The sequence below is a fragment of the Bacillus sp. MAG717A genome (genome assembly GCF_036884855.1).
GTDB lineage: Bacteria > Bacillota > Bacilli > Bacillales > Bacillaceae > Bacillus > Bacillus safensis.
Genome location: NZ_CP145733.1, coordinates 57,672 through 172,595, shown reverse-complemented (window position 1 = coordinate 172,595; position 114,924 = coordinate 57,672). Strand labels below are relative to the sequence as shown.

General features: G+C 40.4%; 125 protein-coding genes, 1 pseudogene and 1 riboswitch (2 of these 127 running past the window's edge). Of the genes and pseudogenes, 88 read left to right on the top strand and 38 right to left on the bottom strand.

What is annotated here, in order from left to right:
• Positions 1-1,101: the 5' portion of an ATP-binding protein gene (locus V6Z54_RS00900; RefSeq protein WP_073979414.1), read on the bottom strand. The gene continues 405 nt to the left of window position 1, outside the view; 1,101 of the gene's 1,506 nt are visible here — the first part of the coding sequence; it begins with the start codon at positions 1,099-1,101; its stop codon lies off the left edge, out of view.
• A gap of 204 nt (positions 1,102-1,305) precedes the next feature.
• Here V6Z54_RS00900 and V6Z54_RS00895 point away from each other — a divergent pair, with 204 nt between their 5' ends.
• Complete coding sequence (locus V6Z54_RS00895; RefSeq protein WP_034281539.1) at positions 1,306-1,761, top strand: MarR family transcriptional regulator; 456 nt, start codon at positions 1,306-1,308, stop codon at positions 1,759-1,761.
• A 28-nt stretch (positions 1,762-1,789) separates the two neighbouring features.
• Here the strand turns inward: V6Z54_RS00895 and motB are convergent, their stop codons facing one another.
• The 3 genes from motB to V6Z54_RS00880 all read right to left on the bottom strand — a co-directional run bounded on the left by motB (position 1,790) and on the right by V6Z54_RS00880 (position 5,827).
• On the bottom strand, positions 1,790-2,560 hold the full coding sequence (gene motB / locus V6Z54_RS00890) for a flagellar motor protein MotB (protein ID WP_041085025.1): 771 nt from the start codon (positions 2,558-2,560) through the stop codon (positions 1,790-1,792).
• Complete coding sequence (gene motA / locus V6Z54_RS00885) at positions 2,553-3,347, bottom strand: flagellar motor stator protein MotA (protein WP_041085024.1); 795 nt, start codon at positions 3,345-3,347, stop codon at positions 2,553-2,555. Before motA ends, motB begins: the two co-directional genes overlap by 8 nt.
• A 377-nt stretch (positions 3,348-3,724) precedes the next feature.
• On the bottom strand, positions 3,725-5,827 hold the full coding sequence (locus V6Z54_RS00880; RefSeq protein WP_338527606.1) for an ATP-dependent Clp protease ATP-binding subunit: 2,103 nt from the start codon (positions 5,825-5,827) through the stop codon (positions 3,725-3,727).
• Between the two features lie 244 nt (positions 5,828-6,071).
• Between V6Z54_RS00880 and V6Z54_RS00875 the strand changes: the two genes are divergently transcribed.
• The 6 genes from V6Z54_RS00875 to V6Z54_RS00850 all read left to right on the top strand — a co-directional run bounded on the left by V6Z54_RS00875 (position 6,072) and on the right by V6Z54_RS00850 (position 10,203).
• Positions 6,072-7,115, top strand: a complete 1,044-nt coding sequence (locus tag V6Z54_RS00875) for a hypothetical protein (protein WP_073979416.1) — start codon at positions 6,072-6,074, stop codon at positions 7,113-7,115.
• 71 nt (positions 7,116-7,186) lie between these two features.
• Positions 7,187-7,231: riboswitch (PreQ1 riboswitch) on the top strand.
• Between the two features lie 159 nt (positions 7,232-7,390).
• Positions 7,391-8,047 carry a 7-cyano-7-deazaguanine synthase QueC gene (gene queC, locus V6Z54_RS00870; RefSeq protein ID WP_024424683.1) on the top strand — a complete coding sequence of 219 codons (657 nt, stop codon included), beginning with the start codon at positions 7,391-7,393 and terminating at the stop codon, positions 8,045-8,047.
• A complete protein-coding gene (queD, locus tag V6Z54_RS00865; RefSeq protein ID WP_269103717.1) occupies positions 8,048-8,488 on the top strand; it encodes a 6-carboxytetrahydropterin synthase QueD in 441 nt (146 codons plus the stop codon).
• Entirely contained in the window at positions 8,481-9,212 is a 732-nt protein-coding gene (queE, locus tag V6Z54_RS00860) for a 7-carboxy-7-deazaguanine synthase QueE (RefSeq protein WP_338527605.1), read from the top strand. Before queD ends, queE begins: the two co-directional genes overlap by 8 nt.
• 15 nt (positions 9,213-9,227) lie before the next feature.
• Entirely contained in the window at positions 9,228-9,725 is a 498-nt protein-coding gene (gene queF, locus V6Z54_RS00855) for a preQ(1) synthase (RefSeq protein WP_003211403.1), read from the top strand.
• Positions 9,726-9,984: 259 nt separating this feature from the next.
• Positions 9,985-10,203 carry a hypothetical protein gene (locus V6Z54_RS00850; RefSeq protein ID WP_041085018.1) on the top strand — a complete coding sequence of 73 codons (219 nt, stop codon included), beginning with the start codon at positions 9,985-9,987 and terminating at the stop codon, positions 10,201-10,203.
• Positions 10,204-10,304: 101 nt separating this feature from the next.
• Here V6Z54_RS00850 and V6Z54_RS00845 read toward each other — a convergent pair whose 3' ends face one another.
• Together V6Z54_RS00845 and V6Z54_RS00840 are read right to left on the bottom strand one after the other, a co-directional pair.
• Positions 10,305-10,829: a GNAT family N-acetyltransferase gene (locus tag V6Z54_RS00845; protein ID WP_041085017.1), complete on the bottom strand. Its 525-nt coding sequence runs from the start codon at positions 10,827-10,829 to the stop codon at positions 10,305-10,307.
• A 154-nt stretch (positions 10,830-10,983) separates the two neighbouring features.
• Positions 10,984-11,172 (bottom strand): DUF2187 family protein, encoded by a 189-nt coding sequence (locus V6Z54_RS00840; protein WP_003211747.1) that lies wholly within the window; start codon positions 11,170-11,172, stop codon positions 10,984-10,986.
• A gap of 167 nt (positions 11,173-11,339) precedes the next feature.
• On the opposite strand from V6Z54_RS00840, the gene V6Z54_RS00835 reads away from it, so the two are divergent.
• The 4 genes and pseudogenes from V6Z54_RS00835 to V6Z54_RS00820 all read left to right on the top strand — a co-directional run.
• Positions 11,340-11,534 (top strand): hypothetical protein, encoded by a 195-nt coding sequence (locus V6Z54_RS00835; RefSeq protein ID WP_039178090.1) that lies wholly within the window; start codon positions 11,340-11,342, stop codon positions 11,532-11,534.
• A gap of 306 nt (positions 11,535-11,840) precedes the next feature.
• Complete coding sequence (locus V6Z54_RS00830) at positions 11,841-12,491, top strand: cell wall hydrolase (RefSeq protein ID WP_041085016.1); 651 nt, start codon at positions 11,841-11,843, stop codon at positions 12,489-12,491.
• Positions 12,492-12,591: 100 nt separating this feature from the next.
• Positions 12,592-12,726, top strand: coding sequence for a hypothetical protein (locus tag V6Z54_RS00825; RefSeq protein ID WP_258954563.1), 135 nt, complete (start codon positions 12,592-12,594; stop codon positions 12,724-12,726).
• Between the two features lie 47 nt (positions 12,727-12,773).
• Positions 12,774-13,015: pseudogene (locus V6Z54_RS00820) on the top strand (transposase); the annotation flags it as partial.
• Positions 13,016-13,114: 99 nt separating this feature from the next.
• Here V6Z54_RS00820 and V6Z54_RS00815 read toward each other — a convergent pair.
• The 3 genes from V6Z54_RS00815 to V6Z54_RS00805 form a co-directional block, all read right to left on the bottom strand.
• Positions 13,115-13,399, bottom strand: a complete 285-nt coding sequence (locus tag V6Z54_RS00815) for a hypothetical protein (RefSeq protein WP_268474452.1) — start codon at positions 13,397-13,399, stop codon at positions 13,115-13,117.
• A complete protein-coding gene (locus tag V6Z54_RS00810; protein WP_338527604.1) occupies positions 13,389-14,516 on the bottom strand; it encodes a Rap family tetratricopeptide repeat protein in 1,128 nt (375 codons plus the stop codon). Before V6Z54_RS00810 ends, V6Z54_RS00815 begins: the two co-directional genes overlap by 11 nt.
• Before the next feature lie 326 nt (positions 14,517-14,842).
• Positions 14,843-15,010, bottom strand: coding sequence for a hypothetical protein (locus tag V6Z54_RS00805; RefSeq protein WP_175297137.1), 168 nt, complete (start codon positions 15,008-15,010; stop codon positions 14,843-14,845).
• A 409-nt stretch (positions 15,011-15,419) separates the two neighbouring features.
• On the opposite strand from V6Z54_RS00805, the gene V6Z54_RS00800 reads away from it, so the two are divergent.
• The 5 genes from V6Z54_RS00800 to V6Z54_RS00780 all read left to right on the top strand — a co-directional run bounded on the left by V6Z54_RS00800 (position 15,420) and on the right by V6Z54_RS00780 (position 21,672).
• Positions 15,420-16,091 (top strand): hypothetical protein, encoded by a 672-nt coding sequence (locus V6Z54_RS00800; protein ID WP_073979418.1) that lies wholly within the window; start codon positions 15,420-15,422, stop codon positions 16,089-16,091.
• Between the two features lie 312 nt (positions 16,092-16,403).
• Entirely contained in the window at positions 16,404-17,720 is a 1,317-nt protein-coding gene (locus V6Z54_RS00795) for a polysaccharide biosynthesis protein (protein ID WP_039178095.1), read from the top strand.
• A 54-nt stretch (positions 17,721-17,774) separates the two neighbouring features.
• Positions 17,775-18,263 carry an endospore biogenesis thiol-disulfide oxidoreductase StoA gene (gene stoA / locus V6Z54_RS00790; RefSeq protein WP_041085014.1) on the top strand — a complete coding sequence of 163 codons (489 nt, stop codon included), beginning with the start codon at positions 17,775-17,777 and terminating at the stop codon, positions 18,261-18,263.
• 290 nt (positions 18,264-18,553) lie between these two features.
• The gene (locus tag V6Z54_RS00785; protein ID WP_338527603.1) at positions 18,554-20,473 is read left to right on the top strand and encodes a heavy metal translocating P-type ATPase; all 1,920 of its coding nucleotides are present in this window, start codon (positions 18,554-18,556) and stop codon (positions 20,471-20,473) included.
• 104 nt (positions 20,474-20,577) lie between these two features.
• Positions 20,578-21,672, top strand: a complete 1,095-nt coding sequence (locus V6Z54_RS00780; protein WP_073979420.1) for a Xaa-Pro peptidase family protein — start codon at positions 20,578-20,580, stop codon at positions 21,670-21,672.
• A gap of 53 nt (positions 21,673-21,725) precedes the next feature.
• Here V6Z54_RS00780 and V6Z54_RS00775 read toward each other — a convergent pair whose 3' ends face one another.
• Entirely contained in the window at positions 21,726-21,869 is a 144-nt protein-coding gene (locus V6Z54_RS00775) for a hypothetical protein (RefSeq protein WP_162842493.1), read from the bottom strand.
• Between the two features lie 93 nt (positions 21,870-21,962).
• Here V6Z54_RS00775 and V6Z54_RS00770 point away from each other — a divergent pair, with 93 nt between their 5' ends.
• From V6Z54_RS00770 to V6Z54_RS00725, 10 genes are all read left to right on the top strand, one after another.
• Positions 21,963-22,952 (top strand): LacI family DNA-binding transcriptional regulator, encoded by a 990-nt coding sequence (locus V6Z54_RS00770; RefSeq protein ID WP_073979421.1) that lies wholly within the window; start codon positions 21,963-21,965, stop codon positions 22,950-22,952.
• 55 nt (positions 22,953-23,007) lie between these two features.
• Positions 23,008-23,862 carry a transcription antiterminator gene (locus tag V6Z54_RS00765; protein WP_039178106.1) on the top strand — a complete coding sequence of 285 codons (855 nt, stop codon included), beginning with the start codon at positions 23,008-23,010 and terminating at the stop codon, positions 23,860-23,862.
• Between the two features lie 201 nt (positions 23,863-24,063).
• Positions 24,064-26,163, top strand: a complete 2,100-nt coding sequence (gene ptsG, locus V6Z54_RS00760) for a glucose-specific PTS transporter subunit IIBC (protein WP_041085010.1) — start codon at positions 24,064-24,066, stop codon at positions 26,161-26,163.
• A gap of 93 nt (positions 26,164-26,256) precedes the next feature.
• Positions 26,257-26,523: a phosphocarrier protein HPr gene (locus tag V6Z54_RS00755; protein WP_003211078.1), complete on the top strand. Its 267-nt coding sequence runs from the start codon at positions 26,257-26,259 to the stop codon at positions 26,521-26,523.
• Complete coding sequence (gene ptsP, locus V6Z54_RS00750; RefSeq protein ID WP_041085009.1) at positions 26,523-28,241, top strand: phosphoenolpyruvate--protein phosphotransferase; 1,719 nt, start codon at positions 26,523-26,525, stop codon at positions 28,239-28,241. Before V6Z54_RS00755 ends, ptsP begins: the two co-directional genes overlap by 1 nt.
• Before the next feature lie 100 nt (positions 28,242-28,341).
• Entirely contained in the window at positions 28,342-28,584 is a 243-nt protein-coding gene (locus V6Z54_RS00745; RefSeq protein ID WP_044331928.1) for a transcriptional regulator SplA domain-containing protein, read from the top strand.
• A gap of 82 nt (positions 28,585-28,666) precedes the next feature.
• The gene (splB, locus tag V6Z54_RS00740) at positions 28,667-29,695 is read left to right on the top strand and encodes a spore photoproduct lyase (RefSeq protein WP_041085008.1); all 1,029 of its coding nucleotides are present in this window, start codon (positions 28,667-28,669) and stop codon (positions 29,693-29,695) included.
• A gap of 125 nt (positions 29,696-29,820) precedes the next feature.
• Positions 29,821-31,782 carry a methyl-accepting chemotaxis protein gene (locus V6Z54_RS00735; RefSeq protein ID WP_269103706.1) on the top strand — a complete coding sequence of 654 codons (1,962 nt, stop codon included), beginning with the start codon at positions 29,821-29,823 and terminating at the stop codon, positions 31,780-31,782.
• A 73-nt stretch (positions 31,783-31,855) separates the two neighbouring features.
• Positions 31,856-32,641 (top strand): SDR family oxidoreductase, encoded by a 786-nt coding sequence (locus tag V6Z54_RS00730; protein ID WP_338527602.1) that lies wholly within the window; start codon positions 31,856-31,858, stop codon positions 32,639-32,641.
• A gap of 13 nt (positions 32,642-32,654) precedes the next feature.
• Positions 32,655-33,527 (top strand): NAD(P)-dependent oxidoreductase, encoded by an 873-nt coding sequence (locus V6Z54_RS00725; protein WP_305960404.1) that lies wholly within the window; start codon positions 32,655-32,657, stop codon positions 33,525-33,527.
• Between the two features lie 112 nt (positions 33,528-33,639).
• On the opposite strand, the gene V6Z54_RS00720 is transcribed toward V6Z54_RS00725, so the two are convergent.
• Positions 33,640-34,440: a CAP domain-containing protein gene (locus V6Z54_RS00720; RefSeq protein WP_039178119.1), complete on the bottom strand. Its 801-nt coding sequence runs from the start codon at positions 34,438-34,440 to the stop codon at positions 33,640-33,642.
• A 337-nt stretch (positions 34,441-34,777) separates the two neighbouring features.
• Here V6Z54_RS00720 and V6Z54_RS00715 point away from each other — a divergent pair, with 337 nt between their 5' ends.
• Both V6Z54_RS00715 and V6Z54_RS00710 read left to right on the top strand, forming a co-directional pair.
• Positions 34,778-36,904 carry a penicillin-binding protein 2 gene (locus V6Z54_RS00715; protein ID WP_338527601.1) on the top strand — a complete coding sequence of 709 codons (2,127 nt, stop codon included), beginning with the start codon at positions 34,778-34,780 and terminating at the stop codon, positions 36,902-36,904.
• A 156-nt stretch (positions 36,905-37,060) separates the two neighbouring features.
• Positions 37,061-38,890: a PAS domain-containing sensor histidine kinase gene (locus tag V6Z54_RS00710; RefSeq protein WP_073979425.1), complete on the top strand. Its 1,830-nt coding sequence runs from the start codon at positions 37,061-37,063 to the stop codon at positions 38,888-38,890.
• 25 nt (positions 38,891-38,915) lie between these two features.
• On the opposite strand, the gene V6Z54_RS00705 is transcribed toward V6Z54_RS00710, so the two are convergent.
• Positions 38,916-40,085 carry an aminotransferase A gene (locus V6Z54_RS00705; RefSeq protein WP_041085002.1) on the bottom strand — a complete coding sequence of 390 codons (1,170 nt, stop codon included), beginning with the start codon at positions 40,083-40,085 and terminating at the stop codon, positions 38,916-38,918.
• A gap of 293 nt (positions 40,086-40,378) precedes the next feature.
• Here V6Z54_RS00705 and V6Z54_RS00700 point away from each other — a divergent pair, with 293 nt between their 5' ends.
• Complete coding sequence (locus V6Z54_RS00700; protein WP_338527600.1) at positions 40,379-41,263, top strand: cation diffusion facilitator family transporter; 885 nt, start codon at positions 40,379-40,381, stop codon at positions 41,261-41,263.
• Between the two features lie 65 nt (positions 41,264-41,328).
• Here V6Z54_RS00700 and V6Z54_RS00695 read toward each other — a convergent pair whose 3' ends face one another.
• Positions 41,329-41,481 carry a hypothetical protein gene (locus tag V6Z54_RS00695; RefSeq protein ID WP_269103701.1) on the bottom strand — a complete coding sequence of 51 codons (153 nt, stop codon included), beginning with the start codon at positions 41,479-41,481 and terminating at the stop codon, positions 41,329-41,331.
• A gap of 301 nt (positions 41,482-41,782) precedes the next feature.
• Between V6Z54_RS00695 and V6Z54_RS00690 the strand changes: the two genes are divergently transcribed.
• The 3 genes from V6Z54_RS00690 to V6Z54_RS00680 all read left to right on the top strand — a co-directional run bounded on the left by V6Z54_RS00690 (position 41,783) and on the right by V6Z54_RS00680 (position 44,739).
• On the top strand, positions 41,783-42,322 hold the full coding sequence (locus V6Z54_RS00690; RefSeq protein WP_073979427.1) for an RDD family protein: 540 nt from the start codon (positions 41,783-41,785) through the stop codon (positions 42,320-42,322).
• Between the two features lie 124 nt (positions 42,323-42,446).
• Positions 42,447-43,757, top strand: a complete 1,311-nt coding sequence (locus V6Z54_RS00685; RefSeq protein ID WP_041085000.1) for an MFS transporter — start codon at positions 42,447-42,449, stop codon at positions 43,755-43,757.
• Positions 43,758-43,830: 73 nt separating this feature from the next.
• Positions 43,831-44,739, top strand: a complete 909-nt coding sequence (locus V6Z54_RS00680; protein WP_024424709.1) for a chemotaxis protein — start codon at positions 43,831-43,833, stop codon at positions 44,737-44,739.
• 36 nt (positions 44,740-44,775) lie between these two features.
• Here V6Z54_RS00680 and V6Z54_RS00675 read toward each other — a convergent pair whose 3' ends face one another.
• Both V6Z54_RS00675 and V6Z54_RS00670 read right to left on the bottom strand, forming a co-directional pair.
• Entirely contained in the window at positions 44,776-45,237 is a 462-nt protein-coding gene (locus V6Z54_RS00675) for a YkyB family protein (protein ID WP_041084999.1), read from the bottom strand.
• A 189-nt stretch (positions 45,238-45,426) separates the two neighbouring features.
• The gene (locus tag V6Z54_RS00670; RefSeq protein ID WP_338527599.1) at positions 45,427-46,332 is read right to left on the bottom strand and encodes an AraC family transcriptional regulator; all 906 of its coding nucleotides are present in this window, start codon (positions 46,330-46,332) and stop codon (positions 45,427-45,429) included.
• A gap of 113 nt (positions 46,333-46,445) precedes the next feature.
• Between V6Z54_RS00670 and V6Z54_RS00665 the strand changes: the two genes are divergently transcribed.
• Positions 46,446-47,342 carry an EamA family transporter gene (locus V6Z54_RS00665; RefSeq protein ID WP_338527598.1) on the top strand — a complete coding sequence of 299 codons (897 nt, stop codon included), beginning with the start codon at positions 46,446-46,448 and terminating at the stop codon, positions 47,340-47,342.
• 181 nt (positions 47,343-47,523) lie between these two features.
• Here V6Z54_RS00665 and V6Z54_RS00660 read toward each other — a convergent pair whose 3' ends face one another.
• The 4 genes from V6Z54_RS00660 to V6Z54_RS00645 all read right to left on the bottom strand — a co-directional run bounded on the left by V6Z54_RS00660 (position 47,524) and on the right by V6Z54_RS00645 (position 50,794).
• Positions 47,524-47,739 (bottom strand): hypothetical protein, encoded by a 216-nt coding sequence (locus V6Z54_RS00660; protein ID WP_039178134.1) that lies wholly within the window; start codon positions 47,737-47,739, stop codon positions 47,524-47,526.
• A gap of 195 nt (positions 47,740-47,934) precedes the next feature.
• The gene (locus tag V6Z54_RS00655) at positions 47,935-49,209 is read right to left on the bottom strand and encodes an MFS transporter (RefSeq protein WP_338527597.1); all 1,275 of its coding nucleotides are present in this window, start codon (positions 49,207-49,209) and stop codon (positions 47,935-47,937) included.
• Between the two features lie 73 nt (positions 49,210-49,282).
• A complete protein-coding gene (locus V6Z54_RS00650; RefSeq protein ID WP_338527596.1) occupies positions 49,283-49,780 on the bottom strand; it encodes a L,D-transpeptidase family protein in 498 nt (165 codons plus the stop codon).
• A gap of 156 nt (positions 49,781-49,936) precedes the next feature.
• The gene (locus tag V6Z54_RS00645; protein WP_041084996.1) at positions 49,937-50,794 is read right to left on the bottom strand and encodes a metallophosphoesterase; all 858 of its coding nucleotides are present in this window, start codon (positions 50,792-50,794) and stop codon (positions 49,937-49,939) included.
• A 138-nt stretch (positions 50,795-50,932) separates the two neighbouring features.
• On the opposite strand from V6Z54_RS00645, the gene fadH reads away from it, so the two are divergent.
• From fadH to V6Z54_RS00575, 14 genes are all read left to right on the top strand, one after another.
• Positions 50,933-51,697, top strand: a complete 765-nt coding sequence (fadH, locus tag V6Z54_RS00640; RefSeq protein WP_269103689.1) for a 2,4-dienoyl-CoA reductase — start codon at positions 50,933-50,935, stop codon at positions 51,695-51,697.
• Positions 51,698-51,761: 64 nt separating this feature from the next.
• Positions 51,762-52,982, top strand: a complete 1,221-nt coding sequence (locus V6Z54_RS00635) for an EAL-associated domain-containing protein (RefSeq protein WP_269103687.1) — start codon at positions 51,762-51,764, stop codon at positions 52,980-52,982.
• A 427-nt stretch (positions 52,983-53,409) separates the two neighbouring features.
• Complete coding sequence (locus tag V6Z54_RS00630) at positions 53,410-54,306, top strand: manganese catalase family protein (RefSeq protein ID WP_041084994.1); 897 nt, start codon at positions 53,410-53,412, stop codon at positions 54,304-54,306.
• Positions 54,307-54,490: 184 nt separating this feature from the next.
• Positions 54,491-54,733 carry a DUF1797 family protein gene (locus tag V6Z54_RS00625; RefSeq protein WP_003212254.1) on the top strand — a complete coding sequence of 81 codons (243 nt, stop codon included), beginning with the start codon at positions 54,491-54,493 and terminating at the stop codon, positions 54,731-54,733.
• A 146-nt stretch (positions 54,734-54,879) separates the two neighbouring features.
• Entirely contained in the window at positions 54,880-55,395 is a 516-nt protein-coding gene (locus tag V6Z54_RS00620) for a ribonuclease H-like YkuK family protein (protein WP_041084993.1), read from the top strand.
• 149 nt (positions 55,396-55,544) lie between these two features.
• On the top strand, positions 55,545-55,736 hold the full coding sequence (gene abbA / locus V6Z54_RS00615; protein WP_003210802.1) for an antirepressor AbbA: 192 nt from the start codon (positions 55,545-55,547) through the stop codon (positions 55,734-55,736).
• 146 nt (positions 55,737-55,882) lie between these two features.
• Positions 55,883-56,326 (top strand): cyclic-di-AMP-binding protein CbpB, encoded by a 444-nt coding sequence (cbpB, locus tag V6Z54_RS00610; RefSeq protein WP_034281593.1) that lies wholly within the window; start codon positions 55,883-55,885, stop codon positions 56,324-56,326.
• 96 nt (positions 56,327-56,422) lie between these two features.
• Positions 56,423-57,304, top strand: a complete 882-nt coding sequence (locus tag V6Z54_RS00605) for a LysR family transcriptional regulator (protein ID WP_024424721.1) — start codon at positions 56,423-56,425, stop codon at positions 57,302-57,304.
• A 123-nt stretch (positions 57,305-57,427) separates the two neighbouring features.
• Positions 57,428-57,904: a flavodoxin gene (locus V6Z54_RS00600; RefSeq protein ID WP_075611338.1), complete on the top strand. Its 477-nt coding sequence runs from the start codon at positions 57,428-57,430 to the stop codon at positions 57,902-57,904.
• The gene (locus V6Z54_RS00595) at positions 57,894-58,787 is read left to right on the top strand and encodes a hypothetical protein (RefSeq protein ID WP_041084991.1); all 894 of its coding nucleotides are present in this window, start codon (positions 57,894-57,896) and stop codon (positions 58,785-58,787) included. Before V6Z54_RS00600 ends, V6Z54_RS00595 begins: the two co-directional genes overlap by 11 nt.
• Positions 58,788-58,836: 49 nt before the next feature.
• Entirely contained in the window at positions 58,837-59,262 is a 426-nt protein-coding gene (locus tag V6Z54_RS00590; protein WP_041085219.1) for a flavodoxin, read from the top strand.
• 109 nt (positions 59,263-59,371) lie between these two features.
• Positions 59,372-60,082 carry a 2,3,4,5-tetrahydropyridine-2,6-dicarboxylate N-acetyltransferase gene (dapD, locus tag V6Z54_RS00585; protein ID WP_008347987.1) on the top strand — a complete coding sequence of 237 codons (711 nt, stop codon included), beginning with the start codon at positions 59,372-59,374 and terminating at the stop codon, positions 60,080-60,082.
• Positions 60,083-60,116: 34 nt separating this feature from the next.
• Positions 60,117-61,295: an N-acetyldiaminopimelate deacetylase gene (locus V6Z54_RS00580; RefSeq protein ID WP_269103669.1), complete on the top strand. Its 1,179-nt coding sequence runs from the start codon at positions 60,117-60,119 to the stop codon at positions 61,293-61,295.
• 50 nt (positions 61,296-61,345) lie between these two features.
• Positions 61,346-61,588, top strand: a complete 243-nt coding sequence (locus V6Z54_RS00575) for a YkuS family protein (RefSeq protein ID WP_024424725.1) — start codon at positions 61,346-61,348, stop codon at positions 61,586-61,588.
• A 20-nt stretch (positions 61,589-61,608) separates the two neighbouring features.
• Here the strand turns inward: V6Z54_RS00575 and V6Z54_RS00570 are convergent, their stop codons facing one another.
• Positions 61,609-62,418: a mechanosensitive ion channel family protein gene (locus V6Z54_RS00570; protein ID WP_338527595.1), complete on the bottom strand. Its 810-nt coding sequence runs from the start codon at positions 62,416-62,418 to the stop codon at positions 61,609-61,611.
• 274 nt (positions 62,419-62,692) lie between these two features.
• On the opposite strand from V6Z54_RS00570, the gene ahpA reads away from it, so the two are divergent.
• The 3 genes from ahpA (at position 62,693) to rok (ending at position 64,828) form a co-directional block, all read left to right on the top strand.
• The gene (gene ahpA / locus V6Z54_RS00565) at positions 62,693-63,235 is read left to right on the top strand and encodes a biofilm-specific peroxidase AhpA (RefSeq protein WP_003211758.1); all 543 of its coding nucleotides are present in this window, start codon (positions 62,693-62,695) and stop codon (positions 63,233-63,235) included.
• Between the two features lie 82 nt (positions 63,236-63,317).
• Complete coding sequence (locus tag V6Z54_RS00560; protein ID WP_024424727.1) at positions 63,318-63,776, top strand: TlpA disulfide reductase family protein; 459 nt, start codon at positions 63,318-63,320, stop codon at positions 63,774-63,776.
• 479 nt (positions 63,777-64,255) lie between these two features.
• Positions 64,256-64,828, top strand: a complete 573-nt coding sequence (gene rok / locus V6Z54_RS00555; protein WP_075611339.1) for a transcriptional regulator Rok — start codon at positions 64,256-64,258, stop codon at positions 64,826-64,828.
• 43 nt (positions 64,829-64,871) lie between these two features.
• On the opposite strand, the gene V6Z54_RS00550 is transcribed toward rok, so the two are convergent.
• Positions 64,872-65,789, bottom strand: coding sequence for a sigmaE regulated sporulation protein (locus tag V6Z54_RS00550; RefSeq protein ID WP_338527594.1), 918 nt, complete (start codon positions 65,787-65,789; stop codon positions 64,872-64,874).
• 84 nt (positions 65,790-65,873) lie between these two features.
• Here V6Z54_RS00550 and V6Z54_RS00545 point away from each other — a divergent pair, with 84 nt between their 5' ends.
• The 6 genes from V6Z54_RS00545 to moaD are packed head-to-tail and all read left to right on the top strand — an operon-like array spanning position 65,874 to position 70,009.
• Positions 65,874-66,455, top strand: a complete 582-nt coding sequence (locus V6Z54_RS00545; protein ID WP_041084987.1) for a molybdenum cofactor guanylyltransferase — start codon at positions 65,874-65,876, stop codon at positions 66,453-66,455.
• A gap of 30 nt (positions 66,456-66,485) precedes the next feature.
• Positions 66,486-67,502: a thiazole biosynthesis adenylyltransferase ThiF gene (locus V6Z54_RS00540; RefSeq protein WP_338527593.1), complete on the top strand. Its 1,017-nt coding sequence runs from the start codon at positions 66,486-66,488 to the stop codon at positions 67,500-67,502.
• A 9-nt stretch (positions 67,503-67,511) separates the two neighbouring features.
• A complete protein-coding gene (gene glp, locus V6Z54_RS00535) occupies positions 67,512-68,789 on the top strand; it encodes a gephyrin-like molybdotransferase Glp (RefSeq protein WP_338527592.1) in 1,278 nt (425 codons plus the stop codon).
• On the top strand, positions 68,771-69,295 hold the full coding sequence (gene mobB, locus V6Z54_RS00530; protein ID WP_269103661.1) for a molybdopterin-guanine dinucleotide biosynthesis protein B: 525 nt from the start codon (positions 68,771-68,773) through the stop codon (positions 69,293-69,295). Before glp ends, mobB begins: the two co-directional genes overlap by 19 nt.
• Positions 69,292-69,783, top strand: coding sequence for a molybdenum cofactor biosynthesis protein MoaE (locus V6Z54_RS00525; RefSeq protein WP_269103660.1), 492 nt, complete (start codon positions 69,292-69,294; stop codon positions 69,781-69,783). Before mobB ends, V6Z54_RS00525 begins: the two co-directional genes overlap by 4 nt.
• Positions 69,776-70,009 carry a molybdopterin converting factor subunit 1 gene (moaD, locus tag V6Z54_RS00520; protein WP_039178180.1) on the top strand — a complete coding sequence of 78 codons (234 nt, stop codon included), beginning with the start codon at positions 69,776-69,778 and terminating at the stop codon, positions 70,007-70,009. Before V6Z54_RS00525 ends, moaD begins: the two co-directional genes overlap by 8 nt.
• Before the next feature lie 47 nt (positions 70,010-70,056).
• On the opposite strand, the gene V6Z54_RS00515 is transcribed toward moaD, so the two are convergent.
• Positions 70,057-70,434, bottom strand: a complete 378-nt coding sequence (locus tag V6Z54_RS00515; RefSeq protein ID WP_034281609.1) for a hypothetical protein — start codon at positions 70,432-70,434, stop codon at positions 70,057-70,059.
• Positions 70,435-70,951: 517 nt separating this feature from the next.
• On the opposite strand from V6Z54_RS00515, the gene V6Z54_RS00510 reads away from it, so the two are divergent.
• The 8 genes from V6Z54_RS00510 (at position 70,952) to lepB (ending at position 79,235) form a co-directional block, all read left to right on the top strand.
• Positions 70,952-71,578 carry a YIP1 family protein gene (locus V6Z54_RS00510; RefSeq protein WP_041084981.1) on the top strand — a complete coding sequence of 209 codons (627 nt, stop codon included), beginning with the start codon at positions 70,952-70,954 and terminating at the stop codon, positions 71,576-71,578.
• A 9-nt stretch (positions 71,579-71,587) separates the two neighbouring features.
• Positions 71,588-72,685 (top strand): efflux RND transporter periplasmic adaptor subunit, encoded by a 1,098-nt coding sequence (locus V6Z54_RS00505; RefSeq protein WP_269103656.1) that lies wholly within the window; start codon positions 71,588-71,590, stop codon positions 72,683-72,685.
• Complete coding sequence (locus V6Z54_RS00500) at positions 72,682-73,383, top strand: ABC transporter ATP-binding protein (RefSeq protein WP_041084979.1); 702 nt, start codon at positions 72,682-72,684, stop codon at positions 73,381-73,383. The genes V6Z54_RS00505 and V6Z54_RS00500 overlap by 4 nt, the downstream gene beginning before the upstream one ends.
• Positions 73,370-74,563, top strand: coding sequence for an ABC transporter permease (locus V6Z54_RS00495; RefSeq protein WP_338527591.1), 1,194 nt, complete (start codon positions 73,370-73,372; stop codon positions 74,561-74,563). Before V6Z54_RS00500 ends, V6Z54_RS00495 begins: the two co-directional genes overlap by 14 nt.
• A 318-nt stretch (positions 74,564-74,881) precedes the next feature.
• Positions 74,882-75,637 carry a DeoR/GlpR family DNA-binding transcription regulator gene (locus V6Z54_RS00490; protein ID WP_039178192.1) on the top strand — a complete coding sequence of 252 codons (756 nt, stop codon included), beginning with the start codon at positions 74,882-74,884 and terminating at the stop codon, positions 75,635-75,637.
• Positions 75,634-76,545: a 1-phosphofructokinase gene (pfkB, locus tag V6Z54_RS00485; RefSeq protein WP_338527590.1), complete on the top strand. Its 912-nt coding sequence runs from the start codon at positions 75,634-75,636 to the stop codon at positions 76,543-76,545. The genes V6Z54_RS00490 and pfkB overlap by 4 nt, the downstream gene beginning before the upstream one ends.
• 13 nt (positions 76,546-76,558) lie before the next feature.
• Positions 76,559-78,451 carry a PTS fructose transporter subunit IIABC gene (locus V6Z54_RS00480; RefSeq protein ID WP_041084976.1) on the top strand — a complete coding sequence of 631 codons (1,893 nt, stop codon included), beginning with the start codon at positions 76,559-76,561 and terminating at the stop codon, positions 78,449-78,451.
• 211 nt (positions 78,452-78,662) lie between these two features.
• Complete coding sequence (gene lepB, locus V6Z54_RS00475; RefSeq protein ID WP_029706712.1) at positions 78,663-79,235, top strand: signal peptidase I; 573 nt, start codon at positions 78,663-78,665, stop codon at positions 79,233-79,235.
• A 63-nt stretch (positions 79,236-79,298) separates the two neighbouring features.
• Here lepB and V6Z54_RS00470 read toward each other — a convergent pair whose 3' ends face one another.
• Positions 79,299-79,574, bottom strand: a complete 276-nt coding sequence (locus tag V6Z54_RS00470; protein ID WP_041084975.1) for a hypothetical protein — start codon at positions 79,572-79,574, stop codon at positions 79,299-79,301.
• 143 nt (positions 79,575-79,717) lie between these two features.
• Between V6Z54_RS00470 and V6Z54_RS00465 the strand changes: the two genes are divergently transcribed.
• On the top strand, positions 79,718-81,337 hold the full coding sequence (locus tag V6Z54_RS00465) for an ATP-binding cassette domain-containing protein (protein WP_039178203.1): 1,620 nt from the start codon (positions 79,718-79,720) through the stop codon (positions 81,335-81,337).
• Positions 81,338-81,372: 35 nt separating this feature from the next.
• On the opposite strand, the gene V6Z54_RS00460 is transcribed toward V6Z54_RS00465, so the two are convergent.
• From V6Z54_RS00460 to mreBH, 3 genes are all read right to left on the bottom strand, one after another.
• The gene (locus tag V6Z54_RS00460; protein ID WP_073979443.1) at positions 81,373-82,605 is read right to left on the bottom strand and encodes an aminopeptidase; all 1,233 of its coding nucleotides are present in this window, start codon (positions 82,603-82,605) and stop codon (positions 81,373-81,375) included.
• 106 nt (positions 82,606-82,711) lie between these two features.
• Positions 82,712-82,843, bottom strand: a complete 132-nt coding sequence (locus tag V6Z54_RS00455) for a protein YkpC (RefSeq protein ID WP_003210922.1) — start codon at positions 82,841-82,843, stop codon at positions 82,712-82,714.
• A gap of 74 nt (positions 82,844-82,917) precedes the next feature.
• Positions 82,918-83,925: a rod-share determining protein MreBH gene (mreBH, locus tag V6Z54_RS00450; RefSeq protein WP_041084972.1), complete on the bottom strand. Its 1,008-nt coding sequence runs from the start codon at positions 83,923-83,925 to the stop codon at positions 82,918-82,920.
• Positions 83,926-84,201: 276 nt separating this feature from the next.
• Here mreBH and V6Z54_RS00445 point away from each other — a divergent pair, with 276 nt between their 5' ends.
• The 5 genes from V6Z54_RS00445 (at position 84,202) to ade (ending at position 89,475) form a co-directional block, all read left to right on the top strand.
• Entirely contained in the window at positions 84,202-84,480 is a 279-nt protein-coding gene (locus V6Z54_RS00445) for an AbrB/MazE/SpoVT family DNA-binding domain-containing protein (RefSeq protein WP_024424746.1), read from the top strand.
• Positions 84,481-84,625: 145 nt separating this feature from the next.
• Positions 84,626-85,936, top strand: coding sequence for an ATP-binding protein (locus V6Z54_RS00440; RefSeq protein ID WP_073979444.1), 1,311 nt, complete (start codon positions 84,626-84,628; stop codon positions 85,934-85,936).
• A gap of 4 nt (positions 85,937-85,940) precedes the next feature.
• A complete protein-coding gene (locus V6Z54_RS00435) occupies positions 85,941-86,777 on the top strand; it encodes a gamma-glutamylcyclotransferase family protein (RefSeq protein ID WP_041084970.1) in 837 nt (278 codons plus the stop codon).
• Positions 86,778-86,814: 37 nt separating this feature from the next.
• Positions 86,815-87,483, top strand: coding sequence for a TrkA family potassium uptake protein (locus V6Z54_RS00430; RefSeq protein WP_041084969.1), 669 nt, complete (start codon positions 86,815-86,817; stop codon positions 87,481-87,483).
• A 261-nt stretch (positions 87,484-87,744) separates the two neighbouring features.
• On the top strand, positions 87,745-89,475 hold the full coding sequence (gene ade, locus V6Z54_RS00425; protein ID WP_338527589.1) for an adenine deaminase: 1,731 nt from the start codon (positions 87,745-87,747) through the stop codon (positions 89,473-89,475).
• Positions 89,476-89,557: 82 nt separating this feature from the next.
• On the opposite strand, the gene rnjA is transcribed toward ade, so the two are convergent.
• Together rnjA and V6Z54_RS00415 are read right to left on the bottom strand one after the other, a co-directional pair.
• A complete protein-coding gene (gene rnjA / locus V6Z54_RS00420; RefSeq protein WP_012009818.1) occupies positions 89,558-91,225 on the bottom strand; it encodes a ribonuclease J1 in 1,668 nt (555 codons plus the stop codon).
• Between the two features lie 5 nt (positions 91,226-91,230).
• Positions 91,231-91,440, bottom strand: coding sequence for a DNA-directed RNA polymerase subunit epsilon (locus V6Z54_RS00415; RefSeq protein WP_008345114.1), 210 nt, complete (start codon positions 91,438-91,440; stop codon positions 91,231-91,233).
• A 399-nt stretch (positions 91,441-91,839) separates the two neighbouring features.
• On the opposite strand from V6Z54_RS00415, the gene V6Z54_RS00410 reads away from it, so the two are divergent.
• The gene (locus V6Z54_RS00410) at positions 91,840-92,619 is read left to right on the top strand and encodes a Cof-type HAD-IIB family hydrolase (protein ID WP_305960424.1); all 780 of its coding nucleotides are present in this window, start codon (positions 91,840-91,842) and stop codon (positions 92,617-92,619) included.
• 37 nt (positions 92,620-92,656) lie between these two features.
• On the opposite strand, the gene def is transcribed toward V6Z54_RS00410, so the two are convergent.
• Positions 92,657-93,214 (bottom strand): peptide deformylase, encoded by a 558-nt coding sequence (gene def, locus V6Z54_RS00405; protein WP_172881619.1) that lies wholly within the window; start codon positions 93,212-93,214, stop codon positions 92,657-92,659.
• A gap of 111 nt (positions 93,215-93,325) precedes the next feature.
• Positions 93,326-93,505 carry a YjcZ family sporulation protein gene (locus V6Z54_RS00400; protein ID WP_026050085.1) on the bottom strand — a complete coding sequence of 60 codons (180 nt, stop codon included), beginning with the start codon at positions 93,503-93,505 and terminating at the stop codon, positions 93,326-93,328.
• 233 nt (positions 93,506-93,738) lie between these two features.
• On the opposite strand from V6Z54_RS00400, the gene V6Z54_RS00395 reads away from it, so the two are divergent.
• From V6Z54_RS00395 to lpdA, 5 genes are all read left to right on the top strand, one after another.
• A complete protein-coding gene (locus V6Z54_RS00395; RefSeq protein ID WP_041084965.1) occupies positions 93,739-94,407 on the top strand; it encodes a YkyA family protein in 669 nt (222 codons plus the stop codon).
• Positions 94,408-94,816: 409 nt separating this feature from the next.
• Complete coding sequence (pdhA, locus tag V6Z54_RS00390; RefSeq protein WP_024424754.1) at positions 94,817-95,932, top strand: pyruvate dehydrogenase (acetyl-transferring) E1 component subunit alpha; 1,116 nt, start codon at positions 94,817-94,819, stop codon at positions 95,930-95,932.
• Positions 95,933-95,935: 3 nt separating this feature from the next.
• The gene (gene pdhB / locus V6Z54_RS00385) at positions 95,936-96,913 is read left to right on the top strand and encodes a pyruvate dehydrogenase complex E1 component subunit beta (protein WP_012009824.1); all 978 of its coding nucleotides are present in this window, start codon (positions 95,936-95,938) and stop codon (positions 96,911-96,913) included.
• A 107-nt stretch (positions 96,914-97,020) separates the two neighbouring features.
• Positions 97,021-98,361, top strand: a complete 1,341-nt coding sequence (locus V6Z54_RS00380; RefSeq protein WP_041084964.1) for a dihydrolipoamide acetyltransferase family protein — start codon at positions 97,021-97,023, stop codon at positions 98,359-98,361.
• Positions 98,362-98,365: 4 nt separating this feature from the next.
• Positions 98,366-99,778, top strand: a complete 1,413-nt coding sequence (gene lpdA, locus V6Z54_RS00375; RefSeq protein WP_024426892.1) for a dihydrolipoyl dehydrogenase — start codon at positions 98,366-98,368, stop codon at positions 99,776-99,778.
• A gap of 124 nt (positions 99,779-99,902) precedes the next feature.
• Here lpdA and V6Z54_RS00370 read toward each other — a convergent pair whose 3' ends face one another.
• Positions 99,903-100,301 carry a hypothetical protein gene (locus tag V6Z54_RS00370; RefSeq protein ID WP_258954564.1) on the bottom strand — a complete coding sequence of 133 codons (399 nt, stop codon included), beginning with the start codon at positions 100,299-100,301 and terminating at the stop codon, positions 99,903-99,905.
• 298 nt (positions 100,302-100,599) lie between these two features.
• Here V6Z54_RS00370 and V6Z54_RS00365 point away from each other — a divergent pair, with 298 nt between their 5' ends.
• On the top strand, positions 100,600-100,719 hold the full coding sequence (locus tag V6Z54_RS00365) for a GapA-binding peptide SR1P (protein ID WP_003212464.1): 120 nt from the start codon (positions 100,600-100,602) through the stop codon (positions 100,717-100,719).
• Between the two features lie 44 nt (positions 100,720-100,763).
• On the opposite strand, the gene V6Z54_RS00360 is transcribed toward V6Z54_RS00365, so the two are convergent.
• On the bottom strand, positions 100,764-102,236 hold the full coding sequence (locus V6Z54_RS00360) for an aminotransferase class I/II-fold pyridoxal phosphate-dependent enzyme (protein WP_338527588.1): 1,473 nt from the start codon (positions 102,234-102,236) through the stop codon (positions 100,764-100,766).
• A gap of 190 nt (positions 102,237-102,426) precedes the next feature.
• Between V6Z54_RS00360 and V6Z54_RS00355 the strand changes: the two genes are divergently transcribed.
• A complete protein-coding gene (locus V6Z54_RS00355; protein ID WP_034281639.1) occupies positions 102,427-102,696 on the top strand; it encodes a UPF0223 family protein in 270 nt (89 codons plus the stop codon).
• 27 nt (positions 102,697-102,723) lie between these two features.
• Here V6Z54_RS00355 and V6Z54_RS00350 read toward each other — a convergent pair whose 3' ends face one another.
• Entirely contained in the window at positions 102,724-103,359 is a 636-nt protein-coding gene (locus tag V6Z54_RS00350; RefSeq protein ID WP_024426894.1) for a DUF1054 domain-containing protein, read from the bottom strand.
• A gap of 287 nt (positions 103,360-103,646) precedes the next feature.
• Between V6Z54_RS00350 and V6Z54_RS00345 the strand changes: the two genes are divergently transcribed.
• From V6Z54_RS00345 to V6Z54_RS00320, 6 genes are all read left to right on the top strand, one after another.
• On the top strand, positions 103,647-103,835 hold the full coding sequence (locus V6Z54_RS00345) for a hypothetical protein (RefSeq protein WP_041084960.1): 189 nt from the start codon (positions 103,647-103,649) through the stop codon (positions 103,833-103,835).
• A 133-nt stretch (positions 103,836-103,968) separates the two neighbouring features.
• On the top strand, positions 103,969-104,775 hold the full coding sequence (locus V6Z54_RS00340) for an inositol monophosphatase family protein (RefSeq protein WP_338527587.1): 807 nt from the start codon (positions 103,969-103,971) through the stop codon (positions 104,773-104,775).
• 111 nt (positions 104,776-104,886) lie between these two features.
• Positions 104,887-106,812 (top strand): hypothetical protein, encoded by a 1,926-nt coding sequence (locus V6Z54_RS00335; RefSeq protein ID WP_338527586.1) that lies wholly within the window; start codon positions 104,887-104,889, stop codon positions 106,810-106,812.
• A complete protein-coding gene (locus V6Z54_RS00330; protein ID WP_041084957.1) occupies positions 106,802-107,065 on the top strand; it encodes a hypothetical protein in 264 nt (87 codons plus the stop codon). Before V6Z54_RS00335 ends, V6Z54_RS00330 begins: the two co-directional genes overlap by 11 nt.
• Positions 107,065-107,583: a sigma-70 family RNA polymerase sigma factor gene (locus V6Z54_RS00325; protein ID WP_041085218.1), complete on the top strand. Its 519-nt coding sequence runs from the start codon at positions 107,065-107,067 to the stop codon at positions 107,581-107,583. Before V6Z54_RS00330 ends, V6Z54_RS00325 begins: the two co-directional genes overlap by 1 nt.
• Positions 107,580-107,876, top strand: a complete 297-nt coding sequence (locus tag V6Z54_RS00320) for a zf-HC2 domain-containing protein (protein ID WP_073979452.1) — start codon at positions 107,580-107,582, stop codon at positions 107,874-107,876. Before V6Z54_RS00325 ends, V6Z54_RS00320 begins: the two co-directional genes overlap by 4 nt.
• A 42-nt stretch (positions 107,877-107,918) precedes the next feature.
• On the opposite strand, the gene V6Z54_RS00315 is transcribed toward V6Z54_RS00320, so the two are convergent.
• On the bottom strand, positions 107,919-108,554 hold the full coding sequence (locus V6Z54_RS00315; protein ID WP_024424766.1) for a hypothetical protein: 636 nt from the start codon (positions 108,552-108,554) through the stop codon (positions 107,919-107,921).
• Positions 108,555-108,828: 274 nt separating this feature from the next.
• Positions 108,829-109,008, bottom strand: a complete 180-nt coding sequence (locus tag V6Z54_RS00310; protein ID WP_024426900.1) for a DUF5325 family protein — start codon at positions 109,006-109,008, stop codon at positions 108,829-108,831.
• A 113-nt stretch (positions 109,009-109,121) separates the two neighbouring features.
• On the opposite strand from V6Z54_RS00310, the gene typA reads away from it, so the two are divergent.
• Together typA and V6Z54_RS00300 are read left to right on the top strand one after the other, a co-directional pair.
• Complete coding sequence (gene typA, locus V6Z54_RS00305) at positions 109,122-110,960, top strand: translational GTPase TypA (RefSeq protein ID WP_041084955.1); 1,839 nt, start codon at positions 109,122-109,124, stop codon at positions 110,958-110,960.
• Between the two features lie 54 nt (positions 110,961-111,014).
• On the top strand, positions 111,015-111,338 hold the full coding sequence (locus tag V6Z54_RS00300) for a YlaH-like family protein (RefSeq protein ID WP_003210819.1): 324 nt from the start codon (positions 111,015-111,017) through the stop codon (positions 111,336-111,338).
• A gap of 31 nt (positions 111,339-111,369) precedes the next feature.
• On the opposite strand, the gene V6Z54_RS00295 is transcribed toward V6Z54_RS00300, so the two are convergent.
• A complete protein-coding gene (locus tag V6Z54_RS00295) occupies positions 111,370-111,603 on the bottom strand; it encodes a YlaI family protein (RefSeq protein WP_223250959.1) in 234 nt (77 codons plus the stop codon).
• Positions 111,604-111,702: 99 nt separating this feature from the next.
• Entirely contained in the window at positions 111,703-112,320 is a 618-nt protein-coding gene (locus tag V6Z54_RS00290; RefSeq protein WP_338527585.1) for a YhcN/YlaJ family sporulation lipoprotein, read from the bottom strand.
• Positions 112,321-112,460: 140 nt separating this feature from the next.
• Between V6Z54_RS00290 and V6Z54_RS00285 the strand changes: the two genes are divergently transcribed.
• The gene (locus tag V6Z54_RS00285; protein WP_039178271.1) at positions 112,461-113,783 is read left to right on the top strand and encodes a PhoH family protein; all 1,323 of its coding nucleotides are present in this window, start codon (positions 112,461-112,463) and stop codon (positions 113,781-113,783) included.
• Positions 113,784-113,798: 15 nt separating this feature from the next.
• Here V6Z54_RS00285 and V6Z54_RS00280 read toward each other — a convergent pair whose 3' ends face one another.
• A complete protein-coding gene (locus V6Z54_RS00280) occupies positions 113,799-114,281 on the bottom strand; it encodes a hypothetical protein (protein WP_041085217.1) in 483 nt (160 codons plus the stop codon).
• A gap of 120 nt (positions 114,282-114,401) precedes the next feature.
• Here V6Z54_RS00280 and glsA point away from each other — a divergent pair, with 120 nt between their 5' ends.
• Positions 114,402-114,924 carry the 5' portion of a glutaminase A gene (gene glsA / locus V6Z54_RS00275; protein ID WP_034281651.1) on the top strand. 407 nt of this gene lie beyond the right edge of the window, so the window shows 523 of its 930 coding nt (coding positions 1-523); the start codon lies at positions 114,402-114,404; its stop codon lies off the right edge, out of view.

Sequence of the window (114,924 nt, the reverse complement as noted above, 5' to 3'; positions counted from 1 at the left end):
GATCGGCATGATCTCACTTACAATTTCTTTTACAGAGTTATTCTGCCATTTTTCTGCTGTTGGTTTTCCTAATACAAGAAATTCACTGACGATTTGGTTGATCCGTTTAATTTCTTCCTCAATGACAGAAAAATAGAGCTGATCTTCTTCTGAATGATACTTCTTTTGCAATAGCTGGATAAAGCCGCTAATCCCTGTTAATGGGTTACGAATTTCGTGTGCTGTACTTGCTGCGAGTGTTCCGATCAATTCAAGCTTTTGCGCTTCGTTTTGATGACGCTCCTGCTGAGTTTGCCGCCTTAACACGATATATTGGACTAGTGTGAATAAAATATTTAATAAAATAAACGCACTGGATAAAGGGATGAGCATCACAGACAGCACTTCACTTGTTGAAGCACGCTGCGGAAAGACCTCCAGCTTCCAGCTGTTTTCATCTAAATATGTAGACACCGTGCTGCCGCCCTCGGGTACTGGCTGTGGACCACTTGTAAACACGACATGTCCATTTTGATTCAGCATCTTAAAATGAAGATCAGGGTTCAATACATTCATAATATTTCTTAAATAATCAATTTGAATGGCGGCAATCAGCACATTGGTGACTTCTTCGTTTTCATCGAGAACAGGCACACAAATGGAGAGAATCCGCTGTTTTGTAATTCGGCTCACATAGTTGTCTGTGATCACGGTCTGCTTGGTCACTTGAATGCGTTTAAAGTAATCTCTGAATGATAGGTTGATTTTTTCCTTTAACGGGGTGGTGCTTGCTGTTACATTTCCTTTTTTGTCTAGGAGATACAGACCTGAAAAACGAGGTTCTTGTTTATAGATTTTCTCTAGGATGTTTTGTACTTTTTTCGTATCAAGCGGCTGGTCAAATCCCATAGCAAGGGAAGTTAATCTCGCTTCTGTTTCACTTATTAAATAATTCATTTGGTTTTTGTGAATATTTAACATAAGTGTAGCGGTTTGTTTGTTCTTTAAATCAATTTTTTCAGTTTCTTTTTCGTAGATAAAATAACTAATGATTAGGGTTGGAAGCATGACCAAAATAAGGTAAAGCCTGATCTTCTTCCAAAACCCTTTGAGTATACTCATCATTCATCGCTCCAACGTATTACCTAATAGACTTATTATAGCATTGAACCTATCTTTATTACGATGACTTGTGTGATTTTTAAAAAATTAGGTGATTCGTTCTGGTCTCATTTTCGTGCTAAAGATGGATCAAAATGTTGACATTTTACTTATTGTTTATTAATGTCACATTAGTGGGTTGCATTTCATAAAGGATGATAAAAAATGGAAAATCATAATGTTGAAAAATCATTGAAATTATTTATTGTATTATCACGTGCCTATCGCTCAATTAATCATCACATGAACAAACATATTGTGAAGCACGGGCTGAATCCAACTGAATTTGCTGTGCTAGAATTGCTGTATCATAAAGGTGATCAGCCGCTTCAGCAAATCGGTGATAAGATCTTACTTGCAAGCGGCAGCATCACGTATGTGGTCGATAAATTGGAGAAGAAAGAACTCCTCAGCCGGAAGGCTTGTGCAGAAGACCGCAGGGTGACATTTGCGCATATTACTAAGCAGGGACGAGCTTTGCTTGATGACATCTTCCCAGATCATGCGAAAGAAATTCATGAGATGATCAGTGTCTTGAGCGAAGAAGAGAAAGATGCCTGCATCGATATGCTCAAACATGTGGGGCTGCGTGCAAAGCATTTATATGATCATCAAGAATAAATAAAAAGGAAGCCGCTGGCTTCCTTTTTTATTTCGCTTTTTTCTCAATCGGTAAAATGAGTACTTCTACACGTCGGTTTTTACTTCTGCCTTCTGCTGTATCGTTTGAGGCAATCGGTTTGAATTCGCCATATCCTTTTGTACTAAAGTTCTCTTGGTCTAGATTGCTGTTTTCAAGAAGAATATTTAAAAAGTTCACAGCACGAATGGCGCTTAAATACCAGTTTGATTCAAATTCTGAATTTCTGATCGGTACATTATCTGTATGTCCGCTAATGACAATGTCACGAGCGGGATTAATGACGAGCAGCTTTGAGATTTCTTTTGCTAACGGGACATCCTGAGAGCGAATAACTGCCCGCCCAGAATCAAAGAAGATACTGTCCTCAATCGTAATGAGAAGTCCTTCATCCGTAAGCTTTGTTTCGAGCTTGGAACCAAGTTTTTTATTTGCAATGAATGAATCGACCTGCTGTTTGACCTTTGTGAGAACCGCTTGGTCTCTAGCCTTTGCTTTGGCTTCTTCATCTTTCTCTTCCTCGGCTGCTTTCTTGACTTGGTTGCTGTGTTCAGTTTCTTCCGTGCTTTGCATGCTGGATTGATCCATGACACCAGTACCGCCAGTAAAAACAACATTAAAAGACTTAGCCATCTGTTCATATTTTGCCGCATCAATCGAACTAGATGCAAAAAGCACAATGAAGAGGGCGAGAAGAAGCGTCAGAAGATCGGCATAAGGGATAAGCCAAGATTCATCTACATGGTCTTCATGATCATGTTTTTTACGTTTCCTAGCCATTTTGATTTTCTCCTTCTTCAATGACAAGATTTGCACGTTCTTTTGCTGGTAAGTACATAAGAAGTTTTTGTTCAATGACTTTTGGAGATTGACCTTCAAGAACAGAAAGAATGCCTTCGATCATAATCAGACGAAGTTTTACTTCTTCCTTTGATTTACGCTTCAGCTTGTTGGCAAATGGATGCCATAATACATACCCGGTGAAAATCCCAAGCAGTGTGGCGACGAAGGCAGCACTGATTGCATGTCCAAGTGCTTCAATATCTCCCATGTTGGCAAGTGCGGCAATAAGTCCGACAACGGCGCCAAGTACCCCTAGCGTCGGGGCGTATGTACCTGCTTGTGTAAAGATTAATGCGCCTGACTGATGTCGTTCAGACATGGCGTCGACTTCTTCTGTTAAGACGTCTCGAATAAATTCAGCACTTTGGCCGTCAACTGCCATGCTTAACCCGTTCTTTAGAAAATCATCATCGACTTCCTCAAGACTTGCTTCTAATGCCAAAAGACCTTCACGACGCGCAATTTGTGCCCAGTTTGAAAATAGAGGGATCATTTCTTGAATCGTTGGAAGCTGGCTGTCTTTGAAAATTTTGCCGAACAATTTTGGTGTTTTCTTAATTTCACTAGAAGGGAATGCGATGACAACAGCTGCAACCGTCCCAACAATGATGATTAATATAGCCGCCGGGTTGATAAGAGCGGTTAGACTCACACCTTTCAAAACCATACCGACACCTAGTGCAATAAATGCTAAAATAATACCAATTAACGATGTTTTGTCCATTATCTCACCAAATCCTTTAACTATCTTTTTCTATAGTTAATATCGGTGTGTTCTAGAAGGGTTTTAGTCAGAATATAAAATTAAGACAGTTTCTGTGAAGAATTTTTGACGAAAGCGCTTTCTATATGTAAAAAGAAGAAACTCCCTCTCATATAAAGGGAGTCTCCATTTAATCGTTTTGCGCTGGTTCATCTAAATGAAGCAGCTCTTTTAATTTTTCTTCATACATGATTTTGACAAGATCGTAGCTCCAATTCATCATGTGATCCACCTCTTTTTCTTTTATCCTAAAGGAAAAGAGGCGGGGGAGCGTCAGCGTTCAGATGGAACTTAGACGCCGCAACATGATGGAGAGGCATATCATCCTGAAGATGTAGTTATCCTTTTTTTACAACGATTTCGTCATGTTCAACATCCACAGTAAATCCAGAAAGATGCTCCTCTTCAAGCAGGATCTCCGTCATTTGATCTTCAACATGCTCTTGGATGGTTCTTCGAAGTGGACGAGCACCAAATGCAGGGTGATATCCAAGCTCTGCGATTTTTTCTTTCGCTTCATTTGTGACATGGATTGTTAAATTCTGCTCTTTTAATTGCTCTGACAGCTCATTAAGCAAAAGATCAACAATCTTCACTAAGTCCTCTCTGTCTAGTGAATCAAATTGAATGATGCTGTCAAAACGGTTCAAAAATTCTGGTTTGAAGTAGCTGCTGAGTGAATCAATGAGTGATTGTTCCTCAATTGCTTCCTCCTGATCAGACTGGAAGCCGACCTTGACCGTTTTATCTGCACTGCCTGCGTTACTTGTCATGATGATGACTGTATCTTTAAAGCTGACCGTTCTGCCTTGGCTGTCTGTTAAGCGGCCATCTTCCATGATTTGAAGGAACATGTGTTGTACATCAGGGTGTGCTTTTTCGATTTCATCCAGCAAAATGATGCTGTAAGGTTTTCTGCGCACTTTTTCAGTCAACTGGCCAGCTTCATCATGTCCAACGTAACCAGGAGGAGAACCGATGAGTTTGGACACAGAGTGTTTTTCCATGTACTCACTCATATCTAAACGTATGATCGCATCTCTTGAACCGAATAATTCTTCAGCCAGTGTTTTAGACAATTCAGTTTTCCCGACACCTGTTGGTCCAACGAAAAGGAAGGAGCCTGTCGGTCTATCTTTCGATTTTAATCCAGCTCTGCTTCTTTTCACGGCTTTCGCCACTTTATCAACCGCATGCTCCTGCCCGATTACTCGTGCTTTTAGACGGACATCAATTTCTTTCATTTTGGTTTGTTCGTCTGCTTGCAGTTTGCCGACAGGAATGCCTGTTTTTTGTTCCACAATGGCCTGAATGTCCTCTGCTGTGACGATATGCTCTTTGTCAGTTGTTTTGTTTTGAAGTCTTGCTTCAATAGCTTCTTCTTCATCGCGAAGCTTCGCTGCTTTTTCATATTGCTCTTCTTTTAGCGCAGCCTGTTTTTCTGCGGCAATTTGCGCTAGTCGGTTTGTCAGTTCATCTTCACTTGCTGCATCAATGGAGAGGTTCGCTTTTGAACCAGCTTCATCCATTAGATCAATGGCTTTATCCGGCAAATGACGGTCTTGAATATACCGCGAAGATAATTGAACGCACGCTTTGATGGCTTCATCTGAATAGGTGACACCATGATAGGCCTCGTACTTATCTTGAATACCTTTTAAGATGTCGATCGCTTCATCTGGTGTTGGCTCATCCACGATAACGGGCTGGAAGCGTCGTTCGAGTGCAGCATCTTTTTCAATTTGGCGATATTCTTTTAATGTCGTCGCACCTACTAGCTGCAGTTCGCCTCTTGCAAGGGCTGGTTTTAAAATGTTTCCAGCATCCATTGATCCTTCTGCAGATCCTGCGCCCACAAGAAGGTGGATTTCATCTACAAATAAGATGATATTTTTACGGCTCTGCAGTTCTTTAATTAACTGCTTCATTCTTTCCTCAAATTGACCGCGTACACCTGTGTTTGCGACAAGTGAAGAAACATCTAATAAATAGATTTGTTTGTTCTTTAATTTATTTGGTACATCACCGCTCGCAATTTTCAGTGCGAGTCCTTCTGCGATCGCTGTTTTCCCAACACCTGGTTCACCAATAAGAACAGGGTTATTTTTATTTCTTCTATTTAAAATCTCAATGACTCTTGCGACTTCTTCATCACGGCCAATGACTGGATCAATTAAGCCAGCATTTGCTCCATCTGTTAAGTTACGGCCAAGCTCATCGAGTAAGCCTTTTTGCTTTGATTGCTCCATGTTTGGGGCATGACCTGCCTGCTGAGAGAAGAATGAACTTCCTCCAAAAAGCTGAGGTCCCATTTTCATTTTTGACTGCTCCATCAAAGAGGTATAGCAGTCTTCACATAAAACCATTTGGCTCCGGGACGAATTTACTTGCATATTCAGGCGAATAGTTGCTTCATTTACTTGACAATGTTGACAACGCATTTGCCATGACCTCCTTAAAATAAAGTTTGACTTTATTTGACCAATGAATGTTAAAGAAAATGGTCTGTTGTTTGACCATCTTTGACTATAGTATACTCTGACCTATTTTGACTTTCAACTGTTTTGCTCAAAGACAGATAAAAATCCTTTTTTGCATTTAATCATGGTTTGTCCTTCTTTTCAAGGAACTTGTCTCATAGGATAAAAAAGAGACAATCGAAAGTGATGGGTGCGGAGGGGTCACATGAAACGTTCAAATGAATCCGCTTTTCAGCTTGCCTTTGTATATGTAGGAACAGTGGTTGGAGCTGGGTTTGCGACAGGGAAAGAAATCGTAGAATTTTTTGTTCGTTTTGGCTGGGTTGGACTATTAGGAATCCTGATTAGCGGTGTTATTTTTACTGGCCTTGGTGCAAAAATGATGCTGATTTCGAAACGAATCAAAGCAGAATCTTATCAAGATATGAACCGGTTTTTATTTGGCGCAGCTGCGAGTCGATATATTAATATTGTGATGTTTTTTATTTTACTCGGTGTTACCTCAGTCATGATTTCAGGCGCAGGGGCTATTTTTGAAGAACAGCTTGGCATATCGAAGGAGTATGGGATCTTTTTGACGATCATTCTGAGCGTCATTGTACTCTTTAAAGGTTCAAAAGGGCTATTTGGTGTTAACGTCCTTGTCGTTCCAATGCTGATTTTCTTTTCATTGATTGTGTTTCTTGATTCATTTGTTTTTAGCAGCAGTGAAAGTTATGTTCTTGCGCTGCAAATGGGTGAGGGCGAGTGGATACTATCAGCAGTGTCCTATGGTGCCTTTAATTTAGCACTGTCACAGGCAGTGTTAGTACCCGTTGCAAATGAAATGACCTCTGAAGCAGTCATTAAAAAGGGAGCGGTGCTTGGGGGCGTCATGCTGACACTCATTTTGCTTGCTTGCTTTTTATCTCTTTCTTCATTAGATATGCTGGAGGCCTTTGATATTCCAATGGCTCAGGTGGTGTATCAAGTCGCAAACTCCATTCATCTCATTTATTTATTTGTCATCTTCGGTGAAGTTTTTACATCCGTCATAGGCAATTTATACGGGCTGGAGAGACAAGTAAGGGCATATATCCGAATGAACAGCATCTTTACGATATCCCTTATTCTCATATGCTGCTATGTGATTAGTAAAATTGGTTACGGTACACTGATATCAACGGTTTACCCGGTTTTTGGATATGTCAGCATCTTTTTTATTCTCTTTCTTTGTCTAAAAAAAGTGCCTGAACCGCTAGGTAAGTAAAGAAAGGATAGCCTGCATGAAGAATATGTGGTACACTATCCTCTGTGAAAATTGAACAAAAATCCGTGAAGACGGGAGAGGTTCTAGCAAAACCCTCTATAAAAAACTAAGGACTTGCCGTATCCTTGGATGTGGCATTTTTTATTTTTTATGGCTGGGACACCTCATACACATGTAAAGGTGTCTTTTCTTTTGAGAAGAATAGGGGTTTTCAGGAGCCTTTCAGATGCAGTGTTGTACGGTTGTACGCATCTGCAAAAGGAGGAGAACAGAAAATGAAAAATGAAAAAGCAGTCGTTGTCTTCAGCGGGGGACAGGACAGTACGACATGTTTATTATGGGCACTTCAACAATTTGAAGAGGTAGAAACAGTGACCTTTCATTATAATCAGCGTCATCAAGAAGAAATTGATGTCGCCAAAAGAATTGCTGACAAGTTAGGTGTGAAGAATCATCTATTAGATATGTCACTTTTAAATCAGCTGGCACCTAATGCTTTAACAAGAGATGACATTGACATTGAGGAAAAAGAAGGAGAGCTTCCTTCTACATTTGTGCCAGGAAGAAACTTAGTGTTCTTATCCTTTGCCTCTATTTTGGCGTATCAAATTGGAGCAAGACATATTATCACTGGTGTTTGTGAGACAGACTTTAGCGGCTATCCAGATTGCCGTGACGAGTTTGTGAAATCTTGCAACGTCACAGTGAATTTAGCAATGGAAAAACCATTTGTAATTCATACACCACTGATGTGGCTGAATAAAGCAGAAACATGGAAGCTGGCAGATGAGCTCAATGCACTGGATTTTGTGAAAAATGAAACGCTCACTTGCTATAACGGCATTATTTCTGATGGCTGCGGGGAATGTCCTGCGTGTAAGCTGCGGAAAAACGGCTATGACACTTATATGGAAATGAAGGAGGCAAAATAAATGCTTTCTCAAATCTATCCACAAACCGATCATCCATTTTCATTTGAATTGAATAAAGACATGCATGTTTCGGCTGCCCATTTCATCCCACGAGAAGATGCGGGCGCATGCAGCCGTGTTCATGGTCATACGTATACCATCAATATCACAATTGCGGGCGACGACCTAGATGAATCGGGATTCCTTGTCAATTTCAGTACATTGAAGAAGCTCATTCATGGGCAGTACGATCATACGCTGCTCAATGATCATGAGGAATTCTCATCAAACAATCGATACGCGATGCCAACCACTGAGGTGGTGGCAAAGACCGTACATGACAAAGTCGCAGCGTATTTATCGACTTTAGCGAACAAGCCAACTTGTGTACAAGTCTTTGTCAGAGAGACACCAACAAGCTACTGCATTTACCGTCCGAAACGAGTTGAGATCAATGGCTAAAGCGATTCCTGTATTAGAAATCTTCGGTCCAACCATTCAAGGAGAAGGAATGGTGATTGGACAAAAAACGATGTTTGTCAGAACGGCTGGCTGTGACTATTCTTGCAGCTGGTGTGATTCCTCCTTTACATGGGACGGCTCAGCGAAGCATGATATTCAGTGGCTTGAGGCAGAAGACATTGTCAAAGAATTAAAAAGAATAGGCGGACAGGCTTTTTCTCATGTCACCATTTCAGGAGGAAACCCGGCGCTTTTAAAACAAATGGAATCCCTCATTGATTTACTGCATGAAGAAGGGATTGATACAGCGCTTGAAACACAAGGGACGATGTATCAGGAATGGTTTTTGAAAATTGATGATTTAACCATTTCCCCTAAGCCGCCAAGCTCGAATATGAAAACAGACTTTACGAAACTAACACGTATCATAGATGAGCTGAAAAACGGAAATAGATTGAAGCATGCAAGCCTGAAGGTCGTGATCTTTGATGATCGTGATCTAGCCTATGCGAAGGATGTTCATGCGAAATACCCTGAGCTTCCTTTTTATTTGCAGGTAGGAAATGATGACACGACGACAGGTGATGATGCGTACTTATTGACGCATTTATTAAAGAAATATGAAGCGCTTGTAGATCAAGTCGCACAAGATTCAGACTTAAATCGCGTAAGAGTGCTGCCACAGCTGCACACGTTATTGTGGGGAAATAAACGAGGCGTATAGAAAGGAAGAGATGTCATGACGACAAGAAAACCAGAAGAATTAGAAGGTGTCACGTTACTAGGAAACCAAGGAACCAATTATTTGTTTGATTACGCACCACAAGTGCTTGAAACGTTCCCAAATAAACATACAAATAGAGATTACTTTGTGAAATTCAACTGCCCAGAATTTACATCACTATGTCCGCAAACAGGACAACCGGATTTTGCAACAGTTTATATCAGCTATATCCCAAATGAAATCATGGTCGAAAGTAAATCACTAAAATTATATTTGTTCAGCTTCCGTAACCATGGTGACTTCCATGAGGATTGTATGAACATTATTATGAACGACTTAATCGAATTGATGGATCCAAGATATATTGAAGTTTGGGGCAAATTTACGCCAAGAGGCGGTATTTCAATTGATCCGTATACGAACTACGGGAAACCTGGGACAAAATATGAAGAAATGGCATCGTATCGTATGATGAACCATGATATGTATCCAGAAACGATTGATAATCGCTAATAAATAGGAAAAGACATGCCAGATGCATGTCTTTTTTTATGGGATTGTAGCGATTCAATCATAAAAAAAGAGAAGAGTCATGTCACTCTTCTCATACGAATGGGAATAGAACTTGCTAGGACGGCTGGGGGCTACCAGCTCGTAAATATATTATACATGACAGAACGTATGTTTGTAAAGGTGAATCATGCTTTTTTTGCTTATCTCATTTCATTTAAGATAAAATAGGGGTATTGAATGGTAAATGGAGGCGTTGGATTTGGCAAACAAAGAAGAGCGGGCAGAGCAGCTGCTAATGGAGCTTAGAGAAGAGCTTCAAATGCTTGAACATCAAAACAAAGAACGGTATAAATGGAGTGCCTCCACATTGCTTGGAGTGATTGCCCTCTTGATTGATAAAGGAGTGATCACCCCTGAGGAAGTCGAGATGTACAAGATGAAGGCGGAAATGCAAACCTTTCATACGCAAAAAGACTGATGCTTACTGACATGGTGTATGGTGAGAAAAAGAAAAGGACATAACAAATTGATGACTCAATTGATATTATGTCCTTACTTCTGCAATTCGTTTTCACAGCATTAAACCAGCTTATACATTAAAACATCATCCCAGTATTCATGATCATTTATTTTAAATTCTTTTATTTTACGTCCTTCTTCTATAAACCCCATCTTTTTGTACAAAGAAATGGCCTTTTGATTTGTAGAGAAAACGGCTAAACTAACCTTTTCAATTGAAGGATTCTTTTCTGCCCAATGTAATAAAGCTGTTAGTAACTTTTCCCCTACGCCTAAACCTCTATAACTCTTATGCACCATCAGCCCGAATGATCCCGTATGAGAAGTTCTTTTTCTATTTGATGAATGTTCAAAGGCTATCCACCCAATGACTTTCTCATCAGTTTGAGCAACTATGTACGTCTCGTTTTCATTTTCAATTCTTTTCTGTATCCATTTCCTGTGTTCTATGAGGGTTTTTTTGTTTTCCTCAGGTGATGTAAGTAGATAATCTGATTCAGCAATAACTGATTTCTGTATTTCTAAAGTCATTTCAGTATCTTCCATTTTTCCAAAACGTACAATGATATCATTGGAATTTTGCATATTAGTTTCTCCTGTCTAGAGCTAATACGGCATCTTATCATTTTTTTAAAATGAAAAAGAAGGGTATTGAAATAGAAATCACCATATGGTCAAATCGTGATTAACTTTGCTTTATATATACGTATGTACCGATCGTCTGTATTGAGGATTGCAATTAATGTACGGAGTCTTTGATGATTTTATAGTTTTTATGATTAACGACTGTTAGTGAATCCAGTTCTAAATCTCTATAGTTGTCCATAATGGTGACATCCACAATGACAGAGTTTTCATTCACTTTTTCAACTACACCTGTTAAACCATTTCTAAATTCGATCACATTTCCAATTTTTGCAATCTTCAACCGATCCCTCTCCTTTAAAAACAGATTTCATTCCCTATTAAAAAGTATTTTGCAATATTTTCATACCAATGTAAAGGATAAAGACGTTTTTGTTTTGTTTTCGTTGTATGCTCTTCTAACGAATGGTATATTTAATATTTGATCATGGCTGAAAAGGAGCGGTTTTTTTGACTGAAGAACAAATCCTCACAATCATCGAATCTTTACGGAATGGGACGGAAAAACAGGTGACCATCCAAAAAGATGACTTTTTAACGTTTCGTTCTGTTTTGGTGAATCAAGATGATTTTAAACATTTTCGCGGAATCGCCAAACATGGTGGAGATGTTATTTTTGAATATCTTACAGAAGCAAGAAGCTAAAGCTTTTTCTCATTGATGAGAGAAAGCTTTTTTATTTTCGTTCTTTTGTCACACTTCAAACCACTTTGATACATATGAAAAGAAAATGTAATAACCCATAAACAGGAGCATAAGGATGATGATAGGTGAAAAAGGGACCTTTTTAAGCGCTAACAATTCCATTTTATGTGCGCAAAACTAGGACATGCCATTTAATGACGGAATTTGGACAGGCATGTAAATCTTTGTGCGTGAAAATAGAATGAGGTCTTGTTAGAGTGGACAAGTATCTTACAGCCTACTTTGATTAAAGGAGGAAAAAGGCGAATGATTAAAATTCATACAGCTCTTTTTGTCATCCTTATGCTGGTTGCAGCAATGAAGATGGACAATATACAAGAGCAGCAAGGCACATTAAGTCACGAACTTTCACAAGCACCTGTTAAACATCAGCTTTCATATATAGAGCAAGATCACGATCAAGTCATTCCAGCATTTTCTGAAGAGAAGCGTCAGCCAAAAGTGAAAATGCTAAGTACGTCAACAGAAGAAAAGTCTTCAAAACCGAAGCAAAAGAAAAAAGTAAAATCTGAAACGACGAATAAGGCAAGCGGCAAACAGTATTCTAATGTAGAAATGGACTTGCTTTCTCGATTGGTACACGCTGAAGCGAAAGGTGAATCTTACGAAGGGAAAAAAGCGGTGGCAAGCGTTGTTTTAAACAGAGTAGAGCATCGTTCTTTTCCTGACAGCGTGAAAGGTGTGATTTATCAGCGAAATGCTTTCCAGCCAGTATCGAATGGAAGTATTCATGATAAAGCAGATCAAGATTCCATTAAAGCTGTGAAGCAGGTAGTAAAAGAGCATGACAGAACAACAAAGGCTATCTATTTTTATAATCCAAAAACGGCAACAGATCATTGGATTCGTTCCCGCAAAATTGTAGAACGCATCGGACGTCACGTATTTGCCGTATAAAGAAAAAGAGCGATCAATGAGATTGCTCTCGGCGTGTAGACAAAATTTACACGCTTTTTTGTATAATATGGGCAATAACATATTTCTGTGGAGGATGAACATGCTATCGAAACGTGAAGAAGAAAGAAGAAATCAATTAGAAATAGTGGCCCTAGATGAATTAGTGCCTGAAGATCATTTGATTTCGTTTATGATCTTGTCAAAGGATTATTATAGTTCAGACAATGGCAGATAAAGTGTGGGTATTGTTGTCCTTATGAAAATGGTTTTGATCTAATATCTATTTGGCAGGACTATCTAGATGAAGCAGACCATCTGAGACTCACACAAATGAATAAGGACATCTATGCAAAAGGAAAGAGACAATAGAACGTGTTTTTGCAGATGCAAAAGAAAAACATGGTATGCAATGGGCGAAACTTCAAGACTGAAAAAAGTTTCAATGCAGGCGATGCTTACTTTCGCGGCCATGAATGTTAAGAAATTAGTCAAACTGGACATGGAAAGGACCATGTACAACGTAAGGTAACTTATCAATTTTATCAAAATGAAACCCCCACTTTTACTCGAAGTAAAGGTGGGGCTTGACTACGGTCTTAGACCCTAAAGGTCTGTTTAATTCATCAAGTAGATAACCTAGAATCACGTGTTCCAAAACGAATATCCGGATTTACACTAGAACGTGTTCCATTTCCTACAGCAAAATCGTTATCATGTTGAGATAAAGTTATAAGAGGAAAATCTTGAGTAGTAACGCTACTGCCTGTAGCATTTCTTACAGTCAGATCAGTTGATTCAGGAGAAGTAGCATTTCTTGAATTCACATCAAAATTGACAGATGATAAAGAGATCACACCTAGCAATGCTGAAGCACTCAAAAAACCAGTAAGAACCGTTTTAAAATTCATATGAACAGTCGCCCCTTTGGATTTGTTTTCGGGCGTACATCACTATTTCATACATTTTTACAGATTCATCCATACGCCCATTCTCATTATAGTACCGAGCCGCTTCGAGCGCTAGGTCTTCCATGTATGGATAACCCCTCTCATTCTCTAATTTTTCCAACGTGCTCAAGACCTCACTTAGGTTTGCTGTTTTTAAAAATAAAATTTCCAATACCATTAGTAACGATAAAAACAGATCATTTTTTCTATTCTTCGCTTCTTCCAAGCCTCTTTTGAAAAATCTTTCTCCCTCAATAAATTCCTTTTGACTCAAATGAAATAACGATAATTCATAATAAACCAAAAGCAACTCTGTAGCATGAATAGGCTCTCCTTCAAGAATAACCTGATTAAAATAAGCTAGTGCCCTATTAAAATCACCTAATCCTTTATAACAACTACCAATATTAAATAATGACTTCACAATCATTGGCTTATTAGAAATTGCCTTAGATTTTTCTAAAGCTGACAATAAATGAGGAAGCGCCTTTTCTCTGCATTCAAAATCAATGAAATTACCTGCCATAACAGTTAGACAATTAATTTCTCGAATCATATAAAGTGAATTGCTCTTATGTGCCTTATAAGTATCATAAGAAAGACCAACGTAATACATAGACACGTGGGTCTGTTTCATGTGATAAAACACTTCTGATAATTTGTAATAAAATTCCGCTCTTTCTAACTCATCTCCTACTTGCTCCAAGCGCTTTTCCGCGCGCTTATAGAACACAATAGCTCTAATAAACTCACCATTTTTGAATTCATACATTCCTTGAAAAAAATTAAAATAGTATTCAAGAATGGCTGACATTTTCTTTCCTTGTCCTTCTACAGCTTTCAAGTAATCCGACTTTTCAAGTGGTTCTTTAGAAGGCTGCACATAGTCTGTCATCAATTGATGACGGAATTCCATCAACTGAAAATAAAGAACCGCCTGTTCATCTTCTTCCATGACATCGATATCTTTTCTAACCTCTTCTCTTAGCATATGTGCCTCTTTCACATTGAATCTTTTTATATGCTTATACCAATCATTGATCTTGATCGCTACAACTGGAGACGGTATAGACGCCATCTACAATCCCCCCTAGAAAACCAATTTTTAATAAATGTTAGCACAATAATTCCTAATAAAACCCTTTTTAACCATTTATGTGTAAATTTTCGGCATGTCGCAATCACTTTTTAAGCAAGTAGGACACAAGGCATATCTGTTTTTAGATGCTATCGTAGCAGTTAAAATGGCAAACGTTTTTAAATCCCATATAAGCGCACTTAAAGCGTCACACTATTAAAAAATAAACGTGCTTAGAATCGAATATAAACGCTATTGGTGGTGTTTTTGAAATAGGCGCCAAGTATTTAAGAAACAAAAAAACAGGCTGAAGAGCCTGTTCTTTATTATCCAGTGATGACCATATTGATGAAAGGGACACTCAGTAAAAAGAAAACAACGGCAAAAAGAACTTTATACCCCATCTCTTTTTCTTTATTATTTTTACGTTTTTTCATATAAACAGCAAAATAAGAAGCACCGATTAACATCATCAATACTGGTACTACAGTCATCATAAATTCTCCCCCAAAATAAAAGAACCTATATTGCGGTCACCGCAACTCAAAAAGAAATTTTCCAATTAATTCCCAAATGTGAATCAATCAATGATAGGATGAAAACATGTCAAAAAAGGAGGGAGAACTATGACTTATGCTGTTTTATTTTTTTACGCCGCCACTTAATAAAAGTCACTGAGAACACAATAAGTAAAATCGCAATAAGCTTGAAAATAAAGCGAGTGAAGAAAGTAGCATCTTCGAACTCCGTTGCAAAAATACAAGCTCCTATGATTATCCCGATCATGCCTACTACCCAATTCCAAAACACATCAACCACTCCCTGATTACCTTTTTTTAAAAGAAAATCATTTTTTATCCATATATATATTATCGCACAAAAAACAAGGGGGAAATATCCAAATTGAAAAAGTTCATAATCGTGCTTTTAGGCCTGACACTATTTTTAATATTTCCATTACAAACCGTAGCCGCAGTAACCCATCAACCTCAAGAAATTAAAGAATCTTATCAAACCGAAATTGAAGGTAAGGTACATACTTTCAATTCTGTGACCAAAGGTAGCACTCAAACAATAACGATTGATAATGGCGAACGAGTAGATACCGTCTCTTTTGACCGAGCAAAAAAAGAACTTCGTATCAACAATGAATTAGTTGAGTTAGAGGAATTTGAAGAAGCTGGAAAAGAATTAATCAATGAAGACGGCGAGATTAGCACAAAGTCAAACAAAGATTACCAATGGAGACTTGTAAAAAACTATAAAAACAAATTCAACATCACTGTTGCTATTGTCGCTCTTGTGACAGGTGCTATTTTAGCATTACCAACGGGGACCGGTGCTATAGCTGGCGCAGTCTTGACACTGAAAGCAGTAGCCATAATTGCTACAGCAGTAACATCCGCTTCAGGATCAACAGGTCAAAAAGTCTTTCATTACACATTCAAAACGTACTACAGTCCGAAAAACGGCTACTGGAACAACAAATTTGTCTTATCTGTCTACAAAGATTCAAAGCGCAAAAAACTTCTAAAAAAGGTTAGCCATCAAACACGACTCGGAAAAAAATATTAAAAAAGGAGCAGGCTCCAGTAAGAGTCTGCTTCAGATTGTTGACAAAGGATTAAAATGTTGTTTATTTTAGTCCTTTGTCTTCTTAATTTGTGATATAAATTCCTTAAATTCTAGGAAGGACGAGTATTGGCGCGGAGCAAGTTTGACATTCGTGAGCACCAGCACGTGGGACTGACACCGATAGCGAGGGTTTGTTTACATGCTTAGAGCGATCAATGAGATTGCTCTTTTTTTGTCTTCAATTATTAAAATATTTTTTGGACTTGTCTCATAGAATGTGAAAAGAATTTGCTTTAGACAAGGGGAGGCTACATGAATCGATTTGTAAAAGGGGTCATTCTGCTATCTGTCGCAGCTTTTATTGCGGAGTGTATCGAGTTTTTAGTCAATATGATTTTAGCGAGAGAGCTTGGAGAACATGGAATGGGTTTATATATGAGTATCCTTCCAATCATCATGCTTGTCCTTGTGATCGCCAGCTTAGAGCTGCCAGTCTCCATTTCTAAATTCATTGCAGAATCACATGAGCGTCTCCACAAAAGTATGCTCCGTCATGCCTTTAAAATGACGCTTGTGGTGACAAGTACAACAACAGGTATAGCCGCCATTGTACTGCCTTTCATTCCAGTGTTTCAGTCGTATCATCCGCTTATGAAGGGCCTAGTGCTGTCACTTATCCCGATTATTGCGTTTACCTCCATTGCCCGCGGCTACTTTATGGGAAAGCAGCAAATGGGCAGAATCGCTCTAGCCAATATGATGAAGAAAACGATCCAGCTGATCTGCTTATTTTTGTTTTTTCATTGGTATTCGTTTGATATTGAAACAGCAGTTCTTATCGCCATCGGTGTCATTGTTGCGAGTGATCTTGTCGTCTTTATTTATTTATACTCCCAATACGTCATGGCGAAAAATGCTGTGAATGTCAGGTCTGTTGAATTAAGAGGGATTGATGTGCGAAAGCGCCTATTAGCCGTTTCCATACCGACAACGGGCATGCGCATCTTTCATGCGATCGCTAATGCGGTTGAACCATTTTTAATCAAAGGAGCGCTCGTTGCAGCAGGCATCTCTGGAACACTTGCTGTTGATCATTACGGCATGCTGGCTGGTGTCGCGATGTCGATCGGTTTTTTCCCAGCGTTTATCGCTCATTCCATCATGATTGTGATGATTCCGAGTGTCTCTGAAGCCTATGCTTTAGGTCAGTATGATCTTGTGAAAAAACGTGTCAGACAGGCGATTCTCATAACGTTTGGATACGGGGTGCCGGCAGTGATGGTTATGTATTATTTTGCTTACCCACTCACACAGCTCTTTTTTGATTCACCGCAAGCTGCTGTCTATTTACAGCTGCTTTGGCCATACTTTTTATGCCACCTGTTTGTGATGCCGTTTCAAGCGTGTTTAATCGGTATGGGGCTCATCAAAGATGTGTTCCTACATAATATATGGGTGCATGTCGTCTCTTTTTCTATGGTGTATTTCCTCGGTTCAATGGAAAGCTTGAATATGATGGGGGTCATTTTAGGGATGAACACAGGCATGCTGCTTTTGACTGCGCTGCATTATGCGACGATTTGTAAGGAGCTCGGCGTTTCAATGTTTCTTACATTGAAAAAAGCTTGAATGTCATCGCCATCGAGAGGGCAAGCTATAAGAAAACTGGGAAGGAAGATCCTGATGAATCGTAAACGTCTACCCGCCAGTCTTCTGATGATGACCATGCTGCTATTTGTAATGAGCGCAGCAGCGGAAGCAAAAGAGCCTGTGATGGCGCCAAGAATAGAGGCACCGACATTAACTGGTGAAATGCAGATGGTTCCCGCAAAAGGGAAAAAGACCATTTTGCATTTTTGGACAACATGGTGTCCGTCCTGCAAAATGGAGCTACCCGAATTTGAACAGATTGTGAAAGAAAATCAGAGTGATGTTGACATCTTGACCGTGAATTTACTAGGTGCTGAACAAAGTAAACATGCTGTTGCCCAATTTGTGAAAGACAGAAGGTTTACATTTCCGATCATACTAGATGAACACGGAGAAATGATGAAGAAATATCAAATTATCACCATTCCAACGACCTTTTTGATTAATGAAAAAGGAGAAGTGGTGAAAAATCATGTAGGTCCACTGACGAAAAAACAAATCAAAGAGTGGACGAATTCGTAGAACAAATCCTTTCTGTTAAAGAACCAATTCTGTTGGTTCTTTTTTTGTGTTCATTTGCTTTTCATCTGAATACACTGTGCTCAGAAGAAGAAGGAACGGTCTATATCAATAATGATAATTATTATCAAAAAGAAATTATAATAATTATTAATTGAAAATTGTTCAGAACCTGTTATAATGAGTTACAGACCAATAAAAAGCTTGAAATAGCAGAAAATATAGATGGAATAAGAAACGGGCAACGATTGATAATATGAAAACGATTATCAATTAGAGAGGAGAAAACAATCATGAATGAGAATACAGCACTTTACCAAACGGCAAATCAAAAGGAATCGAAATGGTCCTTACATAAATGGGCACAGCACGGAGAATTAATTGCAGTAGGGATATCAGGGATTCTCATTTTAATTGGATGGATTCTAAAGGATGAGAGCATGTGGAGCATTTCTCTTTTCATCCTAGCATTTGTCATTGGTGGTTTTGCAAAGGCGAAAGAAGGAATTGAAGAAACGATTTCGTCTAAGACCTTGAATGTGGAACTTTTAATGATTTTCGCAGCAATAGGCTCAGCTCTGATCGGCTATTGGGCAGAAGGCGCTATTTTAATTTTTATTTTCTCACTGAGTGGTGCGCTAGAAACGTATACGTCAAATAAAAGCAAGAAAGATTTAACAGCATTAATGAGCATTGCACCAGATGAAGCAACTTTAATTGAAGAAGATGGTACGACCATTCAAATCGCCGCTTCATCATTAACGCCTGGTGACCGTATTATGATCAAAGCAGGGGAACGCATTGCAGCAGATGGTGTGATTTTAAGCGGGAGAACAAGTGTGGACGAATCTGCACTTACAGGCGAATCTGTTCCACAGGAAAAAGGGCAGGGGGAAGACGTATTTGCAGGAACAGTGAACTTAAATGGTTCCTTAACAGTGGAAGTCACTAAACATAATGAAGAAACGCTTTTCCATAAAATTATTAAACTTGTCGAATCCGCTCAAGAAAGTGTTTCGCCAAGCCAGGCATTTATTGAAAAATTCGAGGGTGCCTATGTAAAAGGTGTGCTGATCACCGTTGCGATTTTAATGGTTCTGCCTCATTTTGTACTCGGCTGGAGCATGAGTGAAACCTTCTACCGGGCAATGGTGTTTATGGTCGTTGCTTCACCTTGTGCTCTAGTCGCATCCATAATGCCAGCAGCACTGTCATTGATCTCAAATGGCGCGAGAAATGGAATGCTTGTCAAAGGAAGTGTCTTTTTAGAAAAATTAGGCACAAGCAGCATGATTGCTTTTGATAAAACGGGGACAATTACAAGCGGGACGCCAGCCGTAGAACAAGTCGTCATCGCTAAAGGGCAGGATGAATCTGCTTTTTATCAGGCACTCTATCAAATTGAGAGCCAATCAAACCATCCATTAGCGAAAGCAATTTCTGATATGGCAAAAGAGCACCAAACAGAAAGATCAGTCCATGTCACCATAGAAGAAACCTCTGGATTTGGTGTGAAAGCACAATTAAATGGGGAAACGTGGCGGATTGGGAAGAAAGACTTCGCTGGTAAGGCGTCAATCGACCGCAAGATGGAAGAGACAGGTGATGACCTTTCAGCGCAAGGATACACAGTGGTCTACGTTCAAAAGGGTGAAGAGGTTGTTGGCTGTCTTGGCCTTAAGGATCAAATCAGATCTGAAGCTAAAAAAATGATTCAAGAACTAAATGATTTAGGCATCCAAACCGTCATGCTGACAGGAGATCAGCAAAAAACGGCTGAAGCTATTGCGCAGGAAGCCGGTATCCAAACTGTTGTGGCTGAATGTCTTCCAGATGAAAAGGTACATGAGGTCAATCAATTAAAAAAACAAGGTAATTCAATCATCATGGTAGGAGACGGAATCAATGATGCGCCAGCACTCGCCTCAGCAGATGTTGGGGTTGCGATGGGCGGAGGCACAGACGTTGCCTTAGAAACAGCGGATCTCATCTTAATGAAGAACAATTTAAATAACCTAACAAAGATGATCCGTCTTTCAAGAAAAATGAATCGAATCATTAAGCAAAACATTGTTTTCTCATTAACGGTGATCTGTCTGTTAATTTGTGCGAATTTCTTACAAGTGCTTGATTTGCCTTTTGGCGTCATCGGGCATGAAGGAAGTACGATTTTGGTCATTTTAAATGGTCTGCGTCTGCTTCGTGCATCTTAATTCAATCATCAGGGCGCACTGGATCCATGCCAGTGCGCTTTTGTGCGAAATACAGCAAAAACTGATACAATAGACCAGTAGTAAAACGTGTGAGGAGGATCATGATGAACCGAATGAAGAGCTTGTCTTCCTGGCTTAAGAAAGAAGACATTCAAGGTGCATTTATACATACAAAGGAAAATGTGTTTTATCTATCTGGATACTTCACAGAGCCGCATGAAAGAGTGATGGGGCTGTTTGTGTTTCAAGAGACAGAACCATTTTTTATTTTGCCTAAAATGGAAGTTGAGCAGGCAAAAAATGCAGGATGGTCCGGCGATATCATTGGATATGAAGATCATGAGAATCCATTTGATTTCATTCAATCAGCGATAGAAAAACGAGGTGTTCATGCCGCGCGTCTTGCGATTGAAAAAGAATCGATACCGCTTCAAAGAGCAGAGCAGCTCCAAGCTGTTACCGGGGCAGAAATGTTCGTCCGGGCTGAAGATGAGCTCAATCAGCTCAGACTGATTAAAGATGAATCTGAAATTGCTACACTCAAAAAAGCGGCACAATTAGCAGATGAAGGTGTAAAAATTGGGGTTAACGCCTTAAAAGAAGGAATCACGGAGACAGAAGTTCTCGCTGTCATTGAATATGAATTAAAGAAAAAAGGCATTCAAGGTATGTCCTTTTCCACCATGGTTCTCTTTGGTGAAAAATCAGGCGAGCCTCATGGAAATCCGGGGCAGGCAGCCTTAAAGAAAGGCGATTTTGTGTTATTTGACCTTGGCGTCATTGTCGATGGATATTGCTCAGACATCACAAGAACATTTATCTATCAGGAAGCTTCTGAAAAACAAAAGGATATTTATCAAACGGTCTTAAATGCAGAAATGGCAGCACTTGAAATGAGTAAGCCCGGCGTGAGAATCGGTGATCTTGACTTAAAAGCTCGCGGGCTGATCACAGAAGCGGGATATGGTGAATATTTCCCGCATCGCCTCGGACATGGGTTAGGGGTTTCTGTTCATGAGTTTCCTTCTATGAGTCAGGCAAATGACGACCTTCTGCAAGAAGGTATGGTGTATACGATTGAACCAGGAATTTATGTTCCGGGAGTCGGCGGCGTAAGAATTGAAGATGATGTTCTTATTACGGCAGATGGTCCAGTCACCTTAACCAATTATCCGAAAGAGCTAACGATCATCAAGTAATGAAAAAATCACGATGAACGTCCAGGTCTTGGAAGCGTCATCGTGATTTTTTATCACTCTTCTCGATCCTTATCAACAAAAAAATCATCAATTGATTGAAACGGTTTGATTTTATGTTCTTTTCCTAAAGGATGTAATGCAAAACGAGCAGAAAACAAAACAGTCATACATAATATAATCCATATGATGAAACCCATCTTGAATTCCCCTTTCCATCCAGTGATTTGTTCAGCTCACATACATCTTAAAGTATGAAACGCTTACCATATCAAGAGAAAGTAGGAGAAAAAATGGCAAACATAAGGGAGATTGCGAAAAGAGCGGGCGTATCTGTGACAACCGTATCACGTGTGTTGAATGAGCATCCTTATGTTAAAGAAGAAAAAAGGGAACGTGTTCTACAAGCGATGGAGGAGCTCAAGTATACGAGAAACATTCAGGCGGTCCATTTAGCGAAGGGCTATTCGAATATGCTTGGCATCGTCCTTCCAAACATTGAACACTCTTATTTCAGCGCACTCGTCACAGGTATTGCAGAAAAAGCACAGGCGCGCGGCATGCATTTTGCTTTATTTCAAACAGGATATGATCCATTAAAAGAAAAAGAAGCGTTAATGAGTTTAAAAGAGCGCCGTGTGGATGGTTTAATATTTTGTTCAAATGCGTTAAGTGATAGGCACATTTTAAAGTGGCAGGAATCAGGACCGATTATATTTTGTCATCCTGCGCCGCACGATCATTGCTCAACCGTGTCGATTGCGCATGATCATGCATTTAAGGAGGGCCTGCATCATTTGGCGGCATGTGGACATCAACGAATTGCGATCGTTCTCGCCAGAACAGAAGGAGCAAATAGTGAGTCGCGCCTTCAGGCTTATCAAGACATGATGCAATCGCTCGGGCAGTCTATTGATAAGGAATGGATCATCGAAGGGAAGTTATCCCTGCTTGATGGGAAGCAATTATTTGCAGAATGGCAGGAAATGAAAAATCGTCCTACAGCTTTATTCATTACAAATGACGAAGTCTCTGCAGGCTTTTTATTAGAGGCACAGCGCCACGACATAAAAGTAGGAGAATCACCAGCCATACTCAGCTTTCAAAATAACCAATTGAGTGAGGCGCTAGGGATTTCCAGTATTCATATTCCCCTCAAACAAATGGGGCAGGAAGCGTTTGACTTGTTTGACCGAGCATTAAAGGGAGAGAAATCAGAAAAAAGAATGCTGCCATATCGCCTGATTGAGCGAACAACTACCGTTTTGAAAAACAATCGTTGACGCACGTTTCATCTGTTTTGTACGATAAGAGGGATTGAAAAAGAAGGAGGTGGGGATGTTCATGGAATCCTTCACCGTTGATAAAGCGTTAAATAATAATGTCATCATCGCAAGGCACCCTTCTTTGGGCGAAGTGGTTCTGATTGGGAAAGGGATTGGCTTCGGTAAAAAATCGGGGGATGTTCTCGATCAAGACGTGTTTGAAAAAATGTTTGTGTTAAAAAATACGAAGGAACAAACAGAATATAAACAACTGCTTCATCATATTGATGAGAACATGATCGAGCTTGCCAATGACGTCATTTATCATATACGAGAAAAAATGGGACAACGCTTGAATGAGCATATTCATGTTGCACTGACCGACCATATTGCGTTTAGTTTTAAGCGGGTGCAGCAAGGCTATGATATCACGAACCCTTTTATGCTTGAGACGCAATCGCTATACCCGAAAGAATACGAGGTTGCAAAGGAAGTCGTTGAACTGATTAACGAGCGGCCAGATGTCAAAACGAAGCTGCCAGAAGGGGAAATTGGCTTTATAGCGCTCCATATCCATTCAGCTTTGACGAATCGGCCTTTATCTGAGGTGAACCGTCATTCGCAGCTGATTACACAAATGGTCCAAGTCATTGAAGATTCATTTCATATGAAAGTAGACAGAGAAAGTATTCATTATTTACGCTTATTACGCCATATTACGTTTTCAATTGAGCGTATTAAACGGGGAGAATCATTAGAGGAGCCAGAAAAATTGCTTCATCTATTGAAAAATGAATATCCTTTATGCTACAATACTGCTTGGAAAATGATCAAAATTTTGCAGCATGCATTGAAAAAGCCTGTACAGGATGCTGAGGCCGTCTACCTGACACTTCATCTGTACAGATTGACAAATAAAATTTCATAGTTTCCTTGAAACGTGTAACTGATTCGATCAGGCATGAGTGACTTAAGGTAAATACAGGATAAGATCCTGTTATTTGCGCAACCTTATATCACCATGTCTTTTTTGCGTTTGAAAGTGAAATGTAAACGGTTAATTATGAAATGTACGTCAGGGAGCAGCCCAAATGTATGTTGTAAGCGAAAACAAAAGGAGGTTCAACCAGTGTTTAAATCACTTTTTGGTGTGTTGCAAAAAATTGGACGAGCTCTTATGCTTCCAGTTGCGATCCTTCCTGCTGCCGGTATTTTACTAGCGCTTGGGAATGCGATGCAAAATCCGCAACTGATTGATGTAGCTCAATTTTTAAGCAATGATACAATTCAGCTTGTTGCAAGTGTCATGGAGAATGCGGGGAACATCGTCTTCTCGAATCTTCCGCTATTATTTGCTGTAGGGGTTGCCATCGGTCTTGCTAATGGAGACGGAGTGGCAGGGATTGCCGCTATCATCGGTTACCTTGTCATGAACGTAACGATGAGTGCCGTATTAATGGCTAACGGATCTATTCCATCCGATTCAATCAAATTGGCGAAGTTCTTTAAGGAAAGCCATCCAGCATATGTGAATATGCTCGGTATACCGACCTTGTCTACCGGCGTTTTTGGCGGGATTATTGTCGGGGTATTAGCTGCTTATATGTTTAATAAATTTTACAAGATTGAGCTTCCGCAATATCTTGGTTTCTTTGCAGGTAAGCGTTTTGTTCCAATCGTCACTTCTATTTCAGCACTTATTTTAGGGCTTTTGATGCTAGTCATTTGGCCGCCAATCCAAGGTGCATTGAACTCATTTTCAACAGGACTGCTTGCAGCGAATGAGCCGCTGGCTGCCTTTGTATTCGGAGTCATTGAACGCTCATTAATTCCGTTTGGTCTGCACCACATATTCTACGCACCATTCTGGTATGAATTTTTTAGCTATAAGAGCTTATCAGGAGATATTATCCGTGGTGACCAGCGTATTTTCATGGCGCAAATCAAAGATGGTGTTCAGCTGACAGCTGGTACATTCATGACAGGGAAATATCCATTCATGATGTTTGGTCTTCCAGCAGCAGCTCTTGCGATTTACCATGAAGCAAAACCAAAGAATAAAAAGCTTGTAGCAGGAATTATGGGATCAGCGGCCCTTACTTCTTTCCTAACAGGGATCACTGAACCGCTTGAATTCTCATTCTTGTTTGTAGCACCGATATTATTTGCGATTCACTGTGTATTTGCTGGATTATCCTTTATGATAATGGATATTCTAAACGTGAAAATCGGGATGACCTTCTCAGGAGGGTTAATCGACTTCTTCCTATTTGGTATCCTGCCGAATAGAACCGCTTGGTGGCTTGTCATTCCAGTAGGTCTCGTACTTGCTGTCATTTACTACTTCGGATTTAGATTCGCCATTCGCAAATTTAATCTGAAAACGCCAGGCCGCGAGGATGAAGCAGCAGACGGAGCAAGTGAGGCGAAGTCTGAAAAAGGGAATGACTTGCCTTATGAAATCCTTGAAGCAATGGGTGATCAAGAAAACATTAAGCACCTTGATGCTTGTATCACGCGTTTACGTGTTACTGTCAATGATCAGAAGAAAGTGGACAAAGACCGATTGAAAAAGCTTGGCGCTTCTGGTGTTCTCGAAGTAGGGAACAACATCCAGGCAATTTTCGGCCCGCGTTCTGATAATTTAAAAACACAAATGCAGGATATCATTGCAGGCCGCACGCCTCGTCCAGCGAAAGACCCTTCTGCAAAAGAAGAAGTCAGCCAGCAGGTCGAAGAAGTCATTGCAAAGCCGCTTCAAAATGAGCAAGGGGAAGAAATTTTTGCTTCACCAATTACAGGGGAGCTTCATCCAATTACAGATGTACCAGATCAAGTATTCTCAGGGAAAATGATGGGTGACGGTTTCGCTATCTTACCAACAGAAGGAACGGTTGTTTCACCGGTAAGAGGGAAGATCTTAAATGTGTTCCCGACGAAACACGCCATTGGCCTGCAATCTGACGGTGGACTTGAAATTTTAATCCACTTCGGAATTGATACGGTCGGCCTCAAAGGAGAAGGATTTGAAGCATTTGTACAAGAGGGAGATCAAGTAGAAATCGGTCAAAAACTTTTAGAGGTTGATATTGATAAAATTAAGTCTGAAGTACCATCTTTGATGACACCAATTGTATTTACCAACTTAAGTGAAGGACAATTTATTGACCTTCAAGAATCCGGTGAAATCAAAGCTGGACAAGAAAACATCATGAAAATTTCAAAATAATTTTCATAACTGCCGTTCTTGTTAGATGACAAGCTCGGCAGTATGATATAATATTGTGGATGTATTAATTGTATAAAAAGGAGATTGATAAAAATGGCTCAACAAACATTCAAAGTAACTGCAGATTCTGGAATTCACGCACGTCCTGCAACAGTTCTTGTACAAACTGCTAGTAAATATGATGCTGATATCAACTTAGAATATAATGGTAAAACAGTGAACCTGAAATCTATTATGGGTGTAATGTCTCTAGGAATTGCGAAAGGTGCTACAATCACAATCTCTGCTTCTGGTTCTGATGAAAATGATGCACTTGCTGCGCTTAAAGACACAATGAAAAGTGAAGGCCTAGGCGAGTAATGCAACAACTGAAAGGAATCGGTGCTTCAGCAGGCGTTGCAATTGCAAAAGCGTATCGTCTGGAAGAACCAGATTTAACAGTTCACCAAAAAGACATCAACGATCCAGAGACAGAAGTGAAGCGTTTTGAAGAAGCAATTCATGTTTCTAAACAAGAACTTGAAGCAATTAAAGAACATGCGCTAAAAGAGCTTGGCCAAGACAAAGCAGATATCTTTTCTGCCCACCTTCTTGTGTTAAGTGATCCTGAACTGCTTAACCCAGTAAAGGATAAAATTAGTGCTGACAAAGTAAATGCTGAATTTGCTTTAAAAGAAACAGCGACGATGTTTGTTACAATGTTCGAAGCAATGGACAATGAATACATGAAGGAACGTGCAGCGGATATTCGCGACGTCACAAAACGTGTTATTGGACATTTGCTAGGCGTTGACATTCCAAATCCAAGCATGATTTCTGAAGAAGTCATCATCATAGCTGAAGATTTAACACCTTCTGATACTGCTCAGCTGAACAGACAATTTGTTAAAGGCTTTGCGACAGATATCGGCGGTCGTACTTCTCACTCAGCGATCATGGCGAGATCTATGGAGATTCCAGCAGTTGTTGGGACAAAAGAAGCAACAAAAACGGTGAAAAACGATGATCTGATCATTGTGGATGGTATTACTGGAGACGTCATCATTCAGCCTTCTGAAGATGAAGTGAAAGCGTATCAAAAAAAGCATGAAGACTACTTAGCTCAAAAAGCGGAATGGGCGAAACTTGTTGACCAGCCAACGGTTACAAAAGACGGCGTTCACGTAGAGCTAGCTGCAAATATCGGAACACCTGAAGATGTAAAAGGTGTACTTGATAATGGCGGCGAAGCAGTCGGATTGTACCGTACTGAATTTTTATACATGGGCAGAGACCAGCTTCCTACAGAAGAAGAGCAGTTCGATGCGTATAAAACCGTTTTAGAGAAGATGGAAGGGAAAGCAGTGGTTGTCCGCACACTAGATATTGGTGGCGATAAAGAACTTCCATACTTGCAGCTTCCAAAAGAAATGAACCCGTTCCTTGGCTATAGAGCTATTCGCCTTTGCCTGGAAGAGCAGGAGATTTTCAGAACTCAACTACGCGCCTTACTTCGTGCAAGTACATATGGAAACTTGAAAATCATGTTCCCTATGATTGCGACATTATCAGAATTTAGAGAAGCAAAAGCCATTTTACTTGAAGAAAAAGAAGCATTGGTTGCCGCCGGTACAGACGTTTCTGATTCCATTGAAATCGGAATGATGGTAGAAATTCCATCAACGGCTGTCATCGCAGACCAATTTGCAAAAGAAGTAGATTTCTTCAGTATTGGAACGAATGATTTGATTCAATACACAATGGCTGCTGATCGAATGAACGAACGAGTGTCTTATCTTTACCAGCCTTACAACCCAGCGATTTTACGTCTCATTACGCTTGTGATTGAAGCAGCGCATAAAGAGGGTAAATGGGTCGGCATGTGCGGTGAGATGGCAGGAGATGAAATCGCAATCCCGCTTCTACTTGGATTAGGATTAGATGAATTCTCAATGAGTGCAACATCCATTCTTCCAGCTAGAACACAGCTAAGCAAGCTATCTAAGGAAGAAGCTGCATCATTTAAAGAGCATATTTTATCACTTAGCACAACAGAAGAAGTGGTTGATTTCGTCAAGAAAACATTTCAACAGAACTAAGTGAATGAAAACCAGACAGGTGAAACTGTCTGGTTTTTTTGTCGAATTTTATCATATTGAGTCATATTGGGCAGTGAGAAGGGCACCCTATAATTAAAAAATGGAGGTGACCAGATTGCCTTTCTCAGACTATAAACCGGGTGATCAAGTATATGTCATTTATCGAAATCCACATGCTGCAAACGTAGCACAAATTAAAGAAGCAGAAATTGTTTCACATCCATACAACGAAGAAGAGCTTGCCCTATTTTTACTTGAAACGTATCATCCACTAGCTCCCGATGATGCTGTTTTTCCAACATATGAAGAAGCAGAAGCTCTTTATCAAGACTTGTTTGAATAAGGGAGATTTTAGAAAGGATAAAAGCCATCCTGTGCGGTTAAAGTAACGGTATGAAAACCTTAAAGGTAAGGATGTGCTTAATATGATCAAACCTTTCGTTCCTCAGCTTGTTTACATTGAACCACGGGCGTTAGAGTACCCGTTAGGACGAGAGCTGAAGGAAAAGTTCGAGGGTATGGGAATCGAAATAAGAGAAACGACCTCACACAACCAGGTAAGAAATATTCCGGGAAAAAATGACTTGCAAAAGTATCGTAATGCGAAGTCAACGCTTGTCATTGGTGTGAGAAAGACATTGAAGTTTGACTCGTCTAAACCATCTGCAGAGTATGCGATCCCATTTGCAACAGGATGTATGGGACATTGTCATTATTGCTATTTGCAAACAACAATGGGAAGTAAGCCGTACATTCGAACGTACGTCAATGTAGAAGAAATATTAGATCAGGCTGAGCAGTACATGAACGAGCGAGCACCTGATATCACAAGATTTGAAGCATCTTGTACTTCAGACATCGTAGGAATTGACCATTTGACACATACCCTCAAACGAGCGATTGAATACTTCGGGCAGACTGACTTAGGAAAGCTTCGCTTTGTCACGAAATTCCATCATGTTGATCATCTGTTAGATGCAAAGCATAATGGCCGGACAAGATTCCGTTTTAGTATCAATGCCGACTACGTTATTAAATATTTTGAGCCTGGAACATCACCGCTTGATCAGCGGATTGAAGCGGCTGTAAAGGTCGCTAAGGCAGGCTATCCTCTTGGGTTTATTATTGCTCCCATCTACATCCATGAAGGCTGGCAGGAAGGATATAAAGTTCTATTTGAAAAGCTCGATGCAGCCCTTCCTGAAGATGTGAGAAACGATATCACCTTTGAGATGATTCAGCACCGCTTTACAAAGCCCGCAAAGCGTGTGATTCAAAAAAACTACCCGAAATCAAAATTAGAATTAGATGAAGAAAAAAGAAGATACAAGTGGGGTAGATATGGGATTGGAAAATATATCTACCAAAAAGATGAGGAACAAGAACTAAGAGAGACGTTAGAATCATATATTGATCAGTACTTTCCATCTGCAAAAATTGAATATTTTACTTGAAACAACTTGAAACAAGCCTTAACGGCTTGTTTTTTCTATTTAAATTTTCTTACAACTATTGAATGCGCTACCGATTTTGCCGATATATAAAATAAGGAATGAAAGTAGGATGTAGGGGTGAGGAGATGTTTAAGAAACTTCAAGTGAGAATAGCTGTTTTCATCTCAGTTATTTTAATTTTAACCGTTGTGGCTGTTCAAGTGGGATCCAATTTAGTATTAACACCACTAATTGAACGAGATGCAAAAACCACCGCAGCAGCAACTGCAGAAAGCATGAAAGACATCATTACAGAAAAGCTTGATAATTATGGCAATACTATTAATAAACTCGCAACAAGTAAAATGACTGAAGAATTTGCGCAAAAACAAACAAAACAAACATTGGCTTTTGAAAACGATGAACTAAAAAACCTGCAGGAACAGGATAAACTCATATCGTTTGCCTATATTGGAACAAGTGACGGCAAAATTTTTGGCTTCCCAGAGTTCGATCTTGGCGAAGGGTATGATCCATCTAAACAAGGTTGGTTTAAACAAGCAGCCGAAAAGCCTGATCAGGTCGTTTGGACAGATCCATATATTGATGAAGCAACGAAAAAAATGATTGTCTCAGCCACGAAGGCGATTGTGAAAAATGGAAAGGTTATTGGGGTCGCTGGACTTGATTTGAAGCTAACCTCGATTCAATCCTATATAAATGAGCAAGAGATTCCTTATAAGGGAACCGCTTTTTTAGTTGATGGCAAAGGGACCATTTTGGCGCATCCAACAGAGCAAGGAAAAAATATATCCAAGGTCGCTTCTGTGAAAAAAGCGATCGACAACTCAGGTATTGATGACAGTAAAGAACTGACGGTCACATCTAAAATCAAAGAAGCCAATTGGACGGTTGGTGTCAGCTTTGAGAAAAAGAAACTGCTTTGGGTCACAGAACAAATGAATCAGACAAGTATCATTATATCCGTCATTGCCATTATTCTTGCGATGATTCTCAGTTTCTTACTGGCAAGAAGCATTACAACACCAATCAAGCGTTTAATAGAACATGCTCGTAAGGTGTCAGAAGGAGATTTAACAAGCACGCTTGAAGCGAAGTCCCAAGATGAAATTGGTTTCCTCACGAAAAGCTTTAATCAAATGACCGAGGACATCAGGGAGTTAATTGAAAAAGTGAAAGGGGCTTCAGATCAAGTTGTGGAATCAGCGGATGAAGTGACCCAAATTTCAAATGAGACCTTGCTTTCTAGCGAACAGATTGCAACGGCCATTCAAGAGGTGGCCACAGGGGCGTCTAAGCAGGCATCAGATGCAGAAACGATTAATGAGAAATCAGAGCAATTGTATGAGAAAGTGCGCCATATGGGTGAGCTCGCCACACAAATGCAAACCAACTCAAAATCATCGGAAGATGCAAGCTATAAAGGACTTGATGCACTTGGTGTGCTCGTCCAAAAATCAACACAAGCGAGCGATGAATCGAAAAAGGTTGAGCAAATGCTGCTGGATCTTGAGCATAAAACGAAAAATATTGAAAACGTCGTAACTGCCATCTCTGAAATCTCTGATCAAACGAATTTACTTGCACTGAATGCAAGTATTGAAGCGGCGAGAGCAGGAGAAAGCGGACGAGGATTTGCTGTAGTTGCAGAAGAAGTCAGAAAGCTTGCTGAACAATCTGCGCAGTCAACAAAACACATTAGTGAAACCGTCAAACTCATTCAAGATGAATCGAAGAAAGCGGCGGAAGCAATGACAGCAGCAAGTAGAATGAATGAGGAACAAGGTGATGCCATTAATGCAACAGGTGAGGCACTCAGCAGCATCACAATGGAAATGCAGGCACTTGTCGGTTCAATCGACAGCATTCATACACAGATCAATGAAATGACAGAAGAACAGCAGAAGATGAGTGAATCCATTCAAAGTATTGCTGCTATTTCAGAAGAATCTGCTGCCTCAGCTGAGGAAGTGCATGCGTCTACAGATGAACAAGTTCAAGCGTTAGAAAGAACGAAAACCTCAACTGAAATGCTAAACGAATCAAGCCAGGCACTGCGTCAGGCGGTTGACCGATTTAAGGTGTGATTCGCGGAAAGGGACCTTGCGACGTGAGCAAGGTTCTTTTTGTATGATAAAATGAACGAGAGGAGGTGCTTACATGGATGTCAAACTAACTGGAAAAAAAGCATTGGTCGCTGCAAGCAGTCAAGGTATCGGAAAAGCGATTGCCTTTGCTCTAGCAAAAGAGGGAGCGGATGTAATGCTCTCGGGACGACATGAACAAACGCTGAAAGAAACAGTCAATGAGCTGTCTCCATTTGCCAAAGGACAGCTGACTTATCAAGTATGTGACGTATCTGACGCCAGGCAAATTAAGGCGCTTGTTCAAGCGGCGGCTGGCGATGAGCAGCGTCTAGACATTCTTGTGAACAATACAGGCGGACCTAAAACAGGAACGCTTGACACCTTAACAGATGAAGATTGGATCGAATCATTTCAACTTCATTTACTCAGCTATATTCGATTATTAAAAGAGGCATTACCTTATTTGAAAAAACGTGGTGCACGTGTGTTAAACATTGCGTCAATGTCAGTGAAAGAACCGATCCCAGGCTTGATGCTGTCGAATACATTTAGACCAGCTATAGCCGGCTGGACAAAAACAGCCGCTCAGGAGATGGCAAAGGATGGTATTTTGATCAATACGTTAGCACCCGGAAAAATTGAAACAGACCGCGTCAAACAGCTGGAAAAGCACCGCGCACAAAGAGAGAATCGAACGGTTGAAGAAATCAAAGCACAGGCTGAACAAGCGATCCCGCTTGGCCGCTATGGACAGCCAGAGGAATTTGCAGCATATGCAGCTTTTCTTTTATCTGAAGCCAATACATATATGACAGGTCAAACACTGATCATTGATGGTGGCTTGACAAAGTCTCTTTAAGGAGGAACAAGTGATGGCACAAATCAAAACAGTTGGTTTTATAGGAATCGGTGTAATGGGGCGCAGTATGGCAGGACATTTAATGGATGCAGGCTATGAAGTGATCGTTTATACAAGAACGAAAGCAAAAGCAGATGCATTGATTCAAAAAGGAGCATCATGGAAGCCGGCAGTAAAGGACATTGCAGAAAGTGCAGATGCCGTCATCACAATGGTGGGATATCCATCGGATGTAGAAGAGATCTATTTAGGTGAAGATGGGCTTGTGGCACATGCGGCGCCTGGAACATATCTCATTGATATGACGACCTCGAAGCCTCAGCTTGCAAAAGAAATTGAGTTGAAAGCGAAGGAAAGAGGTGTATTTGCATTAGATGCACCTGTATCAGGCGGAGACATAGGCGCTCAAAATGGCACGCTGGCCATTATGATCGGCGGAGAAAGGTCTGCCTATGAAGCCTGCCTGCCGGTATTTGAGCAAATGGGTGAAAACATTCAATATCAAGGACCGGCAGGAAGCGGTCAGCATACAAAAATGTGTAACCAAATTGCCATCGCAGCAGGGATGGTCGGTGTCGCAGAGGCAATGGCCTATGCCGAAAAATCAGGGCTTGATCCAGAGCAGGTGCTCAAAAGCATCACAACAGGTGCAGCCGGCAGCTGGTCTTTGTCAAATCTTGCACCAAGAATGCTAAAAGGCGATTTCGAACCAGGGTTTTATGTGAAGCATTTTATCAAGGATATGGGCATTGCACTTGAAGAAGCAGAGCTGATGGGGGAAGAAATGCCAGGGCTCTCACTTGCGAAGTCACTTTATGAAAAGCTGAGCGAACAGGGCGAAGAAAACAGCGGGACACAGAGCATCTATAAATTATGGGTCAAATAAAAAACTGCCCCGCCTATATGGAACAGTTTGCAGCGTGTAAACAAGCCCTCGCATTGCTGAAAAAGTAGACAAATTAAAAACCTGTCCCAAATAAGGACAGGTTTTTTTGATATTATTTTCCGATGAATTGCTGCGTCCAGTAGTTGCCAGATTTCACATAACCAACACCGATATGTGTATAGCTTTTGTTTAAAATGTTCGCTCTGTGGCCTTCACTGTTCATCCATGCTGTCACAACTTCTTGAGGAGATCTTTGACCTTGGGCAATGTTCTCACCTGCTGATTTGTAAGTGATACCGAATTGCTTCATTTGATCAAATGGAGATCCATAAGTTGGGCTTGTATGAGAGAAATAGTTTTTATCTTTCATATCTTGAGATTTTGCGCGAGCAGATTTGCTTAATTTAGAATCAACAGAAAGTGCCTTTAAACCTTGCTTTGCACGCTCTTTATTTGTAAGCTCGACCACTTCTTTTTCAAATGCATTTAAGCTGCTGTCTGCTTTTGATGCATTTGTGTCTTTTTGGTCAGCTTTTGTGTTGCTATTGCTGTTTGTGTTTTCTTTTGCTGGAGTGCTTGGTTTAGAAGCAGTTGGTTTTTTCACTGATTCTTGTTTTTGTTCTTGTTTTGCTTTGTTTACTTCTTTTACTACTTTTGTTCCAGTAACAGGTTGACCGCTTTTGATCAGCTTGTTTAATAGAGCTTCGATCTCTTTTTGATTTGACTTGCTTAGCTTGTTTACATCTGAAGAGATATGTAATTTTGCTGCTAATGTATGAAGATCAATGGCTTGATGCTGTACGTTTATCACTTGTTTCAGGTTAAGCTCCTTCGCATCAGCTGAATGTCCTCCAGTGAATGTGATGAGTGCAGCAGCTGTCAGCGCTGAAAAAAAGAATGATTTCTTCTTCATATTGTAACTCCTCCTAAAATCTTTGTTTTGTTTTCTCACAAAAAATCATACCATGGACTTTTTGTTATAAACGTACCAGCATCCTCCATTGACAATGCCAGTTTGTCATTTTTGTTAAAGTCATAGTAAGAGCCTCTTCATATCAAAGGATGGGGTATCCTTCCATTTAAAGAAAACGACATAAACATACCAATATTTTAAAGTGTTAGTATATTTTTTTGCAGATTAGGGATTGACAGCTTTTTTTCACTCGTTTCGCTGTAACAACTATTACAAAAGTGTTACAATAATGAGTGGTAATTGTAAAAGATTGAAAAGGATGAGAGGAGCTACATAAGTGGGAGAGAAACAGCATCAAGGTGCTGCCGAGCAAAAAAGATTGAAGCGCCGGAACGCCTGGAGGATTAATCTCTTTTTCTTCGCTGTATTTAGTTTATTTGCTGGACTTGTGATCAAGCTTGGTGTGCTGCAAATCGTCAATGGTGAAGATTATAAAAAGCAAGCCAACCGAACAGAGGTCAAAACGGCATCATACCCATCTCCAAGAGGAAAAATGTATGACGCGAGAGGAAGAGTCGTCGTTGATAACGAAAGTGTACCTGCTATCGTTTATACATCAGAAAGCGGTGTGAAAGCGGAGGATAAGATTAAGGTAGCAAGAAAACTTGCGACTTATATAAAAATGGATACTGATTTTTTGAGAGAGCGTGACATTCGAGATTTTTGGCTGGCGAGCCATCCGAAAGAAGCGGATAAACTCATTTCAAAAGCGGAGAAAAAAGATATCGATGCAAAGGATGTCTATCCGCTTCAAGTAGAGCGTGTCCCAAAGAAAGAAGTCAAGGCGATTGAAAAGGATGCAGAGGAAAAAGCTGTTGCAGCGATCTACCGTAGATTTACAGGCGGATATGCCTTTGAACCTCAAATCGTGAAGGCAATGGACCCAAACGAAGAGAAAAAAGGGAACGAAAAAGTTGCTTTACTCGATGAAACGAAAGAATCAAAACAGACTTCATCCGTGAGTTTGACCTATGAAGAGATTTCACTTGTCTCAGAGCATCTTGATGAACTGCCAGGTGTGAACGTCATCAATGACTGGACAAGAAAATATCCGTATGAAAAGACCCTTTATAATGTACTTGGCGGTGTGACCACACCAGAGCAGGGGATTATAAAAGAGCGTGAAGATTACTATATGGCAAGAGGCTACTCGCGAAATGACCGTGTAGGGAAGAGCTATTTAGAATATCAATATGAGGATTTTCTGAACCCAGAGAAAGCAACCGTTCAATATACACAGGTTGGCGGGAAGCTGCTTGATGAAATCAAGCGGACAGAAGGACGAAGAGGACTTGATCTTGCGCTGACATTTGATATGGAGCTGCAAAAGGAAGTCGACAAAATCGTCGAATCAGAGCTTAGATCGGCCAGTGCGAGAAACTATATGATGGATCGTGCCTTTGTCGTCATGATGGATCCTCACACAGGGGATGTTCTCGCCATGTCGGGCAAGAAAATGGACGGCAGAGACGTCACAGATTATGCGATCGGAACATTTACGACTCAGTATGAAATGGGCTCTGTTGTCAAAGGAGCCACAGTACTTGGCGGTTATCAGGACGGGATGTCACACAACCAAGCCTATATGGATACACCGCTCTTTTTTGCAGGAAGTAATGGAAAGCCGAAACAGTCTTACAAAGTTCTTGGATGGGTTAACGACATTCAGGCACTCCAAAAAAGTTCCAACGTGTACATGTTCCAAGTAGCGATGAGAATGGCCGGCATTACCTATCAAAAGGATGGTCCGTTACCTGCAAGGCCAGAGCACTTACAAAAAATGAGAAACTACTATGCACAATTCGGTCTTGGCGTGAAAACAGGGATCGACCTGCCGCAGGAATCAAGCGGGATGCAGACGCATCCTAAGACGGTCGGCGGACTCTTACTTGATGAAGCAATTGGTCAGTATGACACGTATACACCACTTCAAGTGGCACAATACATGTCGACAATTGCCAATGGAGGCAGCCGTATTCAGCCAAGAGTAGTGAAAAGTGTTCATCTTCCAACGAAGAAGGATGAAGTAGGCCCAGTCGTAAAAAAATATGAGCCGAAGGTGCTGAACACGATTAACAACTCGAAAGCAGATATTGACCGCGTAAAAACGGGTCTGAAAATGGTCACATCAACAGGCGGAACAGCCGCTGGCCGGTTTGGTCAGCATGATGTCGCAGGAAAAACAGGTACGGCGCAAACGTTCTACTATGGTGCCAACCGCAGCTGGTGGGGAAATTCAACGTACAACTTAACCTTTGGAGGATATTATCCTTCTTCTAATCCAGAGGTGGCGTTTAGTGTCGTGACACCTTATGTCTCAGATAAAGATCCTGTTATTAAAAACATCCCAAGTAAAATTGTGGATAAGTACGTTGAATTACAAAAGAAATATGAAAAACAATAAACCGCAGGGAGCACAGCAGCAGAAAGTGCTCCCTTTTTGCTGAAAATATGGACGTTTCCCTCGATGACAGAAGGAAAATACGGGTTTTCTAGCGAATCTTTTTTATACATCAATCTAAGGACAACCCTAAAAAATGAAAAGGAGGGTCGGACGACGATGGAACAACAAATGAAAGATTCGAATCAATTGTATTCGAACATCGATTTACATGCCGTTCTTTCTTCTAATGGCCGCTTTCTCTACATTTCTTCCAACTGTAAGCAGCTTTTGCTCTATGAACAAAAGGATTTACTAGGGTGTTTTTTGAAAGACTTTGTTCATACCGAAGATCAATTTCTCGTCGAAAGTTATTTTTACAATCAGCACATGCTAGAGGTTTGCCACTTTAGACTGCTAAGAAGTGATCTGACAGCTGTATGGATCGAAGCAAGCATTGACTTTGTTGCTTGCGATGGGTTAGACGACGAAGTAAGTAGAGAAATGATCCTGAAAATGAGGGTGCTGGATACTGAGCCCCAAAAAGCAGCATTTCAAGAAGCATCAAAAGTAGTAGAACAGTCGCTAGGCAGTCTGCCGGCTTTCCAAAATGTCGGTGAAGCTGAACAATTGATTGCCATGCTGCCAAATCCGTTATGTATTACGACTTTAGGGAAAATTGTGTATGCGAATGATGCGATGCTGCAATTAATGGGGGTAAGTGCAAGAGATGACATGATCGGCAAGTCCGCGTTTGATTTTATTGCTGAAGAGTACCATGATATTGTTAGAAGCCGCATAACAAGGCTGCAGCAAGGCCTTCCAGTCGGAATGATTGAACAGATATGGAAGCGTCAAGATGGGAGCAGTATTCATATTGAGGTAAAGTCATCACCGACGATTTATCAAAATCAGCGGGCAGAGCTTTTGCTGCTCGTGGACATCTCATCCCGTAAAAAATTTCAAACCGTTCTTCAAAAAAGCCGGGAGCGGTATCAGCTGCTCATTCAAAACTCTATTGATACGATTGCAGTCATCCATGATCACAAATGGGTGTTTATGAATGAATCAGGCATTAAATTATTTGAAGCCGAGCATTACGATAAATTAATAGGAAAGGATATCTTTCATCAGATCCATTCCTGCGATCAACAGAAGGTCAAAAAGAGCTTATCACGTATTATTGAAAGAACATCAGATTCCGAGATTGTCACGATGAGCTGCCATACGTTTAAACATAAGCTGATTTATACAGAAATGGTATGTATCCCAACTACATTCTTTGGAGAAACAGCGGTTCAAATTATTTTAAGAGATATATCCGAACGTAAGCAGACAGAAGAGCTCATGCTCCGCTCAGAAAAATTATCGATCGCAGGTCAATTGGCGGCTGGCATTGCACATGAAATCAGAAACCCCTTGACCGCCATCAAAGGCTTTTTACAGCTCATTAAACCGAAAACAAAAGATCGAGATCAATACTTTGACATTGTTTTCTCTGAGCTAAGCCGAATAGAAATTATCTTGAGTGAGCTGCTAATGCTGGCGAAACCGCAGCAAACGTCCTCAATGCAGACGCTTGATTTGAAAAAAATCATCAGCGAAGTCACGGCCTTGTTAGAAACACAAGCGAACTTAAATGGCATTTTAATGAACACAAGTGAGATAGAGGATGGTCTTCTGATGAACGGGGATCAAAATCAGCTCAAGCAAGTGTTTATCAATTTAATCAAAAATGCCGTAGAATCCATGCCGGACGGAGGAAAGGTAGACATCACGGCCAAAGCAGAAAGTGATGGAATACTTGTCACCATTCGTGATGAAGGGGTCGGCATTCCTGAAACAGTTATGAAGCGGATTGGAGAGCCCTTTTTAACCACAAAGGAAAAAGGAACCGGACTTGGTCTCATGGTCACATTTAATATTTTAGAAAATCATAACGGGACGATCCGTGTAGATAGTCAGCCTGAAAAGGGCACCGTATTTCACATCATGTTTCCTGCAAAATAAAAACAACGGCAAGAGAGCCGTTGTTTCAATCTAGCGAATGAATGGAACGTTTTTCAAGTACAAATTGTTCTAGCCGGTCAAGTCCTTCTTTCAGCGTTTCAAGTGAATAAGCATAAGACAGGCGCACATACCCTTCGCCGAGTGGAGAGAAAGCAGAGCCTGGGACGACCGCAAGTCTTGTACTTTCTAACAGCTCCATGCAAAAATCAAAGGAACTCATCCCAAACGATTCAATGGATGGAAAAATATAAAAAGCGCCAGAAGGTTTAATCACCGGAAGCCCCATAGAAATGAGCCGATCATATACATAATCGAGTCTTTTCTTATATTGCTCTCTCATGATCAGTGCATCATCCACACCATTTGTCACAGCTTCAAGTGCTGCCTTTTGTGAGACAGCCGAGGCACAAGACACGTTATATTGATGTACTTTTAATACATGTTTAGCAATTGGAGCTGAAGCAAATAAAAAGCCAATTCTCCATCCAGTCATGCTATGAGATTTAGACAGTCCATTGATGACAATGGTCTGTTCTTTTAAGAAAGAGGCAATTGATTGATGCGGCCGGTCAAATGTCAGCTCGCTGTAGATTTCATCGGATAAAATAAAGATGTCTTTTCCTTCAAGGAGCTGGGCAATTTCTTTCAATTCGTCTTCTGAAAGCGTGACACCAGTCGGGTTTGAAGGGTAAGGAAGAACCACACACTTTGTCTTTTCCGTTAATGCATCCTCAATCAGCTTGGCATTCAATTTAAAGCCGGCATTCGTTGTGTCAATATGTACGGGCATGGCACCACACATTCGAATGATCGGTTCATATCCGGGGTATACAGGTCCAGGTAAAATGACCTCGTCTCCTTCTGTTAAAATGGTTCGAAACGCAGCATCAATTGCTTGACTTGCACCGGTCGTCACAATGATTTCTGACTCTGCATCATAATCAAGATTCACTTTCTTCTTGATATAATGCTGAATCGCTTGTCTTAGCTCTAGGAAACCAGCATTGTGAGTGTATGAGGTGAAATTCTCGTCAATGGCTGCTTTGGCAGCTGTTTTGACATGATGCGGCGTATAAAAATCGGGCTGACCTATCGTCAATGAAACGACATCCTCATATGACGATACGAGATTTGAAAATGTTCGAATGCCAGAAATTTCAATATCCTTTACTCTTGGATTCAGCAAATGCTCCATTTCTCATCACCTTAAAAATTTATGTTTTTATCCTATTTTACCATTCACTGCATAAATGTCACCTGCGAAAGGCACTGGATATCGTTATATGTAGTCTATTCTCCTATCCATCACCGCATGAGTGATATATTGAAGAAAGAGCAACATTTATTATAGCGTAACCTCAAGAGAAAATACAGGCTGTGATGAAGATGATTAGAAAACGTCAAAACTGAGTAAACTGAAAGAACGTGAGAATCAGGGTCATGGGAATTGCTTTCATAGACATACGATCTCCTAAAGGAGGACGATAGATGGAACAATCAGCGAAGACATCGAAAATCGCGTTTCTATCCGTGCTGAGCAACACATTTGTTGTCATTTTAAAAATCATTGTGGGTCTCTTAACCGGATCTGTTGCGGTTTTATCAGAAGCCATTCATTCGTTTCTCGATTTAATGGCGTCGTTTATTGCATTTATTTCTGTTCGTATTTCAAGAAAGCCAGCAGATTATAAACATCCTTATGGACATGGAAAAGTCGAAAATATTTCTGGAACGATTGAGACCCTGCTGATTTTCGTTGCTGGCATTTGGATTATATACGAATGTGTTCACAAATTAATGCATCCAGAGCCAGTTAAGCTGCCCGTGCTTGGCATTGTGGTCATGCTGCTAGGCGCGCTCATCAATTTTGTTGTATCGAGGATTGTGAACAAAGAGGCTGAGCGAGTACATTCAGTCGCCATGAAATCAAATGCATTGCACCTTTTAACGGATGTGTATACGTCACTAGGGGTGGCATTCAGTTTATTGCTTGTAGCATTAACCGACTGGTATTTCCTAGACCCGATCATTGGAATGATTCTGGCCCTCTTTATTATGCGTGAAGCGTTTAAACTCATGAAGGAAGCCTTCCCGCCGCTTGTTGATGCTCGTTTAACACCAGAGGAAGAACAATCAATTGAAGCGATCATTCAAGGATTCAGTCAAGAATTCATTGAATATCATGACTTTCGAACAAGGCGGTCTGGTGCAGAGGAATATATTGATTTCCATTTGATTGTAGATGGAAAGACAACCATTGAAGATGTTCACCAATTATGTGATCGAATTGAAGAGAAGATTCAGCTCGAATTTCCGCATGCGCAAATCTTTATTCATGTGGAACCTGAAAGTGAAAGAAGCTCACAAACGTAAAAAAGGCGATCAACCTATTCTCGAGGTTGTATCGCCTTTTTTTACGCTTCATCTATGAAATGAAATCAATATCCATAAGCAGTATCGTAGTCTTCGTACCAAGAGATATAAACTGTGTCTTCGTTTGACAAACCATGCTTCATATCTAAATAATCAGCTTCGCAAATATCTTCAATTACAGTCATTTCGTTGTTCTTTAATAATACGACAGTTCCCATCATGAACACCTTTCTTTAAAAAATCCTTGACTATTGTACCATTTGAAGAATCATTGTCAACAGAAGAATGGAAACAAGACGAAAATATCACAAAATGTTAAAAAATCAGGAGGTAAAAGAACTAGAAGTGCCATGATTTTCACAAATTTTCAGTATTTATTCACATAAATCATTTAGATCAAACTGATCTAAAATGTATGTAAAAATGTAAAGCTGCATTGATCTTGCTATATTCATAGGATATAATAACGAATGATTATAAGAAATTTATAGAAAACATACATAATAAAGGAGAAATAGGATGGAAACCAACATAACAGAACCACACATTCTAGAAAAGAAGCATCCTGAGCTAGCAGGCGTAGGCTATCGTTTTCTTGCACATCTTTTGGACGGTATCATTATTAGTGTACCATTTTCATTCATTGTATTTATTCTGGCAACACTCTTTTTTGTCTCAAGCCCTGAGGCGGCATTTTTAATGTATGATGATAGCTATTACTATTCTTCAACGGTGATTACGGATGAAGAATGGGCAGTCATTATGGGCCTTATCTTTTTCTATGGCGTAACGATCTTAGTCGGTATCGCGGTGACTTGGCTGTATTATGCGATCATGGAATCATCAAAGCTGCAAGGAACTCTTGGCAAGATGGCTCTTGGAATCAAAGTGACAAAAGTCACGGGTGAAAAGGTCACGTTCGGGCGCGCGACAGGCCGCTTTTTTGCAAAAGGCTTTTTGTCTCCAATCTTATGTATTGGCTACATCATTGCGTTTTTCACAGAAAAAAAACAAGCACTTCACGATTTGATTGCAAGTACCATTGTCGTAAAGAAATAATGAAAAGAAGCACCTCTGCTATATAGTAAGGGGTGCTTTTTGTATAGATTGCTTGTATGGAAGAGGGAAACGTCACATAAAGTAGAATGATAGTGAAAATAAAGCAGAGAAGGGAGTCAATCTATTGAAAAGAGGGAAAATGACTGTTCAGAAAAAAGGGGCAGGCTTCGGGCTGTTTTTGACAGCACCTGTGTTAGCCTGGGCGTTTTATGATTTTGCAAATACGATCTTTTCATCAAATATGATCACCATTTTCTTCCCGTTTTACTTGCAGGAAACGATCGGGGACAGTGCGAGAATGGACCAGATCGCAAGTACCTTTATTTCTTATGCAAACGCATTAGCCAGCTTTTTTCTCGTCATTTTTACACCTTTATACGGAGTGCTGATTGATCGAACAGGAAAAAAGAAACGCTACATTACGGTGTTTACGTTCATATGTATTACTTGTACGGTGTTGATGGGGATTTTTGCTGGGATTGATTTCTCAAGTGAGTGGTTTGGGCTGCCTGTTTCTTTATTGGTCGTGGTCACCTTGTTTGTGATCGCAAAGTTTTTTTATCATTCTAGTCTGGTTTTCTATGACACCATTTTGCCCGATCTTGGGACAAAGGAAGAAATCCCGCTTATTTCAGGATTTGGTATCGCCATTGGCTATTTAGGAACACTTGTCGGTCTCTCTGTTTATTTACTTGTTGGCAATGACCAGTTTCATGAAGCATTTATTCCGACAGCTCTTTTATTCCTTCTCTTTTTTCTACCCTTTCTCTTTTTTGTAAAAGATCCTCATCCGCTGCCTCAGCGAGAGAAAAAGGCGTCTTTTTTCAGCGGGTATAAAGAGATTATTCACACGTTTAAAGAGATGAAAAAGTACAAGCCAGCTTTTATTTTTATGATCGCCTTCTTTTTTATGAATGATGCCTTACAAACAGCCATAGCGATGATGGCTGTTTATGCCAAAATCATCATTGGCTTTACCGCTGGGCAATTTATTTTGCTCTATCTTGTGTCGACCATTTCAAGTATCATTGGCTCCTTTCTGTTTGGTTATATCACAAAAGCGATAGGGGCAAAGCGATCGATTACAGTCGTGTATGTCATATTAATTGCTGCGCTTATCTTGGCTGTAACAGCGACAACCGAATGGATATTCTGGATAGCGGGCAGTTTATTTGGGATTTCACTTGGCGCAAGCTGGGGGGCATCACGAATCTTGATTATTGAACTGACACCGAAGGAAAAGAGGGGACAGTTTTTTGGCCTCTTTGCATTCTCAGGGAAGGTGTCTTCCATTATCGGGCCCATTATTTATGGCTCAGTTACCCTGCTGTTTGCAGAGCACGGAAATCTCGCAAGCCGCCTTGCATTAGGGTCTTTGCTCATCCTTGCAGCGATAGGACTTGTGATTCATCAATTCGTTCGAGAGAAAGCGTAAAGAAACGTCAACTTTTTACCTATGCTGCCGATATAAAAAGTACAATCTTATATTGAAGAATAGAGGGATTTCCGTGGCTTTAAACAAACAAGAAATTTTACTTGACTCTGGTACCAATGAATTGGAAATTGTGAAGTTTGAAATTGGTGCAAATCAATTCGGCATTAACGTCATGAAAGTAAGAGAAATCATTCAGCCGGTTGAGGTGACGGTTGTACCTCACTCTCACCAAGATGTAGAAGGGATGATTAGTTTACGAGGCGAGATTTTACCAGTCATCAATCTATTTTCCTTTTTTAATGTCGAGTCAGATCAGTCAGAACAAGAGAAATATATTGTGACTGAATTCAACCAACGGAAATTTGTGTTCCATACAGGAACGGTATCACAAATTCACCGCGTCAGCTGGGAAGAGATTGAGAAGCCGACTGCACTCAATCAAGGGATGGACCGTCATTTAACGGGCATCATTAAGCTTGATGAAAAAATGATTTTCCTTCCAGATTACGAAAAAATCATTTATGATATTGAATCCGCTTCTGGTGTTGATACGTATCATATGTTTGACGGTGAGAAAGACGAGAGAAGAACAGGGAAGAAGCTGTATGTCGTTGAAGATTCTCCGCTTCTCATGCGTTTATTAACAAATGAACTAACCGAAGCAGGCTATAAAAACATTGTGACCTTTGAAGATGGCAAACAGGCATATGATCATGTCATGGATCTTGTCAGTAAAGGAATCAGTGTGACAGAAGAAATTGATATGATTATTACGGATATTGAAATGCCTAAAATGGATGGCCACCGGCTAACAAAACTGCTGAAGGACAATCCTTTAACAAATTCCATTCCGATTCTTATTTTCTCTTCGTTAATCACTGAAGATTTGCGTCATAAAGGGGAAACGATCGGTGCAGATGATCAAATCAGTAAACCAGAAATTCATCAGCTGATTGAAAAGGTCGATCATTTTATTATTTAAACAAAAAACCACTCGGCATGAGTGGTTTTTTTCTGTTTAAAAATAACTTTCCCCGAGTCGTTTGAAGACGGGTTTTGTGTAATGTGATTTTTGTTTTGTGGCGGCAGGTTTTTCTTTTAAACCGACATACGCTTGAAGTATTTGCTTTGCTCGGTTTAATGACATATTCGCTTTCGGATTGCGATATGATTGATTTAAATTTCCTAAGTGTGGCAAAAATTCGAAGTCTTCTTTCGTTGGTGGCAGGTGAAAATAATAATCTCCAATTTCAATCAGCACGTCGGACTGTTGTTGACTATACTTGGGATTGTTAGAGAAATGTAGGCCCACTTTTCTTCCTTTACCTTCTTGCAATAGTTTTTGCAGCGCGCGTTTTTTCAAAAGATAAAGAAACTTGGGGTTTGGTGCGGTTTTAGCATGGCGGTTAACAGTATAAATGGCTTTTGCGATGTTTTCTGCTGTAGGTTCTATGTCTTTAGTATGAGCATAATCGTCCATTTTTTCTCTCCTTTGTCTTTCGTCTTCCTGTGCTTAGTATAAATTATACGTTTTAATTAGTAAATTGCAAATAGAGTTATTGTAAAAAGCGATAGCATTCTCATCGCTTGTATTTACAATTGTTATTCATGATGGGTCTAAAACACCTTCTGTATTTTAGAAAACATGCTATCTTGCATTATTTTTCTTCTATCCGTTTTTTTGGAGAGAATCCAGCTGTTTTAATTTTCTATATGCTAAAGGTGTCGTATTTTTTATTCTTTTAAACATATTGATAAAATAGCTTGTGCTGTTGAAGCCTACTTGGTAGGCGATTTCTGTAATATTGAAATCCGTTTCTTGGAGCAGGACGAGGCTTTGCTGAATTCTATATTCATTTACATAATGCATGGGTGATTTCTTTAAAATGTCTTTGAAGGATCTGCAGCATTCTGAGCGGCTTAACTGTCCTGCACGAGCAATATCTTCGAGAAGGATCTTTTCATGATAATGCTGGTGAATCCAATTCAGCATTTGTTTCATCCGTTCATTTTTATCGTGTTTACGCGCATCATGTTTCATTTGGAAGCCATTTTGTAATAAGCTTTTCCAAATGGTGATAAGCTGAATATTGAGTTCAAGTTCATAATATACCGGAGTTTCATCAATTAATTGTTGAATGATTTGAATGCATTGATAGATCTGCTTTGGCCAGTGATCTTTTCGGTTGAATAAAATATAAGGTGTTTGGCTCGCATGCATATAAGGGTGGACAAATGTGGTGAATAATTCATTCGCTGTGATGAAATAGGGAGAAACATTTAAACAAACATAAGTACATGCCGTCCCATTCGCATCTTTTGCCATGTGCAGGCAGCCACTATTGATAAAAATGCCATCTCCTTGCTTTAAACATAATGTTTCTTCATTGATATGAAATTCAGCTTCACCCTCTAAAATAAAGACAAATTGAAACTCGTCATGCCAGTGAAGAGGGATGTAGCCGCTTCTAAGATGACGAATTTTCGTATGATAAATAGCAATAGGCCATGTTGTCGTAGAATGCTCCGTTAATTCTTTCAGGTTGTAGTCAATCAGAAAATGATGGTTGTGCATAATTCTCCTCAATATTCTTTTATTTTTATGTTCAATTGATATATCAATATGTAACAAAGTGAACTACTATCAACTATATTATCATGATTTGTTGAGAATTGAGGAGAATGAAAATGAATAGGAGAAAGGGAATTTTACTTGTACTCATAGGCGCTATCTGCTGGGGAGTAGGAGGAACAATTTCACAAAAATTGTTTCAGCAATATGGGATTGATGTCAATTGGCTTGTGACGGTTCGGCTGCTCATTTCAGGGGGATTGCTTTTATTTGTTCATGTGATGACAAAAGAAAAAACACATCTGTTCGGTGTGTGGCAAAAGAAGAGGACAGCGATGCAAGTCCTTCTATTTGGGCTAATGGGTATGCTGGCTGTTCAATATACTTATATGGCATCCATTCAACATGGAAATGCTGCTGTGGCAACGCTGCTGCAGTATACAGCCCCTGTCATGATTATCGTGTATTTGGTCATTCGCAGGCAATCAACCTTCACTAGAAGAGATTTGGTTACAGTGGTATTGGCTTTAGCGGGCATGTTTTTCTTATTGACGAATGGTTCTATTTCAACATTAACCGTTCCATTTGTGGCAGTGATTTGGGGAATACTATCGGCTGTGGCGCTCTCGTTTTATACGTTATATCCGATCAGCCTGTTAAAACAATTCGACTCTCTAGTGGTTGTCGGCTGGGCGATGCTTATAGGAGGAGGCGCCCTTAGCTTGATCCATCCTCCATGGAAGGTCAATCTCACTCATTTACCTTTTGAAGCGTATGTCTATTTATTGTTTGTGGTCATATTTGGAACGATGATCGCTTTTTGGTTTTACATAGAAAGTTTGCAATACTTATCACCAAAAGAGTCGAGCTTAATTGGAAGTGTTGAGCCCCTTGCAGCAGTCGTCACGACTGTTTTCTGGTTAAAAGAGCCATTCGGACTTTTCCAATGGATAGGGACAGCTTGTATTGTCTATATGATTTTATTCTTGGCATTGTATCAGCCGAAAAAATGAGCGGGATGGGTGATGAACAATAGAAGGAATGATAAGAATAATTGACTTGATGAAATATAAACAAAGTGAACTATTAGTTCGTGATAACTACCTATTTATCAAAATGGGTAGTTTCTCAAATAATATTTTTTTATATATGCAGTCCACCATATGCGGGTATATGTGATGCATACAGGATAAATTATTTTGTATGAATAGAATAAGCGCAATAAAAACAACCATTAAAGTCAGTTTCATTCGTCATTTGTTTGGCTTCATCCATGGCGCTTTCACCATTCATGTGCAGGCCAATCAACGTACGGCTTGCAGCATCGCCTAAAAATGCACAATCTTCTGTATGTACAACAAACTGTCCCTGTTCATTTTTAGTATGAATAAAATAGTAACTTTTTAGCATTTCTTTCACCTCCAACCTGACTATCCTACTATAAAACATTTAAAGATGTAAAGGAATTTTATTGTGAAAAACAAGAAAAAATGGATCAATAAAGCAAGCCTTCAAGCAGATTCTCTCAACAGAGGAAATGCATGAAGGACGTTTCAGCAATGAAAAAAGGACTTTCCTGAAAAGAAAGTCCTTTTTGCTATTTACTTATTGAACTCCCCCTTTTAGTTCACGCTGCACGTCTAAGTCGGCAGCTTCTCTGCTGAACTTTGGCAGTGTAATGAAGTAAAAAAGGAAGACAAGTAAAATAATAAAGCCCATTCCGTAATAAATATAAGAAACATTTGTGATGAGTTTTGGAAATAATACCGCAATCAGACCTAATGTCATCGATTGAGCAAACATAGTGAGCGGATCAACCCATCCTGACACACGGCCCATCAATCGAGGATGGACGATTCTAGGCAGCCAGCCGCCAATGACAATGTTGACTGGACCAATGCATGTACCAATGACAAATGATGTGACATAAAACAGCCATAATGTATGGGTAGAACCAAGGACAAAAATCAAAATACCTGCGACCAGAATAGGAATCGACATGAGATATTGCATCTTTACCTTTTTAGCGAGGACAGAGCCCATTAAGCTTCCAACGAGCAATCCTGCACCAATCGCAATGGTAAAGAAGGATGTATGCAGTTCAAAATGGTCTGGTGAAAGTCCATATTTCATTGTAAACATCGGAAGAACGGCAAATGCACCATTGACTAGACCGAAAACAAAAAAGCCAAAAATTAAAGAAGCCAATAATTTATTTTTTAAAATATACAGTATGCCTTCTTTAAAATCTTTCAGAGACGTTTTGATGGTCATCCCTCTCCAGCCAGCTTGTCCATTTGGCTGACGCGCTTCAATTGGAATGTTACATGAACGAATCAGGATGCCTGAAATAATAAAGCTGACCAAATCAATTGTAATGGCACCGTGAAGTCCAATCGTCTTATACATAATGGCACCGAGTCCAACGCCAAATACCATAAATAAACTAAACAGCATTTGATTTAAGCCAGCGGCTTTTGCATATTGATCTTTATTTAAAATGGCCTGAACGAGAGAAGCTTCAGCTGGATAGAAGAACTTCGTAATGGCACTTCGAATGAACAAGATCAAGAAAATAAGTGGCAGTGAATTAAAATAAATAACGATAAATAATACAATCGTCAGCCCAGCTCGTATCCAATCACAGTTCTCTGCGACTTTTTTACGATCAAAACGGTCTGCGACCACACCGACCATAAAAAAGACAAAGACGGTAGGAAGAGAATACATAAGTTCAGCCAATGTGGCGTATGCGGGCTGATGACTAAAATGGTCGAGCAAATAAAAGGCAAACGCCATATTGCCGACTGTTGTCCCCATTTGCGAAGCAAGTGCCGCAAAAAAGAGACGAACAAAATTTCTGTTTTTAAAAATATCCATAAATACGCTCCTTAACCTGAAGATCCCACTTTATATCATATAAAATTTTAACCATTCGTACAATTGATTTCATCTACTGGCTAATGGTCACAGGTGTTCCGTTTGGAACGAGTGAAGCAAGCTCGATGACATTCTGATTATACATGCGAATGCATCCTCTAGAAACAGCTTTACCAATTGAAGACGGGTTATTCGTACCGTGAATGCCGTAATGAATTTTTGAGAGGCTCAGCCAATAAACGCCAAAGGGACCTCCTGGATTTGGCTGTCTGTTGACAATATAATAAGAACCTGTTGGTGTCATATTTAAAATTTTCCCTGTTGCAATCGGATACGAACGAATAAGCTGTGATCCAGAAAACAAAACGAGACGTTTCGTTGAAATCGAAACAAAGATGCGGTATGGGATCGTATTAGGATCTGGCAAACCAGGTATGATGATGACTTCATTTTGTTCAGGCTCGCGAGCTTGAAGTGACGGATTTGCAGCCTTTAAGGCATCTGTTGTTGTTCGAAAATCAAGCGCTATAGAAGCAAGAGTTTCTCCTCTTTTCACCGTGTATCGCAGCACCAAAGTACACTCCTTTTACTCAAATAAAAGAAGCCATGATGCCGTCACTTGACATACTATATGGACGGAATCAGGCCCAGTAAGGTTTCTCCTAACATTTGTCATGAGAAAGAACTTTGATTATACATATGCAGGAGAGGGCGGTTTGGCTTCTATTTATACGCGAGATGTAAAGGTAAAAAAGGTTAACTCGGGTTTGGCTAAAAACCGAAGCGGCAGCCGCGTTGTCCCAAGTCCACGGTTGACATAGATGCGTTGCTGATCGCTTTCGTATAAACCTTCTACATATGTACGGCCGTAAGGTGCTGTGAGAATCGGTCCATAGAAAGGCAGCTGCACTTGACCACCATGCGTATGCCCGGAAAGCTGCAAGTTAATAGGTGTTGTTTTCAGCTCTAATGCTGCATCAGGCTCATGGACGAGCAGCAACGTAAATAAATCTGATGATACTTCCCGTTTGATCAAATCGTAATCAGGCACGCTCATCATAAGATCATCCAGTGCAGCAATCTGAATATGTGCATGATCTTTTTCTAATAGAAACACATCATTTTTACATAATGTAAATCCACAAGCCTCCATTGTTTTCTCATAAAGCTCCACGCCAAATGGTCCGTAGTCATGATTTCCGTAGATGGCGAGTTTACCGAACGGAGCATGAAGCTTATTCAAATAAGCCTTCGCTTTTTCATGCTCTTGGGTGGATGCTTGAAAATCAACGAGATCACCTGTGAACACAATCAGATCTGGAGATGCAGCATTGATTTTCTGAACGATGGCTTCTAGGTCCTTCGCAGGAAATGTATCACTCAAATGAACGTCACTAAATTGAGCTATTTTAAACTGGTCAAATGAAGCTGGAAGCTGAGCATCTTGAATGGTCAGTGACACGGTATCGATCATGCGCGGCTCAATATACCTGGCATATCCATATCCACAACTTGTAGCCAAAAACCCTAGAATACTCGCACCAGCTGCTCCTTTTAAAAATTGTCTGCGGGAAAGCTGCTTCATATAAGACTCCTTTATAAATAAAATTAAGTATAGCATCATATTTGGATAATCTCCCATATGGTGCATCGAGGGTCAATCATGATATGATAGACAATAATGAATGAATAGTCATTCAAATGATACAGAGGGGGAGAACAAATGACGAAGCAAACAGTGATTGTCACAGGGGGATCAAGCGGTATGGGGAAGGCAATGGCTGCCCATTTGGCAGGTGAAGGCTGGAATGTCGTGATTACTGGTAGAACAGAAGAGACGCTGGAAAAGACGGCAAAAGAAATAAAGCAGAAGGGTGGATCAGTCGCTTACTTCCAAATGGATGTGAGAAACCCAGAGGATGCTGACCAAATGGTCAAGTTTGCGGTGGATACATTTGGTGATGTCGATGCCCTCATTAACAACGCAGCAGGAAATTTTTTAGTGCCAGCGGAAAAATTGTCTCCTAACGGTTGGAAGGCTGTCATTGATATTGTTTTAAATGGTACATTTTTTTGCAGCCATGCAGTGGGCAATTACTGGATTCGGCAAAAGAAAAGGGGAAGTATACTTAACATGGTGGCCACCTATGCATGGGGTGCTGGTGTAGGAGTGGCGCATTCGGCGGCAGCAAAGGCCGGCGTGTTGTCTCTCACTCGAACGCTTGCTGTTGAATGGGGAAAGCAATATCGAATTCGAGTCAATGCCATCGCACCAGGCCCAATTGAGAGAACAGGCGGTGCAGATAAACTATGGGAATCAGAAGAAGCAGCGCAAAGAACATTAGATAGCGTTCCTCTTGGCAGACTGGGCACACCTGAGGAAATTGCAGCGCTTGCGAGCTTTTTATTATCGGAGCATGCGTCTTATATAAATGGAGATTGTATTACGATGGATGGGGGACAATGGCTCAACCAATCACCATTTTGATTGACGATGTAAGACCTGCTTTTGATGTGGTATAATCACACAAAGAGAGAAGCAGGTGATGAAAATGGTCGATCCATTGGATATTTTAACGAATATTGAAGATGTTTTCCCGCACTATCAAGCAATATTCAGTGCGGAAGAGCAAAAAGTGATAGGCTATGAGATTCTAGGAAGAATGAAGCTTGAGTCAGAAACGGTCAGCCTAGGCTCGTTCTTTACGGATTCATCTATTCCTGACGAATATAAATTGGAAGTAGATCACAAAGTACTGACTCAAGCACTTGATCTCTTCACAACAGCAGATGACGATTTGCTCATTTTTATTAATCATGATGCCAATATCCTCATGCTAGATCACGGGGAAAGCTTTTTAGAACTCTTAAAGGAATATGAAGCAAGGGGCATTCAGCTTAACCGATTTGTTATTGAGTTTGCAGAGCATACGTTTAGCGGCGACATTGAACAGCTATACCATACGTTAACGTATTATCGTACATATGGGATTAAAATCGCCGTCTCAAATATAGGAAAGGAAAGCAGTAATCTGGACCGGATTGCCTTGCTTTCACCTGATTTATTAAAAATAGATTTACAGGCATTAAAGGCATCGGCTCCATCTCCTTCCTATGAATATGTCTTGTACAGCATTTCATTGCTTGCAAGAAAAATAGGAGCTGCTCTAATTTATGAGGACATTGAAGCAAATTTCCAGCTTCAGTATGCTTGGAGAAATGGCGGGAGATATTTTCAAGGGTTCTATCTTCATGAGCCTGCAGGAGAATTAATCGATCGAAGCCACCGAAAAGATCAGCTTAGAGAAGAATTCCAGCAATTTATTGCCCATGAGAAAAAGAAGCTGCAAGCTGTCTACGAACATTCTGAAACATTTTATAAACGAATTCATCAAGCTGTTACGAATTTAAAGAAATCGTGCAGCACAAATGATGAGCTCATTCAAAAACTGGCACTTGAACTAACAGATTGCAGTTTTCGGATTTATATGTGTAATGAAGAAGGCTTTCAAATCACTGGAAATGTGTTCAAAAAAGAAGAAGAATGGTTGTTTCAGCCGGAGTATATAGAAAAAAACTGGAGTTGGCGTCCTTATTTCCTAGCAAATATTCTTCAAATGAGAATTAGCGGAAAAGGATTTTTCAGCGATATTTATAGTGATTTAGAAACAGGTGAGAGGATACGTACGTTTTCTTATCCTTTAGAGGGAGATATGTATTTGTTTATAGACCTTCCGTATGCCTATTTATATGAGCAAGATGGATTGATTTGAAGACGCGGCGTGAAGACAAACCCTCGCATTCGTTGTCAGTCCTGCGTGCCAGTGCTCAGAATGTACAATTCGCTCCGCTACGGTACTTGACCTTCCTAGACTTCAAAGTTTTTCTATCACGCTGAAATATAAGCAAAAGAAATTTTAGCCTTTTGTCATCAATCTGAGCAGCCTTGTAGGCTGCTTTTTTTTGATAGAAAAAAGAAATAAAAAATGGTTGACAATGAAACTGATAATCATTATCATTTAGTTATAGAGAGAAGCTACTCTCTGTTCCCCAACCCCTCTATCAGATCAAGATCCAAAAAACTTGGCGCTACCCCCGCCAAGTTTTTTTTGTGCTTCAATCTCTCCCTTCATGCATAGGACAGCCCAAACTTTCCATACATCTTAAGTGATGATAGTTAGACGGTAGGAGGGAAACATCATGATCAAACGTGACACGCGGCTGCTCATTGATTTGCCAAGACCAGATCACCCAGATGCAAATGGTGCCGCTGCTGTGCAAGAATTACTCGGCGGAAAATTCGGTGAAATGTCCACATTAAATAATTATATGTTTCAATCCTTTAACTTTAGAGGAAAACGAAAACTCAAACCGTTTTATGACCTCGTATCCAGTATTACAGCTGAAGAATTCGGTCATGTTGAGCTTGTGACCACAGCCATCAATCTCATGATTACAGGAACCACCCATGGCGGGGACCCAGATACGACGCCGATGAAGGCAGCTGTCGATAAACGAAATACACAGCATTTTATTCAAACAGCCCAAACAGGTTATCCGTTTGATTCAATGGCAAAACCTTGGACCGGAGAGAATGTGTTCTCAAGCGGTAACCTCATTCTTGACCTCCTCCATAATTTCTTTCTTGAATGCGGAGCACGTACGCACAAAATGCGCGTATATGAAATGACGGACCATCCTACAGCAAGAGAGATGATTGGTTATTTACTTGTCAGGGGCGGCGTGCATGTTGTGGCATATGCGAAGGCACTTGAAGTCGCTACAGGAGTCGATGTAGGGAAGATGCTGCCAATCCCAAATCTCGATAACAAATACTTTGATTCAGCGAGGAAATTTGAAGATCAGAATGTTCATACAAAGCTGTATACATTTAGTGATACGGACTACAAGGATATCAATAAAATTTGGAAAGGGAGCCACCCGATTGATGGAAAGCCGCTGACAGTCATTGAGGGCACCCCGCAAGGTGCACCAGTGCCAGATTATAGAGAATTACCGGAAGAGTTTGCTCCAGGCATTTCCAAGGAGGATTTTGATGAAATTGCGAAACGGCTGATGAGATCTGCTGGTTTATAAAAATCATGGTGCATGAGATTAAAAAAAAGACTCAAACTAAAAAAACAGATTCTTTTTCTTTTTTTGAATTCAAGAGGAAAAATATCATCTGAGAACACTTTATGGTATGATGCTTTGTAGGACTTGTGTATAATCAATACGGGTTCATCTTGAGTTGTTTTTTTGAAAGGAGTCTTTTTTTAGAATGTCACAATTAATGGGTATCATTACAAGGCTGCAAAGTCTTCAAGAGACAGCAGAAGCTGCAAACGAGCCGGCACAGCGTTATTTCGAAGTGAACGGTGAGAAAATCTGTAGTGTTAAGTATTTCGAAAAGAATCAAACGTTTGAATTGACTGTTTTTCAACAAGGGGATAAGCCAAACACGTTCCCATTTGACAACATTGATATGATTTCGATTGAGATTTTTGAGCTTCTACAATCCTAAGCTGAATCGTATGAAATGTTTTTTCTGAGGATTCCTTCGTTTATTGCGGCAGCATACATGGATCATCATAGATGATATGTACAAATGGAAGATGATCAATCAGCGCATTTTTCGGATAAGAGACCATTAAAAAGGAGTTCCTTTCTGTGAGTGATTCTTTTTTCTACAATCTTTCTGAAGATCATTTAGCGTTTTCTGATGTCGTCATGAGAATGAAAGACTTTATTTTAAAAGACCCTAGATCCACCTATGTGTTATCAATTGGTACGGACTCTCAGGTCAATCAAAATGTCACAACATTTATGACTGCAATTCATCTCCACCGGATTGGCAAAGGAGCTTGGGGCTGTCTCACACAACAAGTGATCGAGAGGCCCGTGCAAAGTCTTAGAGAAAAAATTTCATTAGAGACAGCGTTTAGCCAAAAGGTATGTGCAGACATCCTTGAGGGGCCTTTAACAGAACTGATGGATTTGCTTCTTCCGTTTGCTGAGGAAGGGGCAGACCTTCGTTTTGAAGCCCATTTGGATATTGGCAAAAAAGGAAGTACGAAAGAGCTGATTCAGGAAATGACCGGAATGATCACAGCTATGGGAATTGAAGCAAAAATAAAACCCGACTCATATGCCGCATTTTGCTATGCCAATCGATACACAAAATAAATTCCGTCATTTTTCTCCAAACCTTGTCGAAACGTGCGGTTGACGATTCGATTCTAGTTCCTTATTCTAGCTGTATAGAGAGGAAGCAGACATTCAAAAGCCTGCTAATCAATATAAAAGCATATATGAAACAGGGGGCCTGATGTTGAATGAGCGTCATCGAAAATCGTTTTAATGAAGAAGAGAAAAAGCTATTATTAAACGTATTGCTGAATCAGGAATATGCTGTCGAATTACTAAGCAGTGAGATCAATGATATAGAATGTGGAACAAAAAATGTCGACGACAATACGTATAAGCAATTGATCACATTGTATGACAGAGTAAGGTTTGAGAATTAATATTGGTTTAACATTCTATTAGATACTCGGGGGCTGAGTATCTTTTTTATGCAGAAAAAATCTTTCGACAAAATTCGTTTTAGTTTATGCTTAATCGTAAAGGGGAATGTATGATTGATGATTGAGAGAAAAGGGGTCGAAGAAACATGATAGAGATAGAACCGACTCAATTGCTTGAGTCCACAGTAGCCGAGCATATGATTGATGCAGATAAAGTCGCACATGTTCAAATTGGAAATAACCTTGAGCATGCCCTATTGGTTCTAACCAAAACAGGATATACAGCCATTCCGGTATTAGACGCTTCCTATCATTTACACGGGTTAATTGGAACGAATATGATTATGGATAAAATCTTCGGTTTAGAACGTATCGAATTCGAGAAGCTCGACCAGTTGAAGGTTGAGGAGGTCATGCTGACGGATATTCCGAGACTCAAAACGACAGATCCTGTTCTAAAAGGCGTTCACGCCGTGACGAATAATGGATTTGTTTGTGTAGAAAATGAGGAGCAAGTCTTTGAAGGCATTTTTACTCGACGAGTTGTATTAAAGCGCTTAAATGAGGTCATTCATTCCGCAAAAAAATGAGCTGCAGCCCAGCTTATTTTTTTTGCCTTCATAAGTTAAAATTTATATAATGAGCATATAAAATAAGAAAAACTTATAGAGAGAAAGGGGACGCCCATGCAGCTTCAGGAGTTACATATGCTTGTTGTGCTAAGTGAAGAATTGAATATGAGGAAGGCTTCGGAACGGCTCTTTGTCTCTCAGCCTGCTTTATCTCAAAGATTGCAGACGATCGAAAAGGAATGGGGAACGAAAATCTTTTTTCGTTCACAAAAGGGGCTGACCGTGACTTCAGCAGGTGAACAGATTATCCAATTTGCAAAAGAGGTGACGGTTGAACAGGATCGAGTGAGAGAACGAATTGATGAACTTGAGGGTGACATTCACGGTACACTCAAGCTTGCGGTGGCGTCGATTATTGGACAGCACTGGCTGCCAAAGGTGTTAAAACGGTATGTCGAAAAATATCCAAATGCCAAGGTGTCACTCGTTACCGGCTGGAGCAGTGAAATGCTCAAAAGCTTGTATGAAGATCACGTGCACATAGGAATCATACGCGGAAACCCTGATTGGAAGGGGACAAAGGAATACTTGATGACAGATCATTTATATTTAGTCGATTCCGTGATCAAGGACGTAGATGAATTAATCAAGACAGAGCGGCCATTTATCCAATTTAAAAGCGACAGCACGTATTATCAGGAAATTCAGCACTGGTGGCACCAAAAGTTTAAAGTGTCTCCAAAGCAGACAATTTTAGTAGACCAAATTGAAACATGTAAACAAATGGCCTACCACGGCATCGGCTACGCCATTTTGCCTTCTGTTACCTTATATGACCACGAAAAAAGTGTTTATAAAACACCGCTTGTTGATGTGAACGGAGAGCAAATCGGCCGTGACACATGGCTGCTAGGCTATGAAGCGTCTTTTCAGTTAAAACAGGTACAAGCATTTGTTGGTGTGGTTAAAGAAATGCTTGAAAATGATGCCGTGTAAGTACCTTCTTGGAATAGAGAGGTACTTTTTTTTATGAAATCATTTGACAATGAAAATCATTATCATTTAAAGTGTACATATAATAATTGAAAATGATTATCATTTAGATGAGGTGACCGATAGATGAAAGCAATAATTGCATTTGCGAGTATGTCTGGAAATACGGAAGATATGGCAGCGATCTTAAAGCAAACACTTGAAGGAAATGGGATAGATACAAAGTTGATGGAATTTGATGATACGAACGCAGAGGATCTTTCCACATACGATTACGTATTCATTGGTTCTTATACATGGGGTGATGGAGATTTACCTTATGAAGCGGAGGATTTTTATGAAGAGGTCTCTACTCTTGAACTTAGTCACATAAAAGCAGCTGTCTTTGGATCGGGTGATTACAGCTATCCGAAGTTTTGCGAGGCTGTCCATACATTCCATGACATGCTGAAATCAACGGGTGCATCTGTTTTTCCTGAAACATTAAAAATGGAACTTGCACCGGATACAGATGAAGATGTGGCGTGCTGTCAGGAATTTGCATCGAGCTTTTTAACGTGGGCCTCTTTGTCTGAGAAACGAGTTGAAAATCATGTTTCATAAAGGAGCAACGGCCGTTGCAGCATCTAAAAGTGGTGGATACTTTGTCGCTGTAAAACGTGAAGGTATTTTTCACTATAGTGTGGAGAGTGGATGGCAGCAGCTGTTTAAGCTCAAGCATAAAATTCATGCGATCAGCTATATTGGCCCTTATTTATTCGGTGTTGGTGAAAATGGCACAGTGATTAGATCAGGAGATGAAGGCAATACATGGGCGTTATCTTCATTTCCAACAAATGCAGTCGTCTGGTCTATTACAGGACGCAAAGATGGGTTTGTATGTGCGCATGGAAAACATAGTATCTATGTGTCAAATGATTTCGGAATTTCCTGGGAAATTATGAAGCCATTTGCTCATGTGAATCATCCGCCGGTCATTCGTTCTTTATGTGCTGCAGGTGACCATCTTTATATTGGAACACAGATTCATGAGGTTCACGGGGGAATATGGGTATATGACTTGCAGAGTGAACAGATTTTTCTTCTAAACAGAGAGGAGCAGCGAATGACAGCTTCTATGCTGCTCTGTCATGAACATCTTCTTGTTTGTGCATTAGGTTCAAAAAAAGGTAAAAAAGGATCTGTTCAAATTTTAGATTTACATACAAATATTCTTCATGATATTCAATCACAGGCTTTTGCTAGAGAAGAATCATTTTTGGATGTATCGGAGGATAATGGCATTGTGTATGTGACTACCTCACAAGACGAACACGGATTTTCTAAAGTGTATCAGCTTGATATTGAGCAAAAAGAGCTCAAATGGTTTGATACGATCAAAGGACACGGTTTTCGTGTAGCCAATCAAAACGAAAACTTTTTCTGTGCGGGTTTATATGAAAGTAAGTTTGTCAGGCCATATGAGGAGCCTGCATTGATTCATTGATAAGGAGGAAGAAAAAGTGACAGAGAAGGTTTTATTAGTGTATGCCACGATGTCTGGAAATACAGAAGCGATGGCAGATTTAATTGAAAAAGGTATAACGGAAGCAGGAGCAAGCGTAGACAGGCATGAAGCGATGGATATTGATGCCGAGCTGCTCAATGATTACTCGCACATTATGTTAGGAGCTTATACATGGGGAGATGGCGATCTTCCGGATGATTTTATTGATTTATATGAAGAAATGGAAGAACTTGATTTAACGGGAAAAGTATTTGCAGTATTCGGTTCAGGCGATACATCTTACGAACATTTTTGCGGAGCTGTTGACCTAATCGAAGAAAAAGTGAAGGAGCTTGGCGGTGACATTGTCCTGCCATCAGTTAAGATTGAGCTGAATCCAGAAGGAGAGGAAGAAGACGAATTAATTTCTTTTGGCAGACAATTTGTTCAGCTTCACCAGCAAGAAGCGGGATAATCGGTCCCGCTTGTTTTATTTTCCATTGCGGAGATGACTCTTTCACTTGTCATTAAAACACTCCTTTGGTACAGTAATGAAGTATAAATTAAGAGGAGGACATACATACATGAAACAAATGGACGCTAATGAAATTATTTCATTTATTCAAAATAGTACAAAATCAACACCTGTCAAAGTCTATATTAAAGGTGACTTAGAAGGTATTGAGTTTGGTGAACATGCAAAAACATTCATCACAGGAAACACTGGAGTTGTTTTCGGTGAGTGGAGTGAAATTCAAGAAGCGCTAGCATCAAACAAAGACAAAATTGAAGATGTTGTTGTGGAAAATGACCGCCGCAACTCTGCAATTCCGATGTTAGATTTGAAAAACATTAAAGCCCGTATTGAGCCAGGGGCAATCATCCGTGACCAAGTTGAAATCGGTGATAATGCAGTCATTATGATGGGAGCTTCTATTAATATCGGTTCTGTGATCGGCGAAGGTACGATGATTGACATGAACGTGGTGCTTGGCGGCCGTGCGACAGTAGGTAAGAACTGTCATATCGGTGCTGGATCTGTTCTTGCAGGTGTCATTGAGCCGCCGTCTGCTAAACCAGTTGTTGTAGAAGATGACGTTGTCATCGGTGCGAACGCTGTTGTTCTAGAAGGCGTGACAATTGGTAAAGGAGCAGTAGTAGCTGCTGGTGCGATCGTTGTGAACGATGTAGAGCCTTACACAGTTGTAGCAGGTACACCTGCTAAGAAAATCAAAGACATCGATGAAAAAACAAAAGGTAAGACTGAAATCAAACAAGAACTGCGTCAGCTTTAATTCATATAATTCGCAGCTGAAGACAAAGACGTGGATGAGATATCCACGTCTTATTCGTATAGAAGAAAGGAAGCGAGTTCACTTGTTAAATCGTGAGCAATTAATATCCATTCGAAGAGATTTACACCAAATCCCTGAGCTTGGTTTCCAAGAATTTAAAACACAAGCGTATCTCATTCAGCATTTGGACACCTATTCAAAAGATCGAGTTGAGATTGAAACGTGGCGTACAGGCCTTTTTGTAAAAGTGAAAGGGACAAATCCAACGCGCGTATTTGCTTATCGTGCAGATATGGACGGACTGTCTATACCCGAGGAAACAGGATATCCATTTGAATCTGTGCATGAAGGGAAGATGCATGCTTGTGGACATGACCTTCATATGACCATTGCACTTGGTATCATCGATCATTTCGTTCATGAACCGATCAAAGAAGACATATTATTTATCTTCCAGCCGGCAGAAGAAGGTCCAGGCGGTGCCGAACCAATGCTTACAAGTGATGTTCTCAAAAAATGGACGCCAGACTTTATTACAGCGCTGCATATCGCACCTGAATATCCTGTTGGAACAATTGCTACAAAGCCGGGTTTGTTATTTGCCAATACGAGTGAGCTTGTGATTGAGCTTGAAGGAAAAGGCGGACACGCTGCATATCCTCATTTAGCAAATGATATGGTTGTTGCTGCAAGTGCTCTTGTAGGTCAGCTGCAATCGGTTATTTCGCGTAATGTTGATCCCCTTGATAGTGCGGTCATTACAGTGGGCACGATTACCGGCGGAACGGCTCAAAATATTATTGCGCAGCATGCAAAGCTTGACGGTACCATTCGCACACTTTCGCCAGAGTCTATGGACAAGGTGAGAAAGCGAATTGAAGCATTGGCAAAAGGAATAGAAATTGGCTACGAATGCAAGGCAACCGTTCAATACCCTTCGTCTTATTACGAAGTGGACAATTCAAAGGATTTGACAGAGGAATTTATGTCATATGTAGCTGAAGAAGGACTTGCGAATGTAATTGAATGCAGAGAAGCCATGACAGGAGAAGATTTTGGCTACATGCTGAAAAAATATCCCGGCTTTATGTTTTGGCTAGGGGTCGATTCAGAATACGGCCTGCACCATGCAAAGCTCCAGCCTGATGAAAACGCGATTGAAACAGCTGTGAATGTCATGACGGCTTATTTTAAAAAGCAAGCTGGTGAATGAATAATCGAGCTGCCTCCTGTACACCTTATGAACAGGAGGTGTTCTTGATTATGACAAGAATTGGTGTAGAACAATCTTTATCCGATGTAGAAGAACTATTGAAGCAAAAAGGGTATGATGTCGTACGGATTCAAAATGAACAGCAAATGGACCAGTGTGACTGTTATGTAGTCACAGGACTAGATTCAAATGTTCTTGGCATTTCAGACACAACAACAAAGGCATCTGTTATTACAGCATCAGGTATGACGGCTGATGAAATTTGCCAAGAAGTCGAACAGCGTGTTCAATAACAAGAAAAAGAACCGGTAGATTATGCTCCCGGTTCTTTTTGATCTTTTTCCAAATCGAGTACTTCTTTCATTTTTTTGCGCAAGATTCGTTCTACCCGCCATTGCTCCATTGTTTCGGTTTTCGCTATGATGCGCAGCACAAGGGAAGAAGAACCGAACGCCTCCACGCCGACAACCTGAGGACCTTCGATAATTTGAGGAGTTTCCTCCCGCACCTCATCACAGGCAGCTTGAAGGGCTGCGATCATCTGATCCACATTTTTATCTGGAGACAGCTCAATATCAACGAGTGCCTGCATCGTCCCTCTTGAATGATTGCTCACATTCAGTATGCTGCGATTTGGAATGAAATGAAGAGTGCCATCAAAGCTTCGAAGCTGCGTGGTTCTTAGTCCAATTTGTTCGACAATCCCATCAAAGCCAGCGACTGTTATATATTCTCCTACATCAAATTGTTTTTCCAGTAATATAAAGAATCCAGTCACAATATCACTCACTAACCCTTGAGCGCCAAAACCGATCGCAAGTCCTACAACGCCTGCACCTGCCAGCAAAGCAGTTGGGTTATAATGAAATAAGTCGAGGATCATCACAACTAGAATAAAAATCAATAAGTAGGCGAAAATATTTAACGTTAGACTTTGCAGTGTCTGAGCTCTTGATAAAGAGACTTCATGCTTTTCAGCGAATGTGGAATAGGCTCGCTTAATCATTTTGCTTCCAATGGCTCTGATGATAAAGTAAATGGCAAAAATGGCGAGTAGTTTTAGCAGAATCATACTGCTATTGAGGATAATGGAAACCCAATCTACTTGTTGAAATGCTCTCATAATCTTCAAAACCTTTCTATATGTATGCTCTAAAAGAGAAGCTAATCATTTGTTCCCTTATGCAAGTCATGTTAAACTTTTGATAGGTGAAGCAGGAAATTGTGACAAATCGTTAATTAAATTTATTATTAATTAATATTGACTAAAAATCGCATAAGTATTATAATTGTAATTGTGAAGTTATTAACTAAATGAGAATTTTAAGATTTGATTCTCATTTTATATACAGCTAAGAAGCCTGTATAAAGATATTATTTTTTGGAGGGATTTACATATGGCAGAGCGTTTTGTAGGAAAACAAGCTCCACGTTTTGAAATGGAAGCAGTACTTGCTAACAAGGAATTTGGTAAAGTGAGTTTAGAGGAAAACATGAAGAATGACAAATGGACAGTTCTTTTCTTCTATCCAATGGATTTCACATTTGTTTGCCCAACTGAAATTACAGCAATGAGCGATCGTTATGACGAATTCGAAGATTTAGATGCAGAAATCATTGGTGTATCTACTGATACAATCCACACACATCTTGCTTGGATCAATACAGACCGTAAAGACAATGGTCTAGGTGAATTAAAATACCCGTTAGCTGCTGATACTAACCACACAGTATCTAGAGAATACGGCGTTTTAATTGAAGAAGAAGGAATTGCTCTTCGCGGTTTATTCATCATTAACCCAGAAGGCGAACTTCAATACCAAACAGTATTCCACAACAATATCGGTCGTGATGTAGATGAGACATTACGTGTTCTTCAAGCATTACAAACTGGTGGACTTTGCCCAGCGAACTGGAAACCTGGTCAAAAAACACTTTAATTGATAACTGAAGAAACAGGAGGGTCTAACTGATGTTAGACCTTTTTGTTTCGACACATACAATGGATGGAGGCGCTTCATAATGAAATTACGTCAACCAATGCCAGAACTAACTGGTGCAAAAGAATGGTTAAATGGAGAAGTAACAAAAGAAGATTTGATTGGTGACAAACCAACATTAATTCATTTCTGGTCAGTCAGCTGTCATCTTTGTAAAGAGGCAATGCCTCAAGTCAATCAATTCCGTGATGAATACAAGGATCAACTAAACGTTGTGGCAGTTCATATGCCTCGTTCAGAGGATGACCTAGATCTAGAAAAAATCAAAGAAGTTGCGAAAGAGCATGAAATCACGCAGCCAATCTTTGTGGACAGTGATCATCACTTAACAGAAGCCTTTGAAAATGAATATGTACCGGCATATTATGTATTTGATAAAACAGGTGCTTTGCGTCACTTTCAAGCTGGCGGAAGCGGAATGAAAATGCTTGAAAAACGTGTGAATCGAGTGCTTTCTGAGTCTGAAAAGGCTGCAGAATAGGCTTTCCCCCATAAATGGGGGTTTTTTCATGGGCAAAAACAGGCGGCATATTGCACTGGACGAGCTTGTATATAGGTGTTATTCCTAAGAAAAGAGAAAATGAGGGAGTTTATTAAAAAATATCCCTGAAACAAAAAGGTATAACGACCTATTTACATTTTTGTTTTGAAATGAAAATGTAAAGATTTTAACTTTTTACTATTCAGAACGTTTTTGCACAAAAGAAATTTCAGTTAGGTAAATAACTATATAAATCAAGTAGTATAAGCGTTTATTCAATTTTTTTACAATATTTTAAGGTTTGTCAAAAGCCTATAGTGGCAATGAAATGGGTGCCGATTTTTCTTCTTTGGCAAAATTTTAGTTGAAAATACCTATCTGTTAGCAAACTGTAAAATGATAAAAAAATAGTTGATAAAATTAGTTTTCTAATCTAATATTTACTATAGAATATTTTTATATGATGAGGGGGAAATCCATTGTTTAATGAGAGGGAAGCGTTACGTTTACGATTGGAACAATTAAACGAGGCAGAAGTAAAGGTCATCCGTGAATATCAAATTGAGCGCGATGCGATTTATGCAAAATTAAGAGAATTAGACCGTCAAGGAACAGGTCTAGTGTCAGATACAAAAAAAGAAGTACGTACAGAAAGAAAGACAGATTCACTGCCTGTATTAGCTGAGCTTGCTGCGCAAGAAATGAGAAGCTATCAGCAGCCGGCACAACCACAATCATCATCTTTAGCAACAGGACAGCTAAACGGTGCACCTGTAGGTATTCCTGAAGGATCGACAAGACGCAGAAGAGGCACAGCTCGTCCTGGCTCAAAGGCAGCGAAGCTACGTGAAGCTGCGATTAAAACGTTAAAACGTCATAATGCAGCGATTAAAAGCTCAGAGCTTCAAAAAGAGATCGAAAAAGAGAGCGGTCTTGAAATCCCAAATATGACAACGTTTATGCAAAGCTTAATTAAAATGTATCCTGAAGTGAAGAAGCCTTATCGCGGACAGTATATTTTAGAAGGCGACATTCAAACAGAAGACGAATAAATAAAAAAACTGCTGGGCGTCAAGCCAGCAGTTTTTTATTTCATTACTTCTTTTGATCAACTGTATAGACAATTTTGCGTTCCTTAGGCAGGTGATCACGTTGTTTTTTAAAGCCGTCGATTTTGACTGTCATGACTTCTCCATTACGCTGCACAGCATCGACTTGTTCCTGAAGTGTTTGAACTTGTTCGTTGAGTTTCTTCAAAATCGGTTCGATTTCTTCTGTCGTTTGCAGGATGCGGTCTCGTGAGAATGGCTGTGAATTTGTTTGTGCTGACTGGTCAATATCAGCAAAATGAGATGCGATCCATTCCTCGCTTTCTGCTAACTGCTTTTGATAGCTCGTGAGCGTTTCATAAAAAATCGCTTCTTTTGCTTTTTCAATTTGCAGTAATTTCTCCTGCGTTTCATAAAAACGCTCTTGAAGGTGTCTGACGCCTTCCTGTAATACATGGAGCTCTGCGTTTTTATCGCCCAAAGTTTGCTGCAGCTTTTCAATCACAGCGGATAAAGTATTTCCTTTTCTCTCCTCTTTTGCAAGTCGTTTATCTTGATCTTCTATCCGTTCATTTAATTGTTGCGAGATTTCCTTATATTTGACAACTTTCAAATGCAGCTTGTGTTTTTCTTCGGTTTCTTTTCTTCTATGATAGGTTTCCTTTTGCAGCATCTCATGGAGAAGGACCATTTTATGTAACAATTCTGATTTGCTGTAGGAGAGATCCTGTATTTTTGAGGCAGCATCATGTTGATCATTGGTCATTTCATCCAATTGTTGTTTTAATTGCGTGAAATCCTTTTTCATCTCATGATATTCTTGAGTTAACTTCTTATTTTTAGAATACGTATATGAGGACTGTAAATCAGAGATCATTTGTTGATATTTCGCAGTTTCAGCTTTTAAGTATAAATTCTCTTGAGATAAATCATGGAATAGGGGAGAAGCATGGCGCCTGTTCATCGATAGACCCTCCTTATTCATGTTACCAATAAAGTATGCGAAAGGAGTGCGATTAGAACAACCATATCAAAGGAGGATGAGAGGATGCACGTAGTGAATGTGATTTTAGCTGGAGGAGCTTCCAGACGTTTTGGAGAGCCAAAGGCAAGCCATATGTTTCAAGGGAAACCATTATATGAGCATGTGAAAGAGCAGCTTTTAGACAGGCAGACTGTCATCATCAGTCATCCATCGCTTCTTCCTTTTTTCAAAGCAAGAGGTGAACAAAGTGTTTGGTTAGATGATGAAGAGGTGCGCGGATGCGGACCGCTTGCCGGCATATATACAGCGATGCAAAAGCAAGAAGCAGATTGGTATTTAGTGACGGCATGTGACATGCCTTTCATACGGAAGGAAACGGCGAAAGTATTATCATCCTATTGCAGTGAGCGCGCAGATGCCATTATCCCGCTTGTTCAGGGCAGATTACAGCCTTTATTTGCACTTTATCACCGCCGCTCTCTGCCGTTTATTCGCGCGTGTTTAAAAGAGAATCAATTAGCCATTAAAGATTTGCTTCAAAAGCTTCAGGTGCGTATCGTTTCAGAGGAAGAGCTGAACGTGACATCAAATGAATTTCGTAATATCAATAAAAGAAGCGATTTACCTGAAAACGGTATGATATGATACATAAAAAACGGTGAGGAGAGAACAGCATTGAATGATCGATATTCAAGACAAATTTTGTTCCCTCCGGTTGGGGAAAAAGGACAGCATGCGCTGGCTGAAAGTCATGTTCTGATCGTTGGAGCCGGCGCACTTGGTACCGCTTCTGCGGAAGGGCTTGTCCGGTCTGGCATCGGTACGTTGACGATTGTCGATCGTGATTATGTGGAATTTTCAAATTTACAGCGGCAGCAGCTGTACACGGAACAAGATGCAAAGGCACATGTACCAAAAGCAGTTGCCGCAAAAAAACGTCTCGAGCAGATTAATCATGAAGTGACCATACACGCCCTGATTGAAGATGCAGGGGCGGAGCTGTTAAGACCGTTATTCCAGAGAGCAGATATCGTCATTGATGCAACAGATAATTTTGAGACAAGAATGGTGATGAATGATTTATCACTAGAAACGAAGACGCCGTGGATATATGGCGCTTGTGTGAGCAGTCAGGGGATGTATATGACCATATTGCCGGATAAAACGCCATGTTTATCATGTGTGTTCACGGCAATGCCTGTTGGCGGCTTGACGTGCGATACAGCGGGGATTATTTCACCTGCCGTTCAAATGGTTTCTGCTTATCAGCAAACAGAGGCACTCAAATATTTAACTGGTCATGAAGAGCAAATCGAGCGGAGGTTTGTCACGTTTGATCTTTGGCAGTCTACATCCTTTAAAATGGATTTATCTCGCACTAAAGAGAAGACCTGTCCAACTTGCGGCACGGCAAGAACCTATCCTTATTTACATGATCAGCGTAAAAAATCGACGGTCCTTTGCGGACGTGACACTGTTCAAATTGTTTCAAAGGATTTAGCAAAACTCTCATTTCAGCATATAAAAGAGCGTCTCTCATCTATATGTGAGGTGGAAGTAAACGACTTCTTAATCCATGTACGCTACGAAAATTACCGAATGGTCTGTTTCAAAGGGGGACGTGCATTAATCCATGGAACAAATGATGAAAAAGAAGCCAATTCATTACTAGCAAGACTGCTAGGGATATAGGAGTGAAGTGTGATGGAAAGACGGCAGCCAATATCAGTAGAAGAGGCCATAAAGAAAGTTCACCAATACGAAAAACATGGAGAAATAGAATGGGTCCCTTTAAAGGATAGCCTTGGAAGGTTTATTGCAGAAGATATTTTGGCAGACCATGATGTTCCGGCATTTGATCGTTCTCCGTATGATGGCTTTGCACTTCGGGCAGAAGACACAAAAGAAGCGTCAAGTGCGCACCCAGTTGAATTCGAGGTCATTGATCATATTGGTGCAGGAATGGTCTCAGCAAAAACCATCGGTCCCTTTCAGGCCATCCGTATTATGACAGGAGCAAAAATTCCAAATGGCGCAAATGTCGTCATCATGATTGAGCTGACGAAGACTTTCGAAAAAGAAGGCAAATCATTCATGTCACTGAAAAGACCGCTGAAAAAGGGAGACAATATTTCTCGTCAAGGAGAAGAGGTACTCAAAGGAAACGTGATGGTCAAAAAAGGAACAGGTGTCACTCCTGGCGTCACGGCTCTATTGGCGACATTCGGATATGCGGTAGTGTCAGTTGTCAAAAAAACGGTGATTGGAATTATCTCAACGGGCACAGAGCTTCTTCAAGTAAGTGATGCCGTGGTGGACGGCAAGATTAGAAATAGTAATCTTAGTATGGTCTATGCGCAAGTACTTGAGGCCGGAGCTGAACCGCTAGATTTAGGCGGAGTCTCCGATGATTTTGACAAAAGTTATCATGCAGTAAAAGCAGCCATAAGCAAGGTAGACATTCTGATCACAACAGGCGGTGTGTCAGTGGGTGATTTTGACTTTCTGCCTGCCATTTATGAAAAGCTGGGAGCCAAGGTACTGTTTAATAAAGTAGCCATGAGACCTGGAAGTGTGACGACTGTGGCGGCAATGCCGAATGGTCAATTGCTGTTTGGGCTGTCCGGAAACCCTGCTGCCTGTTTTGTAGGCTTTGAATTATTTGTCAAACCGATCATTTATAAATGGTATATGAAAGAAAATCCGTTTCCCGTTTTTGCTGAGGCGAAACTTACACATGATTTTCCAAAAGCCAATCCGTTTACTCGTTTTGTCAGGGGGGCCCTTCAATTCACTGGCAGTCAGATGAGTGTGACTCCGACAGGTCTTGATAAATCAAGTGCAGTGACCTCAATTGCAGAAGCTAACTGTTTCATCATGCTGCCTGGGGGAACAAGAGGTTTTCAAGCAGGTGATCAAGTTGATGTTCTGCTGTTTCAGCACAAAGGCGGTGGGTCTCCATGCTGGATGACAAATTAAGCATATTACAGGTAGTTGGTTATCAAAATAGCGGCAAGACTACGTTGATCGAAAAGCTCTGTCAGCTGGCTGAACGTGAAGGGCTGAAGCTAGGCTGCTTTAAACACCATGGACATGGCGGGACACCAGATCGTCTTTTCAAAGAAAAAGATACTGATCGATATATTCAGGCAGGTGCCTATGCCGCAGGTGTGGAAGGAGAAGGTGAGTTTCACTTTTCGATGCAGGACTTCACGTTAGAGCAGCTGCTCAACATGTGTCAGCATCTTCCGTTAGACGCTGTGCTCATAGAGGGGTACAAACAGGCGCCTTATCGCAAAATCGTTTGTGTAAAGAATGAAGAGGAGCTTATTGACCTTTCCACTCTTTCCAATATACAAGCAGCTATTTATTTTTCTCAAGAGGATCAATTAACCGAAAATTACCCGTTTCCTGTGTTTTCAGCTTTTGATAAGCGCGGGATGACATTTGCTTTTCACTTATTGAAGGGAGGCGGCACGTTTTGAGCGAACTTTTTAAAATAACAAAAACGCCGATTGAGGTAAACGAATTGATTCAGCATGTGACAAGACGAAAGGCAGGGGCGATTACGACGTTTATCGGGACGGTCAGAGAATGGACAAACGGCAAGAAAACATTGCGTTTAACCTACGAAGCATACATACCAATGGCGGAAAGCATGCTAAGGCAGATTGGACAAGAAATCAAGAATCGATGGTCTGACACTGAAGCAGCAATTGTGCACCGGATTGGAACACTTGAGATAACGGATATTGCTGTTGCGATCGCCGTTTCGTCTCCTCATAGGAAGGCTGCCTACGAAGCCAATGAATATGCCATTGAACGAATCAAGGAGATCGTTCCCATTTGGAAAAAAGAATATTGGGAAGACGGAGAGGCCTGGATAGGTGATCAGCTTGAAACGGTTTCATATCCAGAAGGTAAACCTAGCAAACTTCAACTTGCAGAGAAAGAAGGTGATCAGCATGATTAATGTATTATTGTTCGCCGGCCTTGCTGAGAAGGCCGGTAAACAACAAATCATCATTCAAAAAGATCAAACAACGGTTGATGAGATTAAAATAGAATTACAGGAGGTATATGGTGTTGATGCTGCACAAAACGTAATGGTTGCAGTCAACGAAATATATACGAGGGAAAATGCTGAAGTGCGTAGCGGGGACACTGTTGCACTCATTCCTCCTGTAAGTGGTGGATAATAGATATTAGAGGATTTGGTTATGGCCACCCGGCTGTAACCAATTTTTTATGTGTGAAAAGTTTGTAGAGGTACTTGGGTGTGATCTTCGTAAATAAAACATCCCCTTCTTGCTTTAGAAATGTGAGGATCGAGCTGCTGAATGAGATCATACAATTCGCTGATTCGTCTCACATTGAAATCTGTTTGGGCTTGAAGCTGTTCCTTTAATTCTTTTGTGCTCACAATGCTTCCCTTTTTCTCTTTGATAATATCTACACATCTTGCAGCGTAGTATATTTTGTCATTAGAAGGTCTGCTTTCTTTCATATCAAGTAATTTGAGCTCATGATAAATCGATTCTCTTTCCTTTCGAAAGTATTGCCATGCTTCTTGTTCCTTTTCATACAGTAAAATCAATTGCATTTTCAATTTTTCTCTTAACATTCACTTGACTCCATTTCCACTATCATTTAACCTACCTCTATTTTACATTATATGAAAAAATAACTTTTGATCAAGTAAAATCCCTTTCTTTTTAATTTTTTAATATGAAAGTATTGATACTAAAGACTTATTTGTTCTATAAAAGAAACCAATCATAGTCCTATAAAGCCGAGATTTGTCGAAATTACTAGGATTATTTTAACAAAAAATTGTTGTGTCTATCTAAGTCCATGCGAATCCAAAAGAAAAGGATATTTATTCCGAAAGACATATTGTTTACTTAATAAAATGTTTTTAAGTCAGTAAAAGCACGATTCTTGATATGAATATGGTCGGATCATAGGGGCATTTGAAGTGTTTCATTCGTGAAAATAGAATAATAGATAAAAATTTTTCTCATTGAAAATAAGAAAATTAAATGATTGATCACTTTTTGGCAATCTTTTGATAAAATAGAAAGAAAAAGAGCGTCATTGTGCGTTTGCATACTTGCTTGACATAGAGAGGATGACATTTGATGAATGAAAACATGCAAAAACCCACGATCATTGGAGTGAGTACAAGACCATCAGAGCACCTGAAAAGAGTGTGGGAAAATCCAGTTGTTTGGTGGCCTTTATCTTGTGTGCTTATTTTAACAGTCGTTGTGACTTATTTGTCTGAGCTCGTAAATAAGGGAATGTGGGCAGATTTAAGTTTGCCGGTACCTGTTGTTTATGTGGTGACGCTCATTGGTCTGGTATTTGGAATTGTCATCAATGCGGCTATATATAAATTCATTGTATTTTTAGCGAAAGGTGATGCATCATTTCGGCAGCTGTTTTCAGCGGTTCTGTTCATTACACCCGTTACGATCATTGGGACGATTATTTCTCATTTGGCAGTCATCCTTTTTCATGTTCCAAAAGACATCACGATTACCTCGTTAAATGCGCTCATTCGAATTTCTGGTCCATGGCAGGCGGTGTTAGCCAATATCGATCTATTTGTGATCTGGAATCTTGTTTTAACAGGCTTTTTATTCATCCAAGTTGGACGTATATCTCCGAGAATTTCTTGGGTGATTATAGGCGTTTTTTATATCTTATCGTTAATTTTCCAATATGTAGGAACGGCAATTAACATATCAGTAAGCTGGGGGTAGAAGGTTTTTATGAGAAAGAAAATCATCATCGGATCAATTTTAATTATTGTGATTGGACTATTTATTGGATTTAATATTGCGAAAAACCAAGCAAAGCCTGCTTCTACAGCAGCGATTGAAACAGTCAAACTCACACCAAAAGAAATCACATCTACCGTGATGACACCCGGGACACTTTCATTCTCTGAAGAGCAGTTCATCTATGAAGAAGAGGAAAAGGGGAAATTGAAGGGAATTGCTGTGAAAGAAGGGGAAAAGGTAAAGGCTGGAACGCCGCTTCTTACATATGAAAATAAGGAACTGGAGCTTGAGGAGCAGCAGCAAGCACTAGCCGCTGAATCAAGTACATTAAAACTGGAACAATTGCAAAATAGGCTGATTGAATTAGATGAGAAAAAAGCAGGAGCTAATGACAATAGCGAGCGAGATCAGCTTCAATTAGAACTGAAAGCGGCTGAATTAGAACAAAAGCAAGCAGAGATCAGCCATGAAAAAGTAAAGGCTCAAATAGAAGATTTAACCGTACATAGTAAAATTGATGGAACAGTGATTTCCATTGAGCAAGAGGCCGGGGCAGGCAAGCCGGAAGAAAGGCAGCCAATCATCCATATTGGTCATGAGAAAAAAATGATCGTGCGGGGTTTGATCTCAGAGTATGATGCCATAAAAATCAAAAAGAAACAAAAAGTGAAGGTAACGTCTGATGTCATTCGCGGGAAGAGCTGGCAAGGAGTCGTGAAAAAAGTAGGCGCTGTTCCTGTCCAGACAGCAGCCGAAACAACTTCGAGCGACCAAACGGTTCAATATCCTGTTGTAGTAGAAATAAAGGGAAAGAAACCTGAGGCGAAGCCTGGTTTTAAAATGATCATGGAAATTGAAACAGATAAGCGCCAAGCGCAAACGATTCCTGAAACAGCGGTAAAAAAAGAGACTGATGGACAATACGTTTATGTTGTTGAAAAAAATGAACTGAAAAAAGTAAAAGTGGTCATAGGGGAAACGTCAGGTCATGATCTTGAAGTGACAAAAGGTGTCAAGGCAGAGGATCAAATCATTGCTCATCCAACAGATGACATGTATGACGGAATGGAAGTGAATGCTGAATGATTCAGCTTTCCAACGTGACAAAAAGCTATGAGGTCGCACACGAAACATTTGATGTATTAAGTGACATGAATCTTGTCATTGAAAAAGGCGAGTATATGTCCATTATGGGCCCGTCCGGCTCTGGAAAGTCAACGTTAATGAATATTATTGGCTGTTTAGACCGCCCAACGACAGGACAATATCATTTTCAAGGTACAGAGCTGTCAGCAGCAAAGGATCAAGAGCTTGCAGTCATTCGAAATCAATCTATTGGGTTTGTTTTTCAGCAATTTCACCTGCTGCCAAGGTTAAATGCGAGGCGTAATGTGGAGCTGCCGATGATTTACGCTGGGATCAGTCAAAAGGAAAGAAAAGAACGTGCGGAATTGGCACTTGAAAAGGTTGGTTTGGCAGATCGAATGAAACATATGCCAAGTGAGTTGTCAGGAGGACAAAAGCAAAGGGTGGCAATTGCACGAGCGATTGTCAATAAGCCTCAGCTGATTTTAGCAGATGAACCGACTGGTGCTCTCGACTCAAAAACAAGCATCTCAATTATGGAACAGTTTACACAGCTGAATGAGGAAGGGACAACGATTGTGCTTGTCACCCATGAAGAAGAAATAGCTGCGTATACAAATCGGACTGTCGTTTTGAGAGATGGACGGCTTGTTGAAGATAGATGGATACAAGGGGACGCTATGAATGAAACTCTTTGAAAATATCAAAATAGCGCTGAATTCGGTTTTAGCTCATAAATTACGTTCTATTTTAACGATGCTTGGGATTATTATTGGTGTTGGATCAGTCATTGCAGTCGTGGCGATCGGTCAAGGCGGTGAGCAAATGTTAAAAGGATCGATTTCAGGTCCAAACAATACCATTGATATGACATATACGCCTTCTGACGAAGAATTAAATGCAAATCCAAATGCCTTATTCGAAGCCGCATTTACTGAGGAAGACATAAAAAGCATTAGAACAATCGATGGGGTGAAGCAGGTCGCCTCCTCGACTGCACAAGGAATGCAGCTGAGATTTCAAGATACGACAGTTGATGCGACAGTTAACGGTATAAATGAAGGGTATACGAATGTACATTCATTACAAATCGCAGAAGGACAGAATTTAAGAGATATTGACTTTAGAAGCGGCAGAAGAGCTGCTCTCATCTCAGATGGCTTACAAAAAGAACTATTCAACGGACAAAAGGCATTAGGCGAACTGATTTGGATGAACGGACAGCCAGTTGAAGTCATTGGTGTGTTAGCAAAACAGAAAGGGATGTTTTCATTTGATATGAACGAAATATATGTCCCTTTTGCAATGCTCACCTCCACATTTGGTATGAATGAATATGATAAGTTGTCTATTCAAGTAGCACATGCTGATCAAATGAAGGAAGTAGGAAAGAGCGCGGCTGCCCTATTAAATGAAAATCATCATACAGAAGATGCTTACGAAATGATCAATATGGAAGAAATCGCAGAAGGTATCGGGCAAATAACGTCCGTCATGACAACGATCATTGGCTCAATAGCTGGTATCTCTTTACTTGTCGGCGGCATCGGTGTGATGAATATTATGCTCGTTTCTGTGACAGAGAGGACGAGAGAAATCGGTATTCGAAAGGCGATGGGAGCAACAAGGGCTCAAATTCTCGTTCAGTTTTTAATTGAGTCTGTTGTTTTAACACTCATAGGCGGGTTGATGGGGATTGCACTTGGCTTAGGCGGTGCTTCGTTAGTATCAATATTTGCCGGCTGGCCGTCTCTTGTATCTTGGCAAGTAGTATGTGGAGGCGTACTGTTTAGTATGCTCATTGGTATTGTTTTTGGGTTAATTCCAGCGAATAAAGCAGCGAGACTAGACCCTATTGAATCGCTCAGGTATGAATAATTCAGAGAAGTAAAAAGCATACAAACGGTTTACATTCGCCTTCATTACCCATCAAAAGCTTTTATGCAAATCGCATAAAAGCTTTTTTTAGTTCCATTGAATGAAATAAAAAATGATAGAAATGCTAATATCATGACTTTCATCTTATTGTCACATATTTTTCAGTTTACAAATGGTACATATAAAGGTAAGATGACCATGGTGAAAGATTTTGATAGTTATTGAATGTATTTGATTGTTTTGTATTGATAATGTTGAAAAAAGCGATTACAATAAAGGTGCGCGCAAAATGAATACGTTTTCAAAAGGGGTGTTCTCATGTTAACACCGGAAAGACATCAACTCATTATCGACAGCTTAGAAGAAAATGATGTCATTAAAATACAGGACTTAACGATGATGACGGATGCGTCTGAATCTACAATTAGAAGAGATTTATCAGCCCTTGAAGAAAAAGGATTTCTTAAAAGGGTTCATGGAGGAGCAGCCAAGATTTCGAGTATTCGCCTTGAACCAGATGTATTTGAGAAATCTGCCAAAAACCTTCAAGAAAAGTCATTGGTAGCAGAGGCAGCGGCATCTCTTTTAAAACAGGGCGACTGTATTTATTTAGATGCTGGTACAACCACACAGCAAATGATTGAATATATCGATCCAGATCAAGATATTGTCGTGGTGACAAACGGTGTGATGCACATTGAAGCACTCATGAGAAAAGGCATTACCTTTTACTTGATAGGCGGCTCAGTGAAACATCGAACAGGAGCCATGGTGGGAGCCGCAGCTTTGACAGCGATGGAAAATTATCGTTTTGACAAAAGCTTTGTTGGGACAAACGGCATTCATCCCGAGGCGGGTTTTACAACACCTGATCCAGAGGAAGCACTCATGAAAAAAAGAGCCATGAAACAGGCGAAAAAAACCTATATCTTATCAGATGCCTCAAAGTTTGGCGAAATATCGTTTTCAACCTTTGCTAGTTTACAGGAAGCCACCATTATCACAAACGACGCAAAAGAAGATTCATTCGATAATTACCATGAAAAAACGGTTATAAAGGTAGTGAAAACATGATTTATACAGTTACTTTAAACCCATCAGTTGATTACATCGTACACGTGGAGGATTTTGCAGTCGGCGGTTTAAATCGTTCAACCTATGATCAAAAATATCCAGGTGGTAAAGGAATCAATGTCTCAAGGCTATTAAAACGTCACGGTGTTGAATCGAAAGCACTTGGATTCATTGGTGGATTTACAGGCAAATATATTCAAGATTTTTTACAGAACGAACAATTACAAACAGCCTTTCATGAGGTGTCAGAAGATACAAGAATCAATGTGAAACTAAAAACAGGTGAAGAGACAGAAATCAACGGACTCGGCCCATCTATTACTGAAGCGCAATTTGAGTCGTTTCTATCTCAATTTTCTTCATTGATTGAAGGAGATGTCGTTGTTTTAGCTGGCAGCATTCCTTCATCATTACCTCATAACACATATGAGCGTATTGCTGAAGTTTGCCGAGAGCAAGGTGTAAGAGTTGTTCTTGATATTTCTGGCGAAGCGTTAAAAAAAGCAGCAGACATGAAACCGTTCTTAATGAAGCCAAATCATCATGAACTGGGTGAAATGTTTGAGACGAGTATTTCATCAGCAGCAGAAGCCATTCCTTATGGGAAAAAGCTGTTAGAACAAGGTGCTGAACATGTCGTCGTCTCCATGGCTGGTGATGGCGCCCTCTTATTCAGTAAAGAAGGAATCTATCAGTCCAATGTTCCAAAAGGAACGCTCGTTAATTCAGTTGGAGCAGGGGATTCAGTCGTTGCAGGTTTTTTAGCCGGCGTTTCAAAAGGCCTTTCAATTGAAGAGTCATTTAAGCTTGGTGTCACTTCAGGAAGCGCTACAGCATTTTCTGAGGAGCTTGGCACAAAAGAGCTTGTCGACACACTATTACAACAAGTAAAAGTCACACGCATTTAAAGGAGGAGTCATCATGAAAATTACAGAACTACTCACGAAGCATACCATTAAGCTTCAATTAGACAGCCAGCAGAAAGAAGCAGTCATTGAAGAGCTAGTCACTGTTTTAGATACAGCAGGCAAGTTAAATGATAAAGAGGGCTATAAAGAAGCTGTGATCAATCGCGAAAAACAGAGCTCTACTGGTATTGGTGAAGGAATTGCCATCCCGCACGCTAAAACAGCAAGTGTAAAAGAGCCTGCCATTGCATTTGGCCGCTCAACTGCTGGTGTAGATTATGAATCACTGGACGCGCAGCCGAGTCATCTTGTCTTTATGATTGCCGCAACTGAAGGCGCAAACAACACGCACTTAGAGGCACTTTCTCGTTTATCCACACTTCTTATGCGTGAAGAAATTCGAAAGCAGCTCCTTGAAGCGGCGACTGAAGATGAAATCATTGAGATCATAAATACACATGATCAAGATGATGAAGAAGAAGAGGAAGTTCAAGAAGAGCCGGCTGCAGAAGGAAAACCTGCTAAAATTTTAGCGGTAACAGCTTGCCCGACCGGCATTGCACATACATTTATGGCAGCAGATGCTTTGAAAGAAAAAGCAAAAGAAATGGGCGTTGACATTAAAGTTGAAACAAACGGCTCTGGCGGTATTAAACATGCCCTTACAGCAAAAGAAATTGAAGAAGCACCAGCCATCATTGTGGCAGCGGACAAGCAAGTTGAAATGGAACGCTTTAAAGGCAAACATGTCATTGAAGTCCCTGTAACAGCTGGTATTCGCCGTCCGCAGGAATTAATTGAAAAAGCCATCAATCAAGATGCGCCGATTTATAAAGGTTCAGGCGGCAGTTCTTCTAAAGACGAAAATGAATCATCTGGCAAAGGAAGAAGCGGATTTTACAAGCACTTAATGAGTGGTGTAAGTAACATGCTTCCATTTGTTGTCGGAGGCGGTATCTTAGTTGCGATTTCATTCTTCTGGGGGATTAACTCAGCAGATCCTAAGGATCCTTCATTTAATTCATTTGCAGCTGTCTTAAAAGGAATTGGCGGCGATAATGCACTTGCCTTAATCGTTGCGGTATTAGCTGGATTTATTGCCATGAGTATTGCAGATCGTCCAGGTTTTGCGCCAGGTATGGTCGGTGGATTTATGGCGTCAGCAGCAGGTGCAGGGTTCTTAGGCGGACTGATTGCTGGTTTCCTAGCAGGTTACATTGTTGTGCTGCTCAAAAAAGTATTCACATTCGTACCGCAGACACTCGACGGGATTAAACCGGTTCTGCTGTATCCATTGTTCGGTATTTTCTTCACAGGCATTATCATGCATTATATTGTCAACACACCAGTGAAAATGGTAATGGACGGATTAACACATTGGCTTGAATCATTAGGTACTGGAAACCTTGTTTTAATGGGTATTATTTTAGCTGGTATGATGGCAATTGATATGGGTGGCCCAATTAACAAAGCGGCTTACACATTTGGTCTTGCAATGATTGCTGCTGGCAACTATGCACCGCATGCTGCGATTATGGCAGGCGGAATGGTTCCACCACTAGGTATTGCACTTGCAACAACGATTTTTAGAAATAAGTTCTCAAAACGTGACCGTGAAGCAGGGATTACGTGCTACTTCATGGGAGCAGCCTTCATCACTGAAGGGGCGATCCCATTTGCGGCGGCAGATCCTCTTCGTGTGATTCCTTCAGCTGTTATTGGTGCAGCAGTTGCTGGTGGATTAACGGAATTCTTTAGAGTGACGCTTCCTGCACCGCATGGCGGACTATTTGTTTTCTGGGTAACAAATCATCCAGTTCTTTATATCATCAGCATCTTAATCGGTGCCGTTGTGACAGCGATTTTACTGGGTATTTTGAAAAAACCAGTCAGGCAAGAAGCGTAATGCAGAAGAGAAGCATCGTGAAAAACGGTGCTTCTTTTTGTTTAATCATCAGTGAATTAGGAAAAAATATCTAATTAAATGGTTGTCTTGTGAATTTTTAAATGACATATGATAAAGTAAAGTTATTCAATTCACGTTTCAAGTCTTTTAGCAGAAAGTCTTAGGAGGAAGCAGTATTTTGAACGAAGAAAACAAACAAAACGAAAATGAAATTCAATCTGATGCGAAGCAAGCCAAAACAGAGAAGAAAAGTTCACTGTTTGAATGGATCAAAGCCATTTTAATTGCACTTGCGCTCGTCTTGCTCATCCGTACATTTATATTTGAACCGTATGTGGTGGAAGGAGAGTCAATGGAACCGACACTTCATGACGGGGAAAAGCTGTTTGTCAACAAAACCATTAACTATCTCGGTGGTGTGAAACGCGGTGACATCGTGATTATTAATGGAAAAGATGGTCAGAAAATTCATTATGTCAAACGATTGATCGGCCTTCCAGGTGATACGATTGAAATGAAGGATGATACGCTTTACATTAATGGTAAAAAAGTAGATGAGCCTTATTTAAAAGAGAACAAGGCGCATGCGAAAGAGTATGAAGTGCATTTAACTGGAGATTTTGGTCCAGTGAAAGTACCGAAAAACGATTACTTTGTGATGGGGGACAACAGACTCAATTCCATGGACAGCAGAAATGGACTTGGCCTCATTGAAAAGGATCGGGTTGTCGGGACATCAGAATTTGTTTTCTTCCCGTTTGGCGATATTCGACAGACAAAATAAAAGCACCTTCTCAGAGGCAAGAGAAAGGTGCTTGAACGAGCGACCCTTACAGAAGGGTCGTTTTTAATTTGGCGTGAGCACTGTAACAATGATCACAATGGCTAGTACCGAAGCGAACACAGATCCGGTAATGGCTAAAACGGATCGAAACAATCCGATTTTTTGGTTTTCTTTTCCCCGCTTTTGTAAAAAGCGTTTGGAAAAGATGTGGACCAGTGTGTAAATGAGGACAAGCCCAATATAAAGGCCAAAGTCCTTCGCATTAAAGCCTGTTGCAGATAAATAAATGCCCATAAAGAAAATCAATAAACAGTATTCCATCAGTGTGAGTAATCTCAAATCGCCCGAACTCCTTCAATTAATCATTCCCGTTTATTATACCATAATGGACAAAAAGCCTTCGTTCTTAGCGAGAGACGTTTCTATCAAACGTTATTCATGTTATACTTCTTAATGATGAATGAGTGATGGAGGATTAATAAATGATTGCAGTAAATAATGTTAGTTTGCGCTTTGCTGATCGTAAACTATTTGAAGAAGTAAATATTAAATTCACTCCTGGCAACTGCTACGGATTAATTGGTGCCAATGGAGCTGGTAAATCAACGTTTCTAAAGATTCTTTCTGGAGAAATTGAGGCTCAAACGGGTGATGTTCATATGAGCCCTGGTGAGCGTTTAGCAATTTTAAAACAGAACCACTTTGAATATGAAGAGTTTGAAGTATTAAAAGTCGTTATCATGGGTCACAAACGTCTATATGACGTGATGCAGGAGAAAGATGCGATCTATATGAAACCTGATTTCTCAGATGAAGACGGGATTCGTGCAGCGGAGCTTGAAGGTGAGTTTGCTGAATTAAACGGCTGGGAAGCTGAAAGTGAAGCAGCGATCCTATTAAAGGGTCTTGGCATTCCAGAAAGCCTTCAATCGAAGAAAATGTCTGAGCTTGGCGGTTCTGAAAAGGTAAAAGTCCTTTTAGCTCAAGCTTTATTTGGCAAGCCTGACGTTCTTCTTCTCGATGAGCCGACGAACCACTTGGACTTACAAGCAATCCAGTGGCTCGAAGAGTTCCTCATTAACTTTGAAAATACAGTCATCGTCGTTTCGCATGATCGTCATTTCTTAAACAAAGTATGTACACATATTGCTGACCTTGATTTCGGGAAAATCCAAGTATACGTCGGTAACTATGATTTTTGGTATGAGTCCAGCCAGTTAGCGCTGAAACTAAGCCAAGAAGCAAATAAGAAAAAAGAAGAACAAATTAAGCAGCTTCAAGAATTCGTTGCCCGGTTTAGTGCGAACGCTTCTAAATCGAAGCAAGCGACATCAAGAAAGAAATTGCTTGATAAAATCTCTTTAGATGACATTAAGCCGTCTTCACGTAAATATCCGTATGTTCATTTTGCGCCAGAGCGCGAAATCGGAAATGATGTCCTTCAAGTAGAAGGTCTATCAAAAACAATTGACGGTGTGAAAGTACTTGATAATGTCAGCTTTATAATGAACCGCGAAGATAAAATTGCGTTCTTAAGCCGTAATGAGCTTGCTGTGTCAACGTTATTTAAAATCCTTGCTGGTGAAATGGAGCCAGACAGCGGATCATTTAAATGGGGTGTCACAACGTCACAAGCCTTTTTCCCGAAAGACAATAGTGAATATTTTGAAGGAAACGATGTTGATCTCGTTGATTGGCTTCGTCAGTATTCTCCGAATGATCAAAGTGAAAGCTTCCTGCGTGGTTTCTTAGGACGTATGCTTTTCTCTGGGGAAGAAGTGAAGAAAAAAGCAAGTGTCTTATCAGGAGGAGAAAAGGTTCGTTGTATGTTATCAAAAATGATGCTGTCTGGAGCGAATATTTTGCTGCTGGATGAGCCAACGAACCACTTAGACCTAGAATCCATTACAGCGCTGAATAACGGCCTCATGAGCTTTAAAGGAGCAATGCTCTTCTCATCTCATGACCATCAGTTTGTTGAAACAGTCGCAAACCGAATTATCGAAGTGACGCCAAATGGCATCGTCGATAAACAAACAACATATGATGAGTTCTTATCAGATCAAGACATCCAAAAAAGACTTCAAGAGCTTTACGCATAACCAAGAAAAGACATCCTATGGATGTCTTTTTTTGATTAAATCGCCCAGTTTCCATTTCGGAAGATCGGTTCGCGTTTCCCGTCTTTTGTGATTCCGTCAATATTCATTTCCTTTGAACCGATCATAAAATCAACGTGTGTAATACTGCTGTTCACACCCGCAGCATCCAATTCTTCTCGTTTCATTTCTTTTCCGCCTTCGATATTAAACGCATATCCGCTGCCGATGGCAAGGTGGTTTGATGCATTTTCATCGTAAAGTGTATTGTAATAAAGAATATTTGAGTTAGAAATTGGTGAATCATCTGGTACGAGGGCAACCTCACCTAGATAATGAGAGCCTTCATCTGTTTCAACGAGAGATTTTAAAATATCTTCGCCTTCTTTTGCTTTCACATCCACAATCCGGCCATTTTCAAAGGTTAGTGAAAATTCATCAATGATGTTTCCGGCATAGCTGAGCGGCTTTGTGCTTGAGACTGTCCCATTTACACCGTCTTTTTTCGGTACGGTAAAGACTTCTTCTGTCGGCATGTTGGCCATGAACGAGACGCCGCGTTCACTTACGCTGCCAGCACCTACCCAAATATGCTGCTCTGGAAGCTCAATCGTGAGGTCTGTGCCTGGTGCTTCATAATGAAGCTTGTGGTAGTGGCGTTCATTGAGTATTTTAACCTTTTCATTTAATAACGCATCGTGCTTTTTCCAAGCCTCAACAGGATCTGCTTGATCAGCGCGTGCGACTTTAAAGATTTGATCCCACAATAAAATGACAGCTTCTTCATCTGGATGATCAGGGAAAATCTTTTTCGCCCATTCTTTTGACGCAGCACCTACGACCGTCCAAGCGACTTTGTCAGATTGAACGTATTGACGATATGTATGTAGTGCTGAACCAGCAGCTTTTTGCTGTGTAGCGATTTTTTTCGAGTCAATGCCTCGCAGAAGGTCAGGGCTTTCTGACAGGATGGTAATAAAAGCGCCACCGCGTTTTGCGATGGTTTCCATCATCTGTGCTTCCCATTCTGGGAATTGCTCAAAGACATCCTGTGGCGCATGTTCATATTTTAAACGGGTGAGAACACCATCACTCCAGCGGATATGTACGTTTTTCGCCCCGCGCTCATACGCGTGTTTTGCTACAAGACGAACAAGGTGTGCAGATTCAGTAGATGCGGATACAACCACTTCCTGCCCCTTTTGTACATTCACACCGACTTCAACGATGGTCTTGGCATATTGATCTAGTTGTTTTTCAAATGAACTCATAAAAAACCCTCCTTTAGTCATGTTCATCATATCAGATTTATGACCGAAAAGGAAAATGGGAGCATGTTTAAAGCCAAAATAAAAAAGCCGCTTTCGTGCGGCTTTTTTAGCGGTTCAGTTGTTTCACAGGCTGTGCATTAGAAGGCGGCATATGTGAAAACGACAGGCTCATTCCTCCTAAAATAATACCCGTTAAAATGACTGTGACAACGACCCGTTTACCTAAATCAAGCAACATGTTCTTCCTCCTTCACGTTTATCCATTTCTCACGATATGATCGAAATGACGAAAAAAGAAGTAGAACAAGAAGATTATTTTAAAGTTTTTTGCAATTTGTCGATCACTTCTAATGAACGACCTGTTCCAATTGCAACAGATTCAAGGGGATTGGCTGCGATATGGACTGGAACAACAATCTCTTGAGAAAGCCATTCTTGAATTCCATTTAAAAGAGCGCCTCCGCCTGTTAAAATGACGCCGCGATCTACAATATCTCCGCTTAGCTCTGGAGGGCTGTCCTCTAATGTGGCACGGATCGCTTCTAAAATATGAAGAAGTGATTCTCGCATGGCGCCTTGAATTTCATGAGAGACAAGTGTGATCGTTTTTGGCAGACCTGTCACAAGATCGCGACCGCGCACTTCTAATGATTCAGGCTCATGTTCAATAAGACCATACCCAATTTCCATTTTCACCTGCTCGGCAGTCCGTTCGCCGATTAATAGGTTATATTTCTTTCTGACAAACGTAATGATATCTTCATCCAGCTGATCGCCGCCAATTCGAATCGAATGACAAGAGACAACGCCGCCAAATGAAATGATCGCCACTTCTGTTGTTCCGCCGCCAATATCGACTATGACGTTCGCAACAGGCTCGTCTACCGGAAGATCAGCACCGATTGCAGCTGCAACAGGTTCTTCAATTAAATGCACATGTTTTGCTCCGCAGTTTTTTACAGCATCGCTGATGGCGCGGCGCTCAACAGCCGTTGAACCAGAAGGTGTACATACAACGACAGTTGGCTTTCTGAAGGTAAACCCGATATTTTTTCCTGCTTTTTTCATGATTTGTTTAAGTAAATCTGTTGTCATATCATAATCAGCGATGACACCGTCTTTCATCGGACGGATCGCAACAATTTTCCCAGGTGTTTTCCCGATCATTTCTTTTGCTTCTGATCCGACGGCAAGTACAGTCTTTGTTTCTGTATCGACTGCTACGACGGACGGTTCATTTAAAATAATTCCCTTATTTTTACTATAAACCAATATGTTAGCTGTTCCTAAATCAATTCCAATTTCGGCATTTTGAAACATGTTTTCACCCAATCTCTATTTTTGCTGTTTTAAACAATTTTACATTTAAAAGTTCAGAGGGGTGATGTCATTTGTGGGGGTTTGTGATCACCTTGAAATGAATCTGTAAAATTCAAGTATCATTTTGACAATCACAATAAATTTTCCCTTTATTTTTTCTATTATGAAAAAAATTTTTATAGAGGAGAAACCTTTTAAGAATCTCTTACGTCTACGATATATCAATTGGTGAAAAACAGATTGATCTTGAGCTAATGAAAGAAAGAGGGAACGTAATTGAAATCTATCGGAGTCGTAAGAAAAGTAGACGAACTAGGGCGTATTGTGATGCCAATCGAATTGAGAAGAGCACTTGATATCGCTATTAAAGACAGTATGGAATTTTTTATAGATGGAGATAAAATCGTCTTGAAAAAATATCAGCCAGAGGGCGTTTGTCTCATGACTGGTGAGATTACATCAGAGAACCATGAATATGGAAATGGTCAAATTACATTAAGCGCTGAAGGCGCAGAACTGCTGTTAAAAGAGCTGCAAGAAGCTCTTCAGAAGTAATTAAAATAGCCTGCTCTCTTCCTTTGTGCTGAGAACAGGCTATTTTTTCTTTAAAAAAGTTCCTTAAAAATGCCCTATCTCCCTCAAAAAATAAGTGGAAAATGGTACAATTGACAAAGAATCTCAGGGCGGCAGGTGGAATCATTTGAACAAAACATATCAAGTGCGGATCGTGTTATCTGTTCTTGCATTTATCTTAATCATAAGCTGGGATTTCTTTTATTATCTAGGCGGCTATCAAATTAATTGGCCGCTCGATCTAGCCTTTACAGTCGTTGTGTTAGCAGGGATCTGGGTTGTCTCAGGATATGTAGACCGCTTGAATTTACTTGTGTCAGATCTAAATAAGAGAGAAAAAGAGGCACACAAGCTGACAGAGCGGCTGAACCGAATTACAGATAACTTGCAAGAAATTGTCTTTGAAACAGATGAAAAAGGGCACATCATCTTCTTAAATCAAGCATGGAAACAAATGACCGGCTATGAAATAGATGAATGTCTAGGTACGATGTACAATCAGTATTTTGATCAAGAAGAAAGAGTTATTCAGCATTTGTCATCTGTTATCAAAGAGCATAAAGATTCAGGGCGGATCGAGCTGCAGCTTCTTCATAAAGAGGGGAAGAAAGTATGGGGAGACGTTCATTATAAGCTCTACTTTGATGAAGAGCACCAGTTTACTGGAGGTATTGGAACAGTTGCAGATATTACAAAACAAAAGTTGGCAAAGCTTGAGCTTGAAAAATCAAATCAACAATTGCAAATGCAGGCGCAAAAGCTGGCCGTTGCAGGACAAATAGCCGCTGGAATCGCCCATGAAGTCAGAAATCCGCTGACCTCAGTAAACGGCTTTTTGCAGCTGATGAAAACGCAATATCCTGAAAGAACCGATTATTTTGACATTATCTTTTCCGAAATTAAACGGATTGATTTTGTTTTAAGTGAGCTGCTAGTACTGGCAAAGCCGCAGTCGGTCCAGTTTCAAGAAGTTCAGCTTCATGCACTGTTAGAGCAGGTCATTACATTGCTAAAAACCAATGCAGTCCTTTCGAATATTGATCTCAAACAGCCATTTAAAAAGCAGGATGCCGGCGCTATATTAGCAGACGCTAACCAAATGAAGCAGCTGTTCATTAATTTAATCAAAAATGCCATTGAGGCAATGCCTGAAGGCGGCAGTATATACATATCAACAGAAAAAGTGATGAATGAATGGAAAATTACCATTCAAGATGAAGGAAAAGGGATGTCTGAAGAGGATATTCAGAAAATATATGATCCTTTCTTCTCCACGAAAACAGAAGGGACGGGACTTGGCCTCACCATCTGTGCAGCGATTTTAAAAGATCATCACGGTAGGATGGATGTGGTCAGTGAGCTGGGAGAAGGTACAGCTTTTCATATCTATTTACCTGTGTGGCAAAAAAGCAGACAGCAGCAAGGCGAGAGGACGTGATTTCATGAAGGCGAAAGCTTTATTTGTATATGGGACGCTTCTGCAGCATGAAGAGCACCACAAGACGTATATGAAAGAAAGCAGGTCATTAGCTAAGTCAGCTTGGATCAGCGGCAGAATCTATGATACAGGTCAAGGATACCCTGCGTGCATTCTAGCAGAGAAAAGCACAGTATATGGAGAATTGTACGAGGTAACCGCAAGCACGCTGAATAAGATAGATTTACTTGAGGAAGGGTATGACAAGCAGGTCGTCGATGTCATGACAGACCGGGGGCTGGTCGCGGCTATTACATACACTTTACCAAAGCAGAAGGTATCAGCGCTGAAGGAAATCGAGAGCGGCTGCTGGAAGGAATATAGAATGTGGCAGCAGAAGCCAGCATCCTTCTATTATTTTGCCTATGGCTCCTGTATGGATGATGCAAGATTTAAGCTGGCGGAAGTCGATCATTATTTTAAACAAATCATTGGCGGCGGTGCACTGAACGGCTTTACAACTAGATTTACATTGGTAAGGGCTGATGGGTCAAGAGCCGATATGGTAGAAGACGGCGGAGAAACAGAGGGCGTTTTATATGAGGTTCCTTTTGATGCCATTCGATATTTGTACAAACGAGAAGGCGTTTATGAGGGCACATATCGTCCAGCTTTTGTCGATGTCAAAATAGGTGATCAAATATATGCGGACTGTTTAACCTTTCTAGTTCTTCAAAAGAGCGAAGAAATTGCTCCTCCAGGTCATTACCGCAGTGAAATTGAAAAAGGAGCAGATCTTTACTTAAGTGAAGCGTTCCGTAAAAAAATTCGCTCGCATATGGATTCATTAATCAAACCGTAGTAAAATGCATGGTAAGTGAGATAAAAGGAGTCTGAACATGAAAAAGGAATATGCAGTCATTGGTCTTGGACGCTTTGGCGGAAGTATTTGCAAGGCGCTCAGCGAAGAAGGACTTGAAGTCATGGCCATGGATATGAATGAAGATCGAGTGAACGAATACGCGAAAATTGCTTCACATGCGGTCATTGGCGATTCGACGGACGAATCTGTTTTAAAAAATCTCGGCATTCGCAATTTTGATCATGTCATCGTTGCGATTGGTGAAAACATTCAGGCCAGTATTTTAACGACGATTATGCTGAAAGAGCTTGGCGTCAAAATGGTCACAGTAAAGGCGCAAAACGACTATCACGAAAAGGTACTAAATAAAATTGGGGCTGATCGCATCGTTCATCCAGAGCGAGACATGGGCAGACGAATTGCACATAAAATCATCTCCAACAACGTATTAGATTATCTGGAGCTGTCAGATGAGTACAGCCTCATTGAAATCGTTGCCAACAGCAGGCTTGCAGGGCATTCTCTTTTAGATCTCGATATTAGAGCGAGATACGGCATTAATATTGTGGCGATTAAGCGTGGTAAAGAAGTGATTGTTTCACCGCTCGCAGATGAAATGATTCAAAAAGAAGATATCCTGATTGTCATCGGGTCAGTAGCCGATATCGGACGCTTTGAAAAACGAGAAATGCAGAACGATTATTAAACACTCCTGGGCGGGGTGTTTTTTTATGTGATTGTGTACACTTGAGGTGGACAGTGAAGAGGAAAGAAGACATTTAAAAGGGCTGTTTTGTTCTGCATAAACACTAAAGTCAATCATCATATTTTTCATGCAATTATCACTATTCAGAAATAAAAATCAGTCTTTTTATCTGGATGATTTTCTCTAAATGTCATTGACTGGGCAAACAGATTCGTTTACGATAAGAAACATTATATTGTTTACTTGGAGGAGGCAGTGTCGTTGGATAAGGAGCTTTTCAGACATCAAATTGAGGTAGCTGCAAAGAGAAAAAAAGCAGCCCTCGTGATTAAACATGCGAAGATTATGGACGTGTTTAACCAGGAATGGATAGACGCTGATGTCGCTGTTGAAAATGGACAAATAGTAGGGATTGGAGAGTACGAGGGAGAACAGGAGCTGGATGCAGCAGGTCAAATGCTTGTACCCGGTTTTATTGATGGCCATGTTCATATCGAGTCCTCTATGGTTACCCCTGCTGAATTCTCCAAAGCTGTCGTCCCGCGCGGTGTGACAACTGTCGTAACAGACCCACATGAAATTGCCAATGTGTCAGGGATCACAGGCATCCGTTTTATGCTGGAAGAAGCGAGAAAAGCTGCCTTAAATATTTATTTCATGCTGCCATCCTGCGTACCGGCAGTTAGTTTTGAGCGATCAGGTGCTGTTTTAAAAGCGAAAGATTTAAAGCCTTTGTATCAAGAGAAAGAGGTTCTTGGTCTTGCCGAGGTGATGGATTACGTCGGTGTGGAGCAGGCAGAAGAAGATATGCTTCAAAAGCTGCTTGATGCTCAAAATGAGAATAAATTGATTGATGGTCATCTAGCAGGCTTAACAGACCGATTAATAAACGTTTACCGCACAGCGAGTGTTCAAACAGATCATGAGGTAACAACAGCCGAAGAAGCCCTTGAACGTGTAAAACGAGGCATGTATGTCATGCTGAGAGAAGGCTCTGTTGCCAAAAACGTGAAAAACGTTTTACCAGCTGTGAATGAAAAGAATGTGAGACGCTTTTTCTTTTGTACCGATGACAAACATTTAGATGATTTAATGGCGGAGGGAAGTATTGACGAACAAGTACGAATGTCTATAAAAGAAGGGTTAGACCCATTTTTAGCATATCAAATGGCAAGTTTAAACGCAGGTGAGTGCTTTGGCCTCAAAACAAAGGGAGCCATTGCGCCAGGTTTTGATGCTGATTTTATGCTCGTCTCTGATCTTCATCAAGTCGACATCACCAGCGTATTTATTGCAGGAGAATTGGTGGCGCAGCATGGAGAGTACAAGCCAGGTGTCGAAAAAATTGCACCGAGTCCAGTCTTATTACAATCTGTTCATACTATAGATGTTCAAGAGCAAGATCTGGCTCTGCCTATCAAAGCTCATCAAAAAATGAATGTGATCCGTATTATTCCGAATCAGCTAGAAACAAAATTAGAACAAGCCTCTCCTTCAGAAACGAACGGACAATTCACTAGTGATACAGAAAGAGATGTATTAAAAATGGTGCTTGTCGAACGTCATCAAGGCTTATCTGAAATGGGGATAGGGATTGTCAGCGGCTTTGGATTAGAAAAGGGCGCAATTGCAACAACGGTTGCGCATGATTCTCACAATTTAATTGCGGTTGGCACAAATGATGCTGATATCGTGAAAGCCATTGACGCGTTAAAAGAAGCAGGAGGCGGTTTAACTGTTGTCAAAGATGGCCAGTCTCTTCATACGCTGCCATTACCGATCTCTGGTTTATTGTCAGATCAGCCGGCACATCTTGTAAATGAAAGCCTTCATGCGCTCCATGAAGCGTTAAAAGAAACAGGCTTTACTTTAGATTTTAATCCGTTTTTGACGCTGTCCTTCTTGGCACTCCCAGTCATTCCTGATGTGAAAATGACGACAAAGGGTTTGTTTGATGTCAGAAGCTTTCAGCATCTCCCAATTCAATCATAAAAAAACCGCATAGGTATATATGCGGTTTTATGAATGGTGAAAAAAAGAGACACAGCCAAGCGGCATGTGTCTCTTTTTGTGATTACACTTCCATAATAATCGGTAAGATCATTGGACGGCGTCTTGTTTTTTCATAAAGGAAAGGTGCAAGGGTGTCTGTAATTTCGTTCTTAATTTCAGACCACTGAGTTGTCTTACGTTCCATTACTTTTTCAAGATGCTTTGAAATTAAATCCTGTGCATCGTTGATAAGGTCTCCAGATTCTCTCATGTAGACAAAACCTCTTGAGATCAAATCAGGACCAGCAGAGATTTTGAATTCTTTCATGTCCATGCTGACAACCACAATAACGAGGCCCTCTTCAGAAAGAATGCGGCGGTCTCTTAAAACGATGTTTCCGATATCGCCAATACCGCTTCCGTCGATATACACGTTGCCTGATGGAATTTTGCCAGCGACACTTGCTTCGTCACCTTTCAGTGCAAGAACTTCACCGTTATCCATGATAAAGCAGTTTTCCTCAGGGATGCCGCAGTCATTCGCGAGCTTGATATGCGTTTTTTGCATGCGGTATTCACCGTGAATCGGCATAAAGAATTTTGGTTTAATTAAACGGAGCATCAGTTTTTGTTCTTCTTGTCCGCCGTGACCAGATGTATGAATATTATTAAGCGAGCCATGAATGACCTCAGCGCCTGCACGATAAAGCTGGTTAATGGTGCGGCTTACGCTAATATTGTTACCTGGGATCGGTGAAGATGAGAAGACAACAGTGTCTCCAGGGTTAATGGAAATCTGGCGGTGAGTACCGTTCGCAATACGAGAAAGAGCTGCCATCGGTTCACCCTGGCTACCAGTACAAAGAATGGTTACTTTGTTTGCTGGAAGGCGGTTGATTTCATTATGTTCAATAAACGTGTTTTTTGGACATTTAATATAGCCAAGATCTTGTCCAATATCAATAGCAGACTCCATACTGCGTCCAAATACAGCGACTTTTCTGCCGTTGGCAACAGCAGACTCAATCACTTGCTGAAGTCTGTGAATGTTTGAAGCAAACGTGGCAAAAATGATACGTCCATCGACTTTTCTAAAGATGTCATCAATGCTTTCACCTACGCGTCTTTCAGACATCGTAAATTCTGGGATTTCACTGTTTGTACTATCAGATAAAAGACAAAGAACGCCTTCTTTTCCGATCTCAGCCATTTTGGTTAAATTGGCAGGCTCGCCAACAGGAGTAAAGTCAAACTTGAAATCACCTGTATGTACGATGTTACCAGGAGGTGTCTTGACGACAATTCCATAAGAATCTGGAATACTGTGTGTCGTTCTAAAGAAAGACACAGCTGTTTTTCTAAATTTAATGGTATCTTCTTCTTCAAAAATGTGAAGTTTTGTTTGTCTCAAGAGACCATGCTCTTCCAATTTATTACGAAGTAGGCCGATTGCGAGTTTGCCGCCGTAAACTGGAATATTCACTTGCTTGAGAAGGTAAGGGATACCGCCGATGTGGTCTTCATGTCCGTGAGTAATGAAAAGACCTTTGATTTTATCTTCGTTTTTAACTAAGTACGTATAGTCAGGGATGACGTAGTCAATTCCAAGAAGCTCATCTTCAGGAAACTTAATACCAGCATCAATTAAAATGATTTCATCTTGAAATTGAACGCCATACGTGTTTTTACCGATCTCGCCTAAACCGCCGAGCGCAAAAACTGCCGCCTGATCATTTTTAACAAATTTCATTCCTCTCATAGCTCCAATACTTTAAAATTTTCACTTTCTCGTTCATAGTCTAAAAAAGCACCGTCTACAGGCTGAATGAATTCAATGTTGTAGTTATGTTTTTTCAACTTATCGCGTACGTCTCTTTCAGAAACCGCTTCAACGTATAGTGAATCTGTGTGTTCTCTTACAGGTACCTCAGTAGTACTTGCCTGAAAAAATACCTTATATATCATCCAAATCTCTCCTTAAATACCGTATGTTACACTCGCTTATTCTATTATATTAAAAAAACGCGCATAAGAAAAGTCTCTGAGAAAAAAGGACCTTCGGCGGATGTGCGGAAGATCCCTTTAAGCAATCGATTTTTTACGAAGCATGTCCTTCCATTGTCTTCGAATTTTCTTGCGCAGACGACGAAGCATCACATGCCGCCTCCTTTCGGTTTGAAGTAAGCTTAAACAGCGTATTCCGGTCTCTCTATATACTTGTATTATATGATGTTTCCAATGAATGTTACATGGATATATGTGGGAAATAGGCGTTTTCAAAAGGAATTGGTTTCGAAAGCGGAAATCTTTCTGTATGATGAAAGGGAGTGTGTATACATATAACAAAGGGCAGGAGGGCGAGATATGAATAAAAAAGTCATCTTTTTTGATATCGATGGTACTTTATATGATCATGATAAAAAAATACCTGAGTCAACGAAGCGAGCGGTTCATTTATTAAAAGAAAAAGGCCATCATCTCTTTATAGCATCTGGGCGTTCTCCTTTTCTGATTGAGCCCATTTTAGAAGAATTAGGGCTTGACTCATTCATTGCTTATAACGGTCAGTATGTCATGTATGAGGGAGACGTTATTTACGGCAATCCGCTGAAGCAGGAGCTGATGGAGCGGATTTATGAGACAGCGGATCGTCATGATCATCCGCTTGTTTTTATGGGAGAAGAAACGATGAAGGCGTCTGTGCCGAACCATCCGTTTATCCATGAAGGAATCGGTACTTTAAAAACAGAGCATCCTGAGCACGATTTGTCTTTCTTTAAAGAAAACGACATTTTTCAAATGCTCCTATTTTGTAAGGCAGAAGAGGAAGAGCAGTATAAGGCATTCCACGATGAAATTGACCTTGTCAGATGGCATGAGCTGTCAACAGATGTTCTGCCAAAAGGCGGATCAAAAGCTGAAGGGATCAAACGAGTCATCGAAAGACTTCCTTACGATCAAAAGGATACCATTGCCTTTGGAGACGGACTGAACGATAGAGAAATGATTTCGTTTGCTGGAACAGGCGTTGCGATGGGAAATGCTGTGAGTGAACTGAAGGCATTGGCTGATTTTGTGACAAAGCCAGTAGATGAGGACGGCATATTCCATGCAGTGACCCATCTTGGCCTTATGGAAGAATAAAAAAGAAGACCCTTAGATGCTGGGTCTTCTTTTTATGTTATGATCTGCCGATCGCAACAGAGTTTTCTGGCTCAGCGAATGGCTGATCCTTTTGAATATGATCATAAAACATAATGCCATTTAAATGGTCAATTTCATGCTGAAAGACAATAGCGGGGAAACCTTTTAGACGGATATCAATGTCCTCTCCTTCAAGCGTTGTGGCCTTGACCCTGATTTTTTGATATCGAGGAACAAATCCAGGGATGGCTTCATCAACTGATAAGCAGCCTTCACCAGAAGCTAAATAAGCTCTTTTGACTGAATGACTGACAATACGCGGGTTGAATAGAGCATAGCTATATTCTTCTCCGTCTTCATCCTCACAGTGAACTGCGATCATCCGTTTACTAATATTGATCTGCGGAGCAGCTAATCCAACGCCGGGTCTTAGGCCGTATTTTTCAGCAATGTCAGCATCTTGACTGTTTTTGACGAATTCAATCATATCAGCTAATTGCTGTTTTTCCTCTTCTGTTGGCGGGAGCTCGACCGCTTCAGCTGTTTGTCTTAAGACGGGATGTCCGTCCCTTACGATATCATCCATGGTAATCACAAAACTTCACTCCTATTTCCTTTGTATGTAAAGTATATAAAATGATACACAACATATGCAATGAAATAAAGAAGACCGGTCTATGAGACCGGTCAAAGGCTTATAACAGCCTTAGCAGCAGCCACCGCCGCCTAAGAATGCTGCGCCAACGATGATTAATAGGATGAAAAGCACAACGATTAAAGCGAATGTACGTCCGCCGCCGTATCCGCATCCGTATCCACCGCCATAACTTGGGTAACAACAGCCGCCGCCGTATCCATACCCGTAACCGCCGTATCCACCATACATACTTCCATGACTATAATTAGACATACTTTTGACCTCCTTTGGAAATACACTCAGCCTCTCATAAGTGAAGGCGAAGCGTGTAATATAAACTATGTATGAATGCACTATTTGTATAGTCATGAGCCTATTGCTTGAAAAAAATCTTCTCCGCCTCATCTGATTGACCTCTTTCCTTGTCACAAACGCCTTTAAAAATTATAGTGGTATGTGGAGATGTAAAGGGGGACCTTGTGATGAGACAGATGAAAAGAAGCATGAAAGCAGGTGCTGCTTTAGCGGGGATATGTACCCTTTTGCTGGCAGGATGCGGAGGTCAAAGTCCATTCAATGACATGCAAGATGCGATGACGAAAATGAGTGAAAAAGAAGCAACCTTTGAAAAAGAGCAAGGTACACTTCAAAGCTATGAGAAAAAAGAGCAGAAGCTGTATACAAAAATGATTCAAACAACAAAGGACCATCCAAAAACAGTATCAAACCTTTCTGATCAGGCGTTAGCATCGGCAGCGAAACGAGAAGAACATTTAAAAACAGAAAAAGACAGCATGGATGAATCAAAAAAAGAATTGAAAACGGTAAAAGAATCTGCCGCACGATTGCAAGATGCGGAGTTAAAAGAGAAAGCAGACCAAACGGTTAAATCGATCGAGAAACGATATGCGTCATATGATCAGCTTTATAAAGAGTATCAAAAGGCGCTAAAACAAGATCAGCATTTGTATCAATCTTTAAAGAAAAAGGATCTAGGATATGAAGAGCTGAAGTCTAAGTTGAAGACAGTGAATCGTTCATATAGCAAAGTAAGAAAAGAAAGTAAGAAGTTCAATCAATATACAGATCAATTGAATGATCATAAAAAGGCTTTGTATAAAGCAGCAGATCAAGAGTCAAAAAAGAGCTGAAAAACAGCTCTTTTTTTATTTTTCGACAAAAACAAACATTTTCTATTGTAGTACAGTAGTACACTCTATACTAGTACAGATTGGGTTGTTTGTTAAACAGATTGATACAGTTCACCATAAAAAGTAAAGCGAATACATTTATTTAAATAAAGCCGTTAAATCAATTGACGGACTATTTTTCTTGTTGTAAACTATTCCTTGTTAACAGAAGTTGTATTAGTTTTTTGTGAACTATCGTTAATACAGTTAGAAGGACTCAAAAACGAGTGGTCAACCAATGTTTCGACAACGATCTTAGTGGCTATTATATACAGGAGTCATATGAGTATTTTGGGTTATCCTATATCTGTATGTATAAATGGATTCACGACAAATGGACTGTTAAAAGAAAGGAAGAGGTGACTTTAGAATGGCTGCAAAAACAAAAAAAGCAATTGTTGATAGCAAAAAGCAATTTGATGCCATCAAAAAGCAGTTTGAAACGTTTCAAATTTTAAACGAAAAAGGCGAAGTCGTAAACGAAGCGGCAATGCCGGATCTTTCAGATGACCAATTAAAAGAATTAATGCGCCGTATGGTGTTTACACGTGTATTAGATCAACGTTCAATTTCATTGAACCGTCAAGGACGTCTTGGCTTCTATGCGCCAACAGCTGGACAAGAGGCTTCTCAGCTTGCAACTCACTTTGCACTTGAGAAAGAAGATTTCATTCTTCCAGGATATCGTGATGTACCACAATTAATCTGGCATGGTCTTCCGCTAACAAAAGCGTTCTTGTTCTCTCGCGGACACTTTGTTGGTAACCAAATGCCTGAAGATGTGAATGCACTTTCACCGCAAATCATTATCGGTGCACAAATCATTCAAGCTGCTGGTGTAGCTCTTGGTTTGAAAAAGCGCGGTAAAAAAGCTGTTGCAATCACTTACACTGGTGACGGTGGAGCTTCACAAGGTGATTTCTACGAAGGTATTAACTTTGCAGGGGCTTACAAAGCGCCAGCGATTTTTGTTGTCCAAAACAACAGATATGCGATCTCTACACCTGTTGAAAAACAGTCTGCTGCACAAACAATTGCACAAAAAGCAGCTGCAGCTGGTATCGTAGGCGTACAAGTTGACGGTATGGATGCATTAGCTGTTTATGCAGCAACTGCTGAAGCTCGTGAGCGCGCTGTAAATGGTGAAGGTCCAACATTAATCGAAACTCTTACATTCCGTTACGGCCCACATACAATGGCTGGTGACGATCCAACAAGATATCGTACAAAAGAAGACGAAAACGAGTGGGAGCAAAAAGATCCATTGGTACGCTACCGCAAATTCTTGGAAAACAAAGGCCTATGGTCTGAAGAAGAAGAGAATAAAGTGATCGAAGATGCAAAAGAACAAATCAAACAAGCGATCAAAGAAGCTGACGAACAGCCTAAGCAAAAAGTCACTGACTTGATTGAAAACATGTACGATGTGAAACCATTCAACTTAGTTGAACAGCTTGAAATTTACAAACAGAAGGAGTCGAAGTAAGCCATGGCGCAAATGACAATGATTCAAGCGATCACTGATGCGTTACGCACAGAACTGAAAAATGACGAAAACGTTCTCGTTTTCGGAGAAGACGTTGGTAAAAACGGCGGCGTATTCCGTGCGACTGAAGGATTGCAAAAAGAGTTTGGTGAGGATCGTGTATTCGATACTCCACTTGCTGAATCTGGTATTGGCGGTCTTGCAATTGGCCTTGGACTACAAGAATTCCGCCCAGTAATGGAAATTCAATTCTTCGGATTCGTTTACGAAGTATTAGATTCTGTTTCTGGACAAATGGCTCGTATGCGTTACCGTTCTGGCGGACGCTGGCATTCTCCAGTGACAATCCGTTCTCCATTCGGAGGGGGAGTTCACACACCTGAGCTTCACGCTGACAGCTTAGAAGGTCTTATCGCACAACAGCCTGGTATCAAGGTTGTCATTCCTTCAACACCTTATGATGCAAAAGGACTTTTAATTTCTGCAATTCGTGACAACGATCCTGTAGTGTTCCTTGAGCATATGAAACTTTATCGTTCTTTCCGTCAGGAAGTTCCTGAAGAAGAGTACACAATTGAAATCGGAAAAGCTGACGTGAAACGTGAAGGTTCTGACCTTTCAATCATCACTTACGGTGCAATGGTTCACGAATCACTAAAAGCTGCTGAAGAGCTAGAAAAAGAAGGCGTTTCTGCTGAAGTTATCGACCTTCGCACAGTAAGCCCGCTTGATATTGAAACAATCATCGCTTCTGTTGAAAAAACAGGCCGTGCGATCGTTGTTCAAGAAGCACAAAAACAAGCTGGTATTGCTGCAAACGTAGTAGCTGAAATCAATGACAGAGCGATCCTTAGCCTGGAAGCACCAGTACTTCGTGTAGCTGCACCTGATACTGTATTTGCTTTCTCTCAAGCTGAGAGCGTATGGCTTCCAAACCATAAAGATGTACTTGAAACAGCGAAGAAAGTTCTTGAATTTTAATTAAATGACAGAGGGGAAAAGAATTTATTTCTCTTCCCCTTTATCAATTACATGACCGTGTAAATATACACAACAAGGGTTCAACAAAATCTAGGAGGCGAAAAACAGTGGCATTTGAATTTAAACTTCCGGACATCGGAGAAGGTATCCACGAAGGTGAGATCGTTAAGTGGTTTGTTAAACCAAACGACGAAATCAATGAAGATGACGTTTTAGCAGAGGTACAAAATGATAAAGCAGTTGTAGAAATTCCTTCACCTGTTAAAGGAAAAGTATTAGAATTAAAAGTTGAAGAGGGAACAGTTGCAACTGTAGGACAAACAATCATTACGTTTGATGCACCTGGTTACGAGAATCTTCAATTTAAAGGCAGCGAAGAAGAAGGCGAAGCAAAAACTGAAGCTCAAGTACAAGGTACTGCTGAAGCTGGTAACGAGCCAGAGAAGAAAGAAGTAGCACAAGAAGAAGCGGCAGCAGCAACTGGTGCAGGCGCACAAGAGCAAGTAGATGCTGATCCAAACAAACGCGTTATCGCTATGCCATCTGTACGTAAATATGCTCGCGAAAAAGGCGTTGAAATTTACAAAGTTGCGGGTTCTGGTAAAAACGGACGTGTGTTAAAAGAAGATATCGACAGCTTCGTTAATGGTGGTTCTGCAGCTCAAGAAGCAGCACCTCAAGCAGCTGAAAGTGTGAAAGAAGAAGCAGCTCCTAAAGCGGCAGCAGCTCCAGTTCTTGAAGGAGAATTCCCAGAAACTCGCGAGAAAATGAGCGGAATCCGCAAAGCAATCGCGAAAGCAATGGTGAACTCTAAGCATACAGCTCCTCACGTAACATTAATGGATGAAGTTGATGTAACAAACCTTGTTGCACATCGTAAACAATTCAAACAAGTTGCAGCTGATCAAGGAATCAAGTTAACTTACTTGCCTTACGTTGTAAAAGCTCTAACTTCTGCTTTGAAAAAGTACCCAGTACTTAACACTTCTATCGATGATAAAACAGATGAAGTTGTTCAAAAGCATTACTACAACATCGGAATTGCAGCTGACACTGAAAAAGGCTTGCTCGTTCCAGTTGTGAAAAATGCAGATCGCAAAGCGATTTTCGAAGTTTCTAACGAAATCAATGAGCTTGCAACAAAAGCACGTGATGGTAAATTGGCTCCAGCTGAAATGAAAGGTGCATCTTGCACAATCACAAACATCGGTTCTGCTGGTGGACAATGGTTTACTCCAGTCATCAACCACCCAGAAGTAGCGATTCTTGGTATTGGCCGTATCGCTGAAAAAGCGGTTGTTCGTGATGGCGAAATCGTTGCAGCTCCAGTCTTAGCTCTTTCCCTAAGCTTTGACCACCGTATGATTGACGGAGCTACTGCGCAAAATGCCCTTAACCACATCAAGCGTTTATTGAATGATCCACAATTAATTTTAATGGAGGCGTAATGTCATGGTAGTAGGAGATTTCCCAATCGAAACAGATACTCTTGTCATCGGTGCAGGTCCTGGTGGATATGTAGCTGCTATTCGTGCTGCACAGCTTGGACAAAAAGTAACAATCGTTGAAAAAGGAACACTTGGCGGTGTATGTCTAAACGTTGGCTGTATCCCTTCAAAAGCATTAATCAATGCTGGCCATCGTTTTGAAAATGCTAAGCATTCTGAAGACATGGGTATCAAAGCTGAAAACGTAACAGTTGATTTCACAAAAGTTCAAGAGTGGAAAGCTTCTGTTGTTAATAAGTTAACAGGTGGAGTTCAAGGTCTTCTTAAAGGAAATAAAGTAGACATCGTCAAAGGTGAAGCTTATTTCGTAGACAGCAACTCTGTACGTGTGATGGATGATAATTCAGCACAGACTTACACTTTCAAAAATGCAATTCTTGCAACTGGATCTCGTCCAATTGAATTGCCTACTTTTAAATACACAGACCGCGTGATCAACTCAACTGGTGCTTTAGCGCTTAAAGAAGTACCTAAAAAGTTAGTTGTCATCGGTGGTGGATACATCGGTACTGAGCTTGGTACTGCTTATGCAAACTTTGGAACAGAAGTTGTGATCCTTGAAGGTGGAGACGAAATCCTTCCAGGTTTCGAAAAGCAAATGAGCTCATTGGTTAAACGTAACCTGAAGAAAAAAGGAAACGTTGAAATCCATACAAACGCTCTTGCAAAAGGCGTTGAAGAAAAATCTGATGGTGTCACTGTTACGTTCGAAGTAAAAGGCGAAGAGAAAACAGTTGATGCTGATTACGTACTTGTGACTGTTGGTCGTCGTCCAAACACTGATGAGCTTGGTCTTGAGCAAGTTGGTGTTGAATTGACTGACCGCGGAGTTGTCAAAACAGACAAACAATGCCGTACAAGCGTATCTAACATCTATGCAATTGGTGACATCGTTGATGGACCACCACTTGCTCACAAAGCTTCTTACGAAGGTAAAATTGCAGCTGAAGCAATCGCTGGAGAGCCAGCTGAAATTGATTACCTTGGTATTCCTGCTGTTGTATTCTCTGAGCCAGAACTTGCAACTGTTGGATACACTGAAGCAGAAGCAAAAGCAGAAGGAATCGAAATCGTTGCAGCGAAATTCCCATTCGCAGCGAACGGACGTGCACTTTCTCTTGATGCAACTGATGGCTTCATGAAAATGATCACTCGTAAAGAGGATGGTCTAGTTATCGGTGCACAAATTGCAGGTGTTGGCGCTTCTGATATGATTTCAGAGCTTAGCCTTGCAATCGAAGCTGGAGTGACTGCTGAAGATATCGCTATGACAATTCACGCTCACCCAACATTAGGTGAAATTACAATGGAAACGGCTGAAGTAGCAATCGGAAGCCCAATCCACATCGTAAAATAATGAAGCCTATGAAACCCTCTCCTTGATGGAGAGGGCTTTTTTGCGTTTGAACTCCATATGAAAAACCCCTCATGAGGTGAGGGGTTTTTTCATATGGATATATATAAGTGCAAGGTAAATATCATTAGTTTGTATTGACGCGGTCTAAAGCATGGCATAAAGGAGATAAGATTTCCTGTTTACTGCGGACATTTCCTTCCACCTTCACGATCACTTTTTCATCATTGACAAGTAAAATAGCCGGTAATTCGTCAACTTCATTTTTCCAGCCTTTACGATCTTCTTTCACAATCATTTTTGACATTTCCTTAGGATATTCATTTTTTAAATCGAGGACTGCATCATAATATGGGCTTTCTTTATCAAGGTTTTCTGCATCAGTAAAAAAGAGAATTCTCGGTTTTTGAATATGACTGACTTGGTCGGTCTGATTCGGTATGATATAAGCAAATGAGCATGAACTAAGTACAAAGAGCATGGGGAATATAATGAGAAGTGTCCTCAAAAAATTCAATCTATTCACCTCAAAATCATTTGGGGTTGTCCCAACATTTTTAGGAGCTTGTTCCCTGTTAGTCACTCTAGTGTATCATGTCCCTTTTGACAATTTTCGATTGTTACTCAATTGTTACAGAATTGATATGAAGCAAAATACAATTGAAACGTTCCCTCAATATGATGTGAAAAAAGCACATATTTATAAAAAATGATTAATTGTGTCATACAATTAACCGTTGACAACTTAAATGTGACATCATATTATAGAAATAAGAAATAGATCAAACGCTTTCAAACTATGAATGAAGAAAAGGGGAATGTACGTGGGTACAATTATTTGTCAAGATTGCAATGAAACCATTGATCAATTTGAAAATGAAAAAGTGACAACGCTATACGGAACGTGCGGTCACTGTCATTGCTGTGATGAAGCCTCTGAATAAATAAAAAAAGCATGCAGCTCCATTTGGGGCTGCATGTTTCTTTTTTATAAAATTGGTTTTTGTTCCTTAATCACACGTATCATTTCAAGCGTTGAATCTTCAGGTCCTTGGACAGGGAGGCCAATTTCAATATTTTTAAAGATATACGATATATTTTCTTCTGTGATAATTTCACCTGGTATAAAAATTGGAATACCTGGCGGATACACCATCACAAACTCTGCGATGATACGGCCGACTGCTTCCTTAAAAGGAACGACTTCTGTTGTGGCATAAAAGGCGTCACGCGGCGTCATAGCAAGCGATGGGATCTCAGGCAGCAGCACTTCCGTTACCGCTTGTTTGCCGCCGTCACGAGTAGAGACTGTGGCAATTTCCTGCATCGCCGTCACGAGCGTATTAATTGTCTCATCTGAATCGCCAGGGGTTACGATACATAAAATATTGTAAAGGTCAGAGAGCTCTACTTCAATTCGATAGCTTTCTCTCAGCCATTTTTCGACATCATGTCCGTTTAACCCAAGGTCTTTAATGGAGATAATTAATTTCGTTGGGTCATAATCGTAAGTAGAAGCTGAACCGAGTATTTCCTTGCCAATGCAGCTAATGCCGTCAATTTGATTCAAGCGGTCTCTCGCTGATTCAGCCAAACGAATGGCTTCATCAGCTAGTGCCTTTCCTTCAGTAGCTAATCTTTTTCTAGCGACATCAAGTGATGCTAAGAGCAAATAAGAAGTGGACGTTGTCGTCAGCATACTCAAAATCGATTGCACGCGGTCTTTTGAAACAAGCCCTTCCTTCATATTTAAAATAGAGCTCTGCGTAAGAGAGCCGCCGAGTTTATGGACACTTGTTGCTGCCATATCGGCACCTGCCTGCATCGCAGAAAGGGGAAGATCATCATGAAAATGGATATGCACACCGTGTGCTTCATCGACAAGGACAGGCACATCAAATGAATGGGCAATGTCTACGATTGATTTTAAGTCTGCTGAAATACCAAAATACGTTGGATTAATGACAAGTAAACCTTTCGCATCCGGATGCTCAGCGAGCGCCTTTTTGGCTGATTCAGGTGTAATACCGTGAGAGATACCAAGCTCTTTGTCTATTTCTGGGTGAATAAAAACAGGAACTGCGCCAGAAAATACAATCGCGGACATAATAGATTTATGGACGTTACGCGGAACGATAATTTTATCTCCAGGCCCGCATACCGTCATCACCATTGTCATGATAGCGCCGCTTGTGCCTTGAATGGAGAAAAACGTATGATCAGCACCGAAGGCTTCAGCAGCAAGCTCCTGTGCTTCCTTTATCATCCCTCGAGGTGAATGTAAATCATCGAGAGGTTCTATATTAATGAGGTCAATGCTTAATGCATTGTCGCCAATGAATGCTCTAAATTCAGGATCCATTCCGGCTCCTTTTTTATGGCCTGGAATGTGAAATTGGACTGGATTGGTTGCTGCGTGTTTTTTTAGTCCAGTGTATAAGGGTGTATCATGTTGTGACAATTGCTTTCCCACCTTCATCGAAATACCTGCTATTATTGTGCCAATTACAGCAGATTTCATTGCATAAAACAAAAGAATTATATTATGAACTGATCGGAATGTAAAGCATAAAATCAATCGGTTTCTGATCAAACAGATGCTATAATAAAAGTTCAAATCAGAAATGAGTGTTAAAGTGAGGGACAAGTAAATGGAATATCAATATCCAATGGATGTCGACTGGACGACAGAGGAAAAAATTGCAGTCATTTCATTTTTTCAGGCTGTTGAAAAAGCCTATGAAAAAGGAATTGCGAAGCAGGAGTTATTAGACGCTTATAAACGATTTAAAGAGGTTGTGCCATCAAAAGCAGAGGAAAAAACGCATTGTGCGGCGTTTGAAAAGGGGAGCGGGTATTCCCCTTATCGTGCAGTGAAAACCGCAAGAGAGGCAGAAGAGACAGCCGTTATACGCATGTAAAAAACGAGCCTATAAGGGCTCGTTTTTTCATACAGATTCTTTCTGTGTAAAACGGTATAGATACGTCAGTGTGCGGAAGGCATTTTCGATTTTCGATAGGAATTCTTCATTGTTCATTTGAACGACTTCCTCTCTAGGCAGCTGAATGCCGCAAAGAAGCTCGGCTTTCTTGACTGTTTGGACACGTTCAAAAAGCGTTTTCAGCTGTTCGGAATCTAGTTCGCTGTGACGCATGACATCTGGTTTCATATGATCTTTAGACCAAACAAAATCTTGCGGTATTTTCTGCTGGATGGTGTCTAGCTCTTTTTCAAATAGCTGGCCGTACTCACCTTTTACTGGAGATTCATAAATGAGCGCAAACCAGACAAAGACATGTGTTTTCCAAAGCCCAATTTGAAAATGAGGGAGTTTTTTATATCCGCGCTTACTGTTTGCAAAAGCAACCCACGTATCATTTGGCGGGTTAACAGATCTTCTAGCATGCTTTGCGACGTGTACAAACATTTCGTCTCCTGTAATAGAAGAAAGAAGTGGTGCAAAATGTTCGCCAAGTGCCTCAAGCTTTGGACGGACTCTTTCTTTTAATACAGTCATTCGTTCATCTAAACCATCAACTGTGAATGTTTCAAAATCTTCATCTCTAAAACGCATTTCACTCATGTTATGCCTCCTGTATCTTTTCGCTGATCATATTTTATCATAGCTTGGGTCAAGCTCAAAAAAAGATGCACCGTCAGATTAAAGAATGTAAAGGACGTTGTGCAGCGTTTAAAACCTTTCATTTTGTGGTACATCATTAATAGGTAAAGACACAATTTTCAGAATGTCGTTGCGGTTATGCGATCGCTTCATACGATATAAGCAAGAACCATTTCTCTTATCGATTGAATTTTTTATCAATGAAAACTGACAAGGAATGAATCATTCTCTGGAAGGGGCGTTGACCAATGAAGCAAATCGTGAAGCAGGGGTATAGACAGGAGAAGAAAAATCGCATCGCTGTGTGGAGATTAGAGGTTGATTATGAGCTTTCTACGCTTCATGAAGCCATCGAGAATAAAGATGACATCCAAATCGAACGCAGCAAACGAAAGCTTGAGCGCCTAAGAAAAGAATGGGAGCAGCTTCAAGGGTAAAACAGCGTGAGGTAAAAACGAACCAATTCATCGGTTCGTTTTTGTATGAAGCTGCTTTTTTCTTGCTTTTACGTACATAATATCAGTATGCTATTACAAATAGGTCCTACATAGAAAAGAGGTTTACAATCTGATGACAAACTGGGTGGAAATTGACCGTCTTGCAAAGCTCTGGGTAAAAGAAGCAGGAAGCCGTATAAAAGCGTCCATGCAGGAAGGTCTATCAATTGAAACAAAATCAAATCCAAATGATCTTGTCACGAATATCGATAAAGAAACAGAACGTTTTTTTATTGAAAATATACAGTCGACATTTTCAGATCACCACATTTTAGGAGAAGAGGGACAAGGGGAAGAGGTGACCTCACTCGATGGGATTGTGTGGATCATTGATCCGATTGATGGCACAATGAACTTTGTCCATCAAAAACGCAACTTTGCCATTTCAATCGGGATATTTGAAAATGGTGTGGGGAAAATCGGTCTTATTTATGACGTCATTCATGACGAGCTCTACCATGCCATCAAAGGAGAAGGAGCTTATATGAACGATATCCTGCTCCCTCCATTAAAAGATGTGGAGATTGAAAAAGCTATTGTGGGTATTAATCCGACATGGGCGATTGAAAGCCCTTATTTTGACGCCAAACCATTTGCCCGTCTTGTGCGTGACGTGAGAGGGACACGAACGATTGGATCAGCTGCCCTTGAGCTTGCTTATATTGCAAGCGGCAGAAGTGACGCATATGTCACGTTGAGACTTGCGCCATGGGATTATGCAGCGGGTTGCGTACTGCTTGATGAAGTAGGGGCTGTTTACTCAAATATTCACGGAGAACGTCTTACGTTTCTAGATAAAAACAGCATAGTCGCCGGAAATCGATCCATTTGTGAAAAAATCTTGAATGATTACATAAAAGGAAGCGGAAATAAAAAATAAACGGAATCACTTCATGAGAATGAAGTGATTTTTTGTTTTTCCTGAAACTTTTTGGTAAGGCGAATGTCTATACGAATGAGGCCTTAATTTCATGTAAAGGATTGTGTATCAATGTTGGATTTGTTTAGTGATTTATCGCTCCATTTTGAAAGGTATTTTATTTTAAATGAGTATAGTATCCGCATCATTCAATGGTGTGTACTTGGACTATTTGTTCTTTTCATGACACTTCCGCTATGGAAAGAAAAGAAGAGTGGTTATGTATTTTATGCTGGAATCGTATTAAGAGTTGTTCTGCTTGGCGGAATGACAGTTGAAATGATCCACCAAGTCCTAGCTAGACAGTATACGATTGAAACATTTGAAGTGCTGACAGATTTCATGCAATTTCTCATCTATGGGTACGTCTTGCTTGCATCACTTTACTATGTCATTTCTCTTCCTTATTTAAAAAATAAAGGTATGTTTTTTGCTTTTGATTTATCTGTGTTACTTCTGCCTTTATGTCAAACCGTGTTTATTGTGTTTGCTGAAAGCAAAAAGTTCTTTCTTAGTGGTGATATGGATCTAGTATGGAGAGATCTGATTACTATTTTGCTTATGGCTGGCTTTGCCGCTTTGGTGCTGCACCTTTTCTTTCGCTTGTTTTGGCACTGGAAGTGGAAGGAATTGCTTTTATTCTATGGTTTGATTTTTGCAGCCTTGCTTTATATATTTTATCCTTCTATTTCGAAGTATGAACTTCAATCTACATTTAAATCGATTGTCATTTTAGCGGCAGCAGCAGGAAGCTTTATGACGATTTATTTGTTATCTGCTTTACTACGGGACAAGGTGAGATTAAGGCAGTGGGGCGCTGGTTGTATAGCTGTCTTTTTTCTGCTATTACTCAATCCGATTATCAATATCCCTCATACCATGTTCCAATTCACCAAAACGGAACTGGTAGATACTTTCTCGGAAGAATATCGCCCTTTATCAGCAGCAAGTGCAAAAGCATTCGCTTCAAAGTTTGTACCGAAGAATCAATCGCTGTATTTAAATGCTAGTCATCAGCCTATCCCTTATCATTACGTGTTTGCAGATGATCAGTATGAATTGAATATTTCTCCGTTTACAGGTGAATTAAGCGAATATTCTTATCGAGGTCGTGTAGAGGGAAAGGAACTGACCGATAAAGAATATAGGAAAAAAACCATCGAATTTTTCGAAAGAAGCGGAAGGTCAATAGATCTACAGCGCATTCAATTAGCTGTAAAAAAAGAGGACGGAGAGACGGACGTTCTTCTTCTGCCAAAAATGTCTCAGAATGAAGAGGACAGTTTAGCGTCTGCCACCTGGAAAAAAGGGACGCTTCGACAAGCGCAATACGTAAACACCATCTTTCAATTAAAGGATATTGACGGAATCCATTTAACAGAAACGGAGATAAAAAACAGGATCAACAGTATTTATAAACATTTAAACCTCAAGCCGCCAGCTTATCAAATCACAGGCATTGATGAATTTTATTTTGATTGGCAGCATGAAGTGAGGGTCACAACTAAAGATCAATCGGAGTTTCTGTTTAATGGCTCAACAAAAAAAGTCATCAGCTTTAAGCTGTCAAAAGCGATTCTTCAACAGAAAAAAGGGAACATCAGCGATGAAGATTTGTTAAAGATCATAGGGAAAAAGCCAAAAGACATAAGAAAAGAAACAGGCACTAGTGAAAGCAAACAATATACATTTAAACGCTCCTCTCATGTCGTCAATCTGTTTAAAGGGGATGATGGAATTGAGTTGAGAGTGCAAGTTGCTTCTTCTATCCCGCACGCAGTATCTAATCAAGATCGTGAGGACGTCTATCAGCAAGTACTTAAACGGTTTAAACCATATACGATCTATAAAAAACAAATAAAACCTGTGAAGATGATCGACAAAGAAGGGAATATCGACATTTCATGGCTTGTCATCATACAAACCTTCGGATCAAATGAGCATAAAATCTATGAAGTGAATGGACGAACAAAAGAGGTGCATCGTTTTGACAGATAAAGAAAAACAAGCCATCTTTCAAGACTTATATGAACTGTATCAAGAAGGGGATCTGGGAGGCGAGGCAGCTAGCTGGATGAAGGCACACGAACAGCAATTTCAGCATGCGGTCACGGGTGAAAAGCAGCCCTCAGCGCCGATGGAAGGTCAGAAGGACTATGACGAGTTAAAACGCATGAAAGGGTTTATTTACTCGTTATACTTCTTCTTTATCGTTTTATCGATTTGGATGACTGTGTGGTTTTATTTTTGATGTCCAGACCAGCCGACCAAATTGAAAAAGTCTATGAAGATTATTTTCAGGAAATCACCAAATATTTATATCGCCGGACGGGAAATATGGAAACGGCCAAGGACCTTGCGCAGGACGTATTTATGAAGGCACTGCATGGGTTGTCCTCCTTTAAGGGACATTCAAGTATAAAAACATGGCTTTATACCATTGCGTATCACACATTTGTGAATGATTATCGCCGAAAAGTAAAATGGACTTTTACGAACGTAGAGGAAATGGATTTCTTAGAGCAGCAGTCGTTCACGACACCAGAAGATCACATTGAAAAACAAGCTGATATAGAAAGGCTATGGCATCATATTTATCAGCTGAAGGATTCCTACCGGGAGGTCCTCATTTTAAGAGATATTCAAGAATTGTCATATGAAGAAGTAGCTGAAATTTTGAATTGGACTTTATCTAAAGTCAAAACAACCCTTCATCGAGCCAGATTAGAGCTGAAGCGAATGCTACATTGTGAGGAGTTCAATAAATGAGCTGTTATTTGATTGAAGAATTGTTACCACTTTTTATAGAGGGGGACACAAGTGCAGAAACAAATAAAATTGTTGCAGAGCACTTACAATCCTGCGAGAGCTGCCAACACCTCTATCACGAAATGAAAGAGCCAATTTCCCTTATACAGACTCCTGATCTCATGCCATATATAGATGAAAAGGAAGAAAAAAGAAAATTTGAAAAGCGCTACTATGGCAAGCTGTTATATCGAGCAAGTATCGCATTTGGTATAGGATACGCCATGATGATCATTCTTTATTGGCTGAAATAAAAAACCCCCATCTGGATAAACCAGGTGGGGGTTTTTCTGAGCTTAGCTTAATTTTTCTTTTGCAATTTGAACTGCATCATAAAACGTTTTTAATTGCTCTTGAGGAATTTTCTTAAGCATTTGGTTGAAAACAAGTAATTCAGTAGAGCTGAATCCAAGACCTTTTGCGATTTTAGAATCAATCACAACGTTTCCTTTTTTGTCTAGAACAAGGGCATCACCAGCAAGATCAGCAATTCTGATCACTGATTTGAAAAGCTTTTCGAATTTAGCCGCTTCTTCTTTTGTAAGACCAAGTTCAACAGCTTTTGCTGCATCAAAAACCAATTTCCCTTTTTCGTTTTTAGTGATGCTTTCACTGAAAACGATTGTAAGAACAGCTGCGCGATCTAAGAATTTCTCAGCAGTCGCCGCTTCTTCTTCAGTTAGTCCGAGCTCAACAGCTTTTTTCACATCAAATGTGTAGTTGTTGTCTTCCTCAACAAATGAATTGATGAGAATGTTGATGACACGCTCGTTTTTCTCCAATAATTCTTTAATGATTTGCTGCTGTTCAAAAGGAATTCCTTTGAAAGTTGCAGCGCTTGCTTGCCCAGGAGCTACTGTTGTGAAAGTAAGAATGATAGCTAAAGCGAAAAATACAACAGAGCTGAGCGATTTGCTCAAAAACTTCTTCATGCTTCTTTTCTCTCCCTTTTCTGTTAAATTTTGTTGCAAGAAAAGCATACCATGAGAAACTTTGTGGAAGAATAGGAAAATTGTAACTTTATGTTTGATTTTGGAGAACTATAAAAGTTCTTGTCGAAAAATGGAGGGGTTCAGATTGCTTATTTTTGTCAATCCTTCAAGATACGTTTCGTCTGATGAATGGAGCTTTCATAGGTGAATTGTCTTGTTTTACTCAAAATAAAAAGCCTTCTACATGTAGAATGTAAAAGGCTTTTACCTAATTTTATGATTGCACGTTTAATTTTCTTTTTAATGTAAATCCTGTACCCATGAAAATCATGGCGAATACAATGCTTAGACATATGCCCAGTATGTTTTTTTCTGCAAGAGTTACCCCAATAAACGCCATACTGACAACTGCAAGTAATGCACATAATAATAGAAGCCATTTGATTTGTTTCATATGTCCCCATCCCTTTTTTTAGAGTTAATATAAGTTTACAGAAAAACGATCGGCATTTAAAGGGGATTGTGATATAATATGAAAGTTATCTAATTATTTTAGGAGATGAAAATGTGAAACTTCGAAAAGACCTTCGCAACATCGCAATTATTGCCCACGTTGACCATGGTAAAACGACGCTTGTTGACCAATTGCTCCATCAAGCTGGTACTTTCCGTGCGAATGAAAATATCGCTGAGAGAGCCATGGATTCAAATGATTTAGAGCGAGAGCGCGGTATTACGATTTTAGCTAAAAATACTGCGATCCATTATAAAGATACACGCATTAATATTTTAGATACACCAGGACACGCCGATTTCGGTGGTGAAGTTGAGCGTATCATGAAAATGGTAGATGGTGTACTCCTCGTTGTGGATGCTTATGAAGGCTGTATGCCTCAAACACGCTTTGTGCTGAAAAAAGCACTTGAGCAAAACTTAACACCAATCGTTGTCGTCAATAAAATTGACCGCGACTTTGCTCGTCCGGCTGAAGTAGTCGATGAAGTGATCGACTTGTTCATTGAATTGGATGCAACAGAAGAACAGCTTGAATTCCCAGTTGTCTATGCATCAGCAATCAATGGTACAGCAAGTAACGATGCGAGCAAGCAAGATGAAAACATGGAATCTTTGTTTGAAGCCATTGTAAACCATATTCCTTGCCCAGTTGATAACCATGAAGAGCCGCTTCAATTCCAAGTGGCACTACTTGATTACAATGATTATGTTGGCAGAATTGGAATCGGCCGTGTATTCAGAGGAACAATGCAAGTAGGACAGCAAGTGGCCTTGATGAAAGTCGACGGCACTGTGAAACAATTCCGTGTAACAAAGATCTTTGGTTTCCAAGGGTTAAAACGAGTGGAAATCAACGAAGCGAAAGCGGGAGATCTTGTCGCTGTATCTGGAATGGAAGACATCAACGTAGGTGAAACGGTTTGTCCGGTAGAACACCAAGAAGCACTTCCAATCCTTCGTATTGATGAGCCGACACTTCAAATGACGTTTGTTGTAAACAACAGCCCATTTGCAGGCCGTGAAGGGAAATACGTGACATCACGTAAAATCGAAGAGCGTTTAGAGCAGCAGCTTCAAACAGACGTCAGTCTTCGTGTGGATCCAACTGATTCACCTGATGCTTGGGTTGTTTCTGGACGCGGAGAGCTTCACTTATCCATTCTCATTGAGAATATGAGACGTGAAGGTTTTGAATTACAAGTATCGAAGCCAGAAGTTATTGTAAAAGAAGTTGATGGTGTTCGATGTGAGCCTGTAGAGCGCGTTCAAATTGATGTACCAGAAGAGCATACTGGCTCTGTTATGGAATCAATGGGTGCAAGAAAAGGTGAAATGATTGACATGATCAACAATGGTAACGGTCAAGTTCGCCTAATCTTTACAGTGCCATCACGTGGTTTAATTGGATATACAACTGAATTTCTTTCATTAACTCGTGGTTTTGGTATTTTGAACCATACGTTTGACAGCTACCAGCCAATGCAGTCTGGTCAAGTTGGCGGACGCCGTCAAGGTGTACTTGTTTCAATGGAAACAGGTAAAGCGACTGCTTACGGAATCCAAGGTGTTGAAGAGCGCGGTGTGATCTTCGTTGAGCCGGGTACTGAAGTATACCAAGGGATGATTGTTGGGGAGCATAACCGTGAGAACGACCTTGTTGTAAACGTAAGCCGTATGAAACAACAAACAAACGTACGTTCAGCGACGAAAGATCAAACGGTTAGCATGAAAAAGCCTCGTATTATGTCACTTGAGGAATCTCTTGAGTACTTGAATGAAGACGAATACTGTGAGGTTACACCTGAATCAATTCGTCTTAGAAAGAAAATTTTAGATAAAAACGAACGTGAGAAAGCAGCGAAGAAGAAAAAGCTAGCAGGATTATCTTAATTCCATGAAGAATTAAAAAGATAGAACCCTGAAAGATAAGGGGAGGGAATCTTTTTGAATGATCAGGAAGTAAGTGAAAATCTATCCTTTTTCGCGATGCTGTTTCGTGTCGATGAAAATCCGCAAACAGGGATGTGGCTCCTATATGGCACCATCCTTGTTCTAGCGATTATTGTTTTTAAGCTCGGCTTTGCAAGACGTTTACCGATTTTAAAAGCGCTCGTGATTTATTTGTTTTTGATTTTTGGCTGCACGTTTCTCACATTTCTAGGAATCTTCCTGCCAGTAGCGGAAGGACTCGTTGTGGCAGCTGCCATTTTGATTATTTATAAAATACGGCTGCATCGTGCGAAAAAAGAAGGAACAGTCAATACGTAAAAAAAGACCTGAACATGTGTCAGGTCTTTTTTTATGTCTTTTGTTCTTTCTTTCCTTTTTTCTTCTTTTTCTCTTTCGTCGCAGGATCCTGATAAAGAGAGAATCTGCCAGTTTTGATGCGAGCTTCAGTCTTTATTTTAATGCGTTCTTGGCAGTCATCGCACATGTATGTATGAATGGGCCGGTTTCTTAACCGTTTAGCAACAAGTGTATCATCATCAATGGTTTCAAGTTTTTCACATAATGAGCACTTCACTCTCATTATTTTCACCTCACTTTATTGCATTTATTATAGCATGTTTTCCAGCCACTTAAAATCAGCGTAGAAAAAGGCTTATATCACAGGAGATATAAGCCATTCTCATTAGTTCTTCTGATTCATATGATGGTTTGATTGGTCGTTTTGATTTTTTTCTAACTGCTTTTGATCATGTTCTTTGAGCTGATTATTCTGATCATTTGTCGGATCCTTTTCGTTACGCTCGATCTCATTTCTCGGCATCTCTGGCATCACGCGGCCGACAATGGCAGCTAGTTCATCCATAATACCGCTTACAGGACGGCCTGCTTGAATTTCTTTGCCCATTTCTTTTAAACGGCTGACTGTATCCGGATCAGCAACCACAACAGCATTTGCACCTTCTGGGTCATTTCTCAGCGCTTTTGCAACTGAATATTTAATGGTTTCTACTTTGCTTCTATCTAAATCATCTTTAACATCAATACCAACAACAGCATAACGGCCGATGACGATTGCTGTTGCATCATTGACATCTGCTACGTGCTCTGTCACATTGACAAGATGCTGCGCAACATCTGTGGATGGGCGGGCTTGATTTGTCTTTTTCTTCGATGAGTCTGATACCCGTACTAAGTGCTGGCGTCCATCTTGCTTGTCCAGCGCTTCTGGCTTTTCCTGCTGCTGGCAAGCGCCTAACAGAATGATCGTTTGAATCATGAATAATGTTAAAAATAGTCGCATTTATATTCCCTCCTTCACAAACTGCATGATTTATTTTATTGTTGAATTAACCTTCTAACTTTATTCATGAAAACATATATTTTAACAATCGTTTTGGGAAAGACAAGGATGAATGAAACCCCGATCAGGAGGCGAAGGACCTGAGTAAAATTTATGTATTAGACACAAATGTGTTATTACAGGATCCGAATTCAATCTTTTCATTTGAAGACAACGAGGTCGTCATTCCGGCCGTTGTGTTAGAAGAAGTAGACTCGAAAAAGAGATACATGGACGAGGTTGGGCAAAACGCTCGGCGCGTCTCACGTTTAATCGACGGTTTGAGATCGAAAGGGAAACTCCATGAAAAAATTACGCTAGAGTCAAAAGGGACGCTGCGCATCGAGCTGAATCATCGCTCTTTCCATGAACTTCAAGAAATTTTCATTGAAAAAACGAACGATAATCGGATTTTGGCTGTCGCGAAAAATTTGAGCTTAGAGGAAGAAACAAAGCCTCACGGCCGGCCAGTTATTTTGGTCAGTAAGGATGTCTTAGTCCGGGTAAAGGCAGATGCTATAGGCCTCCAAGCTGAAGACTTCTTAAGTGACCGTGTGCTGCAAAACGAAGACATTGATAACGGCTATCATGAGCTCTATATTCCGACGGAGCAATTGAATACATTTTATAAACAAAGCCAATTGCCGATAAAAGAAGTCACGAGTGTACCATTAAATCCTCATCAGTTTGTCATTATGAAGGGGAATGAAGGCGGCTCTGCTTTAGGAATGCTTGATCAAAAAGCAGAGAATGTGAAACGGCTCATTTATGATCAAGAGCATGTTTGGGGAATTCGTCCGAAAAATGTTCAGCAGACGATGGCACTAGAGCTGCTATTGCGCCGTGATATTCCCCTCGTGACATTGATCGGAAAAGCGGGAACTGGTAAAACACTCCTTGCACTGGCTGCCGGATTAATGCAGACAGAGGATCTCGGCATGTTTAAAAAACTGATCGTAGCCCGTTCAATTGTTCCTGTCGGCAAGGACTTAGGCTACTTGCCAGGTGAAAAGGAAGAGAAACTCAGACCATGGATGCAGCCGATCTATGACAATCTAGAATTTTTATTTAATACAAAAAAACCTGGTGAACTTGATGCGATTTTGGCGGGAATTGGTTCGATTCAAGTGGAAGCTTTAACGTATATCCGCGGAAGAAGTATCCCTGATCAATTTATTATCATTGATGAGGCGCAGAATTTAACGAAACACGAGGTGAAAACATTATTAACACGAGTCGGAGAGGGAAGTAAAATTGTGCTGATGGGAGACCCAGAGCAGATCGATCATCCTTATTTAGACAGCTTAAATAATGGACTTACGTATGTCATTGAGCGGTTCAAAGGACAGCAAATATCTGGACATGTCAAGCTTGTCAAAGGAGAAAGGTCTGGACTTGCACAGCTTGCAGCTGATTTGCTATAGTCCAGACCCTCTGTCTTATGTAATGATGAGCTCTTTGACACCTTTTATCGGCTGAGTGAGGTTGGACTGATCCGCGAAATAAACGTGGATTGGTCCTTCTTCAGTCATAGGCTTCCCATTTTGGCTGAAGTGTGCAATGCTTTCCATTGCCTGAGAAAGAGGAACAGCAATTGTTCCTGTTTCTGTGACAAATTCGCATGTATCTGCATGTTCAAGCGGTTCTGCATTTTTCAGCATATTACCCAGCTTCATTCCGAAGCTGCCTGTGACGAGTCTTTCCTTTTCGTACTTCTTCTCTGTTTTTAAAGTGGGTGGAAGTGTTTGTCCTTCTCTGATCACCCGCTCTTGGTCAAGCTCCTGATCCAGCTGATTTTCTTCATTTGCTGCGCTTTTTTCAAAAAATGAATCCATTAAAAATTTGCGGTCATCAAAAATCCATACACTTGGATCAATGGTGATCTTGTACTTTACGTTCCCCTTAATTTGAATGATGCTCATGTTCAAGACAACCCCTTTCCACCATAAATTATAGAAGTTTTCGCCTGCTTTGTCACTTTCATAAACATGCATCTCCTTGTACACACTAATCTTACATGAAAGATAGGGAGGATTTTGGGCATGGCATGTCGCGACAATGAAGAGCTTCAGCGATTTGTAGAAGAAGCAAAAAAAGTGGCCAAAGATGGCAAAGTAGCATCCTATATTCCCGCTCTCGCCAAAGCGGATCAGACGGATTTATCTGTGGCTGTGTACCATGTGAGTAATACTTGCCACTCGGCAGGAGATGTAGATAAACGCTTTACCCTGCAAAGTATTTCAAAAGTATTAGCCCTTGCGCTCGTACTCTCAGAAGAAGGGCCAAAAAAAGTTTTTCAATTTGTTGGACAAGAGCCTACAGGTGACCCGTTTAATTCAATGATTAAGCTGGAAACAGCAAGTCCAAATAAGCCGCTGAATCCAATGATTAATGCAGGAGCGCTTGCAGTCACAAGCTTAATAAGAGGCGCGACGCCGCAAGATCAGCTAAACCGTCTGCTTGGCTTTATTAGAGAGCTTGCAAATGATAAAAGCATTACATACTGCAAGGAAACAGCCGCATCCGAATTTGAGACATCAATGATTAACCGGGCTATGTGCTATT

Coding starts and splice junctions, on each gene's coding strand:
- V6Z54_RS00895 (WP_034281539.1), top strand. CDS start 1,306: ATGGAAAATCATAATGTTGAAAAATCATTGAAATTATTTATTGTATTA.
- motB (WP_041085025.1), bottom strand. CDS start 2,560: ATGGCTAGGAAACGTAAAAAACATGATCATGAAGACCATGTAGATGAA.
- motA (WP_041085024.1), bottom strand. CDS start 3,347: ATGGACAAAACATCGTTAATTGGTATTATTTTAGCATTTATTGCACTA.
- V6Z54_RS00880 (WP_338527606.1), bottom strand. CDS start 5,827: ATGCGTTGTCAACATTGTCAAGTAAATGAAGCAACTATTCGCCTGAAT.
- V6Z54_RS00875 (WP_073979416.1), top strand. CDS start 6,072: ATGAAACGTTCAAATGAATCCGCTTTTCAGCTTGCCTTTGTATATGTA.
- queC (WP_024424683.1), top strand. CDS start 7,391: ATGAAAAATGAAAAAGCAGTCGTTGTCTTCAGCGGGGGACAGGACAGT.
- queD (WP_269103717.1), top strand. CDS start 8,048: ATGCTTTCTCAAATCTATCCACAAACCGATCATCCATTTTCATTTGAA.
- queE (WP_338527605.1), top strand. CDS start 8,481: ATGGCTAAAGCGATTCCTGTATTAGAAATCTTCGGTCCAACCATTCAA.
- queF (WP_003211403.1), top strand. CDS start 9,228: ATGACGACAAGAAAACCAGAAGAATTAGAAGGTGTCACGTTACTAGGA.
- V6Z54_RS00845 (WP_041085017.1), bottom strand. CDS start 10,829: ATGCAAAATTCCAATGATATCATTGTACGTTTTGGAAAAATGGAAGAT.
- V6Z54_RS00830 (WP_041085016.1), top strand. CDS start 11,841: ATGATTAAAATTCATACAGCTCTTTTTGTCATCCTTATGCTGGTTGCA.
- V6Z54_RS00825 (WP_258954563.1), top strand. CDS start 12,592: ATGCTATCGAAACGTGAAGAAGAAAGAAGAAATCAATTAGAAATAGTG.
- V6Z54_RS00815 (WP_268474452.1), bottom strand. CDS start 13,399: ATGAATTTTAAAACGGTTCTTACTGGTTTTTTGAGTGCTTCAGCATTG.
- V6Z54_RS00810 (WP_338527604.1), bottom strand. CDS start 14,516: ATGGCGTCTATACCGTCTCCAGTTGTAGCGATCAAGATCAATGATTGG.
- V6Z54_RS00805 (WP_175297137.1), bottom strand. CDS start 15,010: ATGACTGTAGTACCAGTATTGATGATGTTAATCGGTGCTTCTTATTTT.
- V6Z54_RS00795 (WP_039178095.1), top strand. CDS start 16,404: ATGAATCGATTTGTAAAAGGGGTCATTCTGCTATCTGTCGCAGCTTTT.
- stoA (WP_041085014.1), top strand. CDS start 17,775: ATGAATCGTAAACGTCTACCCGCCAGTCTTCTGATGATGACCATGCTG.
- V6Z54_RS00785 (WP_338527603.1), top strand. CDS start 18,554: ATGAATGAGAATACAGCACTTTACCAAACGGCAAATCAAAAGGAATCG.
- V6Z54_RS00780 (WP_073979420.1), top strand. CDS start 20,578: ATGAACCGAATGAAGAGCTTGTCTTCCTGGCTTAAGAAAGAAGACATT.
- V6Z54_RS00775 (WP_162842493.1), bottom strand. CDS start 21,869: ATGGGTTTCATCATATGGATTATATTATGTATGACTGTTTTGTTTTCT.
- V6Z54_RS00770 (WP_073979421.1), top strand. CDS start 21,963: ATGGCAAACATAAGGGAGATTGCGAAAAGAGCGGGCGTATCTGTGACA.
- V6Z54_RS00765 (WP_039178106.1), top strand. CDS start 23,008: ATGTTCATGGAATCCTTCACCGTTGATAAAGCGTTAAATAATAATGTC.
- V6Z54_RS00755 (WP_003211078.1), top strand. CDS start 26,257: ATGGCTCAACAAACATTCAAAGTAACTGCAGATTCTGGAATTCACGCA.
- ptsP (WP_041085009.1), top strand. CDS start 26,523: ATGCAACAACTGAAAGGAATCGGTGCTTCAGCAGGCGTTGCAATTGCA.
- V6Z54_RS00745 (WP_044331928.1), top strand. CDS start 28,342: ATGGAGGTGACCAGATTGCCTTTCTCAGACTATAAACCGGGTGATCAA.
- splB (WP_041085008.1), top strand. CDS start 28,667: ATGATCAAACCTTTCGTTCCTCAGCTTGTTTACATTGAACCACGGGCG.
- V6Z54_RS00735 (WP_269103706.1), top strand. CDS start 29,821: ATGTTTAAGAAACTTCAAGTGAGAATAGCTGTTTTCATCTCAGTTATT.
- V6Z54_RS00730 (WP_338527602.1), top strand. CDS start 31,856: ATGGATGTCAAACTAACTGGAAAAAAAGCATTGGTCGCTGCAAGCAGT.
- V6Z54_RS00725 (WP_305960404.1), top strand. CDS start 32,655: ATGGCACAAATCAAAACAGTTGGTTTTATAGGAATCGGTGTAATGGGG.
- V6Z54_RS00720 (WP_039178119.1), bottom strand. CDS start 34,440: ATGAAGAAGAAATCATTCTTTTTTTCAGCGCTGACAGCTGCTGCACTC.
- V6Z54_RS00710 (WP_073979425.1), top strand. CDS start 37,061: ATGGAACAACAAATGAAAGATTCGAATCAATTGTATTCGAACATCGAT.
- V6Z54_RS00705 (WP_041085002.1), bottom strand. CDS start 40,085: ATGGAGCATTTGCTGAATCCAAGAGTAAAGGATATTGAAATTTCTGGC.
- V6Z54_RS00700 (WP_338527600.1), top strand. CDS start 40,379: ATGGAACAATCAGCGAAGACATCGAAAATCGCGTTTCTATCCGTGCTG.
- V6Z54_RS00695 (WP_269103701.1), bottom strand. CDS start 41,481: ATGGGAACTGTCGTATTATTAAAGAACAACGAAATGACTGTAATTGAA.
- V6Z54_RS00690 (WP_073979427.1), top strand. CDS start 41,783: ATGGAAACCAACATAACAGAACCACACATTCTAGAAAAGAAGCATCCT.
- V6Z54_RS00675 (WP_041084999.1), bottom strand. CDS start 45,237: ATGGACGATTATGCTCATACTAAAGACATAGAACCTACAGCAGAAAAC.
- V6Z54_RS00670 (WP_338527599.1), bottom strand. CDS start 46,332: ATGCACAACCATCATTTTCTGATTGACTACAACCTGAAAGAATTAACG.
- V6Z54_RS00665 (WP_338527598.1), top strand. CDS start 46,446: ATGAATAGGAGAAAGGGAATTTTACTTGTACTCATAGGCGCTATCTGC.
- V6Z54_RS00660 (WP_039178134.1), bottom strand. CDS start 47,739: ATGCTAAAAAGTTACTATTTTATTCATACTAAAAATGAACAGGGACAG.
- V6Z54_RS00655 (WP_338527597.1), bottom strand. CDS start 49,209: ATGGATATTTTTAAAAACAGAAATTTTGTTCGTCTCTTTTTTGCGGCA.
- V6Z54_RS00645 (WP_041084996.1), bottom strand. CDS start 50,794: ATGAAGCAGCTTTCCCGCAGACAATTTTTAAAAGGAGCAGCTGGTGCG.
- fadH (WP_269103689.1), top strand. CDS start 50,933: ATGACGAAGCAAACAGTGATTGTCACAGGGGGATCAAGCGGTATGGGG.
- V6Z54_RS00635 (WP_269103687.1), top strand. CDS start 51,762: ATGGTCGATCCATTGGATATTTTAACGAATATTGAAGATGTTTTCCCG.
- V6Z54_RS00630 (WP_041084994.1), top strand. CDS start 53,410: ATGATCAAACGTGACACGCGGCTGCTCATTGATTTGCCAAGACCAGAT.
- V6Z54_RS00625 (WP_003212254.1), top strand. CDS start 54,491: ATGTCACAATTAATGGGTATCATTACAAGGCTGCAAAGTCTTCAAGAG.
- abbA (WP_003210802.1), top strand. CDS start 55,545: ATGAGCGTCATCGAAAATCGTTTTAATGAAGAAGAGAAAAAGCTATTA.
- cbpB (WP_034281593.1), top strand. CDS start 55,883: ATGATAGAGATAGAACCGACTCAATTGCTTGAGTCCACAGTAGCCGAG.
- V6Z54_RS00605 (WP_024424721.1), top strand. CDS start 56,423: ATGCAGCTTCAGGAGTTACATATGCTTGTTGTGCTAAGTGAAGAATTG.
- V6Z54_RS00600 (WP_075611338.1), top strand. CDS start 57,428: ATGAAAGCAATAATTGCATTTGCGAGTATGTCTGGAAATACGGAAGAT.
- V6Z54_RS00595 (WP_041084991.1), top strand. CDS start 57,894: ATGTTTCATAAAGGAGCAACGGCCGTTGCAGCATCTAAAAGTGGTGGA.
- V6Z54_RS00590 (WP_041085219.1), top strand. CDS start 58,837: ATGTCTGGAAATACAGAAGCGATGGCAGATTTAATTGAAAAAGGTATA.
- dapD (WP_008347987.1), top strand. CDS start 59,372: ATGAAACAAATGGACGCTAATGAAATTATTTCATTTATTCAAAATAGT.
- V6Z54_RS00580 (WP_269103669.1), top strand. CDS start 60,117: ATGAGATATCCACGTCTTATTCGTATAGAAGAAAGGAAGCGAGTTCAC.
- V6Z54_RS00575 (WP_024424725.1), top strand. CDS start 61,346: ATGACAAGAATTGGTGTAGAACAATCTTTATCCGATGTAGAAGAACTA.
- V6Z54_RS00570 (WP_338527595.1), bottom strand. CDS start 62,418: ATGAGAGCATTTCAACAAGTAGATTGGGTTTCCATTATCCTCAATAGC.
- ahpA (WP_003211758.1), top strand. CDS start 62,693: ATGGCAGAGCGTTTTGTAGGAAAACAAGCTCCACGTTTTGAAATGGAA.
- V6Z54_RS00560 (WP_024424727.1), top strand. CDS start 63,318: ATGAAATTACGTCAACCAATGCCAGAACTAACTGGTGCAAAAGAATGG.
- V6Z54_RS00550 (WP_338527594.1), bottom strand. CDS start 65,789: ATGAACAGGCGCCATGCTTCTCCCCTATTCCATGATTTATCTCAAGAG.
- V6Z54_RS00545 (WP_041084987.1), top strand. CDS start 65,874: ATGCACGTAGTGAATGTGATTTTAGCTGGAGGAGCTTCCAGACGTTTT.
- mobB (WP_269103661.1), top strand. CDS start 68,771: ATGCTGGATGACAAATTAAGCATATTACAGGTAGTTGGTTATCAAAAT.
- moaD (WP_039178180.1), top strand. CDS start 69,776: ATGATTAATGTATTATTGTTCGCCGGCCTTGCTGAGAAGGCCGGTAAA.
- V6Z54_RS00515 (WP_034281609.1), bottom strand. CDS start 70,434: ATGTTAAGAGAAAAATTGAAAATGCAATTGATTTTACTGTATGAAAAG.
- V6Z54_RS00510 (WP_041084981.1), top strand. CDS start 70,952: ATGAATGAAAACATGCAAAAACCCACGATCATTGGAGTGAGTACAAGA.
- V6Z54_RS00505 (WP_269103656.1), top strand. CDS start 71,588: ATGAGAAAGAAAATCATCATCGGATCAATTTTAATTATTGTGATTGGA.
- V6Z54_RS00500 (WP_041084979.1), top strand. CDS start 72,682: ATGATTCAGCTTTCCAACGTGACAAAAAGCTATGAGGTCGCACACGAA.
- V6Z54_RS00495 (WP_338527591.1), top strand. CDS start 73,370: ATGAAACTCTTTGAAAATATCAAAATAGCGCTGAATTCGGTTTTAGCT.
- V6Z54_RS00490 (WP_039178192.1), top strand. CDS start 74,882: ATGTTAACACCGGAAAGACATCAACTCATTATCGACAGCTTAGAAGAA.
- pfkB (WP_338527590.1), top strand. CDS start 75,634: ATGATTTATACAGTTACTTTAAACCCATCAGTTGATTACATCGTACAC.
- V6Z54_RS00480 (WP_041084976.1), top strand. CDS start 76,559: ATGAAAATTACAGAACTACTCACGAAGCATACCATTAAGCTTCAATTA.
- V6Z54_RS00465 (WP_039178203.1), top strand. CDS start 79,718: ATGATTGCAGTAAATAATGTTAGTTTGCGCTTTGCTGATCGTAAACTA.
- V6Z54_RS00460 (WP_073979443.1), bottom strand. CDS start 82,605: ATGAGTTCATTTGAAAAACAACTAGATCAATATGCCAAGACCATCGTT.
- V6Z54_RS00455 (WP_003210922.1), bottom strand. CDS start 82,843: ATGTTGCTTGATTTAGGTAAACGGGTCGTTGTCACAGTCATTTTAACG.
- mreBH (WP_041084972.1), bottom strand. CDS start 83,925: ATGTTTCAAAATGCCGAAATTGGAATTGATTTAGGAACAGCTAACATA.
- V6Z54_RS00435 (WP_041084970.1), top strand. CDS start 85,941: ATGAAGGCGAAAGCTTTATTTGTATATGGGACGCTTCTGCAGCATGAA.
- V6Z54_RS00430 (WP_041084969.1), top strand. CDS start 86,815: ATGAAAAAGGAATATGCAGTCATTGGTCTTGGACGCTTTGGCGGAAGT.
- rnjA (WP_012009818.1), bottom strand. CDS start 91,225: ATGAAATTTGTTAAAAATGATCAGGCGGCAGTTTTTGCGCTCGGCGGT.
- V6Z54_RS00415 (WP_008345114.1), bottom strand. CDS start 91,440: ATGATATATAAGGTATTTTTTCAGGCAAGTACTACTGAGGTACCTGTA.
- V6Z54_RS00410 (WP_305960424.1), top strand. CDS start 91,840: ATGAATAAAAAAGTCATCTTTTTTGATATCGATGGTACTTTATATGAT.
- V6Z54_RS00400 (WP_026050085.1), bottom strand. CDS start 93,505: ATGTATGGTGGATACGGCGGTTACGGGTATGGATACGGCGGCGGCTGT.
- V6Z54_RS00395 (WP_041084965.1), top strand. CDS start 93,739: ATGAGACAGATGAAAAGAAGCATGAAAGCAGGTGCTGCTTTAGCGGGG.
- pdhA (WP_024424754.1), top strand. CDS start 94,817: ATGGCTGCAAAAACAAAAAAAGCAATTGTTGATAGCAAAAAGCAATTT.
- pdhB (WP_012009824.1), top strand. CDS start 95,936: ATGGCGCAAATGACAATGATTCAAGCGATCACTGATGCGTTACGCACA.
- lpdA (WP_024426892.1), top strand. CDS start 98,366: ATGGTAGTAGGAGATTTCCCAATCGAAACAGATACTCTTGTCATCGGT.
- V6Z54_RS00355 (WP_034281639.1), top strand. CDS start 102,427: ATGGAATATCAATATCCAATGGATGTCGACTGGACGACAGAGGAAAAA.
- V6Z54_RS00350 (WP_024426894.1), bottom strand. CDS start 103,359: ATGAGTGAAATGCGTTTTAGAGATGAAGATTTTGAAACATTCACAGTT.
- V6Z54_RS00345 (WP_041084960.1), top strand. CDS start 103,647: ATGAAGCAAATCGTGAAGCAGGGGTATAGACAGGAGAAGAAAAATCGC.
- V6Z54_RS00340 (WP_338527587.1), top strand. CDS start 103,969: ATGACAAACTGGGTGGAAATTGACCGTCTTGCAAAGCTCTGGGTAAAA.
- V6Z54_RS00335 (WP_338527586.1), top strand. CDS start 104,887: ATGTTGGATTTGTTTAGTGATTTATCGCTCCATTTTGAAAGGTATTTT.
- V6Z54_RS00325 (WP_041085218.1), top strand. CDS start 107,065: ATGTCCAGACCAGCCGACCAAATTGAAAAAGTCTATGAAGATTATTTT.
- V6Z54_RS00320 (WP_073979452.1), top strand. CDS start 107,580: ATGAGCTGTTATTTGATTGAAGAATTGTTACCACTTTTTATAGAGGGG.
- V6Z54_RS00315 (WP_024424766.1), bottom strand. CDS start 108,554: ATGAAGAAGTTTTTGAGCAAATCGCTCAGCTCTGTTGTATTTTTCGCT.
- V6Z54_RS00310 (WP_024426900.1), bottom strand. CDS start 109,008: ATGAAACAAATCAAATGGCTTCTATTATTATGTGCATTACTTGCAGTT.
- V6Z54_RS00290 (WP_338527585.1), bottom strand. CDS start 112,320: ATGCGACTATTTTTAACATTATTCATGATTCAAACGATCATTCTGTTA.
- V6Z54_RS00280 (WP_041085217.1), bottom strand. CDS start 114,281: ATGAGCATCATTCAAATTAAGGGGAACGTAAAGTACAAGATCACCATT.